The organism is Pseudonocardia parietis, from assembly GCF_017876315.1.
In the GTDB taxonomy this organism is placed as follows: domain Bacteria; phylum Actinomycetota; class Actinomycetes; order Mycobacteriales; family Pseudonocardiaceae; genus Pseudonocardia; species Pseudonocardia parietis.
Map to the genome: position 1 here is coordinate 1,705,514 of NZ_JAGINU010000001.1, position 114,479 is coordinate 1,819,992.

Here is a 114,479-nt window from a genome sequence, read left to right on the forward strand (position 1 = left end):
AGGGGTATCCGGCGGAGCCGCCCCGGCGGGGCCCGACCCGACGATGTTCGCGGTCGCGTTCTGGCTCGCGTTCACGATGCATGTCGCGATCGGTGAGTGGTGGTTGCGCCGGACCCCCGCACTCAGCGGCTGACGTGGCACGGGCCGGGTGGATCGGGGCGGAGGATCCCGATCCGGCACGATGGTGCGCGATGCGTGAGGACCGACGGGCGGAACGGGCGCCGATACCCCGACCGGTGATGCCGGGCGGGGCGCGTCCTGCACCCGCGGAGTCGGCAGCGGAGGTCACCCGCCCGGTCGGGCCACCGGTCCGGCCGGACGACGGGCCGGAGACGACGCCGATCGATCCGGTCCCGGCCGCGCCGGAGGACCGGACGGTCCCGACGGCCGGAGCGGAGCCGGTCCTGTCGGCAGGGGCGGAGCCGGTCCCGGCGTCCGGGGCGGAGCGGGGACCGGGGAAGGGCACCGAGAACGCGGGGTCGCTCGTCCGGTCGTCCGGCATGATCGCGATCGCCAGCCTGGTCAGCCGGATCACCGGCTTCGTCCGGAACCTGGCGCTGGTCGCGGTGCTGGGCCTGGCCGTGGTCAACGACTCCTACACCGTCTCCAACACGCTGCCGAACATCGTCTACGAGCTGCTGCTCGGCGGGGTCCTGACCAGCGTCATGATCCCGGTTCTGGTCCGGGCTCAGGCCGAGGACGCCGACGGCGGCGAGCAGTTCACCCGGCGCCTGCTGACCGTCGTCGGGGCCGCGTTGCTGGTCGCGACGGCGCTCGCGATGCTCGCGGCGCCGCTGCTCACCGCGCTCTACCTCGGCAGCGGTGACTCCCAGGCCAACCCGGAGCTGGCGACCGCCTTCGCCTGGCTGCTGCTGCCGCAGATCTTCTTCTACGGCATCGGTGCCCTGCTCGGCGCGATCCTCAACTCGAAACAGGTGTTCGGGCCGTTCGCCTGGGCACCGGTGCTGAACAACGTCGTCGTGCTGGGCGTGCTCGTCGTCTTCGTCCTGGTGCCGGGGGAGATCTCGGCCGATCCGGTGCGGCTGGGCGACCCGAAGCTGCTGGTCCTCGGTCTGGGTACGACGCTCGGCATCGTCGTGCAGGCGCTGGTGCTCATCCCGTTCATGCGGCGTATCGGGTTCCGCTACAAGCCGGTGTGGGGCTGGGACCCGCGCCTCTCGCTCGCGGGCGGGATGGCGCTGTGGATCGTCGGCTACGTGCTGGTCGGGCAGGCCGGCTACATCGTCACCACCCGGGTCGCGTTCGCCGCCGACCCCGGCTCGGTCGCCACCTACACCAACGCCTGGCTGCTGCTGCAGGTCCCGTACGGCGTCCTCGGCGTCTCGTTGCTGACCGCCCTGATGCCGCGGATGAGCCGGGCCGCGGCGAACGGCGACACCGGCCAGGTCGTCAGCGACCTGTCGCTGGGGGCCCGGCTGTCGACGGTCGGGCTGGTGCCGATCGCGGCCGTCATGACGGCGTTCGGCGGGGCGCTGGGCACGGCCCTGTTCTCGGTCGGCGCGGCCAGCGGTGAGGGTGCGGCGCGGCTCGGCGAGACGGTCGCGTGGTCGGCGTTCGGGTTGCTGCCCTACGCCGTGACGATGCTGCAGATGCGGGTCTTCTACGCGATGACCGACTCGCGCACCCCCACCCTGATCCAGGTCGGCATGGTCGGCGTGAAGATCCCGCTGCTGCTGGCGTGCCCGCTGATCCTCCCCGCCGACCAGGTGGTCCTCGGGCTGGCCGCGGCGAACGCGCTGTCGTTCGTGGGCGGCGCGGTCATCGGCCAGTGGCTGCTGCGCAGGCGGCTGGGCCGGATCCGCACCGGCGAGGTGCTGGACACCCTGGTCCGGGTGACGCTGGCGTCGGCGGTGGGTGCGGCGATCGCCTGGGGCCTCACCCTGCTCGTGGAGCCCGCGATCGCGGACTGGCCGGTAGTCGCGCAGGCGTGGACGCTGCTGGTCGGTGGGACGCTCATCGCGCTGCCGCTGGCCGTCGTCGGGATGCGGCTGCTGAAGGTGCGCGAGCTGGACGCGGTGTTCCGGAGGCTCGCGCGACGGTGACCGTCGTGCCAGCATCGGCACCGTGCCGGATCCGCTGGACTTCCCGCCGCTTCACGAGCTGCGCCGCCGTACGAGCATGAAGTGGCGGACCTACGACGACGACGTCCTCCCGCTCTGGGTCGCGGAGGCCGACGTCCCGCTCGCCTCCGCGATCGTCGACGCGGTCACCGGAGCCGTCCGCCGCGGCGACACCGGCTACCCCGCGGGGACCGGCTACGCACAGGCGTACGCCCGCTTCGCCCGGGAACGGTGGAAGTGGGACGGCCCGGACCCGGCACGCACGTACGTGGTGCCGGACGTGATGCAGGGGATCGCCGAGGCGCTGAAGGCCGTGGTGCCGCCAGGCGACGCCGTCGTCGTCACCCCGCCGGTGTACCCGCCGTTCTACTCGTTCCTGCGCCACGCCGGGCTGGACCCGGTGGAGGCTCCCCTGGGTGCGGACGACCGGCTGGACCCGGTGGCCCTGGACGCGGCGTTCGGTGCGGACCGGGTACGGGCCTTCCTGCTCTGCTCACCGCACAACCCGACCGGCACCGTGCACACCGCCGACGAGCTCGCCGACGTCGCCGAGCTCGCCCGCAGGCACGGTGTCACCGTCGTCGCCGACGAGATCCACGCCCCGCTGGTCGACCCGGGCACGCCGTTCACCCCGTGGCTGACCGTGCCCGGCGCGGAGAACGGGATCAGCCTGCTGTCGGCGTCGAAGGGGTGGAACCTGGCCGGGCTGAAGACGGCGATCGCCGTCGCCGGGCCGGAGGCGGACCTGGGGGCGTTCCCGGCGGAGATCCTGGAGGTGGGGGCGAGCCACGTCGCGGTGCAGGCCCACATCGCCGCGCTGGACGACGGGCGGGACTGGCTGGACGCCTTCCTGGCCGCGTTGGCCGGGAACCGGGAGCTGCTGGCCGGCCTGCTGGCCGAACACCTGCCCGGGGTCGGCTACCGGCCGTCGCCCGCGACGTTCCTGGCCTGGCTGGACTGCCGCGCGCTCGGCCTCGGTGACGACCCGGCCCTGGCGCTGCGCGAGCGGGGACGGGTCGGCCTCAACTCCGGGCTGCCGTTCGGTGCCGGCGGGGCCGGGCACGTGCGGCTGAACCTCGGGACGAGCCCGGAGATCATCACCGAGGCCGTGCACCGGATGGCCGCCACACCGCACTGACCCGGGAACGCGAACACCGCGCCTCCCGTGGACGGGTGGACGCGGCGTTCGGGATCGTACCGGGACTCAGTCGTCCGGGTCGTCGCTGACGAGATCGGCGGGGGCGGCGCCGTTCTGGCTCTTCACCGCGACCTTCTGCCGCCCACGGCGCTGGGCCGGGCGCGGCGGGGGCGGCGGTGCCTGCTGGGCGTACTGCCCGCTCCGACCCATGATCAGCTCGGCGAAGGTCGCCATCGCCTCGTCCAGCTGGCTGGCGTTGCGCCGCTCGGAGTCGGCGTTCGCCCGGGTCACCAGGTCGGTCACCGAACCGGTGTCCGGACGGTCCCGCAGCACCGCGTCGATGCCGGAGAGCCGGCCGTCGACGTCGCCGGAGAGCTTGTCCAGGCGGGTGTCCACGTCACCGGTCAGCTTGTCGAGCCGGGTGTCGACGCTCTCGGTGAGCTTGTCGAAGCGGCCGTCGACGTCGCCCGAGAACTTGGTGAGGTGCTCGTCGAAGCCGGTGAGCCGCTCGGACACCGTGCCGTCGAGCTCGCCGAGCCGGTCCTTGAGCGAGCCGCCGAGCTTGCCGACCCGCTCCTTGACCGAACCGTCCAGATCGGACAGCTTGCCGTCCAGACCGGTCTCGACGGAGTCCAGCCGGGAGGCCAGCGCCTCGAGCCGCTCGGCGAGTGCGTCGAACGCGGGGGTCGGGTCGACGGCCGGACGCTGGGCCAGCTCCTCCAGCCTGCGGTGCAGCCCGACCGAGGTGTCGCCGAGCAGGTTGCGCAGGCCCTCGCCGGTCTCCTCGAAGGAACCGACGGCCGCGTCGAGCTGCTCCTTGACCTGCCGCTCGACGCCCTCGATCCGCTCCTTGATGGGAGCGGCGACGGCGTTGGGCATCGCGTCCAGGCGCATCTCGTGCCGGTCGAGCCGGTTGTCCAGATCGTCGAGCCGCTTGTGCAGGCCGCCGAGCCGGTCGTCGAGGCCGTCCATCCGGCCCGAGACGCCCTCGAGGCGCCCGCCCATGCCCTCGAGCCGGCCGTCGAGCTGGGCGATCGGTTTGGCCAGCTTGTCCGGCAACGACTCGATCGCCCGGGTGATCGCGCCGAGCACGATCTCCTGGTTGTCCAGTTTGTTGACCGTTTCGTCGAGACGCTCGGCCAGTACGTTGAGCTCGGTCCGGTCGGGGAGCTCGGTCAGCTTCTTGCGCACGGTGCCGATGGCGTCCAATGCGGCGAGCCGGGCGTGGATCTCGTCGAGGGAGTCGAAGATCTGCTGCTGTTCGCTGTCACGGATCTCGGCCGCCCGAGTGAGCATGCCGCGCATCCGGTCGAACGAGAGGTTCGAAGTATCGCTCATGGCACCTGCTGCGCTTCCTCTGAGCCAAGTGGGGAGTGCCCAGAGGGTAGCGACCGCCGTGTGAGCGTCGGCGGACGGTGTGGATAGCGCCGTCCGGGTCATCTCGGGAGCACCCGGATCAGATCGATCATGGCAGGCCGGAGGCCTCCGGTCGCCGCGCCACGCCGGATGTGTGAGCGGATCGGTACCGTGCCGGAGTGGCAGATCCCACTCCGACGACAGCGGCCCCCGTCACCGCCGACACCGTGCGGCGCGCCCCCAAGGTGCTGTTGCACGACCACCTCGACGGCGGCCTACGGGTCGGGACCGTCATCGAGCTCGCCCGCGAGACCGGCTACGACAAGCTGCCGACCACCGACCCCGGCGAGCTCGCCGCCTGGTTCCTCGGGGCCGCGCACTCCGGCTCGCTGGAGCGCTACCTCGAGACGTTCGGGCACACCGTCGCCGTCATGCAGACCCGCGAGGCGCTGACCCGGGTCGCCGCCGAGGCTGCCGAGGACCTCGCCGCCGACGGCGTCGTCTACGCCGAGGTGCGGTTCGCCCCGGAGCTGCACGTCGAGAACGGCCTGGACGTCGACGCCGTCATCACCGCGGTCCTCGACGGGTTCCGGATCGGCGCCGACCGTGCCGCCGCGGCCGGGCGCAGGATCCGGATCGGTGCACTGCTCACCGCGATGCGGCACGCCGCCCGCTCCCGCGAGATCGCCGAGCTGGCGGTCCGGTACCGCGAGCCCGTCGATCCGCCCTCCGCGGGCGCTGCGCCCGGTGGCGTGGTCGGCTTCGACATCGCCGGGGCGGAGAAGGGCTTCCCGCCCACCCGGCACCTCGATGCCTTCGAGTACGTCCGCCAGCAGAACGCGCACGTCACCATCCACGCCGGCGAGGCGTTCGGGCTGCCGTCGATCTGGGAGGCGATCCAGTGGTGCGGCGCCGACCGGCTCGGCCACGGTGTGCGCATCGTCGACGACATCACGACGGGTCCCGACCATCCGCCGCGGCTGGGCCGGCTCGCCGCCTTCGTCCGGGACAGCCGGGTGCCACTGGAGATGTGCCCGACGTCCAACGTGCACACCGGCGCCGCGCCGTCGCTGGCCGAGCACCCGATCGGGCTGCTCACCGACCTGCGGTTCCGGGTCACGGTGAACACCGACAACCGGCTGATGTCCGGCTGCAGCCTGACCAGCGAGCTGACCGATCTCGCGGAGACCTTCGGCTACGGCTGGGACACACTCGCGTGGTTCACCGTGAACGCGATGAAGTCGGCCTTCATCGGGTTCGACGAGCGGCTGGCGCTGATCAACGACGTGATCAAGCCGGGGTACGAGGCGCTGACCAGCGGCCCAGCCGCCTAGTGCTCCCGGAGGCGGGCCTCCAGGCCCGCCACCAGCTCGCCCCACGACTGCGCCTCCTGGGTGAAGGGCGGGCTGGGCGCCATCCGGGTCGGGTCCGGCCGCACGACGAACGACACCAGCCAGCCGAGGCTGTTCGACTCCGCCAGCGCGTCGGCGGGCTCGCCGTCACCCGCCCACTCGCCGACATCGGTCAGGAGCTCCGAGGCGAGGTCGAGCTGCACCGGATCCAGGTCGAGGACGCCGTCGGCGAGGTCCGGGCCGATCCCGGTCAGCACGTAGGTGTTCATGTCCTCGACGCCACCGCTGAGGTCGCCGACCCGGGCGGCCTCCAGGACGTCGGAGAACGTCACCGCGGCCGCGAGGTCGGTGCCGTGCACGGCGGGGTGCTCGGGGTCGGCCAGCGCCCGGAACAGCGCCTGCTCCGAACCGAAGACGTCGATCTTCCCGTCCGAGCCGAGGAACACCGGCGCGTCCTCGAGGTAGCACCGCAGGGTCACCACCGAGCGGTCCCCGGACTCGATGCGGATCGGGTCGATGCCGACCTCGGCCCAGAAGCCGGTCGGGCGCTCGTCCTCGTCGTCGTGGCCGGCGTCGGACTCGCCGGCGGAGAGGGCGGCGGCCTCCAGGTCCTCGTCGTCGTCCGCGCCGGTGGCGAACGCGGCCTCCCGGGCCGCCTCCCACTCGGCGGCCTCGCTCCGGGCCTTGTCGAGGGCACCGGAGTCGATGTCGGGCGTCGTGACGAGCCCGTCGACGGTGTCGACGACGTCGTCCCAGTGCTGGGCGACGGCCTCGGACAGCGCGGACCAGCGCTTCGTCCCCTCACGGCCGGCGAAGGCCTGGTGGCCCTCCCGCAACAGCGCGAAGGCCGGCTCGCCGTCGAGCGCGGTGATGACGTTGCCGAGGTCGCAGACGTCGGCCAGGGACCGCACGATCGACACGGTCTCGTGCAGCTCCTGCACGGTCCAGGAATCGGGATCGGCGGCCGCCAGCTCGGGCAGCCCGACCAGGTCGTACCGGTGCACGTCGTCCGGCGTCAGCTCGCCGACGGAGAGCCCGGGGACCGCGGACCACGCGGGGTGGTCCTCCAGGTCGTGCCCGGACGCGGTCCGGACGAACGCGGCGAGGCCCGCGACCTCGTCGAAGACGAACACGTGTTCGTCGTCGCCGAGGAAGGCCTCCCACTCCTCGCCGTCCTCCCGCCACGGGGGAGCCCACAGGGTGACCACGTCGCCCCGGGTGAGAGCGAGCCGGATCGGGACGATGTCGCTTGCCACGCGGGCGAGCCTATCGTCGCTCCGGCCGTCCGGGCGGGCCGACCGCCGGGGTGTCGCGGCCGGCCTCCCGGGGCCGTGGGTCGTGCCGCCGCGCGACACGCCGTCGTCACCGGAACCGGGCCGGCTCGTGGCGGGGCGCGCGTCGAGGTCGGGGTCGGGGTCTCGGGGGACCCTGCGGGGTCAGGCCTTGCTGTGCAGTCGGACCACGCCGATGGACACGTCCTCGAGACCGCCACGGTCGAAGTCGCGCCGCAGCTGGTCCGCCTTGATGGTCGCCGTCATCCCGTCGAACGGGCCGTGGGCGTCCACCTCCCCGGTCTGCGGGTCCACCGCCAGAACGACGTAACCGTCGCACTGCGTGAGTTTCTCGGCAGCAGCGATCAACGTCTGTTCCTCCGAAGTCATGTTCTCCGGCATCGGATCACCTCCTCGTCATCTAGTACAGCGTCGACGGGGGGTCGGATGTGACACCGTTTCGGCCATACCACCCGTTCGGGTCAGGTGAATCCCGAAACCGGCGACCGCGTGTGCTGATCGTGGCACTCGGCGCAGCGGGTCACGCGATGGAGCGAACCGGGCGTGTCGGTAGCGACACTCGTCGTGATCACGCGACCGAACGGGGATCGCCTGTCACGCAAGGTCTGCGGCGGCCCCGCGGGCCTCACCCGGGCGGGCCGGGGCAGCGCCGGGCGGTGCCCGCTCGTCACCCGTCGGGGTGCGACACGGCCTCACTCTTCGTGAACGACGACACGCGTCCGTGTCGGCGCCGTGGGTGGACGGGGGATGGCCGTGCGGTCACGGCCAGGCATCACCCCGGCGTGTCCACCGGTCGTCACAGGTGGTGCAGGGCACCGGTCTCGGGGCTTACGCCGGGTGCCGGCGTCCGTAGGCTGTCCGCTCGTGGACACGATCGTCGTCGACCACCCGCTCGCGCGGGCTCGGCTGAGCACCATGCGGGACGCCCGCACCGACAGCGCCACCTTCCGCGCCGCACTGCGGGAGCTGACCCTGATGCTGATCTACGAGGCGACCCGGTCGGCGCCCCTGGCCGAGGAGCGGATCCACACCCCGGTCTCGCTGACCACCGGCTACCGGCTGGCGGCGCCACCGGTGCTCGTCCCGGTGCTGCGTGCCGGCCTGGGGATGGCCGAGGCCGCGCTGGGCCTCGTCCCGGAGGCCCAGATGGGCTTCGTCGGGATGGCGAGGGACGAGACCACCCACGAGCCGGTCCCCTACATGGAGTCGTTGCCCGAGTCGCTCGGCGGACGGCCGGTGTTCGTGCTCGACCCGATGCTCGCCACCGGCGGGTCGATGGTGCACACCGTGGAGCTGCTGGCCCGCCGCGGCGCCGACGACGTCACCGTCATCTGCGCGCTCTGCGCACCGGAGGGCGTGCAGCGGTTGAAGGAGGCCGTGCCGGGGGTCCGGATGGTCACCGCGAGCATCGACGAGCGGCTCAACGAGTCCGCCTTCATCGTCCCCGGCCTCGGCGACGCCGGAGACCGCCAGTTCGGCTCGGTCTGAGCCTCCGGTGCCCGTCGCCCCGCCGCCGGCCGGGCCGCCCACCGGCGGTCCGCCGGCCGGCCCGGCCCGGCGCCGGCCCCGGTGGCACCGCCTGTTGCCCGGGGTCCTCGCCGCGCTGGTCCTCGGCGCCGTCGCCGTGCTCCCGTCGGCGGACCGGCCCGAGGAGTCCGAGGTCCCGGCGGTCTCCGATCCCGGGACGCTGCGGGTACTGCCGCTCGGCGCCTCCTCGACGGTCGGGGTCGGCAGTCCCGCCACGGCCGGGTACCGGCTGCCGCTGTGGCAGGACCTGAGGGCCCAGGGCCTGCGGGTCGACTTCGTCGGCTCCCGCTCGTCCGGTCCGGACGCGCTGCCCGACGCCGACCACGAGGGACGCTCGGGCTGGACCGCCGCGCGGATGCTCCCGCTGGCCGGTGGCTGGGTGCTGGCCGCCGAGCCCGACGTCGTCCTGCTGCACGCCGGCACGAACGACCTGCTGGCCGGGGCGTCCGGGCGGACCACCGCGACGACCCTCGACCGGATGCTGCACCGGATCTTCGCCGCGGCCCCGGGGACCCACGTGATCATGGCCGGGGTGTGGGCACCGCTGCCGAAGCAGCGCGGGGCGCGGGCGGAGCTGGCGCGGGCGCTGCCCGGGGTGGCGGCGAAGCACCGCGCGGCCGGGCGCTCGGTCGAGTTCGTCGACGTCGGGAACCTGTTCCCGGCCGGGCGCACCGCCGACGGCCTGCACGCCGGGCCGGGCGCCTACCGGACGATCGCCACGATGTGGGCCGAGCGGATCGAGGCCACGGTGCGCGTGCCCGGCTCCGACGGCGGGCGGCGGGTCAGCCCTCCGGCATGACGGTGGCCGCCAGGACGGCGCCCAGCTCCCGGCAGGCCGCGCGGGCCCGCTGGTCCGGGCTGCCGGTGACCTCGACCGGGGCCGCGGCCGCCGCCCAGCCCATGCCCTCGGCGATCGAGGTGACCGCACGGGTCGCACCCGAGGTGTCCGAGCCGCCGTGCACCCACAGCCCGTACGGCAGGCCGCGGGTGTCGTCGCCGCAGACGTAGTAGACCTGGTCGAAGAAGTGCTTGAGCGCCCCGGACATGTAGCCGATGTTGGCCGGGGTGCCGAGCACGACCGCGTCGGCCGCGAGCAGGTCCGACGCGGTCGCGGCGAGCGCGGCCCGGGCCACGGTCTCCACCCCGGTGATCTCCGGGTCGGCCGCGCCGGCCCGCACCTCGTCGAGCAGCTCGGCCGTCGCCGGGGACGGCGTGTGGTGCACGATCAGCAGCCTCGTCACGTACCCAGCATCCCGTCCACCTCGGACCGCAGCGCGGCGAGCCGCTCTCCCGCCCGCTCCCGGGACGCGGGCACCAGCGCGACGTCGCCGGTGGGCGGCTCGACGACCTCCAGGTACGCCTTGAGCTTCGGTTCGGTCCCGGACGGCCGGATCACCACGCGGACACCCTCGCGGCGCAGCCGCAGCACGTCCGGCGCCGGGCGGTCGGTCGACCAGCCCGCCGGCGGAGCGTCGCGCAGCCGCCGCACCGCGGCGTCCCGGGCGGCCGGGTCCAGCCTCAGCGAGATCGGCTCGGTCAGGTGCACCCCGAACTCCGCGGCCAGCTCGTCGAGCCGCTGCGGCACCGACGACCCGGCCGCCGCCAGCCCACGCACCAGGTCCGCGGCGACGACGGCGGCGGAGATCCCGTCCTTGTCGAGCACCCCGTCCGGGTCGACGCAGAGCCCGATCGCCTCCTCGTACCCGAAGACGAGCCCGGCACCGGCCCGCACGATCCACTTGAAGCCGGTCAGCGTCTCGGCGAACCGGGCGCCGAGGCCGTCGGCGACCCGGCCCAGCATCGACGACGACACGACCGTGGTGGCGACCAGCGCCGGTGCGTCGTCGCCGCGGTCGGCGCCGTGAGCACCGTTCACCAGCACGTAGTGCCCCAGCAGGACGCCGGTCTCGTCGCCGGAGAGCATCCGCCAGGACCCGTCCGCGGCCGGGACGCCGATCGCGCACCGGTCGGCGTCCGGGTCCAGCGCGATCGCCACGTCCGCCCCGCACGACGCGGCCAGCTCGAGGAGCGAGTCGGTTGCGCCGGGCTCCTCCGGGTTCGGGAACGCGACGGTCGGGAAGTCCGGGTCGGGCCGGGCCTGGGACGCCACGACGTGGACGTCGTGCACACCGGTCCGCGCCAGCGCCGCCGTGGCCAGGGCCCCGCCGACGCCGTGCATCGGCGTCAGCGCCACCCGCGGCGCCGGACCGCGCAGCGAGCGGGGCAGGGTCGCGATCCGGTCCAGGTAGGCCTCGGTGACGTCCACCGGGTCGGGCGGCGCCCCGAGCGGGACCGACACCGCGGCCGGGGCGGCGGTGATCGCGGCCTCGATGCCGGCGTCGTCCGGCGGGACGATCTGCGCGCCCCCTGCTCCGTCCCGCGCCGCCCCGTCGCCGAGGTAGACCTTGTAGCCGTTGTCGGCGGGCGGGTTGTGCGATGCGGTCACCGCGATCCCGGCGACCGCGCCCAGGTGCCGGACGGCGAACGCGACCAGCGGCGTCGGCACCGGGCCGTCGAGCAGGGCGACGCCGAACCCGGCCCCGGTGAGCACCCGCGCCGTGGTCTCGGCGAACGCGGCCGAGCCGTGCCGCGCGTCTCGCCCCACCACGACGGTCCCGGTGCCCGCCCCCTGTGCGTGGAGCCAGGCGGCCAGGCCTGCGGTCGCCCGGGTCACCACGGCCACGTTCATCCCGGCCGGGCCCGCCCGCACCCGGCCGCGCAGGCCGGCGGTGCCGAACCGCAACGGCCCGGACATCCGGTCGGAGAGGTCGGCCGCCGCCTGCGCTGCACCCCCGTCTGCACCGCCCGCCATCGCCGTCGCCAGGACGCGCTGCAGCTCGCTGCGGGTAGCCGGGTCGGGGTCGTCGGCGATCCACCGCATCGCCGCGTCACGCAGCTCCGGCGACAGGACCATCAGACCCGGGCGATCAGGTCGCGCAGCAGCTCGCCCGTCCGGCTCGCCGCCGCCCGGCCCGCCTCGAGGACCTCCCGGTGGTCCAGCGGCTGCCCGGACAGCCCGGCCGCCAGGTTGGTGACCAGCGAGACCCCGGCGACCTCGAGGCCCTCGGCGCGCGCGGCGATGGTCTCCATGACCGTCGACATGCCGACCAGGTCGGCGCCGAACCCGCGCAGCATCCGGATCTCGGCCGGCGTCTCGAAGTGCGGACCGGGCAGGCCGGCGTAGACCCCCTCGACCAGCGACGGGTCCAGCTCGCGGGCCAGCGCCCGCAGCCGCGGGGAGTAGGCGTCGGTGAGGTCGACGAAGTTCGCGCCCTCCAGCGGCGAACGGGCCAGCAGGTTGAGGTGGTCGGAGATCAGCACCGGCTGCCCGATCGACAGCCCCTCGGTGATCCCGCCCGCGGCGTTGGTGAGGACGATCGTGCGCACCCCGGCGGCGGCCGCCGCCCGGACCCCGTGCACGACCGGCTCGACGCCGTGGCCCTCGTAGAGGTGGACGCGGCCGAGCAGCACCAGCACCCGCTTCCCGTCGATGCTCAGCGAGCGGACGGTGCCGCCGTGCCCGACGGCGGACGGCGGGACGAACCCCGGCAGCTCGGACATCGGGATCTCGGCGTCCGCCGGGCCGAGCACGTCGGCGGCGGGACGCCAGCCCGAGCCGAGCACCAGCGCGACGTCGTGGGTGCCGGCACCGGTGCGGCGGGCGAGCTCGGCGGCGGAGTCCTCGGCGAGCGTCGGAGGGGCGGACATGCCGATCAGCCTAGTGGCGGATCCGGCGCGGCCCGCAGGCTCAGCTCGCGGTGCTCCGGAACCCCGACGCGACCGCCTCGAACAGCCCGTCGGCGGCGCTCTCGGACTGCCCGGCCGGTGAGGTCAGCTGCAGCACCCACACGCCGTCCGGCCCCCGGCCGGGGACGATCCGCATGAGCGTGCGGCGTTCCTGCGGGCCGCTCGTCGTGGTCAGCTCGACCTGGCTGCTGCCGTCCGGCCGCGGCTGGACGGGCTCGGCGGCGACGGTGTCGACGCCCAGCGCGTCCGGGGTCAGCGCCTCGGTCACCGCGGGGACGGACGCCGCCGCCCGCACCGACAGCTCCTGCCTGCCGTCCGGACTGATGAACCGGACCACCGCCGAGCCGTCCTGGGCGGGGGAGCGGTACTGCGTCCAGTCCTGCGGGACGGCGACCGAGAACCCGAGCGGGTCCGGGTGCGCAATCCGCGGGGTGCGTTCGGTCGCGACCGTGACGGTGCTCAGCGCCTCCTGCCCGGACAGCACACGGACGCCGGTGAACCCGGCCAGCGCGCCCAGCAGCACGAGCAGCGCCCCGCCGAGCACCAGCGGGACCCCGCCGAGCACCCCGGTGAGGCCACCGGTACCGGTCGCGGCGCGCGCCTCGGCGCGGGCCGGTTGCGGCCGGGCGGCCGCGGGGCGTGGCGGTGCGGCCCGGGGTGGTTCCGGCGGCGCTGCGGCGCCGGGCCCCGCCGGGATCGCGCCCGGCTCGGCCGCGAGCGGCGCCCCGCCGCGCGCCGGGGAGCCGCCGCTGCTCTGCGCGGCCGGCATCCGCTGCGAGGCCTGCGGGCGCTGTGCGGGCTGCGGGCCGGAGGGCGCGGTCGGCGCGGGGACCCGGGCCATGATGGTCGGGACGTCCGGGGATCCGGGAAAGATCGGGTCGTCGGGGTCCACGAGCAGCGGGCGCAGCCGGGTGCGGACCTCGTCCAGCGGCATCCGGCCGGAGGGCTCCTTCACCATCAGGCCGCTGATCACCTCGGCGAGCGGGCCGCTCACCGGGGGAGTGGGCACCGGGCCGTCGACGACCTCGGTGATCGTCTTGACCGGGTCGCCGTCGACGTCGTACGGCGGGCGGCCCGCGACGGCGGCGAACAGCGTGGCGCCCAGCCCCCACAGGTCCGCGGCGGGCGTCACCGGCTGGCCGGCGGCGACCTCGGGCGCGATGTAGGCGGGCGAGCCGAGCACCAGCCCGGCCGAGGTCATCGGCGCGTCGGACTCGTTGCGGGCGATGCCGAAGTCGGTGAGCTTGATCCGGCCGTCGTTGGAGATCAGGACGTTGCCGGGCTTCACGTCGCGGTGGGTGATCCCCGCCCGGTGCGCGGCGCGCAGCGCCGCCGCCGTGCCGTAGCCGACGACACCGGCCTGCGACGCGTCCAGCCTGCCGAGCTCGGAGATGGCCGCGGCCAGGTTCTTCGACGGCACCAGCTCCATGACCACCAGCGGCTCGTTGCCGCCGGAGTCGAGGACGTCGAACACGGTGACGACGTTCGGGTGCGACAGCCCGGCCAGGGCGCGCGCCTCGCGCATGATCCGCTCGCGGAGCTCCATCCGCTCGCCGTCCGGGATCCCGTCCTGGATCTTCAGCTCCTTGAGCGCGACCCGGCGCTGCAGGACGTCGTCGAAACCGGACCACACGGTGCCCATCGCGCCGCTGCCGAGCGGGCCGTCGACGCGGTACCGCCCGGCTATCTGGCGGCGCTGGACCTCGCCTTCGGGAACGGACACGCCCGCGATTGTCCCATCGCGTCCGGACCGGCCTGCCTGGACACCACCTGTCACACCGCGTTCCGGCCGGTCACGGTGCGTCACGCCGGTGGTTCGTGCGGCACGCCGGACGGCACCGGCCGCGCCGACGGGGCCGCTGCGTCACGGTGCGGTGACGACGAGGACGCGACCGGAACTCCGAACCACCGGTGAACGGCGAGGACGTCCGTTCGTCGCGCTCCCGCCCGCCCGCTCGTCAGATCCGGCGAACCCGCTGGCAGCACCCTGCCGACCCCTCGCCGCCCCGATCCGCGAACCGACGATTTCGACTGGAACACCGCCGGACGGGTGAGGACCATTCTTGGGGTACGGGCCCTTCGGAACGGCTGCGCAACGGCAGTCGACCGCCGCACGGGGGCCCGGCGTTTTCCGGATGAGGAGGACAAGGTGACTGCGCTGCAGACCCGCACCGAGCTCCCCGAGATCATCGATCTCTCCGTCGACGACCTCGGTGCCGGCACGGGCCCGGCCTGGCTGGAATCGTGGATGCAGGCGCACAAGGGCGAGATCGTCAGCTGGCGCCGCGCGATCCACGCTCAGCCGGAGCTGGCCCGCCGCGAGTACCTCACGACGGCCCGGGTGTCGGAGACGCTGCTGCGGGCCGGTCTCGAGCCGCGCACGCTGGCCGGCGGCACCGGTGTGGTGTGCGACATCGGCCACGGCGAGCCGCTGGTGGCGTTGCGCGCCGACATGGACGCCCTGCCCCTGCAGGAGCAGACCGGCCTGGGGTTCGCCTCCGCGGTGCCCGGCGTGATGCACGCCTGCGGGCACGACGCGCACACGGCGATGCTGCTCGGCGCGGCGCTGGCGCTGAACTCGGCGCCCTCGCTGCCCGGCCGGGTCCGGCTGGTGTTCCAGCCGGCCGAGGAGGTGCAGCCGGGCGGGGCGCTCGACGTCATCGAGCAGGGCGTGATGGAGGGCGTGCAGCGGATCTTCGCGCTGCACTGCGACCCGCGTCTCGAGGTCGGTCGTCTGGGCACCCGCGTCGGGCCGATCACGTCGGCCTGCGACCTGATCGAGGTCCGGCTGACCTCGCCGGGCGGGCACACGTCCCGCCCGCACCTGACCGCGGACCTGGTCCAGGCGCTCGGCCTGATCACCACCCAGGTCCCGCTGCTGCTGACCCGGCACGTCGACCCGCGTTCGGGCACCGTCCTGACCTGGGGTGCGGTGCACGCCGGCGACGCGGCCAACGCCATCCCGCAGTCCGGGCTGGTGCGCGGCACGCTGCGCACGGCCGACCACGCGACCTGGACCGAGCTCGAGGAGAAGCTGCGCGCGCTGGTCGCGTCGGTGCTGGCCCCGACCGGCGTCGGGTACGTGCTCGACCACGTCCGCGGCGTCCCGCCGGTGGTCAACGAGGACGCCTCCACCGGCCTGCTGCGCGACGCCGCGACGACCGTCGGCGGCGAGGCGGCCGACGCGAGCACCGAGCAGTCCTCCGGCGGTGAGGACTTCGCCTGGTACCTGGAGCACGCGCCGGGGGCGATGGCCCGGCTGGGCGTCTGGCCGGGCAGCGGCCCGCATCGCGATCTCCACCAGCCGACGTTCGACCTGGACGAGCGGGCACTGCCGTTCGGATCCCGGGTGCTGGTGCACGCGGCCCTGGCCGCGCTGGCGCAGGACGCCTGAGCGGGTCAGCCCCCGGGGGAGGACTTGCGGCTCGGCCTGCTGCGCAGCTCGTTGACGTAGTCGACGGGCGCGCCGGCGGTCTCGGCGGCGTCGGCGAGCACCCCGAGGTAGCGGGCCGACGGCTCACCGCCCTCGTAGGCGTTCAGCACGTAGACGAAGGCGAGCACGCTGCCGTCCAGCGTGGCGACCCGCAGGCGCAGCTTCTTGTGCATCCCGAGCTCGCCGCCTTCCCAGCGGTCGAGCACCTTCTCATCGTGTTCGGGGACGTCGTAGAGCACCACGAAGACCTGCGAGCCCGGATCCTCCACCACGGTGGAGAGCGCGCCCTCCCAGGTGTAGTCCTCGCCGCCGAACGTCAGCCGCCAGCCCTGGAGCCACCCGGTCCCGGCCATCGGCGAGTGCGGGGCGCGCTCCTTCATCTGCTCGGGGTCCATGTTCGACCCGTACGCGGCATACAGCGGCACGTGAGCAGCGTAATGGCCGCCGGTTCGGCGCTTCGACCCGCCCGGTCGAAAGAATCGGACACGCGTACTGTGAGCGCCGTCGACGTCGGTGGGCGAGGCCGCTCACCGGCCACCCACCACCGACTTCCTCAGGGGGAACCTTCCCGTGACCCGCATCCTCATCATGGGCGGCGGACCGGCCGGGTACGAGGCCGCGCTCGTCGCGGCCCAGCACGGCAGCGAGGTGACCGTCGTCGAGCGGGACGGGATGGGCGGCGCCTGTGTCGTCTACGACTGCGTCCCGTCGAAGACCTTCATCTCCTCCGCGGGCGTCCGCGTCGACCTGCACCGGGCCGAGGACCTGGGGGTCCTCGTCGACCGCGGCAACACGGCCGTCGACCTGCCCACGGTCAACCAGCGTGTCCGGTCCCTCGCGCTGGCCCAGTCGGCAGACGTGCGTGCCCGCCTGGAGAACGAGGGCGTCCGGATCGTCCCCGGCACCGCCCAGTTCGCCGGCCCGGCCGCGTCCCGTGCGGCGCACGAGATCACGGTCACGCACGCCGACGGCACCGTCGAGGACATCGTCGCCGACGTCGTGCTGGTCGCCACCGGCGCGACCCCGCGGGTGCTGGACTTCGCCCGGCCGGACGGTGACCGCGTCCTGGACTGGCGCCAGCTCTACGACCTCGACGAGCTGCCCGAGCACCTGGTCGTCGTCGGGTCGGGGGTGACCGGCGCCGAGTTCTGCTCCGCCTACGTCGAGCTGGGCTGCCGGGTGACCCTGGTGTCCAGCCGGGACCGGGTGCTGCCGCACGAGGACGCCGACGCGGCCGCCGTGCTGGAGGAGGTCTTCGCCGAACGCGGGGTGGAGATCCTGCCGAACGCCCGCGCCGACAAGGTCGAGAACACCGGCGACGGTGTCCTGGTGACGCTGGCCGACGGCCGCACCGTGTCCGGGTCGCACGCGCTGATGACCGTCGGGTCCGTACCGAACACCGGTGACCTGGGCCTGGAGAAGATCGGCATCGAGACCGACCGGGGCGGGTTCGTCCCGGTCGACAAGGTCTCGCGGACCTCCGAGCCGGGGGTCTACGCCGCGGGTGACTGCACCGGCGTGCTGATGCTCGCCTCGGTCGCGGCGATGCAGGGCCGGATCGCGATGTGGCACGCGCTCGGCGAGGGCGTGGCGCCGATCCGGCTGCGCACCGTCGCGGCGAACGTCTTCACCCGGCCGGAGATCGCGACCGTCGGGATCAGCCAGCAGGCGATCGACTCCGGCGAGGTCCCCGCGCGGACGGTCATGCTCCCGCTCTCGACGAACCCGCGGGCGAAGATGCGCGGGCTGCGGCGCGGGTTCGTGAAGCTGTTCTGCCGCCCGGCGTCCGGCTCGGTCATCGGCGGTGTGGTGGTGGCACCGGTCGCCAGCGAGCTCATCCTGCCGATCGCGATGGCCGTCCAGAACGGGCTGAGCGTGGACGACCTGGCACACACCTTCTCGGTCTACCCGTCGCTCTCCGGGTCGATCACCGAGGCCGGGCGCCAGCTGATGCAGCACTCCGACCTGGACTGACTGTGAGGCCGGGACGTCCCGCGCCGGCCCGCCTCCCGGGTCGTCACGGGGCGTCCAGGATCTTCACCAGGGCGCGCAGGCCGTCGAGTACCTCGGCCGCGGTGGGAGCGTTCTCCGGGTCGCTGAGGCACTGGACCAGCACACCCGACATCAGCGCCGACTGGATCATCCCGAGCGTGCGCGCGGAGGGGTCGGAGACCTCGTCCTCCGGTATGCCCTCCAGGATTCCGGCGTTCCCGCGGCGTCCGTGGGCGATGCCCTCCGCCAGGGGCCCGCGCAGTTCGGGCCGCCGCTGCGCCTGCATGAACAGCTCCACGGACGCCAGCCACAGGTGCGGCTGGTCGCGGAAGCCTTCGAGAAGGCTCTCCCACCACCGGGTGTAGCCCTGCGCCGCGGAGTCGCCGTCCTCGGTGACCAGCGCGCGTCCCGTGCTGGAGCCGCCCTCGTCGAGGAGGGCGAAGAGCGCCTGGTTGAGCAGCGCTTCCCGCGATCCGTAGTGGTAGCCGATGGCGGCCATGCTGACGCCTGCCGCGGTGGCGATGTCCCGCACGCTGGTGCGGTCGTAGCCCTTCTCCCGCAGGCATTCCCTGGCGCCGGTGAGCAGATCTTCGCGGTTGCCCATGCGTCGCAGCGTACCTCCGGGTTGGCGCGATCGCCTAGAGCGGTCGCCTCAGGCAATCGCATTGCGCGATCGCCCAAATCGCCTCTACCGTCCCCGACATGCGAATCCTTCGGAGCGTTTCCCTGGCGACAGCGGCCCTGATGGCTGCAGCGGGTCTCGGCGCGGCCGCGATGACGTCCGCGCCGGCCGAGGCCGGCGGCACGACACACGGCGATGTGGTCGGCACGGCGCGCGGCGACGTGGTGGGCACAACCCTGGGCGACGTGCGCGGCACCGTGGAGAACGGCGTGCGCAGCTTCCAGGGCATCCCGTACGCCGCCGCGCCGGTGGGTGAACGGCGCTGGAGACCGCCACGACCCGCCGCACCCTGGCCGGGCGTGCGCGAGGCGACCTCCCCGGGACCGGCCTGCGCGCAGCCGGTCGGCTACCCGATCGGGGTGCCGAGCGAGAACGAGGACTGCCTCCACCTGAACGTCACCGCGCCGGTCGACGCCCGGGGGGACCTCCCGGTGATCGTCTGGATCCACGGCGGCAGCCTGATGTACGGCACCGGCGACCTGTACGGGCCCGACCGGATGGCCGCCGGCGGTGCGGTCGTGGTCTCGATGAACTACCGGCTGGGCGTCATGGGCTTCCTGGCCGATCCCGCCCTGGGGGAGTCGGGCGGCCTCGGCCTGGAGGACCAGCAGGCGGCGCTGCGCTGGGTCCGCGCCAACGCCGCCGCGTTCGGCGGTGACGCCCGGAACGTGACGGTCATGGGGGAGTCCGGCGGTGGGTACGCCGTGTGCGGTCACCTGGCCTCTCCCGGCTCCGCGGGCCTGTTCGACCGCGCCATCGTGCAGAGTGCGCCCTGCGCGACGGGGAGCTCACGCACCCCGCAGGAGGCACGGGCCGAGAGCGCACGCGTGATCGAGGCGACGGGCTGCGACGAGGACACCGCGGCGTGTCTACGCGGCAGGTCCGCGGCCGAGCTGATGGCGGCGTACGGGACGAGCGCCGAGCCCCGGCCGGTGAGCGGTACCCGGCTGCTGCCGGTGGCACCCGAGGAGGCACTGCGTACCGGGAGGTTCAACCGGGTCCCGGTGCTGATCGGGGTCAACCACGGGGAGGAACGCGGCATGGTCCTCGGCGAGGAACTCGCGACCGGGCAGCCCCTGCGGCCCGAGGAGTACGAGCCGGCCGTCCGCGAGCGGTTCGGCGCCCGGGCCGACGCCGTGCTGGAGCGGTACCCGCTGAGTGCGTACCCGTCGGCGGGAGAGGCCCTGGCCGCGGCCGGGACGGACTCGGCGTGGTCGGCACCGACGCTGGAGACCGCCGAGCTGCTGGCGCGATGGACACCGACCCGGATGTACGAGTTCGCCGAGGTCGACACGCCCTGGTACGAGGGCTTCCCCGAGCCGAGCTTCCCGGTGGGTGCCCAGCACATGTCGGAGCTGGCCTACCTGTTCGACCTGGAGCTGTTCGAGGCCCGCACGCCCGCGCAGGACCGGCTTGCCGACCGGATGATCGAGGCGTGGGTGCGGTTCGCCGACTCGGGTGAGACGGACTGGCCGGCCTTCCGCGACGACGGACACGAGCCGTACGTGCAGTCCCTGACCTCGGGAACCTGGCAGCGGACGGAGTTCGTGGAGGACCACCGGTACGACTTCTGGAAGAGCGTCGGCTGACCGGCGTACGTGACCCGGACACGACGACACCCCCGCCCGCGCCGGTCGCGAGCCGGAGCGGACGGGGGTGTGCGTCTGTGCGGTGCGGTGCGGTGATGCTGTGCGGTTCTCAGGCCGCCGGTACGGGGATCTCGTGGCGGCCACCGGTCGTCCGGCACCCGCTGAGCGGGCACGGCGGTGGCGACCACCACTGCTGATGACCGGAGGCGGAAACGGTTCCCGCGAACGGCCACCGGCCCGCGAACCGCTGCAGGTACCAGTAGCAGAACAGGGCCTCCGGGCCCTGCGGGTCGGTCACGAACACCGGCCGTCCGCCCAGGTTCTCCACCCAGGTCGCGTAGGCGGTCACGACCTGCCCCGCCGGGCGTGCGGCCCGCCGGGTCTGGAGCCAGTCCTCGGCCCGGTGGCGCCAGGTCTCGAGCGCCGTCGGGTGCAGGGTGGCACCGGGAAGTTCCCTGAGGTTGGCCGTGAAGGTGCTGATCGGGACCCCACCCGCGCCGTACGCGGTCGAGGTCAGGGTGAGCAGCGAGTGCGGGCCCGGGATCGGGCCGTCGGTATGGACGTGCGTCGTCACGTGCAGCGACGCGCTGTGCTTGAGGGGCATGACGGATCCTGTGACGTCTCGGTCGAGCTGAGGACGGCTCACGACGCGGCTGGGCCTGCGTGGTGAGCGGATCCGCGGCGCGGTACTCCGCGTGGCGGCGTTCCGGGCCCCGTGGAGCGGGCACACGGGTCGGCTCTGTGCAGTTGTCGTTCGCCGTGCTGTGCCGCGGGCGCCGTCCGGCGTGCGCGATGGCGGGAACGCTAGATCGGGTGCCGGTCCCAGGTCAACGCCGTGTCCCGCGGAACGTCTGCGGACACGACGGCGGCCGGGTGGCTCGTTCGTCCACCCGGCCGCAGTCGTGCAGTCCGTCCGGCTCAGCGCCGTCGCTTCGCCGCTCTCAGTGCTGCTGCTTCGCCGCTCGACCGCCGCGGCTCAGTCCTTGATCTCGCAGATCACGGTGCCCTGGGAGATCGAGGCGCCCTGCTCGGCGGAGAGCCCGGTGACGGTGCCGTCCTTGGCCGCGGTGACCGGGTTCTCCATCTTCATCGCCTCCAGGACGAGGATCAGGTCCCCGGCCGAGACGGTGTCGCCGTCGGACACCGCGACCTTGATGATGGTGCCCTGCATCGGCGCGGTCACGGCGTCGCCGGAGACCTTCGTGCCACCGCCCTTGCCGGACCGCTTGCGCGGAGCGGCCTTCTGGCCGGTGGCGGCGCCGCCACCCCCGCCCAGGGCGAGGTCACCCGGCAGCGAGACCTCCAGCCGTCGTCCACCGACCTCGACGACGACGGTCTGCCGCTCGCCGGACTCCTCGTCCGCGCCTGCACCACCCTCGAACGGCGGGACGGTGTTGTTCCACTCGGTCTCGATCCACCGGGTGTGCACGGCGAAGTCCTCGCCCGACTCGGCGGCGAACGCCGGGTCCTCCACGACGAGGCGGTGGAACTCCAGCACGGTGGCCATGCCGTCGACCGTGAACTCGGCGAGTGCCCGGCGGGCCCGCTCGACGGCCTGCTTCCGGTCCGCGCCGGTGACGATCAGCTTCGCCAGCAGCGAGTCGAACTGGCCGCCGATGACCGAACCGTCCTCGACGCCCGCGTCGAGGCGGACACCCGGGCCTGCCGGGTACCGGATCCGCTCGACGGTGCCCGGGGCCGGGAGGAAGTTGCGCCCGGCGTCCTCGCCGTTGATCCGGAACTCGATCGCGTGCCCGCGCGGCGCCGGGTCGTCGGCGATCTCCAGTTCCTTGCCCTCGGCGATCCGGAACATCTGGCGGACCAGGTCGATGCCGGTCGTCTCCTCGGAGACGGGGTGCTCGACCTGCAGCCGGGTGTTCACCTCCAGGAAGGTGATCATCCCGTCCTCGCCGACGAGGAACTCGACGGTGCCCGCGCCGTAGTAGCCGGCCTCCTTGCAGATCGCCTTGGAGGCGTCGTAGAGGGTCGTGGTCTGCTCCTCGGTGAGGAACGGCGCGGGGGCCTCCTCGACGAGCTTCTGGAACCGGCGCTGCAGCGAGCAGTCCCGGGTTCCGACGACGACGACGTTGCCGTGCTGGTCGGCCAGCACCTGCGTCTCGACGTGGCGGGGCCGGTCCAGGTAGCGCTCGACGAAGCACTCGCCGCGGCCGAACGCCGAGGTGGCCTCGCGGACGGCGGAGTCGTAGAGCTCGGCGACCTCGGAGCGCTCGCGGGCGACCTTCATGCCGCGCCCGCCACCACCGAACGCGGCCTTGATCGCCACCGGCAGGCCGTGCTCGTCGGCGAAGGCGAGCACCTCGTCGGCGTTGGCCACCGGGTCGTTGGTGCCGGGCACCAGCGGCGCGCCGGCCCGGGTGGCGATGTGCCGCGCGGTGACCTTGTCACCGAGGTCGCGGATCGACTGCGGCGACGGGCCGATCCAGGTGATGCCGGCGTCGATCACCGCCTGGGCGAAGTCGGCGTTCTCGGACAGGAAGCCGTAGCCGGGGTGGATCGCATCCGCTCCGGCCTGCTTCGCGGCGCCGATGACCTTCTCGATGTCGAGGTAGGACTCGGCGGCTGACGAGCCACCCAGTGCGAACGCCTCGTCGGCGAGCCGGACGAACATGGCGTCCCGGTCGGGGTCGGCGTAGACGGCGACACTGGCGAGGCCCGCGTCCCTGGCTGCTCGAATCACCCGGACGGCGATTTCTCCCCGGTTGGCGACGAGCACTTTGCGCAGTGCGGGCACGGTCGAACTCCTCCGGTCGCGAGCGCCGGCCCGGTGCTCCGGCGCTGGGTCACCGCGGAGTGTATGAGCCGTACCGCCGGAAGTTACCGATGGGGAATGTGGTGATGGCAACGTCACCCCCTTCAGGGGGGTCCGGGCCTGGTCGGGATCGGTTCAGCGGTGAGACGGGCCACGCCGGCGCCGCCGGGATCGCCGCCGCGATCGTCCCCGCGGCTCCACACCCCCCGGCGGTGGAGCCGCGGGGACGGGCACCCCGACCCCCCGGGGCAGTCCTTCGGCGGCGGGCTCAGCCCCCGGCGCCGCCGCCGGCGGTGGCCGCGGTGGCGCCACCGCCCGGCCCGCTGTCGCCGAGCGCAGCCGGCTGCTGTGCCGCGAGCTCCTCGGCGAACGCCGGCTCGGCGGCGACCATCGCCCCGAGACCGAACGCCCCGACGCTCAGTGCGGCCCCGGCCGGGCCGATCGCCGTCCAGTCCGGGCGCATCGAGGGCGCCAGCGTGTCGTGCTCCTGCCGGATCCGGTGCAGCGCGGCGTCGCCGGCCCGGGTGCGGCGCGGTGCCCGCAGCAGGAAGGCGATCGTCAGCCCCACCATGACCAGGCAGAGGGCCGTGAGGATCCCGACCGGTCGCCCGTTCACGGAACCGGCGGTGATCCGGGCGATGCCGAGCGCGGCGACCAGGCCGGGCAGGACGGCAGCGGCCCGGTACCGGTGCTGCCCGGCCTGGTCCAGGAGCAACCCGGCGGTCTCCAGCCGGTGGGCGATCCGGTCCAGCTCGGTGCGCACCGCCGTGTGCGTGGGCAGCGTCCGGCGGGGTGTGAGCCGGTGCGCCGAGCGGTGGATCGCCCGCTGCAGGTCGGTGGCCGAGCGGGTGAGCGGGCCGCCGGCGCGGACCTGGCCGGTGGTCCGGTCCGAGGTGACGACCGTGCCGTCGACGTGCATCGCGGACAGCGCCGCGTAGACCGCGAGACCGGGGCCGCTGTTGAGGTACGCGACGTCCTCGGGACGGCCGTCGAGGACCCGGCGCCCGGCGGGGTCGCCCGCGGCGATCCGGGACCGGTGCCAGAGCGCCGGCACGGTCGCCGTGACGGCGAGGAGCAGGTAGAGCACCAGGAACGTCGTCCCCGGGATCCCCCAGGTCTCTCCGGTGAGGTTCGTACCCAACCCGACCACCCCCTGTGGCGCCACGACGCTTCGTCGTTCGAAGCAGTGTGCGTCCGCTCACGGGACAGGGCCGCCGGATTTCACCGAGACTTGAGGTTTGAACGCACGAACGGCCGAGGCCGCACGAGGCGGCCCCGGCCGTTACGGGTGGTACCGGTTCAGGCGGTCGCGGCCCGCACCTGGTTCTTGATCCGGGCGAGCATCGCCGAGATGCCGCGCAGCCGCAACGGGCTCACGGCCTCGGCCAGGCCGAGATCGGTGTAGAAGTCGTCCGGGACGTCCAGCACCGTCGCGGCCGGCTGGCCGTCCAGCCCGGTGTACATGATCGACGCGAACCCGCGGGTGGTCGGCGCCTCCTTCGGGGCGGAGAAGAACAGGTTCACCGGGCGGTCACCCTCGGGGCCCACCTCGACGGCGAGGAACAACGGCGACTGGCACTCGTGCACCTGCTCCATCGTCTCCGCCGCGTCGGCGTAGCGCTCGGGCAGGTCCGGCAGCTCGTAGGAGAGCTCCAGCAGCATCTGCAGCCGGTCCTTCGGGCCGACCGCGGCGAAGTCGTCGACGAGTTCGGCGAGCTCGGAGGGCAGCGCCGCAGAGTCCGGGGACCTCATGCCGACCCGCGCTCCTCACCCTGCACGATCGGCACGCGGACGGCGTTGCCCCACTCGGTCCAGCTGCCGTCGTAGTTGCGGACCGTGTCGAAGCCCAGCAGGTAGGTCAGCGCGAACCAGGTGTGGCTGGAACGCTCGCCGATCCGGCAGTAGGCGACGACGTCGTCGGACGGGGTGAGCCCCTGCTCCTGCTGGTAGATGGCCTCCAGCTCGGCGCGGGTCTTGAAGCTTCCGTCATCGGCGGCGGCGCGGGCCCACGGGACGCTCGCGGCGCCCGGGATGTGCCCGCCGCGGACCGCGCCCTCCTGCGGGTAGTCCGGCATGTGCAGCTTCTCGCCGGTGTACTCCTGCGGGGAACGGACGTCGACCATGGGCTTGCCGAGGTGGGCGAGCACGTCGTCCTTGAACGCGCGGATCCGCGAGTCGTCCCGCTCGATGACCGGGTAGTCGGCACGCTCCGGGGCAGGCGCGTCGGTGGTGGTCTCGCGGCCCTCGGCGATCCACTTGGTGCGGCCGCCGTCGAGCAGCCGGACGTCGGAGTGGCCGAACAGCGAGAACACCCACAGCGCGTAGGCGGCCCACCAGTTGTTCTTGTCGCCGTAGACGATGATCGTGGTGTCCCGGCCGATGCCGCGCTCGGACATGATCTCGGCGAAGCGCCTGCCGTCGACGTAGTCGCGGGTGATCGGGTCGTTCAGCTCGGTGTGCCAGTCGACCTTCACCGCACCCGGGATGTGCCCGGTGTCGTAGAGCAGCACGTCCTCGTCGGACTCCACGACGACCAGGCCCGGGTCCTTCAGGTGGTCGGCGAGCCACTGGGTGGTGACCAGCCGCTCGGGGTGCGCGTACTCGGCGAGCTTCGGGTCGGGGTCGTTCGCGACAGCCATGCGCGCGAGGGTAGTCCCGGCCGTCGGGCGATGCTCAGATCGGGATGTCGGACCCGTCACCCTCGGCACGGGGACCGTGGATCCGGCGCTCGGACTCGGAGATCGCGACGTCGTCGATGCTGGCCTCGCGCCGCCGCATCAGGCCGTTGTCGGCGAACTCCCAGTTCTCGTTGCCGTAGCTGCGCCACCACTGCCCGCTCGCGTCGCGGCACTCGTACTGGAAACGGACCGCGATCCGGTCGCCCTGGTACGCCCACAGCGACTTGCGCAGCGCGTAGTCCAGCTCGCGCTCCCACTTCGCGGTGAGGAACGCGATCACCTCGTCCCGCCCGGACAGCCAGGTGTCGCGGTTGCGCCACACGGTGTCCGGGGTATAGGCGAGCGCGACCTTCTGCGGGTCGCGGGTGTTCCAGGCTGCCTCCGCGGCGAGGACCTTCTTCCAGGCGCCCGCCTCGTCGAACGGCGGGAACGGGGGACGCGACTCGTCACTCACTCAGGGCTCCTTCTTCCAGAGGTCGACGACGCTCACGCCGATCCCGCCGAGCAGCCGGCGGACCAGCGGGAGGCTGATCCCGATCACGTTGGACGGGTCCCCGTCGATGCCCTCGACGAACCATCCGCCGAACCCGTCGAGGGTGAAGGCGCCTGCGACGTGCAGCGGCTCGCCGGTACCGAGGTAGGCGTCGAGCTCGGCGTCGGTCGGCTCGGCGAACCGCACCCCGGTGCCGGCGTGGCCCTCCGCCTCCCGCACGACCGTGCCCCCGGAGAGCAGCAACACGGAGTGCCCGGTCAGCAGCTCCCCGGTCCGGCCGGCCATCGCCTTCCAGCGACGCCGGGCGGTGTCGGCGTCACCGGGCTTGCCGACCAGCTCGCCGTCGACCAGCAGCATCGAGTCGCAGCCGATCACCACCGTGTCCGCGTGGTCACCGGCGATCCGCCCGGCGACGGCGGCGGCCTTGGCCGCGGCCAGCATCGTCACCTTGCGTGCCGGGTCGGCGTCGGGGTGCGCGGCGAGCAGGGCGTCCTCGTCGACGTCGGAGACCTCGACCAGCGGGTCGGCCCCGGCGGTGCGGAGCACACCGAGCCGGGCGGGGGAGGCGGAGGCGAGAACCAGGCGCACGAAGGCGGACGGTACCGGCCGCGGCGGTCGGTCGCTCCTGCCGTCCGGTAGCGCTGCGGTCGTGCTGTGGCGACCATCCGGCTCCGGGAGATCCCCGAGGACGTGTACGAGGTGATCCGTGCCCGGGCCCGTGTCTCCGGCCGGTCGATCCGGTCGTATCTGGGCGACATCGTCGTCGATGTCGCCTCCCGCCCGACGACCGACGAGGCCCTGGCCGCCATGGATGACGTCCGCGCTGCGTCGCCGAGTCCCGGCGCGACCCGTGCGTCGGTCCTGGAGGTCCTGGCCGAGCTGCGTCGGTGACCCGTACGGCCTGGTGAAGGCTGGATCCAGGCCGGTGCGCGGGTCTACGTGTGGATCCGGACAGCCCTCGTGTTCAGTAGGCCGCGATGCTGCTGCTCTTCGGCAGGTATGGAGCTCGCAGTAGCCCTGGCGGGGCTAACCAGCCGCTGCAGCGGGCTCTTTCATGTGTGGCGAACGAGGGTGGTCGTCCGGTCTCCGAAGTCGGACGAGAGCGACGGCAGCCAGAGCCGACAGGCCGGCCGGCTGGCCGAGTACGGGCGGTTCGACCCCAGTGCTGTCGGCAGACGCAGGGCGGGCGTCCGCCCTCGACATCGACCTCGCCGACGGGAAGCGCCGCACCGGTGTGTCGACCGCGCGGCCGCCGCTTTCGGCCGCCGCTTTCGGGCAGCACCGGTGGTGGGTGATCGCGTCGCACGTACAGCGCTCGAGATTGCTCGGGCGCTGGGGCGTCGGCGGCCCGAAACTGTCGGGGGTCGAATGTATGTTCGTCTCATGTTGGTGAGGGGGATTCCCGAAGGCCTGGCGGTCGACCCGCCGGGCCCGGCCCTGTGCGCGGTGCTGGCCGGTCTGGACCCGGCCCGGCTGGCCAATGCCGACACCGTCGATGTGTTGCAGGCGTGGCGGCGGCTGCGGTCCTATGCCGACGCCCAGGAGCTGGCGATGATGGCCGAGGTGGGCCGCTGCGACCCGCACGCCCCCTCCGGTACGGCGGTCCGGCTGGTGGAGCCGGATCCGGAGTGTGGCCGGGAGATCGCCACCGCGCTCACCTTGACCGAGCTGACCGCTTGGCGTGAGCACGCGTTGGCCGAGATGTTGGTGTATCGGCTCCCGGATGTGCATGCCGCCTTGTCCTGCGGGGACATCGACCGCGGTAAGGCCCGGGTGTTCGCCGATCTGCTCGAGCCGCTCAGCGACGCGCAGGCCGAACGCGTCTGCGCCGCGCTGTTGCCCACGGCTCCGGGCCTGACGACCGGCCAGCTCCGCGCCCGCATGCAGCGCATGGTGATCGCCATCGACCCGGACGCCGCCCAGCGCCGCTATCGCAAGGCGCTGAGTGAACGGCGCGTCATCTGCTATCTCGACGACACGGGCACCGCCACCCTCTCCGCGATGGGGTTGGACCCGGGTGCCGCGCAGGCCGCCTGCGAGCGCCTCGACGCCCTGGCCCGCGACGTGCGTGCGGCCGGGCATCCGGATCCGCTGCCGCGCATCCGCGCCGATCTGGCCACCGCCCTGCTCGACGGCAGTGTCCACGCCCTGAGTCACGACCAGATCATCGCCACGATGCTCGCCCGCGCCGTCGCCGCCGCGGCCGACGACCAGACTGAAGCCGAGAGCGAGGACGGCGACACCGGCCAGGATCCCGCCGGTCAGGGCGATGAGGACAGTGTCGGCGCCGAGGTCGCTTGCCGCGAGGCCGGCGAGCCCGACGACGGCCCTGGCAATGGCGGCCCCGGCCCCGGCCCCGGCGACGCCGGCAACGGCAACGGCGGCACCGGTGACAGCGAATCCGGTGATCGCGGCACCGGTGACAGCAGGCCCGGTGGCGGTGGCGCGCACGGTGGCGCTGATGCCGACGGCCCCAGTGCCGACGACCCCAGTGCCGACGACCCCAGTGCCGACGACCGCGACAACGACGACCGCGACAACGACGACCGCGACAAGGACGGCAGCGACACCGACACCGATACCGACGACCCCCACACCGATACCGACGACCCCGGCGGCGACTCGGGCGGCGAGGACCCCGACCCCGACGGACCTGACGGTCCCAGCGGCCCGGGCGGCCCGCAGAACCCCGACAGCGGCCTCACCGGCCCCGGTGGGCCCGGTGAGACCGGTGGGCCCGGTGGCGGCGTGGAAAGGGCCCGGCCCGGCATCGAGATCCGGGTACGGCTGTCGACCCTGCTGTGCCACGACGACCATCCCGGCGAGATCCCCGGGCTCGGCCCCGTTCTGGCCCCCACCGCACGCGCCTGGGCGGCCGGTCAACGCCACGCCGAGTGGCGGTTCGCGGTGACCGCCCCCGACGGCGACCTGATCCTGGCCGGCCTCACCCGCCTGCGCCCACCCCGCCGGCCGGAGCACCCACTGATCCGGCAGGCCCACGGTGGCGTCGTCGAACTGCAGGTTCCCGCCGATCTGCTCGTACGGCTCACCGTGGACCCGCCGGCCGGGTGGGCTCCGTTGATCGCCGACCTCGCCGCCCAGTACGCCCGTCGCGACGAGCTGCGCACCGCTCTCGACGGGCACCCGGGCAACCGGTTGCCGCACCTCGCGCTGCGTCGCCACGTCGAGGTCCGCGATCGCACATGTGCTTTTCCGGGCTGTCGCCGCTCGGCCCACAAGGCCCAGCAGGACCACACCGAGGAGCATCAGCACGGCGGCCCGAGTGTGACCGACAATCTGGGCCCGTTGTGCCTGCTGCACCATGCGATCAAGACCACCGGGCGCTGGCGCCTGGAACAGCCCACACCCGGGGCCTTCCGGTGGAAGAGCCCGCTACAGCGGATCTACTGCACCCGCGGCGAACCCGTCTGCCCACCCGTGCCCGAACCGCTGCCCGAGCCCGCGGGCCCCGAACGGGCGCCCGCGCCCCGGAGCCGGGCTCAACGCGAACTCGACGATCTCCCCATCTATCGCCCCGCACCCGCGGTGGCGACCGTGCCGGTCCCGAGCACTCCGACGACCGGCCGTGGGCCACCCGATGACGCGCCGCCCTTCTGAACAGTGAGGCACCGGCCCCGGATGAGACACGCCCGGGGCCGGGTGCCCGCTGCTCGACTCCCGGTGTCAGCAGCGGTTCGATCACCGACCGCAGCTGCGCGGGCGAAGTGCGTCACGGGGCGCGGAACAGTTCGGCGAGCCGCGTACGGCGGGCTTCGTACCTCATACACGTCGACCCTCGGTGATGCGGTCGATCCAGGACTGCCAGGCGGCGGTGCGGGACGCGCGGTCCACCGGGACGCCGTAGAAGTACTGGGTCGTGCTCACCATGTGGTGCAGGTCGTCGGCCATGAACCGATAGAGGCCGTGCTCGGTGCGGATGCCGAGCAGGAACCTGTCGCGCAGGTCCACGACGCCCTCGATGGGACCGATGCCCTCGATGGGACCGATGCCCTCGACGGGATCGATGCCCTCGACAGGTCCGAGGCCCTCCGGGGTGAGGCGCACCCACTCGCCGAGCGCCGGTTCGGCGCCGAGCCGCGTGAGCAGGTCGGCCCACACCCTGTCGCCGGGCCGGTCGGTGAACCCGGTGGCGACCACGGTGGCCACCGGCAGCCCGGGGAAGTGCCGGTAGTACTCGGCCAGGTTGTGCAGGAACATGTCCCATCCCTTGCCGAAACCGTCGTACTCGGCCTCCCAGTCGTCACCGTCGAAGAACCCGCTCTGGACCAGGCGGAGCACGGTGGTGCCGCCCTCCCTGCCCCCGACCAGGAACTCCAGCGTCATCGGGGGCTCACCGTCCGGGCCGGGCGCTCCGTAGACGACCCGCCGGCCCGGCTCGGACTCCAGCACCCGGCCGGCCTGGGTGTTGCCACCGCCGAAGTCGGCGCCGAGCTCGTCGTCCGTGTGCTCGTGCGGTACGAACCAGATCGACATGCCCTCCGGGGTGGAGATCGCCTGCCAGACCTGTTCGGGGGTGGCGGCCAGCTCGATCTCCTTGGCCAGCCGCCGGCGCTCGTCCATCGTGATCAGTCCTGCTGGGCGAGCACGATCAGGTTGCCGCAGGTGTCGTCGAACACCGCCATCGCGCCGAAGTCGGTCGTCGTCGGCTCCTGGGTGAACCTGGCGCCCAGCTCCGTCATCCGCTCGTAGTCCTGCTGCAGGTTCGTGCTCCCGAGCATGGTGAACGGCATGCCCGCCTCGTAGAGCGTCTTCTTGTACACCTGCGCGGCCGGCTCGCCGCCGATCTGGACACCGGGGTTGCCGTCGGGCTCGAGCAGCAGCTCGACACCGTCCGGCGCGTCGGGTGAGACGACGGTCAGCCAGCGGGCGTCGCCCGCCGGGACGTCGGTCTTCTTCACGAAGCCCAGCACGTCGGTGTAGAACGCCAGGGCCTTGGCCTGGTCGTCGACCAGGATGCTGGTCACCGGAACGAACATGATCAGGTCTTCCCTTCTCGTCGGACGGTCGGGTGCACGGCGACCACGATCCGGTGGGCCCGGCCGCCGGTCGCGGACGCGTCGTGGTGCTTCGCGATCAGCGAGGTCACCGCCCCGGTCAGCTCCTCGGCGAACGCGGCGCGGTCCGCCGCCGAGGCGAACCGGATCTCACCGTCCATGGCGAACGTGGCGAGCCGGGTCCGGGTCCTGGCCGCGCCCGCGATCAGCTCCCCCACGTCGCGCACCAGCCGCGCGGCCACCGCGAGCAACCAACGCGCGGACAGCCGGTCGGGTGACCGCTGCGGATCGGGCTCGACCGCGGCCAGGGCGCTCGGTGAGATCACGTACGACGCCGCGGTCGCCCGAAGCAGGCGTTCGGTGAAGTTGCCCTTGCGCCGCTCCTCGACCAGCTCGACCAGTCCGTGCTGTTCCAGCGCCCGCAGGTGGTAGTTGACCTTCTGCCGGCTGAGCCCGACCCGCTGTGCCAGCGTGGTCGCCGAGCCGGGCTCGGACAGCTCGGCCAGCAGCCGGGCACGGACCGGGTCCAGCGCGACCTCGGCCGCTCCCGGATCGTCGATCACCGTCACATCGTGCACGCCCCCATAGTGGCGTTGACAACTTTTTTTGTCAAAGGGGTCAACCACCGGAGCACGGGCCGGGCGGGAACGCGCCGGTGCGCCCGGCGAGCCACGGCAGCGAGTCGGCGAAGGCCGCGGAGAACACGTCGAAGTCGTGCCCACCGCCGTCGACCACCTTCTCGCAGACGGTGATCCCGGCCCGGCGCGCGATCGGGACCAGCTCGGTCGTCGCGGCCATCGGCTGCGCGTCGACCGAACCGACCTCGAACCAGCCCCCGGTGTCCGGGAACCGCTGCGCGGCGAGGATCGCCGACGGCTCGTGCGCCTCGAACGCCTGCTGCGATCCGCCGAACAGCTGGGCGACGGCGGAGGCGGTGTCGTCGTTGGTCTCGCCGGAGCGGGGCCCGGCGAGCCCGGCGTAGTCGCCGAACGAGCCGAACAGGGTGGGATGACGCAGCGCCAGCATGATCGCGCACGACCCGCCCTCGGACAGCCCGGCCACCGCCCAGGCTCGGCCCGGCTCGGCCGTCCGGAACGTCTCGTGCACATAGCGGACGACGTCGTCGGTCAGGTAGGTCTCGACCTTCCCGGCGGGTCCGTCGACGCACTCGGTGTCTCCGTCGAGGGAGCCGTTGATGTCGGGCATGACCAGGATCGGCGCCCGGCCCCCGTGCGCGGCGGCGAACGCGTTCGCGGTGTCGTCGGCGCGGCCGCCGTCGGTCCAGTCCTGCGGGGATCCGGGGGTGCCGTGCAGCAGCACGACCACCGGCAGCTCCGGCCGGGGCCGGGCGAACCAGGCGGGCGGCACCCAGACCACGGCCTCGCGGGCGTCGAACCCCGAGGTGGTCGCCGGGACCGGGACCGGGGAGATCACGCCCTGGTCGGGGACGGCGGTGCGGCGCAGCAGGTCGTCGAGGGCCACCTCGTCGCCGGGTTCCTCGCCGAGTACGAAGCCGAGGTCGCGGAAGTAGTCGTAGTAGCCGTTCGTCCAGGCCCCGGCGTTCACCACGAGCAGCGCCACGACCACCGCGACCACCCCGAACCGGTGGAACCGCAGCAGGTACAGCAGGTACACGAGCACCACGCTGGCCAGCGCCAGCCCGGCCAGGAACCAGACGGTCGTGATGTCGATCTGCAGCAGCGGGTTCACCGGACGGCCGGGGCCGGTGTCGTCGGGCGAGCCCGGCGGAACAGCGCGAACAGGAACGGTGGCAGCGACAGGACCACCACGGCCAGGCCCAGTAGCAGCACGTAGACGACGGTGTCCCCGGTCTCGAGCTGGCTCGGCGGCACGAACCCGAGCACGAACGCGAAGACGCAGCCGGCCAGTCCGATCCCGCCGACCGCCCAGACCCCGGGCAGCCCGCCGGGGATCCGGTACGGCCGCGGCGTGGCCGGGCGGGTGTGGCGCAGCCGGACCACCGCCGCGAACATCAGCGCGTACATCACGATGACGATCTGTGCGGTCACCGCCGACAGCATCCAGTAGGACGTGCTCACGCTCGGGACGAGCAGGAACAGCAGCGAGAACACGCTGCCACCGATGCCCTGGGCGACCAGCAGCCCGACCGGGACGTCGTTGCGGTTCACCCGCCCGAGCCGGGCAGGGGCGACACCGTCCGCGGCGACCGCGGCCACGCCCTTGGCCGGCCCGAGGATCCACGGCGCCAGGTGGGCGACCCCACCGAGCGTCACGACCAGCGCCAGCGGCGCGAGCAACCATCCGGCGCCGAACGAGTCCAGCACCGAGGCGAACAGCTCCATCACCCCGGAGACCAGGCTGATCTGCTGCTGCGGCACCACGAACGCCAGGAACAGCGACCCGAGCACCGAGAACGCCACCACGATCCCCACGCACAACGCGATCGCCCGGGGCACCACCCGGCCGGGGTCGCGGGTGTCGCGGGCGTGGAACCCGGCCATCTCCATGCCGGTGAAGAGCAGCACGATCCCGCCGAGGAAGGCCAGGTTGTCCAGCGAGACGTCCGGGACCAGCGCCTCGGCGGAGAACGGGATCTGCGAGGGGTGGCCGCGCAGCAGGTAGGCGGCCCCCAGCCCGACGACCAGCACCGCGGGCAGGATCGACCCGGCGATCGTGCCGATCGCGCCGAGCCGTGACGACGCCCCGACCCCGCGCAGGCTCAGCAGCGTGGTGGCCCAGAAGAACGTCAGCATGACGACGACCAGGTAGACCTTGTTCGAGGCCAGCGCCGGGTCGATCGCGTAGGCGAGGCTCGCCGCCATGAACGACAGCACGGTGGGGAACCAGGCCACGTTCTCGGCGTAGTCGCACCAGACCGCGAGGAACCCGGCGCGCTCGCCGAACGCCTCCTTCACCCAGGCGTAGACGCCGCCGTCGCGGGGCCAGGCGGTGCCCAGCTCCGCCGCGACCATCGCGATCGGGATCAGGAAGACGAGGATTGCCAGCGCGAACAGCGCCAGCATCGCCCAGCCGTACTCGGCCATCACCGGCAGGTTGCGGGCGGACACGATCGCCGCCACGTTGATCATCGCCAGGGCCAGGACGCCGAGCCGGGCGCCCTCGCGCACGCCGGGGCGCGCCCGGGCGTTCATCCGGTTGTGGATACGGACGGTGCGGACGGCGCCGGAGCTCCGCCGACCGCCGCCGGCACCAGCAACGGCCCGATCCCGGGCAGGGCAAGGAAGCCCTCCGCCCCGGCGTAGCAGAGACCCACCCGCGGGAGGTCCTGCGGATGCCGGTAGGCGAGCACCCGGGGCAGCCACTGCGGGTCGAACTTGGCGTTGAAGTCGTGCAGCGAACGCACCTGGAAGAACGGGTTCAGCACGCCGACCGCCCAGCGGGCCGCGCGCTGGGCCGGGGTGAACGGCACGTCGTCGTCGAACAACCGGCCCCACATAGCGAAGTTCATCGACAGCCGGGTCACCCCGCGCTCGCCGAGCGCGGCGGCGGAGCTCGCGATCAGGAACTCGGTCATCCCGTTCTTGGCCTGCGGGTCGTGCCGCATCAGGTCCAGCGTGTAGCCGAACGTGGTGCCCGTCGCCGGACCGCCGTACGCCGGGACCAGGCGCAGGAACCCGCCGGGGACGCCGTCGGCGTCGAGCGCGACGCACAGCAGGAACTCCGGGTTCGCCCCGTCCCCGGCGACGTCCTGGGACAGCGCCATGGTGAACCCGCGCTCGGGCGCCTTGCCCCGCCACTTCTCGCTGATCGCGTTCAACGACCGCACCAGCTTCGGCGACGCCTGTGCCTCGCTGATCAGCTGGAACCGGTAGTCGCGGCCGACCCGGCGCACGGCGCCGCGCAGCCCCTTGCGGGCCCGGCCGGCCAGGCCGAACGCGGTGCAGTCGAGGATCGCCTCGTCGCCGAGGTAGAAGCTGCGGAAGCCGCGCTCGGCGAGCAGGTCGGCGTCGTCGGCGCGCACGGCCAGGAACGCCGGTGTCCACGCGCGCTCCCGGCACATCGCGAGGAACTCGTCGACCACCCGGCCCTGGGACCCCGGGTCGCCGATCGGGTCACCGGAGGCCAGCGCATACCCGCCGAGGTAGGTGTAGGCGATCATGGCGCGGCCGTCGGAGCAGAAGAAGAAGCTCTTGTCGTCGCGCAGCGCGAACGCGGCCAGGGTGTCCCAGCCGTAGGTGCGGACCAGGGTCTCGGCGCGCGCCCAGTCGCCGGGGGTGTGCGGGTCCCGTGCGGCCAGCGGCCGGAACAGCAGGACCGCGAACAGCACCAGCCCGGTGATCCCCAGGGTGAGCAGCGTGGCGGGGAACAGCGTGGCGAACATCGGCCGGTCGAACACGTACGGCCCGTCGACGCCGACCAGCCCGGCCCCGATCTGCAGCAGGCTGTCGGTGAGGTTCAGCTCCGGCGTGGTCCGGCCGGACTGGAAGGCCAGCGCGGAGAACCCGAACACCAGCACCGCGGCCAGGTAGAGCGGCACGAACCGGACCAGCCGCAGCAGCGACGGCGGGTCGGCCGGGGCCCGGAACTCGGAGCGGAACGCGAGCAGCAGCACCAGCATCACCGCGGCGATCGTCATCCCGACCTCGTGCGGACCCTTGATCAGGTGCGCGACCAGGGCGAGCGCGAACAGCACCACCGCCACCTGCCAGGCGATCCGCTTGCGCTTGGCGAGCTGGTCGGCCAGCAGCAGCAGGACCAGCCCGATCACCACCGACAGCACGTGCCCGGTCACCACGAACCACGACGGCACGACGTCCAGCCCGATCCGGTCGCCGAGCCGTTCGTGCACGAGCGGCAGGTGCACCAGTAGGTGCAGCACCGCGGCCAGCGCGGTGAGACCCCCGACCAGTCGCGGCACCCAGGCCCGCTCCGGCACCGTCCGCACCGGCCCCGATTCCGGCGGGGCGCTCACCACCGGAGCGCTCACCACCGGGGCTGCGGAACCGGCCGTGGCCCCGGAACCGGCCGGGGTCCCGGAACCGGCCGGAGCCACGGAACCGGCCGGAGCCACGGAACCGGCCGGAGCCACGGAAGCGGCCGGGGCCGCGGGTGCGGTGACCGGGATCGCGGGGGCCGGGAGCGTGCCGGCCGGAGCGACCGGGGTCGGCGGCAGCACCGGGCGCACCGCGCCGCCGGGGCCGCCGTCGCCCGCGACGAACTCCGGGCGCAGCGTCGGGAAGAGGATCACCTCGCGGATCGACTCGACACCGGCCAGCAGCATGACCAGCCGGTCGATGCCGATCCCGAGGCCACCGGTGGGTGGCATCCCGTACTCCAGGGCGCGCACGTAGTCGAGATCGACGTCCCCGGCCTCGGGATCGCCGTCCCGCTTGGCCTGGGCCTCGGCGGTGAACGCGGCGAGCTGGGCATCAGGGTCGTTCTGCTCGGAGTAGGCGTTGCACAGCTCGAACCCGGCGACGATCAGCTCGAACCGCTCGCTGTAGGCGGGGTCGTCGCGGTGCGCGCGGGCCAGCGGGGAGACCTCGCGCGGGTAGTCGATGCAGAACACCGGCCCGACGACGTCGTGCTGGACCCGCTCGTCGTAGACCTCCTTCATCAGCCGGCCCGCGCCCCAGCCGTTCTCGTAGCCGATGCCGAGCCGGCCGAGGGCGGCGCGGGCGTCGCCGATCGGCATGTCCGGGTGCATCCGCTCGCCGGTGACCTCGGTGATCATGTCGGCGAACCGGCGGCGCGGCCACGGCTGTTCCAGGTCGATCCGGTGCTCGCCGTAGGACACGACGAGACCGTCGCGCAGCGCGGCCCGGGCGGCGGCTCTGATCAGGCCTTCGACCAGGTCCATCATGTCGTGGTAGTCGGCGAACGCCTGGTAGGCCTCGAGCATCGTGAACTCGGGGTTGTGCCGGGTGTCGATGCCCTCGTTGCGGAACACCCGGCCGATCTCGAACACCCGGCCCATGCCGCCGACGATCAGTCGCTTGAGGTGCAGCTCCAGCGCGATCCGCAGGTACATGTCCAGGTCGAGCGCGTTGTGGTGGGTGACGAACGGCCGCGCCGACGCCCCGCCCTGGATGGTGCCCAGCACCGGGCCCTCGACCTCGACGAACCCGGCGGTGGTGAGGTGCTCGCGGATGGCGTGCACCGCGGTGTGCCGGATCCGGAAGATCTCCCGGGTCCGCTCGTTGACCTCCAGGTCCACGTAGCGGCGCCGGTAGCGGGTCTCGACGTCGCGCAGGCCGGCGTGCTTGTCCGGTGGTGGGCGGCGGGCGTGGGAGAGCAGGGTGAACTCCGCCACCCGGACCGACAGCTCGCCGCGGCGGGTGGTCATCACCGTGCCGGCGACGCCGACCCAGTCGCCCCGCTCCAGCGCCGCGAACGCGTGCAGGCGCTGCGGGCCCAGCACGGCGGCGTCGGCGAAGAGCTGGATCTGCCCGGTCGCGTCGCGCAGGGTCGCGAAGTCGAGCCCGCCGTGCCTGCGGATCAGCAGCAGCCGACCGGCCATCCGCACGGTGGTCGAGGTGACGGTGTCCGGGGCGAGCCCGCCGAACTCCGCACGGACCGCGGCGGCCGTCCGGTCCACCTCGTAGCGATAGGGGGGTGCGGTGGTCACCGGCAAGCTCCTCGGCCGTCGGCAGCAGGATCGCCAGTGGATGACGTGCACGGCGGCCGGGTCGAGCGTCCGGTGTGGATATCGTCAAAAATGAGGGGCGGGTGCCGGATCGGGCCGCGCCGACGAGCGGGCCAGCGCCACCGTCGCGACCGTCATCGCCAGCGTGGCCGCCGTGATCACCAGCCACTCGGCGCCGTCGGCCCGCACGGTCTCGCCGAGCACCGCGACCCCGACGACGGCCGCGACGACCGGTTCCCCCACGGTCACCGCGGGCAGCGACGCGGACAGGTCGCCCGCCGCGTAGGACCACTGCTGCACCAGCGTCCCGGCGACCACACAGGCCACCGTCGCCCAGGCCTGGCCCGCGGTGAGCACGGCGAGCAGGCCGTCACCGAGCAGGTCGACCACGCCCATGACCAGCGCCGCCGTGACCCCGAACAGCAGGCCCGCCACCGTGCCGAGCGAGAGCGCACGGGCCGGTCCGGGACGCAGGGCCGCCACGACCAGGCGCCCCACGACGACGGCGGCCAGCACCCCACCGGTCGGCAGCCACGTCGCGAGCGGTGCCCGGTCGACGCCCTCGGTCGGCTCACCGACCACCAGGAACGCGGCCAGCGCGAGCACCAGCACGCCCGCCCAGCCCCACTCGGCCCGGCGCACCGGGCGCCCGGACCAGCGGGCGGACAGCGGCAACGCGAACAGCAGGGTCGTCACCAGCAGCGGCTGCACGAGCAGCAGCGAACCGACGCCGAGTGCGGCGGCCTGCACCAGGAACCCGGCCGTGTCACCGAACGTGCCCGCCCACCACACGGGCGAGCGCAGCAGCCGCCCGAGCACCGACCGGCCGTCCCCGTCCCCGACGCCGGCGACCACATGGTGCTGGGCGACCGACGCCGCGGCCAGCAACAGCGCGGCGAGCAGGGCCAGCGCGATCGCGAGAACGGTCTCCACCGCACTCAGTGTGCGCGATCACGTCCCTCAGCGCGGCAGGCCGGAGGCGCGCCAGGCGCCGGGGCCCGCCATCAGGGGGGCGCGGAGCTGGGCCGCGGGGTGCGACCACAGGTCCGGTGTGGCCGGGGCCGGCTCGCCGCCCCCCGCCGACGCGGCCGCGGCGACGACCGCGGTCAGCGCCGCCAGCTCGTGGTCGTCCGGGGCGCCCCGCACGACCCGGAACAGCGCGCGACGCTCCTCCGGGGTCTGCTCCTCATCCGGGGCCCCCATCAGAGCGGGATGTTCCCGTGCTTGCGGGTCGGGCCCTGCTCCCGCTTGGTCTCCAGCATCCGCAGCGCCCGGCCGACGTACCCGCGGGTGTGCGACGGCGGCACGACCGCGTCGATGTACCCCCGGTCGGCGGCGATGTAGGGGTTGCAGAGGGTGTCCTCGTAGTCCTGCTGGAGCTCCGCGCGCTTGGCGGCGAGCTCGTCGCCCTCCAGGCCCTTGAGCTCCTTGCGGTAGAGGATCGACACCGCACCCTGCGCCCCGGTGACCGCGATCTGGGCGGTCGGCCAGGCGATGTTCACGTCCGCACCGAGGTGCTTGGAGCCCATGACGTCGTAGGCGCCGCCGTAGGCCTTGCGGGTGATCACCGTGACCTTGGGGACGGTGGCCTCGGCGTAGGCGTAGATCAGCTTGGCGCCACGGCGGATGATGCCGTTCCACTCCTGGTCCGTGCCGGGCAGGAAGCCGGGCACGTCGACGAAGGTCAGGACCGGGATGTTGAACGCGTCGCAGGTCCGCACGAACCGGGCGGCCTTCTCCGAGGCGTCGATGTCGAGGCAGCCGGCGAACTGGGTCGGCTGGTTCGCGACGATGCCGACGCTGCGGCCCTCGACCCGGGCGTAGCCGACGACGATGTTCGGCGCCCACAGCTCCTGAACCTCGAGGAACTCCTCCTCGTCGACCACCCGGTTGATCACCTCGCGGATGTCGTACGGGGTGTTCGCCGAGTCGGGGATGATCGTGTCGAGCTCGAGGTCGGCATCGGTGATGCCGTCGGTGATCGAGCCGTCCGTGGGCTCCGGCGCCGGGTACGACGGCGCCTCGGACAGGTTGTTCGACGGCAGGAAGCTCAGCAGCTGCTTGACGTAGTCGAGCGCGTCGGACTCGTCACCGGCCAGGTAGTGCGCCACGCCGGACTTCGAGTTGTGCGCCCGGCCGCCACCGAGCTCCTCCATGTCGACGTTCTCGCCGGTGACGGTCTTGATGACGTCCGGGCCGGTGATGAACATGTGGCTGGTCTCGTCGACCATCACGGTGAAGTCGGTGATCGCGGGGGAGTACACGGCACCGCCGGCGCACGGGCCCATGATCAGCGAGATCTGCGGGACCACGCCGGAGCTCTGCACGTTGCGCAGGAAGATCTCGCCGTAGAGGCCGAGGGCGACCACGCCCTCCTGGATCCGGGCCCCGCCGCCGTCGTTGATGCCGATCATCGGACACCCGATCTTGGCGGCCACGTCCATGACCTTGACGATCTTCTCGCCGTAGACCTCGCCGAGCGCGCCGCCGAAGACGGTGGCGTCCTGGGAGAACAGGGCGACCGGACGACCGTCGATGGTGGCGGTACCGGTCACGACACCGTCACCGAAGGGACGCTTGTCCTGCATGCCGAAGTTCGTCGACCGGTGCCGGGTCAGTGCGTCCAGCTCGACGAACGAGCCCGGGTCGACCAGCTGGTCGATGCGCTCGCGGGCGGTCTGGCGGCCCTTCGCGTGCTGGCGCTCGACCGCGGCCTCCGACCCGGCGTGGATCGCGTCGTCGAAACGCTGGTACAGGTCGGCGAGCTTGCCGGCTGTCGTGTGGATGTCCGGTTCGGCGGCTCCACCCTCGTCCGGGGTCGCCATCGGCTCCGTTGCGGCGCTCATGGGGCCGGACTCTAACCCGGTGCCGGGTGGTCCTCCGGCGTGATGTCCGCCGCAGCTCCCCGTTCGGGGGGAGTACGGCGCCGTTACCGATCCGCCGCCGGACCGTGGGCCACGCTCCGGCCGGGGGCCGTTACGGTGCGCGGTGATGACGACCGGTACGAACTCCGACCGGAGCGGGCCGGACGGCTCCTCCGGCGACCCGTTGGACGTGTACGCCCTGCGCACGGCGGTACTCCGTCCGGCGGGCGGCTGGACGGGGCTCGAGGTGGTCGGGTCCACCGGCTCGACCAACGCCGACCTGCTCGCCGAGGCCGGGCGCGGCGCCCCCGACCGGTCGGCGCTGATCGCCGAGGAGCAGGTAAAAGGGCGCGGCCGGCTGGACCGGATCTGGACGTCCCGGCCCGGGGCGACGCTGACGATGTCGGTGCTCTGGCGCCCGGAGGGTGTCCCGGCCGACCGGCTGGGCTGGCTACCGATCCTCGCCGGGGTGGCGCTGGTCGACGCGATCTCGGAGCTCGCCCCGGGAGTCCCGGCCGCGTTGAAGTGGCCGAACGACCTGCTCGTCGGTCCCTCGATGGGCAAGGCGGCCGGGATCCTCGCCGAGATGACCGCTGTCTCCGGCGGCGGGCCGGGTGTCGTGCTGGGGATCGGGCTCAACGTCTCGACGCCGGCGCACGAGCTGCCCTGGGGCGCGACCGCGCTGGCCACGCACGGGTTCACCGCTTCGCGCGCCGAGGTCGTCGTCACCCTGCTCGACCACCTGTACCGCCGGGAGGCGGAGTGGCGGGAGGCCGGCGGCGACGCCGACGCGTGCGGCCTGCGCCGGGACTACCGCTCCCGCTGCGCCAGCCTCGGCGCCCGGGTCCGGGTGGAGAAGCCGGGCGGTGACCAGCTCGTCGGGATGGCCGAGGACGTCGACCCGCAGGGGCGGCTGCTGGTCCACCCGGACGGCGGCGAGCGCGTCGCGGTCGCGGCAGGCGACATCGTGCACCTGCGGGCGGCCGATCACTCGTAGCGCTGACCTGCGCAACCCTTCCCGCGCGTCGCGGGCGCTGCGGCGCGGCGCCGCCCTACCGTGGGGACATGGCGTTCCCGGACGACGCGCTCGACGACGGCGAGCACGTCACGCTGCACGGGCGCCCGCACTGGCGGTTGTGCCTGCGGCCCGTCGCCGGCCTGCTGCTGGTGAGCGCGCTGACCGGGTTCGCCGCCGCCGTCGTCCGCCTGCAGCCGTGGGCCCCGTACGCCTGGACACTGCTCGGTGTCCTCGCGGTACTCGCCGCGGCCCGGTGGACCGTGCTGCCGATCGTCCGCTGGCGGTGCTCGCACCTCGTCGTCACGAACCTGCGGATGCTGGTCCGGGAGGGGATCGTCGCCCGGGACGGGCTGGACGTCCCGATCGACCGGATCGACGCCGTCCGCGTCCGGGCGGGCATGGCCGACCGGGTGCTCGGCTGCGGGACCCTGCTGCTCGACGTCGCCGGTGAGCGGCTGCGGTTCGCCGACGTGCCTCGGGTGGAACGCGTCCAGGCCCGGCTGCACCGCGAGATCGGCCGGATCGGCGAGTCCCGCCGCTCGGCCGGGCAGGAGACGCAGCGCACATCCGCACGAGGGCACGCCGACGCTGTGATCCGGGAGAGGATGGGCCGGGAGAGGATGGACCGCCGGGATCAGCAGAGCCCGCAGCGACGAGGCACGGCGGGCGCGTCAGAGGAGCGGGCCGTGCCGGAGAGGACCGCGTCATGACCAGCCTGCCGATGACGGTGCGCGACCCCGGCCTGCCGGAGCGCGTCGAGATCTACGAGGTCGGCCCGCGCGACGGCCTGCAGAACGAGCAGAACGTGGTCCCGGTCGGGGTCAAGGCCGAGTTCCTGGACCGGCTGGCCGACGCCGGGCTGCGCACCCTCGAGGCGACCAGCTTCGTGCACCCGAAGTGGGTGCCCCAGCTCGCCGACGCGGCCGAGCTGCTGAGCGTGCTGGACCGGCGCGACGGCATCGACTACCCGGTGCTGACGCCGAACGAGCGGGGCCTCGACCGGGCGATCGAGGCGGGCTGCGACCACGTCGCCGTCTTCGCCTCCGCCACCGAGACCTTCGCGAAGCGCAACCTCAACCGGACCCTCGACGAGCAGTTCGCGATGTTCGAGCCGACCGTCACCCGGGCGGTCCGCGAGGGGCTGCGGGTGCGGGCGTACGTGTCGATGGTCTTCGGCGACCCGTGGGAGGGCGGGGTCGACCCGGACCAGGCGGCCGCGGTCGGGGCCCGGCTGATGGACATGGGCTGCGACCAGCTCTCGCTGGGCGACACCATCGGCGTCGCCACCCCGGCGCACGTCGGTGCGGTGCTGGACGCCTGCGCGGCCCGCGGCGTCGGCGCCCGGCGGCTCGCCGTGCACTTCCACGACACCTACGGCCAGGCACTGGCCAACACCCTGGCCGCGCTGCGGCACGGCGTGACGACGGTCGACGCCAGCGCCGGCGGCCTCGGTGGCTGCCCCTACGCCGGGTCCGCGACGGGCAACCTCGCCACCGAGGACCTGGTGTGGATGCTCGACGGCCTCGGTATCGAGCACGGCGCGGACCTGCGCAAGCTGGTCGCGACGAGCGTGTGGATGGCCGGGCACCTGGGCCGGCCGTCGCCGTCGCGGGTGGTCACGGCACTGGCGGACCAGGGTTCCTGAGCCCGAACATGCCGGTGAACCGCGACCGGTACACGAGCACCCCGTCGGGGACCCGGGTCATCGTGCCGCGCAGCGTGATCAATCCCATGTCCGGGCGGCTGCGGGACACCCGCCCGTCGAGCACCTCCATGGCGGCCCGCAGCTCGTCCCCGGCGAACACGGGTGCCGGCCAGGCGATCTCGTCGCCGCCGGGGGAGCCGAGCGCGGTCGAGCGGGACAGCAGCCCGTCGACGTAGGCGCGCATCCACAGTCCCGCGGTGAACCAGCCGGACGCGGCCAGCTTCCCGAACACCGACGTCGCGCCGGCCTCGGGATCCAGGTGGAACGGCTGCGGGTCGAACCGGTGCGCGAAGGCGATCATCTCGTCGCCGTCGATCACGGTGGTACCGAGGTCGACGACCGTGCCCGCCCTCAGGTCCTCGAACGCGATCTCAGCCACGGAGCACCTCCAGCACCCGGGTGTGCAGCAGGCCGTTGCTGGTCAGCCCGTGCCCGCCGGAGAACGTCGGGTGCCCCGTCAGGTCGGTCAGCCGCCCGCCCGCCTCCGTGACAACGACGGTCGGCGCGGCCAGGTCCCACGGGTTCGCGGCCGGCTCCACGGCCACGTCGAGCACCCCCTCGGCGACCAGGACGTGCTGCCAGAAGTCGCCGAACGCCCGCGACTCCCAGCACGCCTCGGTGAGTGCGATCCACCCGTCGCGGTGGACCGGCCCGGGCTCGGACCGGAACGTGTCGGTGTTCGTGGTGGACACGTAGGCGTCCGCGACGTCGGTCACCCCGGACACCGCGATCCGGCGCGGGGTCCCCGACGGCAGGTCCCGCGCCCACGCCCCGGCACCCGAGGAGCCCCACCAGCGGCGGTGCAGCGCCGGTGCGCTCACCACCCCGACGGTGGGGACGCCGTCGGTGACCAGCGCGATCAGCGTCGCCCAGGCGGGAAGGCCACGGGAGAAGTTCTTCGTCCCGTCGATCGGGTCGATCACCCAGCTCCGGCGCGACGAGCCGGAGCCGCCGCGTTCCTCACCGAGGATCGCGTCGTGCGGGCGCTCGTGGCCGATCGCGGCGCGGATCGCGTCCTCGGCGGCGGTGTCGGCATCGGTCACCGGGGTGCGGTCCGGCTTGCTGGTCACGCGCAGGTCTGCGGCGCGGAACCGGGGCTGCGTGATCGCGTCGGCGAGATCCGCCAGGCGCAGGGCGAGATCGAGATCTCGCGGGTCGGCCTGCGGGGTCTCGGGGTGCACGGTCGGATCGGGGCTCACGTCCGGCGAGCATGCCAGCGGCGCACCGGCGCCGCTGCGGGTACCCGGAGCCCTATGCTCGGCGAGATGACCACCGTGGTGCTGGCCGAGGACGATGCGGCGATCGCCGAGCCGCTGTCCCGGGCCCTGCAGCGCGAGGGCTACGACGTCGAGGTCGTCTCCGACGGCGTCGGCGCTCTCGAGCGGGTCGGCCGGGAGCAGACGGACCTGCTCGTGCTCGATCTCGGGCTGCCGGGGATGGACGGCCTGGAGGTGTGCCGCCGGGTGCGTGCCACCCAGGCCGACCTGCCGGTGCTGATGCTGACCGCCCGCACCGACGAGGTCGACTTCGTCGTCGGCCTGGACGCGGGCGCCGACGACTACGTGTCCAAGCCGTTCCGGCTCGCCGAGCTGCTCGCCCGGGTACGGGCGTTGCTGCGCCGCCGGACCCAGGACGTCGTCGAGGTCGGGGGACTGCGGATGGAGCTCTCCGGACGGCGGGTGCTGCTCGACGGCGAGGAGGTGACCCTCGCGAACAAGGAGTTCGAGCTGCTGCGGGTGCTGATGAGCCGCGCCGGGCAGGTCGTGACCCGCGAGGAGATCCTGCACGCGGTGTGGGGCGATGCGGACATGAAGTCGTCGAAGACGCTGGACATGCACATGTCCTGGCTGCGCCGCAAGATCGGCGGCGAGAAGCGGATCGCCACCGTCCGCGGCGTCGGGTTCCGCTACAACCAGAACTGAGCCGATGCGCCGCCGGATCCTGGTCTCCACGCTGCTCACCGTCGCGGTGACGGCGCTGTTCCTGGGCGGGCCGCTGGCGCTGGCGACCTGGCAGCTCGTCGAGGACTTCACCCGCGCCGAGCTGACCCAGCGGCTCGAACAGCTCACCGGCACCCTGGAGGACGCCGGGACCGACGGGCCGTCGCCGGCGTTCGTGCAGGCGGCGATCCCGCCGAACAGCCTGCTCACGATCGAGTCCCCGGACCATCCGATCCGGCAGTACGGCCAGGTCGAGGTCGACGACCCGGTCTCCGAGTCGCTGCCGTTCGGGCCGGGGGGGACGATCACGTTGTCCCAGCCGACCGCGATGATGCGGTCGCAGCAGACCCAGGTCGTCGGGGTCGTGGTGCTGCTGGTCGGGTTCTCGGTGACGGTCGGGACCGGGGTCGCCATCTACACCGCGCGCCGGCTGTCCGACCCGCTGCGCGATCTCGCCGCGCGGGCCGCCCGGCTCGGCGCGGGCGACTTCCGCCGCTCCCCGGCGCGCTACGACATCGCCGAGCTGGACCGTGTCTCCGAGGTGCTCGACTCCTCGGCGACCGCGCTGTCCCAGCTCCTGCAACGCGAGCGTTCGCTGGTCGGTGACGTCTCGCACCAGCTGCGCAGCCGGATCACCGCGCTGCAGCTACGGCTCGACGAGCTGTCCACCCATCCCGACCCGGATGCCCGCCGGGAGGCGCTGGCCGCGCTGGAGCAGACCGAACGGCTCACCGGTGTCCTCGACGACCTGCTGGAGTCCGCCCGCGCCGCCCGCGCGGTCGGGGCGGAGCCGGTCGACATGGCCGAGGCGCTGGAGGAGACCGCGCAGGAGTGGCGTGCCCCGCTGGCCGCGGCCGGGCGGTCGCTGCGGCTGCGGGTGCCCGAGGGCATGCTCGCCCGGGTCACCGCGGCCCGGTTGCGGGAGGCGGTCGGGGCGCTGGTCGACAACGCCCTGCAGCACGGCGAGGGCACCGTCACGATCACCGCCCGCACCGGTGAGAACGCGCTGCAGGTGGAAGTGTCCGACACCGGGCCCGGGGTCCCGGAGGACCTGGTGGCGCACGTGTTCGACCGCGGCGTCTCCGCGCAGTCGTCCACCGGCCTGGGGCTGGCGCTGGCCCGGACCCTGATCGAGGCCGACGGCGGCCGGTTGGAGCTGTCCCGGGCCCGGCCACCGGTGTTCCGGATCTACCTGCCGACCGCCCGCACCGACGACGTCGCCGCGAGCACCCCGGCGGCCGACCGGACCGGGCCGCGCTGAGGGGGCCTCACCGGACCGCGGCGACGCCGGTCCGGTAGGCCCACACGACCGTCTGCACCCGGTCGCGCGCCCCGATCTTGGCCATCGCCCGCCCGAGGTGGGACTTGACCGTGCTGGTCTCGACGACCAGCTCCCCGGCGATCTCGGCGTTGGACAGGCCGCGGGCGAGCAGCCGCACGATCTCGGTCTCCCGTGGGGTGAGCGGCACGTCCGGGGCCTGCGGCGGGTCGTCCGGCGCCGGCGTGCGCCGGGCGAACTCGGCGATCACCCGCCGGGTCACCGCGTGGTCGACGAGCCCGTGGCCCGCGGCCAGCCGGCGGACGGCGTGGACCAGGTCGTCGGGCTCGGTGTCCTTGAGCACGAAGCCGCCTGCTCCGGCCTCCAGGGCACCGAAGACGTACTCGTCCAGGTCGAAGGTCGTCACCACGAGGATCGCGGGCGCCGGGTCCAGGTCGCCGATGATCTCGCGGGTGGCGGCCAGTCCGTTGCCGCCGGGCATCCGGACGTCCATGCAGATGACGTCCGGGGCCAGCTCGCGGGCCAGCCGGACCGCGCCCGGCCCGTCGACCGCCTCGCCCACCACCTCGATGTCCCCGGCCAGCTCCAGGAACACCCGGAAACCGGCGCGGACCACCGACTGGTCGTCGGCCAGCACCACCCTGATCACGCCGCGTCCCCCGTGTCTTCTGTGTCCCATGGGTCCGACGGCTCGACGGGCACCACGAGGCGCACCAGCCAGCCGCCGTCCGCCGTCGGACCGGCCTCGAACTCCGCACCCACCAGCTGGGCCCGCTCCCGCATGCCGATCAACCCGTACCCCCGCATCCTGTCCGCGCCCGGGCGCTCCGCCGGGTTCCCGGCCGGCGCGCTCCCGATCTCGATCATGACCTGGCCGGGCGCCCCGGTGACGGTGATCCGCACCGGCGCGCCGGGCGCGTGCTCGCGCGCGTTGGCCAGCGCCTCCTGCACGACCCGGTAGCAGGTGACGTCGGTGATCGGGGGCGGTGTCACCGCCCGCCCGCGGTGTTCCAGGTCGACCGGTGTGCCCAGCTCGCGGGCCGTCTCGACCAGCCGGTCGAGCTCGGCCAGGCCGGGGACGGGGTCGTCGTCCTCGGGGCGCCCGCCGGTGCCCGGCTCGCGCAGTGTCCCGACGACCATCCGCAGGTCGCGCAGGGTCCGGCGGCCCTGCCTGCGGACCTCGCCGGCGATCCGGCGGGCCCGCTCCGGGTCCCGGTCCACCAGCTGTTCGACCACCCCCGCCTGCACGACCATCCCGGAGAGGTGGTGCGCGGCGATGTCGTGCAGCTCGCGGGCCATCCGGTTCCGTTCCCGCCCGACGGCCGCCTCGGCCCGGCGGCGCTGCGCGGCGAGCGCTTCGGCGGCATGCACCCGGACCAGCTCGACGTAGCGGCGGCGGGTCGCGACGGAGACGCCGACCAGCGCGGCGGCGGCGAGCGCCACGACCTCCGTGAGGAGCTGCGTGATCCCCAACACCGGCGCCGGGTTGCGGACGAGTGCGACCAGTATCCCGCCGCTCCCGACCAGTGCCGCCCCGGCGACCAGCCGGACGGTCCTGCGGACCGGCAGCAGGGTCGCGCAGGTGTAGACCGCGACGGCGGTGGCCGGGCCGTTCAGCGTCACCTCGAGCGGGAGGAGAGCCGACATGACGCCCTGCAGCAGCACGACCAGCCCGAGGCAGAGCTGCGGGGCCACCCGGCGCAGGCAGAGCAGCAGCGTCTGGCCGGTGAGCAGCACGAACGACAGCCTGACCGCCGTCGACTCGGTGGGGAGCAGGCCTGCGACCGCGGGATCGGCCAGCACCACCGCGGGCAACGCCGCCATCGCCAGGGCGAGCAGCACGGCGAGCGCACAGTCACGGCGGAACCGCCCGTGCAGCCCGATGGCGCTCAACCGGTGGTCGAACCAGGCGGAGATCCGGTCCGGACGCGCCGGGATCGGCACGTCGGCGGGTGTCGACGACAGGGCGGCAGGCATCGGGGTTCCCGTTCCGGTCGGGGTGGGCTGGTCTTCAGTAGCCGATGTCGGTGGACAGCAGCCCGTACGCGATCGCGACCCAGGCGGTCCCGGCGAGCCCGAGCAACATCAGCACACGCCCGGCGATCCGGGAACGGCCCACCCCGCCGCGGAGCCCGGTCGCGATCGCGAGGGCCGCCGCGAGAAGCCCGCCGACCGAGATCCACTGGACGGCCTGCAGCACGTACAGCAGGGCCGCCGGGACGTCGGTCAGGCCGCTGATGGCGCCGACCACGCCTACCCACCCGGCGAGGGCGAGCAGCGCGCACGCCGCGCCGATCCGGGTCAGGCGCTGCGCCGTCCGGTCGAGCGGTCCCGGCGATACCGGGGCGGGGGCCCCGTACCGGCGCCGGGCCAACGCGCCGACCGGCCAGGCGGCGAGCCCGGCGAGCAGCAGCGCCACCGAGGCGGCGAGCACCGGCAGGACGATCGCGGAGTCCCGCGCCGGTGTGGTCGGGAGCAGGGTGAACGCGGACTCGGCGCCGAGCGCGGTGACCCGGTCGCCGTCGGTGCGCGCGGTCAGCACCTGGTGCCCGCCGATCTCCTGCCACACCCACGGCCGGATCTCCCGGTAGGCCACCGGCTCCGCCCGGGCCACCCCGGGGGAGAGCACCAGGGCGCCGTCCGGCCGCACGGTCGCCGACGTCTGCCCGATCAGGTTCATCACCCCGAGGAAGGTCGAGAACGGGGCACGCGCGTTCTCGTAGCGGCCGGTGACGGCGGCGGCCCGCTCGGCCGAGCCGGGTTCGGACGCCGTGGGCGCGGGCTGCGGCGAGCCCGGCAGGTACCGGTCGGCGAACCCGTCGAGCAGCGAGCTGCGCAGGGTCAGACTGTCCGCCGCCGCGTTCCCGCCGCCGTTCAGCGTCACGAAGACGCCGACCCGCTGCTCCGGGTGCAGCTGCAGGTGCGAGTGGAAGGCCGTGGTGTCCCCGCCGTGCCCGAGGGCGGTCCGGTCGCCGCGGCTCTCGTCGAACATGCCGAGCGTCATCTGCGGGCCGTCGGCAAGAGGGCCGAGCGTGCTCGCGTCGAGCGCGGGCCGCCGCATGAGCTCCAGGGTCTCCGGGGCCAGCAGCGGTGTCCCGGTGCCGAGCAGCGAGGAGGCGAAGCGGGCCAGGTCGGTGGCCGTCCCGGTGAGGGCTCCGGCCGGGGAGCCCCCGACGATCTCGAACGGCACCGCCGGGGCGTTCGCGGCCGGGAAGCCATCGGCCATCCGCCCGGCGAGATGCTCCGGGAGCGGCTGGGCGAACGTCGACGACGTCATGCCCGCCCGGTCCAGCACCTCGCGTTGCATGTACTGCGCGAACGGTTCCCCGGACACCCGTTCGACGACGTAGCCGGCGAGCGTGTAGCCGTAGTTCGAGTACGCCGGGGTGGTGCCGGGCGCGAACACCTGCTCCGGCGGGTCGGTCGCGAGGCTCGCGCGCAGGTCCTCGGGCTTCCCGTCCAGACCGATCATGCCGCGGATCCGCTCCTCGAATCCGGGCGTGTGGGTGAGCAGGTGCCGCATCGTCACGGGCGGGTCGAACCGCAACGGCAGCGGGAAGTCCAGGTACTGCCGGACGTCGGCGTCGAGGTCGATGCGGCCCCGCTCGACCTGCTGCAGCACCGCGACGGCGGTCGCGACCTTGGACACCGACCCGACCCGGAACAGCGTGTCGTCCGCCTTCACCGGGTCGGCCTCCCCGGCCGTGCCGTAGCCGCGGGCCGCGATCACCTCCCCGTCCCGGACCACGGAGACGGCCGCTCCCGGGATGGCGGTGCGCTCCAGCGCGGCCGGGACCAGGCCGTCCAGCCAGGCGGTGACGTCGGCCGGGGTGAGCGGTGCGGTCGCGGCAGGCGGCGGCTCGGGCGGCGTCACGGGCGCACCGCCTCCGGCGCACCCGGCCGCCGCGAACATCGCGACGGCGGAGAGCGTGGCGGCCAGCAGCCGCCGCGGTGGGGAGATCGTCATGACATCGATCTTGTCCGGCCGCGGTGGAGGGCACATCCGGCTCGGGATGGCACTTCCGTCTCCAACCTTTGGTGGAGGCCGGGCCGGGCCTGCCTACGCGGGTGGGGGCTGGCGGCGCACGAACTGCGCGGGCCAGACGAACCGCCGGAACGCCCACCAGCGGAACGCCATGCCGACCAGGGTCCCCACGATCTGCCCGGCGATGAAGTCGGCGGACTCCTGGGTGACCAGCGAGACGAACGGCTCCTGGAGCTCGAGGACGTAACGCGAGATCCACAGCGGCGCCGAGTAGACGGCGACCCCGATCCCGCTGATCAGGAAGAAGAGCGCGGCCTCGTGATGTCGCTCGCGCCCACCGCGGGTGCGGAACGACCACTCCCGGTTGAGCACGTAGGACACCATCGTCGCCACCAGCACGGCGATCACCTTCGCGGTCACCGGCTTGGTGTCGAGCACGAAGACCTTCAGCAGCAGGAAGATCACGGTGTCGATCACCCAGGTGCTTCCGCCGACCATCAGAAACTTGATCAGTTCCCGGTGTTTGATGGCTTTGTCGCGGTACGGCTGAGGGATCCGCGCGAGCGTCGCCTCCACCACCGTCACGCCGGCGATCGTGCCAGATTAGGCTCCCCGTCCTGTGGAGAGGGTTGAGACGTCGAAGAACGGGATGCCGGTCGTCGGCATGGTCGGTGGGGGTCAGCTCGCCCGGATGACCGCGCAGGCCGCCGTCGCACTCGGGCAGACCCTGCGGGTGCTCGCCGCCTCGGCCGCCGACCCGGCCGCGCAGGTGACGCCGGATGTCGTGGTCGGTGACCCGGACGACGGTGCGGCGCTGCGCGCGCTCGCCACCGGCTGCTCCGCGGTCACCTTCGACCACGAGGGCGTCCCGCAGGAGGTGCTCGCGCCGCTCGCCGCCGCCGGGATCCCGCTGCGGCCCTCGCCCGAGGCGCTGGTGCACGCCCAGGACAAGCTGGTGATGCGCCGCAGGCTGTCCGGGATGGGCCTGCCGGTCCCGGCCTTCGCCGCGGTGTCCGAGCCGGCGGACGTGGCCGGCTTCGGGGCCGCGCACGGCTGGCCGGTCGTGCTCAAGGCGATCCGCGGTGGCTACGACGGCCGTGGTGTCTGGTTCCTTCCCGAGCCCGACGACGCGCTCGTCGCGGACCTGCTCGAGCGCGGCACCCCGCTGATGGTCGAGACCGCCGTGCCGATGACCCGCGAGCTGGCTGCGAGCGTCGCCCGGTCCCCGTTCGGTCAGGCCGCCGCCTGGCCGGTGGTGGAGACGCTGCAGGTCGACGGCCAGTGCGCCCGGGTCACCTCGCCCGCACCCGGCCTGGGCCCGGACGCCGCGGCGCGGATCCAGGAGCTCGCGCTGCGGATCGCCGAGGAGCTGGACGTCGTGGGGCTCATGACCGTCGAGCTGTTCGAGACGGCCCCGGGTGAAGTGGTCGTGAACGAGCTCGCGATGCGCCCGCACAACTCCGGGCACTGGACGATCGACGGCTCGCTCACCTCGCAGTTCGAGCAGCACCTGCGGGCCGTGCTCGACTACCCGCTCGGCTCGACCGCCCCGGTCGCGCCGGTCGCGGTCATGGCCAACGTCCTCGGCGCCGCCGAGGAGCCGGGGATGTCGATGGACGAGCGGCTGCACCACTGCTTCGCCCGGTTCCCGGACGCGAAGGTGCACCTCTACGCCAAGGCAGGCCGCCCGGCCCGCAAGATCGGTCACGTGACCGTGCTGGGCTCCTCCGCGGAGACCGTGCGGGAACGGGCCGAGCTGGCCGCGGGCTGGCTGGCCACGGCGACGTGGGCCGACGGCTGGTCGGCACACGCGGACGACCCCCGAAAGGACTCCTGATGTCCGGTCCCACCACCGTCGCCCCCCGGGTGGGCGTGATCATGGGCAGCGACTCGGACTGGCCGGTGATGAGCGCTGCCGGGTCCGCGCTCGACGAGTTCGGCCTGGCGTGGGAGGTCGGGGTCTACTCGGCGCACCGCACCCCGCAGCGGATGCTCGACTACGCCGCGTCGGCCGCCGACCGCGGCCTGCAGGCGATCATCGCCGGGGCCGGCGGTGCCGCCCACCTGCCCGGGATGGTCGCTGCCGCGACCCCGCTGCCGGTGATCGGCGTGCCGGTCCCGCTCAAGTACCTCGACGGCCTCGACTCGCTGCTGTCGATCGTGCAGATGCCGGCCGGGGTGCCGGTCGCGACCGTCGCCGTCGGGAACGCGCGCAACGCCGGTCTGCTCGCGGTGCGGATCCTCGGCGCCGGCGACGACGCCGTGCGGTCGGCGATGGTCGAGTACCAGGCAGGCCTGGAGCGGAGCGTGCTGGACAAGGACGCCGCGCTGCGCGCCACCGCCCGCGGGCAGGGCTGATTTTTTCGCTGGCGCCGCCGCCGATCTCGTGCGTACGGTGTCGGTACACGGGAAAGGAGGTGGTCCAGCAGATGAGCTACAGCAGGACACGTGAGGTGGCCGTCCGCTAGCACCATGTTCTGCTCCGGGTGGGGAGAACCCGCTCGGAGAGACGGTCGTGGAAGCCGGTGTGGTGCCGGCAAATTCCAGACGGTCACCCGTGATCCCCGGGTCCGAGTCTTGTCCGGCTCGGCTTCGCACCCCCGGTGCGGCCCGGGGATCACGCATGTCCGGGGCCCTCAGCCGGTCCGGCGTGTCTGCTCCCGCTCCAGGGCCCGGGCCGCTCGTTCCAGGCGGCGGGCGACGTCCTCCAGGTCGGGCTCGGCGGCACGCTCCTGCTCCAGCGGCAGCATCGTCGCCACCCGGCGGAAGTGCTCGATGCAGGCCGGGAGGTCGGCGTCGTGGGCGCCGTCGCCCAGCCACCGCCGCAGCGCCTGGTTGTGCGCCGCGACCAGCGCCGCCGCCGTCACCGCGGCCCGGAGCTCGGCGTCCGGCTGCCCGGCCAGCCGGGTGGCCAGCTCGCGGGTGAACAAGCGCCGGTAGTGGTGGACGGAGGCGGCCTCCCGGTCGCGCAACGCCGGCACCGCCCCGACCAGGGCGAACCGGAGTCGGGCGACCTCGGTGTCGTCGGTGTAGAGGTCGAACACCGTCTCCGCGGCACGCAGTGCCAGTGAGGGCAGCGGCTCGTCCGGGTGTGCACCGGCGAACACCTCGGAGATCCGGGCCAGTCCGCGCTCGTGGTCGGGGGAGAGCGCGTCCTCCTTGCCGCGGAAGTACCGGAAGAAGGTCCGCCGGCCGACGCCCGCCGCGGCCGCGATGTCGTCGACGGTCGTCTCGTCGTAGCCCCGCTCGGTGAACAGCCGGGCCGCCGTGCCCACCAGCTCCCGCCGGACCTCGGCGCGTCCTTCCGGGGAACGCCCGCGGCGGGTGCTGCTCGTCATGGCACGGAGGGTAGCAAGACACATTGCCCAGTGGCACGGAGTGCCGTTAGCATTCGTGGTATGGACAGCGACTTCGACAGCTACCGGCTCAGCGACGAGCACCAGGCCCTGCGGGAGGCGGTGCGGGACCTGGCGGAGAAGGAGATCGCGCCGCACGCGGCCGAGGTCGACGAGCAGAGCCGCTACCCGGTCGAGGCCCGGGACGCCCTGACCCGGGCCGGCTTCCACGCCGTGATCATTCCGGAGGAGTACGGCGGCGAGGGCGCCGACGAGCTCGCGAGCTGCATCGTCATCGAGGAGGTCGCCCGGGTCTGCGGGTCGTCGTCGCTGATCCCCGCGGTGAACGGTCTCGGGATGACGCCGGTGCTGCTGTCGGCGTCGGACGAGCTGAAGAAGCAGGTGCTGCCGTCGGTGGCGTCCGGTGAGGCGATGTTCAGCTACGCGCTGTCCGAGCGGGAGGCCGGCTCCGACGCCGCGGCGATGAAGACCCGCGCCCGCCGCGACGGTGACGAGTGGGTCCTCAACGGCACCAAGTGCTGGATCACCAACGCCGGCGAGTCCACCTGGTACACGGTCATGGCCGTCACCGATCCGGAGAAGAAGTCGAACGGCATCTCCGCGTTCGTGGTCCACAAGGACGACCCGGGCTTCGTCATCGGCTCCAAGGAGCGCAAGCTCGGCATCAACGGCTCGCCGACCCGCGAGATCCACTTCGAGGACGCCCGCATCCCCGCCGACCGGATCATCGGCGCCGAGGGGACCGGCTTCAAGACCGCGCTGCGCACCCTCGACCACACCCGCCCGACCATCGGCGCGCAGGCCGTCGGCATCGCCCAGGGCGCCCTGGACGTCGCGATCCAGTACATGAAGGAGCGCAAGCAGTTCGGCAAGTACCTGGCCGAGTTCCAGGGCCTGCAGTTCATGCTCGCCGACATGGCGATGAAGGTGGAGGCCGCCCGCCAGCTGGTGTACGTGGCCGCGTCCCGCGCCGAGCGCAACGAGCCGGACCTGGGCTTCATCTCCTCGGCCGCCAAGTGCCTCGCCTCGGACACCGCGATGGCGGTGACCACCGACGCCGTCCAGCTGCTCGGCGGGGCCGGCTACACCCGCGACTTCCCCGTCGAGCGGATGATGCGCGACGCGAAGATCACCCAGATCTACGAGGGCACCAACCAGATCCAGCGCATGGTGATGGCGCGCAACCTGCTCAAGTGAGGAGCGCGGGGCTCCCGCCCCGCTGTGGAACCGGACGATACAGTCACCCCTGGACGACCAGATCGAAGGTCCCGGGCGGACGGATGTGTGCCAGGTAGTGGTCCTCCGCGGCGTCCCATATCTGGTGCCACATCGACTCGTCGCCACCTTCTCGGATGTCGTGACGTCGCCGCCGTGTAGCGGCAGAGGCGTCGACCAGCACGGTCAACGCCATCATGTCGACGAGTTCCGGTCGGCTGGAGTAGATGCCGTCCACCACGACGATGCCGGAGGGTTCGGCGGTCACGACGTCCGCCGACAGTCCGGAGGCGGTCGATACGTCGAAGGGATGCCAAGAGGCGCGGCGGCCTCGGCTCAGTGGGCGCAACGCCTCGGATCGAAGTCGGCGCCAGTCGATGCATCGTGACGCTCGTTCGGCAGGTGACATGCTGTGCCACTCGGAGATCTCGACGCCGGCGTCGAAGAAGTCGTCGCAGTGCACACAGGAGGCTTCCGTCAAGTAGCGGCGAAGCTCCTCGACGGTCGTGGTCTTGCCGGCACCACTTCCCCCGTCGATGGCGATCAGGGCCGGTGTCGGTGAGCAGTGGCGTTCGAGGCGCTGCAGTCGTCCCATGATCTCAGCTGCCGCACTCACGCAGTCAGATCTTGCCAGCGCGCAGTCGCGCAGGAGTTCTGTCCGGAACGAAGACGCCGTTACAGGCGGCAGGTGCGTTCCGAGATGGGGTGGTGCAGGAGATTCTCGTATTGGCCGGTAGCGCTCAGCCTTCGAACGAGATGGCCGTCCCGGCGGCGTCGGTGAGCGGTTGCGCGGAGCGGCAGAAGGTCATTAGATGTCGTGGTCGAGCGCTATACTTCGAACATGCAGTCGAACAGCGGCGCCGGTGCGGGAGCGCCCGACGATGGCGCGGCTGACCGCCTCGCCATCGATGCCGCTGAAGTCAGTCCCGCCGCTGCCGATCCTGTCGTCGCCGCCGTGACCGCCGCGCTCGACCTGTTGTGCGCGCACGCCACCGACGCCGGGGCCGGGGTGACTGGCGCGGTGCGGATCGACCGGATCGCGGCACTGGAGCGGCTGCGCGCCACCGTCGCTGCGGCCCAGAACACCGAGACCGTCGCGTTCGCACAGGACCAGGTCGAGGAACACATCACCCGCGGCGACATCGACCCGGCGAAGGTCGGCCGCGGTGTCGCCGACCAGATCGCTCTGGCCTGCCGCATCTCACCGTCGAGCGGGTCGCGGCGGTTGAACACCGCGCGGATCCTGCACTCGGACCTGTCAGGAGTCCACGGGCTCCTCGCCGAGGGCCGGATCAGTGAGGACACGGCGGGGCGGGTGGTGTCCGAGACCCGCCATCTCACCCCGGAGCTCCGGCGGGCCGTCGATGCTCAGGTCGTGGCCGCCGGGATCGACCGGCTCAGCCCCGCCCGGGCCGCGGCGACCGCGAAAGACCTCGCCTACCGGGCCGACAAGGCCGGCTACCTCGCGCGTGGGCGCACCGCGCGTAAGGACCGCCGGATCGGGCTGCGCCCGGCCCCGGACACCATGGCCGTCCTGACCGGCTATCTACCGGTCGAGCAGGGTGTGGCGTGTCTGGCCGCACTGCGCCGGCACGCCGACACCTTGGTCGGGGCCGGAGGGGAGCTGCGCAGCCGGGACCAGGTCATGGCCGACACTCTGGTCGAGCGGGTCACCGGGCAGGTCCGGGCCACGGATGTGAACGTCGAGGTCGGGATCGTCCTCCCGGTCGACGCGCTCATCGACCCGGACTCGACCGCCACCGCCCAGATCGTCGGGCACGGGCCGGTACCGGCCGGGATCGCCCGCGACATCCTGGCCGGCACCGAGGGCAAGCGCTGGTGGCGGCGGTTGTTCGCCCGCCCGAAGAACGGTCCGCTGATCGGCTGCGACCCGAAGCGGCGGCTCTTCAGCGGGGTGCTGGACATGTTGATCCGCATCCGTGACGGTGACCGCTGCCGCGACCCGTTCTGCGAGGCCCACGCCCGCCAGATCGACCACATCGACCGCGCTCGCTCGAGCGGGCCCACCAGCTACGTCAACGGTCGAGCGGTCTGCGTGCGCGGCAACCAGACCCGCGAGATCCCGGGCTGGCGCGTGGAACTCGTCCACGACGGGCTCGGCGACGAACCCCACACCGTCCGGACCACGACCCCGACCGGGCACACCTACGTCAGCCGGGCCGGGCCGCCGTGACCCGTCGCCGTCCTGACGACGAGGACAGCAGCGGCCGGGCGGTCGTCGAGGGCCCGGTAGGTGTGCTCGGTGTCGCTGGTCCATGCGGTCCCGGCGCCGGTCACCAGGTCGGTCTCCGCGCCGGCCCGGCCCACCCGGGCGGCGCCCCGGGTCACCAGCAGGTGCTCGACCACGTGCGGGCCGTGCGCGGCCGAGACGTGCACCGCGCCCGGCTCGAGGGTCAGCGTGTAGACCTCGACGGTGCCGTCGGCGTCGGTCGTGCTCTCCAGCAGCCGGGCGGTGATCCCCGGCGATGCGACCTCGGTGCCCGGGCGGTCCGCGAGCAGCTCCGACAGCGGCAGTCCGAGCGTGTTCGCCAGCGCGTACAGCGTGGACAGGGTCGGGTTGCGGCTGCCGTGCTCGATCTCAGAGAGCGAGCCCTTGCCGATCCCGGCCCGCGCGGCGAGGGCGCCGACGGACAGCCCGCGCGCCGCACGCGTCGCCCGCAGTCGCTCACCGACGACGGCTCGCAAGCCGTCCTGCTGTGCCACGGCGCGAGCCTATCGTACCGTTCTGTTTATGGAACGCTCGTGGACGCAGCCGGTGTCGGTCGGGATCGTCACCGCCGTCGTGGGCGTCACCAGCTCGTTCGCCGTCGTCCTCGCCGGGCTGCGCGCTGCCGGGGCGGATCCGGCCCAGGCCGCGTCCGGGCTGGTGGTGCTCACCCTCCTGCAGGGCGCCGGGACCGTCTGGCTGAGCCGCCGGTTCCGCCGCCCGATCACGATCGCCTGGTCGACGCCCGGTGCCGCGTTGCTCACCTCCACCGGTGCCGTCGCCGGCGGCTGGCCCGCCGTGGTCGGGGCGTTCCTGGTCACCGGTGTGCTGATCGTCCTGACCGGGCTGTGGGGCCGGCTGGGACGGCTCGTCGGGGCGATCCCCGCGCCGCTGGCGCAGGCCATGCTCGCCGGGGTGCTGCTGCCGCTGTGCCTGGAACCGGTGCGCGCGCTGGCGGAGCAGCCGCTGCTGGTGGCGCCGATCGTCGTCGTGTGGGTGGCGCTGCAGCGGTGGGCGCCGCGGTGGGCGTCACCGGCCGCGTTCCTGCTGGCGCTGGTGATCGTGCTGGTGACCGCGGACGGCACCGACTGGCTGCGCCTGCCGGTGGTGACGGTGACGGCGCCGGAGTTCTCCCCGGCCGCGCTGATCGGGGTGGCGCTGCCGCTGTACGTGGTGACGATGGCCTCGCAGAACGTTCCGGGCGTCGCGGTGCTGTCCGCGGCCGGGTACACCACGCCGTGGCGCTACGCGATGGTGCTGACCGGGGCAGGCACCGTTCTCGGCGGTCCGGCCGGTGGGCACGCGATCAACCTGGCCGCGATCACCGCGGCACTGCCGGCGTCGGCGGAGGCACACCCCGAGCCGGAGAAGCGCTGGATCGCGGCGCAGGCGACCGGGTGGACCCACCTGCTGCTGGCCCCGGCGGCGACGACGCTCGCCGCGCTCGTCGCCGCGGCCCCCGCCGGCGTGATCGAGTCGGTGGCCGGATTGGCACTGTTCGGGACGTTCGCGACGGCCCTGTCCTCAGCCCTCTCGGCGACCACCGCGGACCCGGTCGCCCGCATCCCGGCGGCCGCGACCTTCCTGTGCGCGGCGAGCGGGCTGGCGATCGCGGGGATCGGCGGGGCGTTCTGGGGCCTCGTCGCCGGCCTGGCGCTGCACCTGGTGCTGCGCCCGCGGGTCAGAGGATGAAGCCGAACAGCGGGCTGTCCGGCGGGATCTGCTCGATGTGCGGCGGGGCCTCGTCCATCCGCTTGACCAGGGCGGCCAGGTCGTCCGGCGAACCCAGCTCGATCCCGACGAGGGCAGGCCCGGTCTCCCGGTTGGAGCGCTTCGTGTACTCGAACAGGGTGATGTCGTCGTCCGGGCCGAGGACGTCGTCGAGGAACCGGCGCAGCGCGCCGGGCTCCTGCGGGAACTCGACGAGGAAGTAATGCTTGCGACCCTCGAACACCAGCGCGCGCTCGACGATGTCGGCGTAGCGGCTGACGTCGTTGTTCCCGCCGGACAGCAGGCACACCGTGGTGGCGTTGCGCGGGATGTCCAGCTGGTCCAGGGCGGCCGGGGACAGCGCCCCGGCGGGCTCGGCGATGATCCCGTCGGACTGGTAGAGCGCCAGCATCTCCACGCAGATGCGCCCCTCGGGGATCGCCAGCAGCTCCACCCCGGAGTCCCGGACCACCTCGAAGGTCGCCGCGCCGACCTTGCGGACCGCGGCACCGTCGACGAACGGGTCGAGCGTGCCCAGGTCCACCGGCTCTCCCGCGCCCACTGCGGCGGCCATGCTCGCCGCTCCGGCCGGCTCGACGCCCACGATCCGGGTCGCCGGGGCGTGCTCGCGCAGGTAGGTGATGGCCCCGGCGAGCAGTCCGCCACCCCCGACCGGCACGACCAGCACGTCCGGCGGGTCGGCCAGCTGGGCCAGGATCTCGCGGGCGATGGTGCCCTGGCCGGCGACCGTGCGCGGGTCGTCGAAGGCCGGGACCTGGGTCGCGCCGGTCGACTCGGCGTCCGCGCGGGCCGCGGCGGCGGCCTCGTCGTAGGTGTTGCCCACCACCCGGACCTCGACGGCGTCGCGACCGAGCCGGGCCACCCGGTCCCGCTTCTGGCGCGGGGTCGTCCCGGGCAGGTAGACCCGCCCGCGCACGCCGAGGCGCTGGCAGGCGAACGCGACGCCCTGGGCGTGGTTGCCCGCGCTCGCGCAGACCACACCGGCCGCGCGGTCGGTCTCGGGAAGCTGGGCGATCAGGTTGTAGGCGCCGCGGATCTTGTAGGAGCGGACCGGCTGCAGGTCCTCGCGCTTCACCCAGACCTCGCCGTGCAGCGCGTCGGACAGGCGCGGATTGAGCTGCAACGGGGTCGGGCCGATCACGGCGTGCAGCCGGGCCGCCGCGTCGTCGACGTCCCGGGAGCTCACCCGGCTACCGGGCGCAGGATTGGGGCTCACGGTCGTTCAGCGTCTCACGACAGCCGCACCGTGCAGCGCTCGGTCTCCGCGCGCCGGTCCAGCACCGCGGGATCGTCGGCCGGGTTCACCACCTGCACCAGCGACGCGCCGGCCGCCAGCACTGCGAGCAGCCCGTCCCGCAGGCCGTCGGGGGAGTCCCAGGCGGCGGACGAGAGCACCCGGGCGCCCTCGGTGATCCCCAGCTCGGGTCCGCGGCCGCGGGCCGCATCGAGAACCTCCGCACCGGTGGCGCCGTCCCAGGCCGGGGCCGAGCCGTCCACCGGGTCCCAGGGCACGAAGTCGTCCCCGTGTACCCGGACCTCGGTCGCGAAGTCGATCGCCCCGGCCGGGAGGTCGGTCAGCCCGCGCCCGAACGCGTCCAGCGAGAACGCGACGACGGTGCCCGCCCCCGCCGCCAGCGCGGTGTCCATGCGCGCGGCGTCGGCGAGCACGACGTCCGCCGACGCCGGGTCGCCGACCAGCTCCGCGCCGCAGGCCCAGCCCGCCAGCAGGGCCGACGCCGTCTGCCAGTGCGCGGGCAGCAGCACCGAGATCCGGGTACCGGGTTCGACGTCGCACTCGTCGCGCAGCAGGTTCGCCGCCTTCGCCGTCCAGTTCGCGCTCGTGGTGCCGGACAGCTCCACCCGCTCACCGGTGGCGTCGTCGTAGTGGGTGAACAGCGGCCGGGCGGCGGCGCCGCCGAGCGCGGGGCCGAGCAGGGCGTCGGTGAGGAACAGGCCGGAGCCGAAGACGGTGGTCATCGCTCGCCGACGCTAGTCGATGCAGGGCACCCCGCCACCGGAGATCGGCGGGCCGCTCGGCGCCGGTCCGCCGCCGGCGGCGGCCCCGGCGGTGCCACCCGAGTCCGGGGCGTCGAAGTCCGTGCCGATCAGCACCTGCACCCGCCCCTGCGCGACGGCGTCGGACTGCTCGACACCGATCCCCCCGAGCGCGTCGGCGACCCGGCGGGCCGCGGCGTCGCCGTCGGCCTGGCTGTAGCGCACGACCGACGTGGTCCGCTCCGGAGCGTTGCCGACCTCGCCGGCGGTGATGCCGCTCTGCCCGAGGGTCCCGGCGACCCGGGCGGCGAGCCCGGTCGCCCCGGAGCCGTTGCCGACGTCCGCCACGACGGGCGCGGGCGGCGGAGCCTCCGCGGCCTCCGGCGCGGGCTCGGGCGCCGGCTCGGTGTGCCGGGTCACGAAGTCCTGCACCTCGCGCGGGTCGACGCTGAGCACGTCACCGCGGCCGGTGTCCTTGGGCCCACCGGTCGGGATCGTCAGGAACTCCATCTCCCCGGCGGCGATCTGGGACGCCTCCTTCGCGAACGCCAGGATGTCCCAGCCGCTGTCGATCACCACCGACTGCTGGACGACGTCGATCAGCGCGCCCAGCTTCGCCGGGTCGGTCAGCGTGCCGGAGGACAGCACCTTGTTCGCGACCGCGGCGAGGAACACCTGCTGGCGGGTGATCCGGGACAGGTCGCCGCCGGTCAGCCCGTGCCGCTGCCGGACGAACGCCAGCGCGTCCGCGCCGGAGATCGTCTGCGGCCCGGCCGCGAAGTCCGCCCCGGAGAGCTCGTCGCGCACCGGGGCCTTCAGGCAGACGTCGACGCCACCGATGGCCCGGGTGAGGTTGTAGAAGCCGAGCAGGTTGACCTCGGCGTAGTGGTCGATGCCGAGCCCGGTCAGGTCCTGCACGGCGCCGATCAGCGCCTGCCGGCCCGCCTGGGAGGACTCCTGGTCGATCCGCTTCGGGTCGTTCACGCCCTCGGCCGCCAGCCGCGACGCCGCCTCGGCCTTCGTCTGCGGGTAGGCCGCGTTGATCTTGTTGGTGCCCAGGCCCGGGATCCGGACCTCGGAGTCGCGCGGCACGGAGAACGCGGTCGCGCTCGTCCCGTCCGCGGGGATGTGCACGACGATGATCGTGTCCGAGTTCAGGACCCCGGACTCCGCGCCGCTGCGCAGCTGTGCCAGCACCTCGTCGGGCAGCGGGTTGCCCTGGGCGTCGGTCCGGCTGTCCACACCGACCAGCAGGATGTTCTGCTCGCCGCCGGGAGATCCCCCGAAGATCACGTTGGTCGTGGTGATGCCGCCGGTCACGTCCCGGTAGAGCGTCCAGACCGCACCGGTGAGCAGCACGGTCAGCGCGGACAGCGCGGCGACGCCGATCCGGAACCGGTGCAGCCAGCGCCGCCGGGCAGGTGGCCGGTCGGGGGCGGGTCCGGCGGGCCGGGCCCGGCCCGGGTACGGCGGGTGCGCGGTGGGTGCCGGCGGGCGCGCGGCCCGCCGGGTGCGTGCCCACGGATCGCGCGGCTCGCTCATGCTCGCCTCCCCTTGCCGGTCCCCGGTCGTACGTCGTGCGGAGCCGGCCCGTCCCGTCGCGGCACACCACCCGGCCGGGTGTCCCCGATGAACCCGGGCACCGGGTCGTGCGTCGTGACGACCGGGGGCCCCGGCCGTGTCCAGGGTGCAACATGTGGACGGTCGGCGTGGGCCGAAATCCCTTGCGTGTCGAAGTACTCGCCCGGTTGTCGTACCTCGCGGTAACTTGAGAGTGACGTGTGCTCGCGGGGTGTCGTCCCAGCTCGGGGCGCATGTGCGGGCCGGGAACTGCGGGGCCGCACGGGCCCGCGATCACCGGGTGTGACGTTCGCTGCCGCGATCGAGCGGTCCCGCCGGATCGCCGGTGCCGCGGTCTCGCTAGCGTTCGGGTCGTGCAGCAAGGCGTGCAGACCTACGGCGACGGGCTCGCCGTCGTCACCGTGACCTACTCGCCCGGCCGCACCCTGGAGACCTTCCTCGACTCGCTGGCCGCCGCGACGTCCCGCACCGACGTGCCGGTCGTGCTGGCCGACAACGGTTCGGTCGACGGGGCCCCGGAGCGGGCCGCACGGGACCGGGACGGCGTCACCTTCCTGCCGATCGGCGAGAACGTCGGCTACGGCGCCGCCGCGAACCGCGGGATCGCGTCACTGGACGAGACCTACGGCTGGGTGGTCGTCGCGAACCCGGACCTGGAGTGGGGCCCCGGCTCGCTGGACGCCCTGCTCGACGCCGGCCGCAGGCACCCGCGGGCGGGGGCGCTCGGGCCGCTGATCCGGGAGCCGTCCGGAGAGGTCTACCCGTCGGCCCGCGAGGTCCCGTCGCTGGTGGCCGGGGCCGGGCACGCCGCGCTCGGGCCGGTCTGGCCGGGCAACCCGTGGACGGCGGCCTACCGCCGGTCCCGGGAGGACCGCAGCGAGCGGACGGCGGGCTGGCTGTCCGGGTCGTGCCTGCTGCTGCGGCGCGCGGCCTTCGACTCGGTCGACGGGTTCGACCCGCGCTACTTCATGTACTTCGAGGACGTCGACCTCGGCGAACGGCTCACGTTCGCCGGGTGGCGCAACGTCTACGTACCCTCGGCAGAGGTGGTGCACGTGGGCGGGGTGTCCACGGGGAAACCGGAGGTGTCGGCGCGCATGCTCGCCGAGCACCACCGCAGCGCCTACCGATACCTGGCGGACCGGCACCCCGGCCCGTTGCGCGCACCGTTGCGGGCCGTGTTGCGGGCCGGCCTGGCCGTCCGCTCCGGCCTGGCGGCGCGGGCGGCGAGCTGACCGGGCGCGACGACGACGAGAGAACACACTGAGGGGGAACCGCGTTGCAGGATGTCGAGGCGGTCGTGCTGGTCGGGGGCAAGGGCACCCGGCTACGACCACTGACCCTGTCCGCGCCCAAGCCGATGCTGCCCACCGCGGGGGTGCCGTTCCTGGCGCACCTGCTCTCCCGCATCCGCGAGGCGGGGATCCGGCGGGTCGTGCTGGGCACCAGCTACCTGGCGGAGACCTTCGAGGAGCACTTCGGGGACGGCGCGTCGCTGGGGCTGGACCTGACCTACGTGACGGAGACCGAGCCGCTGGGCACCGGTGGCGGCATCCGCAACGTCGCGGACAAGCTCTCCGCCGAGCACATCATGATCTTCAACGGTGACGTGCTCGCCGGGACGGACCTGAAGGCCGTCGCCGACACCCACCGCGGTGCGGGCGCGGACGTGACGCTGCACCTGGTCCGGGTGCAGAACCCGCGCGCGTTCGGCTGCGTGCCGACCGACGGGGCCGGCCGGGTGCTGGAGTTCCTCGAGAAGACCGAGGACCCGCCCACCGACCAGATCAACGCCGGTTGCTACGTCTTCCGCCGCGAGGTCATCGACACCATCCCGCAGGGGCGGCCGGTGTCGGTCGAGCGCGAGACGTTCCCCGGCCTCGTGGCCTCGGGTGCGCACGTGCAGGGGCACGTCGACGTCGCGTACTGGCGGGACATGGGCACCCCCGGCGACCTGGTGCACGGCTCCGCCGACCTGGTCCGCGGGGTGGCGCCGTCGGCGGCGCTGCCCGGCGCGACCGGCGAGTCGATGGTCCTCGACGGCGCCGAGGTGGCGTCCGACGCGTTCGTGTTCGGCGGCACCACCGTCGGCCGCGGCGCCCGGATCGGCTCCGGCGCCAAGGTCGAGGGCTCGATGCTGTTCGACGGTGCCGTCGTGGCCGCGGGCGCGGTCGTGGAGCACTCGGTGATCGGCGCGGGCGCGGTCGTCGAGGAGGGCGCGAGCGTGCGGGACACCGTGGTGGGCGACCGCGCGGTGATCGGCGCGCACTGCGAGCTGCGCAACAACATGCGGATCTGGCCGGACGTCACGCTCCCGCCGCACGGGATCCGGTTCTCCCCGGACGTGTGAGCGTGGACCGGGAGTGGCGCCCGCCGTTCCCGCTGGATCTGCACGGCGTGCTGTCCCCGCTGCGCCGTGGTCGCGGTGACCCGACCTGGCGCACCGTGAGCGACGGCGGGGTGATCTGGCGGGTGTCGACGACGCCCGACGGCCCGGCGACCGTCGCGATCCGCAGGCGTGCGGACGGGACGGTCCGGGCCACCGGCTGGGGGCCCGGCGCCGCGTGGGAGATCGACCGGCTGCCGTCGCTGCTGGGCGCCGACGACGACCCGTCGGCGTTCGAGGCGCACCACCCGGTCGTCGCCGATGCGCTGCGCCGCCGCCCGGGGTTGCGGCTCGGCTCGTCCGGGCGGGTGTGGGACGCGCTGCTGCCCGCGGTGCTGGAGCAGAAGGTCACCGGCACCGAGGCGCACCGGTCCTACCGCGAACTGGCGTGGCGCTTCGGCGACCCCGCACCCGGGCCGGCCGGCGTGGTCCCGGACGGCATGCGGGTGCCGCCGACCCCGGCGCAGGCCCGGGCGATCCCGGACTGGGAGTGGCACCGCGCCGGCGTCGACCACGCGCGGCGCTCGGCGATCCTGCACGCCGCCGTCGTCGCGCACCGCCTGGAGCCGGCGGCCGAGCTGGGCGGTGAGGCAGGGCGGGTGCTGCTACGCCGGGTCCGCGGGATCGGGGTCTGGACCGCGGCCGAGACCGCCCAGCGGGCGTGGGGCGACCCGGACGCCGTCAGCTTCGGTGACCTCCACGTCCCGAAGACCGTCGGCTGGGCACTGCGAGGCCACGACCTCGACGACGCGGGCCTGCTCGAGGTGCTGGCGCCCTACGTCCCGCAGCGCCAGCGCGCGGTGCGCTACATCGAGGCCTCCGGGTTCCGGCGGCCCCGTTTCGGGCCCCGGTTCTCCCCGCGCGATCACCGCGCGATCTGAGAAGTCGTAGGGTCTCCTCCCGTGAAGGTCACCGTACTGGTCGGAGGGGTCGGCGGGGCCCGGTTCCTGCAAGGTGTGAAGGCCGCGCTCGGCCTGCCCCCGGTGGGGCCGGCCCCGGAGGACCATCCGCACTCGGTCGACGCCGTGGTCAACATCGGCGACGACATCTGGCTGCACGGCCTGCGGGTCTGCCCGGACCTGGACACCTGCATGTACACCCTCGGCGGTGGCATCGACGTCGAGAAGGGCTGGGGCCGTGCCGGGGAGACCTGGTCGGTGAAGGCCGAGCTCGAGGCCTACGGGGCCGATCCGACCTGGTTCGGGCTCGGCGACCGGGACGTCGCGACCCACCTCGTCCGCACCCGGATGCTGCGCGCCGGATACCCGCTCTCCCAGGTCACCGAGGCGCTCTGCCACCGGTGGCAGCCCGGGGTGCGGCTGTTGCCCGCCTCCGACGACCGGGTCGAGACCCATGTCGTGATCGACAACCCGGACTCCGCGGCCGACGAGGACGTCGCGCCGCAGGTCGCGATCCACTTCCAGGAGTGGTGGATCAAGCACCGGGCCGCGCCGAAGGCACACCGGTTCGCCTCGATCGGCGCCGACCAGGCCGGGATCCTGCCGGATGCGCGGGCCTCGATCGCCGGCGCGGACGTCGTGCTCGTCGGGCCGTCGAACCCGGTGGTCAGCATCGGGACCGTCGTCTCGATCCCCGGTGTCGCGCAGGCGCTGGCCGCCACGCCCGCCCCGGTCGTCGGGCTGTCCCCGATCGTCGGTGGGCGTCCGGTCCGCGGGATGGCCGACGCCTGCCTGACCGCGCTCGGTGTCGAGACCTCCGCCGAGGGGGTCGGACGGCACTACGGCGGCCGCGGCGAGGGCGGGCTGCTCGACGGCTGGCTGGTGCACACCGGCGACACCGCGACCGTGCCCGGCGCGACCGTGCGTGAGGTGCCGCTGCTGATGACCGACCACGATGCGACGGCCGCGATGGCGCGGGCCGCGTTCGAGCTCGCCGGCCTGTCCGTTGACTGAGCCCATCGCCGAGCCCTTCGCCGACCACGCCTCGGCGACCCTGCAGATCCACCCGGTCCCGGGCCTGCCGGAGTTCCGGCCCGGCGACGACCTGACCGCCGCGCTGGCGGACGCGCTGCCCTGGCTGGCCGACGGCGACGTCGTCGTCGTGACGTCCAAGGTGTTCTCCAAGGTCGAGGGCCGCCTCGTGCCCGCGCCGACCGACGACGAGGAGCGCGATGCGCTGCGCCGCCGGCTGGTCGACGCCGAGACCGAGCGGATCCTGGCCCGGCGCGGGAGGACGCTGATCGTCGCCGGGAAGCTGGGGATCGTGCAGGCCGCGGCCGGGATCGACGGCTCCAACGTGCGCCGCGACGAGCTCGCCCTGCTGCCGGCCGACCCGGACGCCAGCGCCGCGGGCCTGCGTGCCGGGCTGCGCGAGCGCCTCGGCGTCGACGTGGGCGTCGTCGTGACCGACACGCTCGGCCGGACCTGGCGGATCGGTCAGACCGACGTCGCGATCGGTTCGGCCGGGGTGCCGGTGCTGCACCGCTACGGCGGCGCCGTCGACGCTCAGGGCAACGACCTGCTCGTCACCGAGATCGCCCTGGCCGACGAGATCGCGGCGGCGGCGGACCTGGTGAAGGGCAAGCTCGGCGCGCTGCCGGCGGCCGTCGTGCGCGGCATGCGGCTCGACGACGACGGCAGCACCGCCCGCGACCTCGTCCGGCCGGTCGAGGAGGACCTGTTCTGGCTCGGGACCGAGGAGGCGATCGCCCGCGGCCGCCGCGAGGCCGTCCTGCTGCGGCGCAGCACCCGGGACTTCGCGCCGGACACGGTCGATCCGGAGGCGCTGCGCCGCGCCGTCGGGACCGCGCTGACCGCTCCCGCACCGCACCACAGCACCCCGTTCCGGTTCGTGTGGCTGCGCGACCCGCAGTGCCGGACGGCCGTGCTGGACGCGCTGCGCGACCGCTGGCGGACCGATCTCGCCGCCGACGACCGCCCGGCCGACGAGATCGAGCGGCGCCTGGCCCGCGGGGGCCTGCTGCGGCGGGCCCCGGAGCTGGTGCTGGCGTTCCGGTCCCGCGAGGGCATGCACTCCTACTCCGCCGACGGCTCGGACGCGCGGGACGCGGCCGAGCGGGACATGTTCACCGTCGCCGGCGGGGCCGCGGTGCAGGCGCTGCTGGTGGCACTGGCCGCGGAGGGACTGGCGTCCTGCTGGGTCGGGTCGACGATCTTCGCGCCCGACGTGGCGCGCGACGTGCTGGATCTGCCGGGGGACTGGGAGGCGCTCGGCGCGGTCGCCGTGGGCGTCCCGCACGGGCCGATCGCGCCCCGCGCCCCGCGGGACCCGGGCGAGGGGCTGATCGAGCTGTGAGCGCGGCTGTGGCGGCGCGGGCGGGGCGCCGGTGGTAGCCCCGGCGACGGCCGCCCGGGAGCTGACGGCGTGGGAGCCGGTGGACGAGGGACAGCGGGCGCTGCAGCACGCCCTGCTGGCTTTCCTCGACGCCCGCCCGGACGACGCCTGTGACCGCTCGTGCGTCCCGGGGCACCTGACCGCGTCCGCCCTGGTGCTCGACGCGACCGGCGAGCACACGCTGCTCACCCTGCACCCGCGGGTCGGGCGCTGGATCCAGCTCGGCGGGCACTGCGAGGCCGGGGACGCCTCGCTGCGCGCCGCGGCGTTGCGGGAGGCGACGGAGGAGTCCGGCATGACCGGTCTGGAGATCGCCGAGCACCCGCTGCACGTCGACGTCCACCCGGTCACCTGCTCGCTCGGAGTCCCGACCCGGCACCTGGACGTCCGCTACCTGGTGTATGCCCCCGCGGGCGCGCGGATGCGGATCAGCGACGAGTCCCTCGACCTGCGCTGGTGGCCGGTGGACGGGCTGCCCGCCGACAGCGACACCGTCGCGACGATGGTCGCGGCCGCTACAGGTTCCGCCAGAAGAACAGCGCGTTGAACCCCTGCCCGGCCAGCTGGGCGTCCCCGCCGACGAGCGAGTAGAGGATCTGCGTGCCGGCGAAGAACAGCGTGCTGATCCCGGGCACGAACAGCAGCACGGCCAGCAGCGCCAGCGGTGCCCACGGCCGGATCTTGTCGCCGAACCGCTGTGCGGGCATCGACAGGTACGGCTCGATCGCGCCCCACCCGTCGAGCCCGGGCACGGGGAGCATGTTGAGCACGAACGCGACGATCTGGAACAGCGCGAGCGCCGACAACCCGGCCGCCACCGGCGTCGGCATGGCCGGGAACAGCGCCACGGTGATGATCAACACGACCCCGAGCGCGAGGTTGGCCGCCGGGCCGGCCACCGACACGCCCGTCCGCCAGGCCCGCGACCGCAGCGCCCACTGGTTGATCCAGACGGCCCCGCCGGGCAGCGGCAGGCCGCCGATCAGCAGGATGATCAGCGGCAGTACGAGGGAGAGACCGGGATCGGTGTAGCGGCGGATGTCGAGTGTCAGGTAACCCTTCTGTGCCACGGAGGTGTCGCCTCCACGGTAGGCCGTGACGGCGTGTCCGAACTCGTGCAGGCACAGCGAGACGACCCAGCCGCCGAGCACGATCACGAAGACCCCGAAGATCGCCAGCGCTTCGGATTGTGCAGGTACGGCGGCTGCGGCGAGTACGCCACCGGCGACCGCGATGCCGACCAGCAGGAGGAACCACGGGCTGATCCGGCGAGTCAGGGAAGGCACGTACCCATCCTCCCGAATGCCCCAAACGGACGCGCGTGGGGCTTCACTCAATCGGCAGAGCCGGCTTGCACAGAGCGAACGTCAACGCTGTACTTACGTCGGTGTCATTCGCCGGTGCGTTGCGGGGAGGTGGGCGAGTGGACGACGTCGAGGGGTTCATGCGGATGCTGCGGCCGGCGGAGACAGAGCCGGCAGGGCAACCGGTCGTGGAGGATCACGACCGGGTTGCGCAGGTGCTGGACCTGAAGAACCTGCTGTTGGACGAGGCCGTACCCGGCGACGAGGTTCCGGAGTGGCAGGAGCGCGCCCTGTGCGCGCAGACCGACCCGGAGGCGTTCTTCCCGGAGAAGGGCGGTTCCACCCGGGAGGCGAAGCGGATCTGTGCCGGGTGCGAGGTCCGGGCCGAGTGCCTGGAGTACGCCCTGGCCCAGGACGAGCGCTTCGGCATCTGGGGTGGGCTGTCCGAGCGGGAGCGGCGCCGGCTGCGCCGCGCCGCGGTCTAGGAGCGAGCACGAGACGCCCGGGACACCGTCAGGTGCCCCGGGCGTCGTCGTGTGCACGGAGCGGCTTCTCAGCCGCCGTCGACGGCGTCCGGCTCGATGTTGAGGTACTCGGCGACCTGCTCGACGAGCACCTCGTGCACGAGGTCGGCCAGGTCCTCGCCGTTGCGGGCCCGGGCCTCGAGCGGGCGCCGGTACAGCACGATCCGGGCCCGGGTCGGCAGCCCGGCCGAGTCGACCCCGGCCGGGACCAGGTGCGCCAGCGGGACGCCGACGTCGGCCAGCACCCCGGTACCCCACACGACCTCGTCCGGCGAGGTGCGGTCGACGGCAGGAACGTCGTCGACGGCGAGGTCGACGTCGGCCAGCTCCGGGCCCCAGCGGGCCTCGATCGGTTCCAGCGCCTCCAGCACCTTCGAGTCGAACCGTTCGGCCCGGGTACGGAAGGCGGGGGTGGACACCGGATACATCAACCCACGCAGTCCCCGGCCACGGCGGTCCCGGCGGCGGGGCGTGCGGCGCAACAGACGGTTCGCGGCGGACACGCCCGCAGTCTAGGCCCGGCGCACCGTGGAGCCGAGTGACGGCCGGGCGCACAACCGGGCCGGGTGCGAGTCGCAGTGCGACGCAGCCGTGTCCACGGGCTATCGTCCCGTGTGTGTTGAGTGTGCGGAGATGTTCACGGACGGGCTGCACCGAGCTCGCCGTCGCCACGCTCACCTATGTCTACGCCGACTCCACCGCGGTCGTCGGTCCGCTGGCCACGCAGGCCGAACCGCACTCCTACGACCTGTGCCCGGCGCACGCGCACAACCTCACCGCCCCCCGCGGCTGGGAGGTCGTCCGGTTCGAGGGCGAGTTCGCGCAGCCCCAGCACACCGGGGAGGACCTCACCGCGCTCGCGGACGCCGTCCGCGAGGCGGGCCGGGTGGACCGGCCGGTCGAGGTGGTGGCCCGGCCCGGCGGCACCGGACGGCGGGGGCACCTGCGGGTGCTGCCCGCCCCGGGCGAGGACGACTGAGGACCAGCGCGGACGGGTGACACGGCTGCGCTAGGGTCAGCCGTCGTGCCCGACCTCTCGGCGATCGTGAAGGCTTATGACATCCGCGGTGTCGTCGGCGACCAGCTGGACGAATCCACGGCCCGCGCCCTCGGTGCGGCGACCGCGCAGCTGGTCGCGGGCGACCGGCCGGCCCCGGCGGCGGTGGTCGTCGGTCGAGATATGCGCGACAGCTCTCCCGCGCTCGCGGCGGCGTTCGCCGACGGCGTCACCCGTCAGGGTCTCGACGTCGTCGACATCGGCCTGGCCAGTACCGACATGCTCTACTTCGCCGCCGGTTCGCTGAACCTGCCGGGCGCGATGTTCACGGCCAGCCACAACCCGGCCCGCTACAACGGCATCAAGCTGTGCCGGGCCGGTGCGGTGCCGATCGGGCAGGACACCGGGCTCACCACGATCCGGGACGAGGCGGGCCGGTTCCTCGACGAGGGCGTTCCGGTCACCGGTCCGGCCGGGTCCGTCCGCACCGAGGACATGCTCGAGGGCTACGCGCGCTACCTGCGGGGGCTCGTCGACCTGTCGTCGCTGGACGCCGGCCCCGAGCTGACCGTCGTCGTCGACGCCGGCAACGGCATGGGCGGGCACACCGTCCCGACCGTGTTCGACGGCCTGAACGTGCGTGTCGTGCCGCTCTACTTCGAGCTCGACGGCGACTTCCCGAACCACGAGGCGAACCCGCTCGACCCGGCGAACCTGGTCGACCTGCAGAAGGCGGTCGTCGCCGAGGGCGCCGACCTGGGCCTGGCCTTCGACGGCGACGCCGACCGCTGCTTCGCCGTCGACGAGCGCGGCGAGGCGGTCAGCCCCAGCGCCATCACCGGCCTGGTCGCCGCCCGTGAGCTGAACCGCGCCGCGACCGACGGCGAGCGCGACGTCGCCGTCATCCACAACCTGATCACCTCGCGGGCGGTTCCCGAGCTGGTCGCCGAGCACGGCGGCCGCCCGGTGCGCACCCGGGTGGGGCACTCGTTCATCAAGCAGATGATGGCCGAGACCGGCGCGGTGTTCGGCGGCGAGCACTCGGCGCACTACTACTTCCGGGACTTCTGGAAGGCCGACTCCGGCATGCTGGCCGCGCTGCACCTGCTCGCCGCACTCGGCGAGCACCGGGCTGCGGCCGCCGCCTCCGGGCAGGAGGCCCTGCTGTCCGGGCTGATGAGCGGCTACGACCGGTACGCGGCCTCCGGCGAGATCAACTCCACGGTCGCCGACCAGGCCGCGAAGGTCGCCGAGATCGAGTCGGTCTACGGCCCCCGCGACGGCGTGGAGCTCGACCGGCTCGACGGCCTCACCGTCTCCCTGCCGGACGGCTCGTGGTTCAACCTGCGGGCGTCCAACACCGAGCCGCTGCTGCGGCTCAACGTCGAGGCCGGCGACGACGCGGCCGTCCGATCCCTGGTCGACGAGGTACTCGCGGTCGTCCGCGCCTGACGCCGCACGCACCCCCGGTCACCGCGCAGGCCCGGCCCGTACCCGGTCGGATGCCGCGCGGTGACGGGGCGTGGTGGCAGCATCGAGTTCCTGGGACCACACTCCCGGCACCACCCGCCCCGGACCATGACGACGAGGAGAACCGTGGCCGTACAGCTCGACCCCCAGCTGATGGAGATCCTGGCCTGCCCGTGCGACGCGCACGCCCCGCTCCGTCCGGGGACCGCGGGTGAGCCGGGTGCCGACGCGCTCACCTGCGAGTCCTGCGGGCGGTCCTTCCCGGTGACCGACGGGATCCCGGTGCTGCTGCTGGACGAGGCGCTCCCGGGTACCGGGCCGGCGAGGGACGACGGGTGAACGGCGTGCTCGACGACACCCTGCTGGCCGATCCGGACACGCTGGCCGCCCGGGACACCACCGGTGTCCTGCGTGCCGCCGCGACCGCCGGTGCACAGGTCCGTTCCACGGTGCACGCCTGCGCCGACGCGGGGCTGGACCGGCTGCGGGGGCACCGGCCACGGGCGCTGGTGTTCCTGCGCAGGCCCGGCATGTCCGGTGCGGTCGCCGACCTGGTGACGGCGCTGCTGGGGGACCGCTGCCCGGTCCCGGTGGTGCACGCCGACCTGGTGCCGGGCTGGATCGGGCCGCTGGACGTCGTCGTCGTCCACACCGCCGACGCGGTGGATCCCGAGCTGGCGGAGTCGGTCGCGGTCGCGGTGCGCCGCGGTGCCGAGGTCGTGCTGTCCGCCCCGGACGCCGGCCCGGTCGCCCAGGCCGGAGCGGGCCGGGCGCGGCTGGTCGAGCCGCGGATCCCGCTGCCCGAGGGGCTCGGTTTCGCACAGGCGCTCACCGCCGCTCTCGTCACCGTCTCCGAGCTGGAGCTGCTCGCGACGGCCCCGGATCTCGAGGCCCTCGCCGACACCCTCGACGCCGAGGCCGAACGCAACCACCCCGGCCACGAGCCGTTCGTGAACCCGGCCAAGTCCCTGGCCCTGCGCCTCGCCGACCGGACCCCGCTGCTGTGGGGTGTCGACGCCGCGGCCGCGGCCGTCGCCCGGCACGGCGCGTCCGCGCTGGCGACGCACGCGGGGGTCGTCGCGCACGCCGACGGGCTCGGCCAGGCCGGCACGCTCGCCGGGCTGCGGGTGGCCGTCGACGTGGGCGACCGCGGCGACGACATCTTCCGCGACCCGTTCGACGACCCGGCCCCCGCCGACGCCGCACCGCCGCCCCGGCTGGTCCTGCTGGGCACCGGCGAGGAGGACCCGCAGTTCGTCAGCCGGCGGGTCCTCGGCCGTGAGTGGCCGACCGCGGACCTCGCGCACCCCGTCGAGGAGGTACCGCGCGGTTCCCGCGACGCCGTGCTGCTGCGAGCCGGCGTGCTCGCGTTGCGTGCCGACCTCGCCGCCGTGTACCTGGGCCTGGCCACCCGCGCCTCGCTCACCGCCTGATATCCGCGCACCTGACACCGGGAGACCCGTGGAACTGCTGGAGAACCCGATCCGGACCTACGCCTGGGGGTCGCGGACGGTGATCGCCGACCTGCTCGGCGAGCCCGTTCCGTCACCGCACCCGCAGGCGGAGATGTGGCTGGGCGCGCACCCGGCGGCGCCGTCGACGGTGTCCGCCGCCGAGGGGCGGCGTCCGCTCACCGAGCTCATCGCCGAGGACCCGGCCGGCGCGCTCGGCACCGGCCGGGACCGCTGGGACGGCCGGCTTCCGTTCCTGCTGAAGGTCCTCGCCGCCGACGAGCCGCTGTCCCTGCAGGCGCACCCGAGCCTGAACCAGGCACGTGAGGGCTGGGCCCGGGAGAACGCGGCCGGGATCGCGGTGGACGCCCCGGACCGCAACTACCGCGACGCCAACCACAAGCCCGAGCTGATCTGTGCGCTCACCGACCTCGTCGCGCTCGTCGGGTTCCGCGAGCCGGCCGGCACCGTCGAGCTGCTCCGCGAGCTCGACGTGCCGGAGCTGGTGTCCTACACCGAACTGCTCGCGGGCGAGCCCGGCCCGGACGGCCTGCGTGCGCTGTTCACCACCTGGATCACGCTGCCGCAGTCGGTGCTGGACGGCCTGATCCCGGCCCTGCAGGGGGGCGCGGTCCGGTTGCTCGAGCGCGGCTCGCAGCGCTGGACCGGCGAGGCCAAGATGGTCCTCGACCTGTCCGAGCGCTACCCCGATGACGCGGGCGTGCTCGCGGCCCTGCTGCTCAACCGGATCAACCTGGCACCCGGTGACGCGCTCTACCTGCCGGCCGGGAACCTGCACGCGTACCTGTCCGGGGCCGGCATCGAGCTGATGGCGAACTCGGACAACGTGCTGCGCGGTGGGTTGACGCCGAAGCACGTCGACGTCCCGGAGCTGCTGCGGGTCCTGGACTTCGCCACCCCGCCGCCGCCCGTCCGGCGCCCGGCCGCGGAGCAGGCCGCCGACGGCTGGCACCGCTACGACGTGCCGGTCGAGGAGTTCCTGCTGCGGCGCGCCGACACCGACGGCCGGGACAAGCTGGACGTCCCCGGCACCGGCGCCCGGATCCTGCTGTGCACCTCGGGGAGCGCCGCGGTGGAGGCGCAGGGCACCACGGTGGAGCTGCCACGGGGCGGGGCCGTGTTCCTGGCCGCGGCCGACGCCGGCGCGGTGCTGACCACCGGCGACGACGGCGCCACGGTGTTCCTGGCGGGCGACGCGCTCTGAGACATCCCAGGCCGTCCCGTCGTCAAGATCGGTTGGTTGATTGCTCGTAGGTGCTGGTCGGCGGCCCGGCCCGTCGGGCGGGCTGGCTGCGCCTGCCCGTCAGGGCCTGCCCGTAGGGCTCGTGGAGGCTCACAGGTCCAGGACAGCCCGAAGGGCTGTCGCGTCAGCGACGCCGAAGGCGCCCTTTGAGGTGTGAGGGACGAGCCCGCACAATCCGGGCTGCCGAGCAGCGCCGGACCGGCGGCCGCGACCTCAAGCCGCCTGATGTGGACTTGGCGGTTGTGGTTCACGCCGCGTCAGCGGCGGCGGGTGGTGCCGGTTCGAGTCGGTGGCCCCAGGCGGTGGTCTCGTCGTAGAGCGACCCGCTCTTGAGGCAGCCGTGCAGGATCCCGACCAGCCGATTCGCTAGCTGGCGTAGCGCGGCCCGGTGTCCGAGCCCGCGAGCTCGCTGCAGGTCGTAGTAGGCCCGCGCCCCGGGCGAGCCGACCAACGCACCCTGGGCTTGCCGTCCGAGAGCGTCGACGAGTCGCTCGTTGTGCACGTAGCGGGCGTGCACCGACGTCTTCTTTCCGGACTGGCGGGTGATCGGGCTGGTCGCCGCGTAGTTCTTGCGCGAACTTGCGCTCGCGTAGCGGCCGGGATCGTCGCCGAACTCGGCCAGCACCCGCGCGGCCACGACTGGTCCGAGACCGGGCTGGCTACGGTAGATCGCCGCATCCGGGTGCCGCTCGAACTCAGCGCTCAGCTGCTGCTCCAGCGTGGTGATCTCACTGCTCAGGGCCGCAATGACGGCAGTCAGCGAGCGGGTCGCGGCGGCGAACCCGGCGGTGACCGGCTCGGAGCGGGTCAAGCACGGCCGACGCAGCGCGGCCGCTACCGCGGCAGCCTTGTCTTCGATCCCGCGCCGCCGGGCCCGGCGCATCGCCGCCCCGATCTGGGCGCGGGTCAACCGGGCCGCCGCGGCTGGGTCGGGTGCCTTGGCCAGCAGCTCGACCGTGTCGGCCCGGGTGAGATCGTCGAAGGCGTCCAGCGCGGCCGGGAAGTACTCCAGCAGCGTCTGGCGCAGCCGCAGCACCTGACGGGTGCGATCGCGGATCAGCCGCTGGTGCGCCCGGGACAAGACCTTGATCCCGGCTGCCCGCTCAGAGTCCCCGGCGATTGGACGCAACTGGTGGCCGTCGGTGCGGACCATGTCCGCCAGCGAGTGCGCGTCCGCGGCGTCGCTCTTGGCACCGGCGTTGGAGTGCCGCTCCCGATAGCGGGCGACCTGGCGCGGATTGATCGGGAACACCCGATACCCCGCCGCGACCAGCGCCTGCACCCACGGACCACGCTCGGTCTCGATCCCCACCCACACCCGAGCAGCCGCGTCGTCCTCGTCCTCGGGCTCGGTGCCGAGCTCGGGGTCGGTGTCCGGCAGGTGCGCGGCGATCAGCTCGTGCAGCCGGGCGACGCCGGCCAGGCCCTCCGGCAGCCGGGCCGCGGCCAGCCGCTTGCCGGACCCGTCCTGGACCTCCACGTCGTGGTGGTCCTCGGCCCAGTCGTCCCCCACGAACAGCACGTTGATGTCCCTCACCCTCACCGATCGACAACGGGAGTAGCCGCGAGAGGAACGCCGGCGGCCTAATGGATCAGTGCTCACGCCACGCCGTGGCGGGCACGCCATCCCATCAGCGGTCTCTGTCCTCCCGCCCACCGGCCGGGGCACGGTCTCAGAGAAGAGATCCCTCACGGGCCTCAGGCTCAACAAGTGCTCACCGGACCGGCGGCTACGGACGCCGACCCTCCCAACCAAGATCAGGTGGCGACGGCGGGCCCCCATTAGGCTCCTCGTCCCTCGAGTTGGCAGCCCGCGCGCCCTTCTCCACCATGGGACGCCCACCGAGACGAGGAGGCCGGCATGCGCATCGCGGTGCCGAAGGAGATCAAGGACAGCGAGTTCCGGGTCGCCCTGACCCCGGCCGGGGTGCACGAACTCGTCCGGCGCGGGCACCACGTCGTCGTCGAGCACGACGCGGGTGCCGGCTCGGCGATCTCCGACGCCGACTACAAGAGCGCGGGTGCCGAGATCCTCTCCGGTTCCGCTGAGGTCTGGGCATCCGCCGAGCTGCTGCTCAAGGTCAAGGAGCCGATCGGGCCCGAGTACGGCCTCCTGCGCGAGGACCTGACGCTGTTCACGTTCCTGCACCTGGCCGCGTCCCAGGAGTGCACCGACGCGCTGCTGTCGTCGGGCGTCACCTCGATCGCCTACGAGACGGTGCGCACCGCCGACGGCCGGCTGCCGTTGCTCGCACCGATGAGCGAGGTCGCGGGCCGGCTCGCGCCGCAGGCCGGTGCCTACCACCTGATGCGCTCGGCCGGCGGCCGCGGCGTGCTCATGGGCGGGGTGCCCGGTGCCCCGGGCGCCGACGTCGTCGTGCTGGGTGCCGGTGTCGCCGGCGCGAACGCGGTCGCCATCGCGGCGGGCATGCACGCCCGGGTCACCGTGCTGGACATCGACGTGGACAAGCTCCGGGCGATCGACGAGCGCTTCGCGGGCCGGGTCCGCACCGTGTACTCCACGCAGCTGGCCGTCGAGGAGGCCGTGACGAACGCCGACCTGGTCATCGGGGCCGTCCTGGTCCCGGGTGCCAAGGCCCCGACCCTGGTCCCGAACGACCTCGTCGCGCAGATGCGTTCCGGCGCCGTGCTCGTCGACGTCGCGATCGACCAGGGTGGCTGCTTCGCCGACTCGCGGCCCACCACGCACGCCGAGCCGACCTACCCCGTGCACGACACGGTCTTCTACTGCGTCGCGAACATGCCGGGCGCGGTGCCGCACACCTCGACCCGGGCGCTGACGAGCGCGACCCTGCCCTACGTGCTCGAGCTGGCCGACCGGGGCCGGCAGGCGGCGACCGATGCCGACCCGGCCCTCGCCGCAGGCCTGTCCACCCACCACGGCACGCTGCTGTCCGCGGAGGTCGCCGCGGCGCACGGTCTGGAGTCCGGCACGGAGTGATCCGTCCGGTCGATCAACGGCACCCGTTCGGCGCAATTCGGACATTTTCCCTGCGCAATCTTATTGTGATGTCAAATCTCTCCCCGGTCACGTGACGCTGGCCGCGCCGCAGTCGTAGCTTCACTGCCCATGACGGTCACGAGCCGTGGTGCCGGGTTGTTCCGCACCAAGACGGTCGAGCAAGCGATCAAGGACACCGAAGAACCGGATTTCCAGCTCAGAAAGGCCCTCGGGCCCGTCCAGCTCACGGTCATGGGCATCGGGGTGCTGATCGGGACGGGTGTCTTCGTGCTGGCGGGCGAGGCCGCCGCGCTCTACTCGGGCCCGGCGGTGTCGCTGTCGTTCCTGATCAGCGGCATCGTCTGCGCCCTGGCCGCGCTCTGCTACGCAGAGTTCGCATCGACCGTTCCGGTCGCGGGCAGCGCGTACACGTTCTCCTACGCCTCGATGGGCGAGTTCATCGCCTGGATGATCGGCTGGGACCTGATCCTGGAGTTCACGCTCGGCGCCGCGACCGTGGCGAAGGGCTGGAGCGGCTACTTCGACAGCGTCGCAGGCGGACTCGGGCTCGTGGTCCCGGAGGCGGTCTCCGGTGGCCCGGGCAGCGGCGGTGTCATCGACCTGCCCGCGGTGTTCGTCTCGCTGCTGATGATGGTCGTGCTGATCATCGGCATCCGGCTCAGTGCCTGGGTGAACGCCTCGATCACCACGCTGAAGCTGGTGATCGTCGCCGGCATCATCGGGATCGGCGTGTTCTACGTCAGCGGTGAGAACTGGTCGCCGTTCATCCCGCCGTCGCAGCCGGCCGACTACGAGAGCGCGGTCGGCGGCCAGCCGCTGCTGCTGCAGATCTTCGGCATCGACAGCGGGTTCGGGCTCACCGGCGTGTTCACCGGTGCGGCGATCGTGTTCTTCGCCTACCTGGGCTTCGACATCGTCGCGACCCTGTCCGAAGAGGTGAAGAACCCGCAGCGCACGATGCCGATCGGGATCCTGGCCTCGCTGGCGATCGCGACCGTCCTCTACATCATCGTGTCGCTGATCTACACCGGGATCCTGCCGTACGAGCAGCTCGGCGTGGAGGCTCCGGCGGCCGCCGCGATGGCCGCCACCGGCATCCCGGCGGCGGAGCTCATCATCTCGGCCGGCATCCTGATCGGCCTCACCGTCGTGATCATGACGCTGATGCTGGGCCAGACCCGGGTGGCGTTCGCGATGAGCCGCGACCACCTGCTGCCCCCGACCCTGGGCAAGGTCCACCCGAAGTTCCGCACGCCGTACAAGCTGACGATCATCACCGGTGTGGTGGCCGCCGGGCTGAGCGGCTTCCTGGAGCTGACCGAGCTCGCGAACCTGGTGAACATCGGCACGCTCGCCGCGTTCGTGCTCGTCTCGATCGGTGTCATCGTGCTGCGCCGGACCCGCCCGGACCTCAAGCGCACCTTCCGGGTGCCGCTGATGCCGGTGCTGCCGATCGTCTCGGCGATCCTGTGCTTCGCGGTGGCGCTGTTCCTGCCGGGCAGCACGTGGCTCCGGTTCATCGCCTGGATGATCCTGGGCACCGTCGTCTACTACTTCTACGGGCGCAAGCACAGCCGGCTGGTGACCGGCGAGAAGGCCTGACCCGCACCCTCCCACCGGCGACGACGGCGGCGGCCCGAAACCCGGGGCGCCGCCGTCGTGCTGTCCGGCCGGAGCCGAGAGGCAAGCCCGTGACCGGTCCGTGCCCCTATCGTGGTCGCATCAGTCCGATTCGGACTCCCACCACGGCCATGGAGGCACCTGTTGCCGACGATCCCGGTCAGCGACGTCGATCTGTACACCGACGAGGCACGCACCGACCCCTACGCGATCTACGCCGAGCTGCGCGACCTGGGACCGGTGGTGCACCTGTCCCGGCACGATCTCTACGCCCTGCCGCGCTACGACGAGGTGCGCGCCGCGCTGAGCGACTGGCGCACGTTCTCCTCCGCCCGCGGGGTGTTCGTCGATCCGGCGATGAACGCCCAGCTCGAAGGCATCACGCTGTGCAGCGACCCGCCCGAGCACACGGCGATGCGTTCGGTCCTGGGGCGCCCCCTGCGGGCGGACCGGATGCGCGAGATCACGCCGCGGATCGAGGCGGAGGCCGAACGCGTCGTCACCGAGCTCGTCGAGCGGGGCCGGTTCGAGGTCGTCACCGAGCTGGCCGAGCACCTGCCGATGACGGTCGTCTCCGATCTGGTCGGGCTCCCCGACCACGGCCGGGCGAAGATGCTCGAGTGGGCCGAGGCCATCTGGGACGTCCAGGGGCCTGCCGACGAACGGGCGGCGGCCGCGGGACCCGCGGTCGCGGAGTTCCTCGCGTTCGCCGAGCACGACGCCGTCCCCGGCGCGCTGCGTCCCGACGGCTGGGCCGCGCACCTCTACCAGGCCGCTGACCGGGGCGAGATCTCCCACGGGCAGTGCCCGGCGATGATGCTCGACTACGTGACGCCGAGCCTGGACACCACCATCCTCGCGATCGCGAACGCGGTGTGGCAGTTCGCCTCCCACCCGCAGCAGTGGGACCTGTTGCGGGCCGACCGCTCGTTGATCCCGCACGCGATCAACGAGTCGCTGCGGCGCGACACTCCGGTGCCGCAGTTCAGCCGGGTCCTCACCGAGGACCACGAGATCGGCGGATTCTCCTTGGCCGCGGGTTCACGGGTCGCGCTGCTCTACGGTTCGGCGAACCGCGACGAGCGGCACTACCCGGACCCGGACCGGTTCGACATCACCCGCCGGCCGTCCGACCACCTGGCGTTCGGGCGCGGTGAGCACGTGTGCGTCGGGATCCACCTGGCCCGGCTCGAGATGGGAACCCTGCTCGAGCGGCTCGCCGACCAGGTCGCCCGGTTCGACACGGTGACGTCCCGACCTCTGATCAACAACGGCCTGCGGGGCCTGGCGCATCTCGAGGTCACGGTCGAGCGGGCGGGTGACGGCTCCCGCGGCAGCGCGGCGTGATCAGGGCCTCGGCACGGAACGTCGGTGCGGGAGTCGCCGGATCCGGGTGTTCGCCGGCAACGCCGCCGGGGGCGCCCGAGTCGACGACTTTCGTGCCGGACGTTGCCTGATCGGGGCACTAGGCTCGCACCTCATGACCGATCCGCGCTCCGGCGAGCCGGAGGACCCCGCCGCCGCGGTGGTCTGCCTGGACGTCGGGTCCTGCTGGACGAAGGCGGTGCTGGTGCAGCCCGACGGCACCCCCGCGGGGTTCGCCGAGCACCCGACGACCCCGGACCTGCTGGCCGGGGTCGACGCCGCGGTCGCCGCGGTCGCGGCCTCGGTCGGCCGGCCCACGGGTGGTCCGGCCCCGGACGTGCTGGCCTGCTCGTCGGCGGGCGGACCGTTGCGTCTCGCGGTGGTGGGTGCGGAGCGGCTCACCGCGACCGAGGCGGCGTACCGGGTGTGCCGCTCGGCGGGGGCCCGGGTGGTCGGCGTGCACGCCGGACCGCTGACCGACGACGGATTGCGCGACCTGGCCGGACAACGGCCCGGCGTCGTCCTGCTGCTCGGTGGTTCCGACGGCGACGACCCCGCCGTCCTGCTGCACAACGCGCGCCGGCTGGCCCGCTCGGGCGGTGACCGGCCGGTCCTGCTCGCGGTCGACGACGATGCCCGCGACGCCGCGCTCGGGCTGCTGCGGGCGGGCGGGCGCACCGTGACGGCGTGTCCCAACGTGACACCGCGGGCCGGGGAGATCGTGCCCGGCCCGGTGCGGTCGGCCGTCGCCGAGCTCTACGCCCGCCAGGCCCTCGGGGCACACCCCGACGCCGGCCGGTTCGGCGAGCTCGCCCGCACCCGTACGCCGGTCGCGGTGGCCGCCGGGGCCGCGGCACTGGCCCGGTTGACCGGGTCCGGTGTGCTGGTGGTCGACGTCGGATCGGCGACGACCGACGTGCACTCGGCGAGCCCGGCCCGGGCCGGCGGCCCGGCCGTCGTGACCGTCGAAGGGGACCTCGGTGTCCGGGACGCCGCCGGCGGGGTCCTGATCGAGGCCCAGACCGAGGGGATCGTCGACCCGGTGGAGGCGGATCTGCTGGGGCCCGCGGTCGCGGCGCTCCAGGCGTCCGGACCCACCGTCCCCGTCGACCGCGGTGCGGCCGCGGAGGACCGGCGGCTCGCCGCGGTCGCGGCCGTGGTGGCGTTGCGCCGCCACCTTCGGCACACCGGCCGCCTCGACGGATCCGGGTGCGACGGTGAGATCGGTCTCGTCATCCTCACCGGCGGAGTCTTCCGGCAGCGGGACCCGGCCGGGCTCGCCGCCGTCGCCGGGACGGTGCGCCGCGACCCCGTGTTGATGAGCGCGCTCGCGCAGGTGGGCGTCCGGGTGGACAGCGAATCGGTGCTGGCACCGGCCGGCCTCCTCGCTGCGCACGGCCGGGACGAAGCCGCCCGTGCGCTGCTCGCCGAGCGCCTGCCGGGATGATCACGTCTGGTTGACACCCCCGGGTCCCCTGGGAACGATGGATGCCGCGAGAGAGCCGGGCGCCGAGAGGCGCTGCAGCGGCCGCGCACCCCGGGTGGGTGCGGGGCCGCCACGCTCGGGGCCCGGCCCGGCACGAACGAGAAAGGGCGCCTGTCTCCGACGAGGAGGGAGGCTGCCGTGATCCGTGCACGTGTCGCCCCCTTCTCCGCGGGGACCCCTTCCGCCCGAGTATCCCGGCCGGTCGTCCCGGCCGGACGGATCGATTCCGACCCGATCGCCCGAGGAGGCGCACCCACCCTATGACCGCATCCCAGACCACCGGTCACGCGAAGATGCAGAACGTCAACGGCATCGACTTCGCCATCGCCGACATCAACGGCCACGAGGCCGGTCGCAAGGACATCCGGCTGGCCGAGAACGAGATGCCGGGCCTGATGGACCTGCGCCGCGAGTACGCCGAGGCCAAGCCGCTGCACGGGGCCCGGATCGCGGGTTCGCTGCACATGACCACGCAGACCGCGGTCCTGATCGAGACCCTGGTCAGCCTGGGCGCACAGGTGCGCTGGGTCTCCTGCAACATCTTCTCCACCCAGGACGACTCGGCCGCCGCGACCGTCGTCGGCCCGGGCGGTACTCCCGAGAAGCCGCAGGGCGTCCCGGTCTTCGCCTGGAAGGGCGAGACGCTCGAGGAGTACTGGTGGTGCACCGAGCAGCTGTTCAAGTTCACCGACGAGGCGGGCAACATCGTCGGACCGAACATGATCCTCGACGACGGCGGTGACGCCACCCTGCTCGTGCACAAGGGCGTCGAGTTCGAGCAGACCGGCGTCGTGCCGACCGTCGACGACGACCTCACCGTCGCGGACGAGGAGCGGGTCGTCCTGGCCACGCTGCGCCGTAGCCTGACCGAGGACCCGAAGCGCTGGACCACGATCAACTCGGAGATCCGCGGCGTCACCGAGGAGACCACCACCGGCGTCAACCGCCTCTACCAGCTGGCCGAGCAGGGCAAGCTGCTGTTCCCGGCGATCAACGTCAACGACTCGGTCACCAAGTCGAAGTTCGACAACAAGTACGGCATCCGGCACTCGCTGCTGGACGGCCTGAACCGCGCCACCGACGTCCTGATCGGCGGCAAGGTCGCGGTCGTGGCCGGCTACGGCGACGTCGGCAAGGGCTGCGCCGAGGCGCTGGCCGGCCAGGGCGCGCGCGTCATCGTCTCCGAGGTGGACCCGATCTGCGCCCTGCAGGCGCTGCTCGAGGGCTTCCAGGTGGCGAAGGTCGAGGATGTCATCCACACCGCCGACGTGGTCGTCACCACGACCGGCAACAAGGACATCATCACCACCGAGCTGATGCAGAAGATGAAGCACCAGGCGATCCTGGCCAACGTCGGTCACTTCGACAACGAGATCGACATGGCCGGCCTGGGCCGCATCGCCGGTATCAACAAGATCAACATCAAGCCGCAGGTCGACGAGTGGATCTTCCCGGACGGGCACACCATCCTGGTGCTCTCCGAGGGCCGCCTGATGAACCTGGGCAATGCGACCGGCCACCCGTCGTTCGTGATGTCGAACTCCTTCGCGAACCAGACGATCGCGCAGATCGAGCTGTTCACCAAGCACGAGGAGTACAACAAGGACGTCTACCGGCTGCCGAAGCACCTCGACGAGAAGGTCGCCAAGGTGCACGTGCTGGCGCTGGGCGGGGAGCTGACCAAGCTCTCCAAGGACCAGGCCGAGTACATCGGCGTGGACGTCGAGGGCCCGTACAAGCCGGAGCACTACCGGTACTGAGCGCGTAGCTTGCGAAGCGCGCATCGGTACTGAGCGCGTAGCTTGCGAAGCGCGCATCGGTACTGAGCGCGTAGCTTGCGAAGCGCGCATCGGTACTGAGCGCGTAGCTTGCGAAGCGCGCATCGGTACTGAGCGCGTAGCTTGCGAAGCGCGCATCGGTACTGAGCGCGTAGCTTGCGAAGCGCGCATCGGTACTGAGCGCGTAGCTTGCGAAGCGCGCATCGGTACTGAGCGCGTAGCTTGCGAAGCGCGCATCGGTACTGAGTTACTGAGTTCTCCGCTCGACGGCGCGGCGGCTGCGGCCGCCGCGCCGTCGGCGCGTCCAGGGGGTTCGTCCGTGATCGACCGTGGTTCCGGGGACGGCTGGGTGCACTGCGCGCACGGTCACAAGCACTGGGGGCTGTTCGGCGCGGCCGGGTTGCTGGTCCGGCACCGCGCGGCGGAGGACCCGCCCGGGGTGGACCGGATCCTGCTGCAGCACCGGGCGGCATGGAGCCACCACGGCGGTACCTGGGGTATCCCCGGCGGCGCCCGCGATCCCGGCGAGTCCGCCCGGACGGCCGCGCTGCGCGAGGCGGCCGAGGAGAGCACGCTCGACACCGGCCCGGTCACCCCGCTCGACGAGTACGTCGACGACCACGGCGGGTGGACCTACACCACCGTCGTCGTCCGGGCGTCGGAGGCGCCGCCGATCGAGGTGCGCGGTGCGGAGAGCACGGAGCTGCGCTGGGTGCGTACCGACCACCTCGACCGGCTGGAGCTGCACCCCGGGTTCGCGACGACGTGGCCGTCGGTCCGGACGATCGGCGTGCCCGGGGCCTGACCTGATATGTAGGCCGGTTTGTCAAGTGGGCAGGGTGAGGCGGTGTCCGCGACCGTCGTCGTGGACACCGCCTCGGTTGCCGGACGGGTGTGGTGGTGGCGAGCGTGTCGGTGTCGACGCGTCGTCAGTCTGATATGCGCGGGTTGGTTACCGCAGGACGGTCTGTTCGGCTCGAGCGGTCCGCGGGTCTAGAGATCGAGCGTGGCCCCACCTCCGCTCCCCGGCGACGGGTTGGGGGAGTGGGCTGCTCATAGGTCAGTCGCGGGTCTGCTCGCAGGCGCTGCCGTCACCACCAGTGGGCTCATCCGGACATCTGTGGTCCTCGCCGGGGTGGTTACTCGTCGAGGACGGCCAGCGACCAGGACCAGCCGGCGAGCTCGCGGGCGATCGCGGTGTTGGCGACCACGGCGCGCTTTTGGCGGGTGTCGAAGCCGGCCCAGCGGGAGTGCAGGCGCCGGTTCGCCCGTTGGGCGCGATCCCGCGCGGCCGGGCTCGCCTGGTCCTGACGGCGACGCAGTCCGACCCCGGCCCGCAGCGGCTTACGGTGGTGCCAGGCGGCCTCGATCAGCAGGCGGCGGGCGTGTCCGTTGCCTGTCTTGGTGATCGCGCCCTGCGACCGCGACGCCCCGGAGGAGGACTCGGTGGGCACCAGGCCGAGGTAGGCGCCGATCGAACGCCCGGTCAGCCGGTGCCAGTCCCCGATCTCGACGGCGAGCCCGAACGCGGTCAACGTCGAGACCCCGCGCAGGCAGCCCAGCCGGGTTACCACCGGGGTGAACTCGCTACTCGCGGCCATCTCGGTGATCGCGGCGTCCAGGCGCTCGCGCCGCGTCAGCGTGGCCAGCAGGGTGTCGTAGGCGATGTCGAAGGCCAGCCCCAGACCCGGCGCGGTGAACACCTCATCCCGGCGGCGCTCGCGCAGCCACTGATCGTGGATCCCGGTCCAGGGCTTACCGCCGTAGTAGACGATCCCCTGGCGCAGCAACAACTTCGAGAGTCGGTGCCGGGCCGACATCAGGTCCCCGCGCACGTCCTCCCGCGCCCTCACCAGGTCCCGCGCAGCTTCCTGTTCCACGCTCGGCACGGCGACCGCGACGATCTCGTCGAGGTGCAGCAACCGGGCCAGATGCCGGGCATCACGCTGATCGGTCTTGACCCGGTCCCCGGACGGGCGTTGCAGCTTCGACGGCGCCGCGACCTGGCATTCGATCCCCGCCGCGGCCAGGGACCGGGCCAGCCCGAACCCGGTCGGCCCGGCCTCGTAGGTGACCGCCACCGGGCCTGGCAGCGACCGCACCCACGCGGCCACATCACCGTGATCCGGGGTCAACCGACGCTCGAACAGCTCCCCGGTCCGCCCGTCGAGCCCACACGCCACGACCGAGCGCGCGTGCACGTCCAACCCGACACTCGTACGATTCGCACTCACTGGGGCCTCCCACATCTGTGGCTCTACCGCCAGGACCCACTCCTGTCGGCAACCCACGTTCACATGCGGGAGGCCTCAGCCCAGGCCTCCATACCGTCTAGGGTCGTGATCGTGGGACGGCTGGTGGTCATCGAGGGTCTGGACGGCGCGGGGAAGCGCACCTTCGCCGGACGGCTGACGGCCGCCCTGCGGGATGCCGGGGCGTCGGTGACGGCGACGGCGTTCCCCCGCTACGACCAGGACGTGCACGCCGAGCTGGCCCGGGACGCGCTCTACGGGAGGCTGGGTGACCTGGCGTCGTCGGTGCACGCGATGGCCGTGCTGTTCGCGCTCGACCGCCGGGCGGCGGCGCCCGGGTTGCGGGAGTCCCTGACGTCGTACGACGTCGTGCTCGTCGACCGCTACGTCGCGTCGAACGCCGCCTACAACGCCGCCCGGCTCGGTCAGCAGGCCGACGGCGAGGTCGTCGGGTGGGTGCGCGAGCTGGAGATCGAGCGGTTCGGCGTCCCGGTTCCGGACCACCAGCTCCTGCTCGCCCCGCCACGCGAGGTCGCCGCCGAGCGCGCCCGCACCCGGGAGGCGACCGAGCCCGGCCGCGAGCGCGACGCCTACGAGAGCGACGGCGACCTGCAGGCGCGCACGGATGCCGTCTACCGGCAGCTCGCCGCGGCCGGCTGGCTGAGCCCGTGGATCGTCCTGGACGGGACCGGCCCGGACCCGCTGCTGGACCTCGTGGAGCAGCTCGTCGTCAGTCCGGGGTAAGCCGCACGGCGGGCCCGCGGGAGTGTGTTGTGCGACACACTTCCGTAGGTGTACCTGACGCAGGCGCTGCACCGCTCCGCCCAGCAGTTCGCCGACCGCCCGGCGACCGTGTGCGGGGAGCGGACGCACACGTTCGCCCGGACGGCCGAGCGGGTGGCCCGGCTCGCCGGCGGGCTGCGCGCGCTCGGTGTCGGTGAGGGCGACCGGGTCGCCTACCTGGGCCTGAACTCGGACCGGTTCCTGGAGTACTACCTCGCGACCTGGTGGGCGGGCGCGGTGGTGAACCCGGTGAACGTGCGGTGGGCCGCCGCCGAGATCGGGTTCTCGCTGGAGGACTCCGCCACGACCGTGCTCGTCGTCGACGACGCGTTCGCGCCGATGATCCCGGAGCTGCGCCGGTACGGGCTGCGGGTCGTGGTGCACGCCGGCGACGGGCCGATGACCGGTGTGGATGCGTCCTGGACGGAGCTGGCGCGCTCCGGCGATGCCGTCGAGGACCGGCGGCGGGGCGGCGACGAGCCGGCCGGTATCTGGTACACGGGCGGCACCACCGGGTTCCCCAAGGGCGTCGTGCTCAGCCACGCGAACCTGCTGGTCTCGGCCTACGGCCTGTCCTCGTGCGGCGTCTTCGGCGGCGACGAGCCGCCGCGCTACCTGCACGTGGCACCGATGTTCCATCTCGCCGACCTGGCGGGCTCGATCGGCGCGATGCTGGCCGGCGGCACGCACGTGATGGTCCCGTCGTTCGCGCCGGTACCGGTGATGGACGCCGTCGCGACGCACGGCGTGACCCACACCGTCCTCATCCCGATCATGATCCAGGCGCTCGCCGACCATCCCGAGCGCGCCGGCTACGACCTCTCCACGCTGCGCCGGGTCGTCTACGGCGGATCCCCGATCGCCCAGGCGGTGCTGGAGCGGGCCCGCACGGCACTGCCGTCGGCGGAGTTCCTGCAGGCATACGGGCAGACCGAGCTCTCACCGGTGGCGACCGTCCTCGGTTGCGCCGAGCACGACGACCCGGCCCGGCGGTACCTGTTGCGGACCGGGGGGCGGGCGGCGCCGCACGCCGAGGTCCGGATCGTCGACGAGTCCGGTGAGGAGGTGTCGCGCGGGAGCATCGGCGAGATCGTCTGCCGGGGCGGGCACGTGATGCTCGGCTACTGGGAGCGCCCCGAGGAGACCGCGGCGGCACTGCGGGACGGGTGGATGCACACCGGCGACGTCGGCCGGATGGACCCCGAGGGCTACGTCGAGGTACTCGACCGGCTCAAGGACATGATCATCACGGGTGGGGAGAACGTGTACTCGACCGAGGTGGAGAACGCGGTGGCGACCCATCCCGCCGTGGCCACCTGCGCGGTCGTCGGTCTCCCGGACGAGACGTGGGGCGAGCGGGTGCACGCGGTCGTCGTGCTCCGGGACGGGGTGCCTTCGACCGACGACACGGTGGCGCAGATCCGCGAGCACGTGCGGGGGCTGGTGGCCGGGTACAAGACGCCGCGCACCGTGGAGTTCACCGACGCGCTGCCGGCCACACCGACCGGGAAGGTGCTCAAGCGGGAGCTGCGGGCGCGGGCCGTCGACCCGGCACGGTCGGGCTCGTCGGAGCAACCCGCCACGGCCTGACCCGGGGCGGATCCCGGTCCCGCCGCCCTCGCACGCCCTCCCCGGACGGTCGTCGAGGGCGGGGTGGGATATTGGGCCGTATGAAGTCGCGCGTGCTGGTGGTCGACGACGACCCGGCCCTGGCCGAGATGCTCACCATCGTGCTGCGGGGCGAGGGGTTCGAGACCGCGGTCGTGTCCGACGGGACCCGGGCGCTGCCCGCCGTCCGGGACACCCAGCCGGACGTGGTGCTGCTCGACCTGATGCTGCCCGGGATGAACGGCATCGACGTGTGCCGGGCGATCCGGGCGGAGTCCGGTGTCCCGATCGTCATGCTCACCGCGAAGAGCGACACGGTGGACGTGGTGCTGGGGCTGGAGTCGGGGGCCGACGACTACGTCGTCAAGCCGTTCAAGCCGAAGGAGCTCGTCGCCCGGATCCGGGCCAGGGTGCGGCGCAACGATGCCGAGCCCGCCGAACAGCTGTCGATCGGTGAGATCGACATCGACGTCCCGGCCCACCAGGTGACCCGGGGCGGTAGTCCGATCGCGCTCACCCCGCTCGAGTTCGACCTGCTGGTCGCGCTCGCCCGCAAGCCGCGCCAGGTGTTCACCCGCGAGGTCCTGCTCGAGCAGGTCTGGGGCTACCGGCACGCCGCCGACACCCGCCTGGTCAACGTGCACGTCCAGCGGCTGCGGTCCAAGGTGGAGCGTGACCCGGAGCGCCCCGAGGTGGTCCTGACCGTCCGCGGGGTGGGGTACAAGGCCGGGCCGCCGTGATGGGCGTCGGTCGGTGAGACGGCTCGGACTGCGCCGTCGGCTCGCCCGGCTGCCCGGGATGCGCCGGCTCGCCCGTGCGCTGGCCCCGCTGCGCGCCCAGGCGCACGAGCTCGGTGCCCTCGTCGCGGCGTCGTGGCGGCGGTCGCTGCAGCTGCGGGTCGTCGTGTCGACGCTCGCGCTGTCGTCGGCCGTCGTGCTCGTGCTGGGCCTGGTGCTGCAGAGCGAGATCGCCGAGCGGCTGCTCCAGAGCAAGATCAACGGTGCCCTGGTGCAGGCCGACGCCAACCGGGTGCTGCTGGAGGGCGAGCTCTCCGGGATCGACCCGGACCGGGAGGGCGCGCAGGACACCCTGGACGCGGCGTTGCAGCGGCTGACCAACACCGGCGAGTCCGGCCCCGGCACCTCGACGGCCGGCGAGTTCCGTGCGGCCCTCACCACGGGCGCCGGCAACGGGCCGGAGATCACCTCCGGCGACGTCGGCCAGGTGACCGCCGAGCAGCGCACCACCGTCGCCGAGGGCGCGATCAGCAGGCAGTTCACCACCGTCGAGGGCGTGCCCACGCTGGTGATCGGGCAGCCGGTCTCCACCGCCGGGCGTGACCTGCAGTTCTATCTGCTGTTCCCGCTGGAGGGGGAGCGCCTCACGCTGAACCTCGTGCAGAGCACGCTGATCGTCGGCGGGCTCGTGCTGCTCGTGCTGATCGCCGCGATCGCGAGTCTGGTGACGAGGCAGGTGGTGCGGCCGATCCGGCAGGCCGCCGAGGTGGCGGAACGCTTCGCGGGCGGGCATCTCGACGAACGGATGGCGGCCCGCGGTGAGGACGAGGTGGCCCGGCTCGCGGAGTCGTACAACGAGATGGCGGGCAGCCTCGCGGCACAGATCGCGCAGCTGGAGGAGTTCGGCGCGCTGCAGCGCCGGTTCACCTCCGACGTCAGCCACGAGCTCCGCACACCGCTGACCACCGTCCGGATGGCCGCCGACGTGCTGTACGCCTCGCGCGACGAGCTGCTGCCCGCCCTGCGCCGCAGCTCCGAGCTGCTGGTCACCGAGCTGGACCGGTTCGAGGCACTGCTGGCCGACCTGCTGGAGATCTCCCGGCTGGACGCCGGTGTCGCGGAGCTGGGTGCCGAGCGGATCGACCTGTCCGCGGTGGTCCGGCACGCGCTGGACACGGTCCGCGGCCTGGCTGCCGACGCCGGCACCGAGCTGGTGCTGGACCTGCCCGCGGGCGAGCAGGTCGAGGCCGATCCGCGCCGGGTCGAGCGGATCGTGCGGAACCTGGTGGCGAACGCGGTCGACCACGGTGAGGGGCGTCCGGTGGAGGTGACGATGGCCGGCGATCCCGCGTCGGTGGCGGTGCTCGTGCGCGATCACGGCGTCGGGCTCCGGCCCGGCGAGGCCGATCTGGTGTTCAACCGGTTCTGGCGGGCCGAGGAGTCCCGGGCGCGGCGCAGCGGTGGCACCGGGCTCGGGCTGTCGATCAGCATCGAGGACGCCCGGCTGCACGGCGGCTGGCTGCAGGCCTGGGGTGAGCCCGGCAAGGGATCGGCCTTCCGGCTGACCCTGCCGCGACAGGTCGGCGGGCACATCTCCGCCTCACCGCTCCCGCTCGGCCCGCCCTCGGGCGACGACGACGCGGAGGCCAGGCACGACGGCCGCCCCGGCAGCTCGGTGCCGACACCACCGCGCGGGATCACGACCCGGCGCGACGACTCCCGCGGTGCGCGCGACGAGCCGAGGCTCTCCCGGGAGGATCCCTGGCAGCTCCGCGGGGACGATCCCGCGCCGCTGCTGCCCGCGGAGCGGGCCATCACCGACCCGGGCGGTGACCGGTGACCGGGCCGCGCCGCCGGGGAGCGGCACTCGGGCTGCTCGCGTGCCTCGCCGTACTGGCCGGGTGCGCGACCGTGCCCGAGCAGTCGTCGGTGCAGGTGCTGCGCCAGACCAGGGACAACGGCGCCGCCGTGCCCGACGGCCCGATCGAGGACGGCGACCCGCTCGGCCTGGTCCGCGGATTCGTCTACGCCTCCGGCCGGCCGGACGACCGGCACGCCGCGGCCCGCCGCTACCTCGCGTCCACCGCGTCCGGCTGGGACGACGGCGCCTCGCTGACCGTGCTCTCCGAACGGTTCGACACCGTCTTCGCCCCGCACAGCGCCGAGGCCGGCCCGGATCGCGCGGTCGTGCGCATGCGCGGCACCCGGCTCGGGACGGTCAGCCCGGCGGGGGCGTTCGAGACCGCACCCCGGCCGGTGGAGGTCGACATCGGTGTGGTCCGGCAGGGCGACCACTGGCGGATCGAGCAGCTCCCGCCCGGGGCGATGGTGCGGCTCTCGGACTTCCGGGCCAGCTACCGCTCGTTGCGTGCCTGGTTCGTCGATCCGCAGCGTGGCTCGCTGATCGCCGACACCCACTACATCTCCAGCACCCGGTCGGCCCAGCTCGCCGCCCGTGCGACCGAGGTGCTGCTGCACGGGCCCTCGGCCGGACTGGCCGGGGCGGCGGTGACGCTCTTCCCGGCGACCGCGCGGCTGCGCTCGGCGGTCACCGAGTCCGCGGACGGTGCGGTGGTCGTCGACCTGACCGGCGTCTCCGGGCTCTCCGAGCGGGACCGGCGGCTGCTCGCCGCCCAGGTCACCCTGACACTGGCCGAGGTCAGTGTGCACCGGGTCCGGCTGCTGTCGGACGGCGAACCGCTGCTGGCCGACCGGCCCGAGGTCACCCGCGACGACTTCGCGGGGCTGGTCGCGGCGCCGGACAAGTTGCCGGCCCATCCGCTCATGGTCGACGGCGGACGGGTCCACCGGATCGGCGCCGACGGGCGGGACGCCCCCGTCGCGGGCCAGGCGGGGAACGGCTCCTTCGACGTCGTCGACGCGGCGGCGTCCTCGCACGGCGACCGGCTCGCGGTGGTCTCCCGGGAGGAGACCGGCACCCAGCGGTTGCTGACCGGCCCGGCCGACGGCAGCCTCACCGCGACCCCGGTGTCGGGGGCCGTCGTGACCGCGCTGAGCTGGAACGCGGCCGGCGACGAGATCTGGGCCGTCGCCGACGGCCGGCTGCGCCGGGTGTCGGTCCCCGTCGGTGGACCGCCGGCCGAGGCCCCGGTGGATGCGAGCAGGCTCGACGGCTTCGGGGAGATCGCCGATGTGGCGTTCTCCCGCGAGGGCGGACGGGTCGCCGTCGTCGCCGGCGGGCGTGCCCTGGTCGGTCCGGTCGTCCCCGGCCCGGACGGCGGGGTGGCGATCGGTGCGTTGCGTGAGCTGCGGCCCGGCGAGCTGCAGGACGTCGTCGCCGTCGACTGGCGTTCGAGCGAGCAGCTCGTGGTGGCGGCGAACTCCGAACGCCCGGTCTCGCTCGTATCGGTCGACGGACTGACGCTGGACCATCTGCCCGGCACCAACCTCACCTCCCCGTTGCGTGCGGTGGCCGCCGCCTCCGGCCGGCCGATCTACGTGTCCGACCGCACCGGCCTCTGGAGCTACTCCGGCGGAGACCTGGACGCGTGGCGGCAGACGGTGGGATCCACCACCGCCGCGCGGCCGTTCTACCCGGGCTGAGCCGGTCGCCGCTCCTGCGGCGACGGTGCTCGGGCACCCGGCCCCGCTGCTCCATCATGCGGTCCCGGACCGCCACGGAGCGGGTGTTCGCCGGGGCTGTGGACGGATTCCCCACTTGTGGACAACTCGGGCCCCGGGCCGCTCGACGGCCGGATGGTCCCGGCACCGGGCGGCATCCTGGCGCCATGACACCGACCCGTGGCCCGACACCGTTCGCGGCACTGCTGGACCTGCTGCTGCCGCGAACGTGCGGCGGATGCGGGGCCGGCCCGCCCGGCAGCGGCGGCTGGTGCCCGGCCTGTGCGGAGGACACGGCGGGGCCGTTCGCGGTCCGGGTGCCGGGCGCGGGCCGGGTCGTGGTGGCCGGCCGGTACCGGGGCCCGTTGCGCCGGGCGGTGCTGGCGTACAAGGAACGCGGCCGCCGGGACCTCGCGCCCGACCTGGCGGCCCTGCTCGTGCCCGCGGTGGCGGCGGCTCTGCCGGCCGGTCGTCCGCCGGCCGCGGATCCCGGCCTCGTCCGGCTGGTACCCGCCCCGTCCCGCCCGGGAGCCGCGCGGACCCGCGGTGGTGACCACGTGCTGCGGCTGTGCCGGGCGCTGGAGGCACGGCTCGCCACCGCCGGGCTACCGGCGCGGACCCTGCCGGTGCTCGTCCTGGACCGGCGCGCGCGGGACTCGGTCGGCCTGGACGCGGCGGGGCGCGCCGAGAACCTGGCAGCGGCTCTGCGTCCCGCCGCCGCGGCGGCGGGACGCAGAGCCGGAACCGGTGGACCCTGGCACGGCACGGGCCCGCCGGCGGCGGTCCCGGTGCCCGCGCGACCGCCGCCGTGGGAGCCCGTGGTGCTGGTCGACGACGTCGTGACCACCGGAGCCACGCTCCGGGCCTGCCGTGAGGCGCTGGAGTGCCTGGGGCTCGGTCCGGCGGCATCGGTGCTGCTGGCGGACGCGACGTCACCCACACGAGTGTGACCGCTGCCACATTCTGCGTCTCCACGGGCGCCGCGGTGCCCGTCGGGGTGTCCCTCCGGTGTGGACCCGGGCGGCACGTTTCCCCGGTGAGCGCCGGAAGTGACGGGCGAGTGTCACCCGGCGTGCCGCGCGCCGGTGGCCGCACAGTGCGTGACGAGCCAGGATGTCCCCCGAGCGGGTCGGCGAACGACCTGTCGAGCACGCGGATTTACCGATAACGTCCGGTGAACTCCGACCGCTACCACACAGGAGGAACGACCGATAGCCCACCCCCGGGGCCGTCGTCGCGTCTCGGGTTCAGTACCACCGAAGCGAGGGATGTCCGAGTGGAGATCGTCGTCACCGGCCGGAACGTCGAGGTGCCTGATCACTTCCGTGGTCTGGTCGAGGAGAAGCTCACGCGTCTGGAGCGCCACGACCACAAGATCGTCGGAATGGAGGTGGAACTCTTCCACGAGCCGAACCGCCGACAGCAGAAGTCCTGCCAGCGGGTGGAGATCACCGGCCGCGGCGGCTGTGGTGCCGTCGCCCGGGCAGAGGCCTCGGCGGCCGACTTCTACGCCGCCCTGGACATGGCCGTCGGCAAGCTCGCCGAGCGGCTACGCCGCTCCCACGACCGTCGCAAGCCCAGTCGCCGCGACCGCGTGCAGGCCTCCCGGCTCGCCGCCGACGCGTCGGCCGTCGCCCTGATGGAGCAGGCCCCGCCGGACACCGACACCATTCCCGAGCCCCGCTCGCACGACGAGTCGTTGCCCGACGCGGAGCTCGCCGCGCTCGAGGAACAGTGGGAGGCAGATTCCCTGCCCGGCCGCATCGTCCGCGAGAAGATGCACGCCGCCTCCCCGATGACGGTGGACGAGGCGTTGTCCCGGATGGAGCTGGTCGGGCACGACTTCTATCTGTTCTCCTGCAGCGACACCGGTCTCCCATCGGTCGTGTACCGGCGCCGCGGGTACGACTACGGAGTGATCCGGCTCGGCGCGTGACCGTCCGGCGCGGGTGCATCACCGCCCACGGTGGTGCACCCGCGCCCGGCGGTGCCGGCCGCGTGCCGGACCGGTGTACCGCGGCACCACTTGTCGAGCGTCGCCCAAGCGGCGCGGGACCGGTCGCGCCGGGCCCGTACCATGGAGTCGGGCCGGTGTGACCTCCTCCGGTGAGTGGCGCCCGTCCCGTGTCCTGACCGCGACGTGAATGAGGTCGGCAGTGCCCTTCCTGAGTCGACTCCTCCGGGCCGGCGAGACCAAGCTGGTGAAGCGGCTCGGCAAGATCGCCGCGCACATCGACGGCCTGGAGCCGGAATTCGAGGGCCTCACCGACGCCCAACTGTGTGCGAAGACGCAGGAGTTCCGTGAGCGTCTCGCCGGCGGTGCGTCTCTCGACGAGATCCTGCCGGAGGCGTTCGCCACCGTCCGCGAGGCCGCACAGCGGACCCTGGGCCAGCGGCCCTTCACCGTGCAGCTGATGGGCGCCGGGGCCCTGCACATGGGCAACGTGGCCGAGATGGGCACCGGTGAGGGCAAGACCCTGACCTCGACCCTGGCCGTGTACCTCAACGCGCTCGAGGCCAAGGGCGTCCACATCATCACGACGAACGACTACCTGGCCAAGCGCGACTCCGAGACCATGGGCCGGATCCACCGCTGGCTCGGCCTGACGGTCGGCGTGATCCTCGCCGAGATGACGCCGCTGCAGCGCCGCGAGCAGTACGCGTGCGACGTCACCTACGGCACGAACAACGAGTTCGGCTTCGACTACCTGCGCGACAACATGGCGTGGAACGCGGCCGACATGGTCCAGCGCGGGCACAACTTCGCCATCGTCGACGAGGCGGACTCGATCCTCATCGACGAGGCCCGGACCCCGCTGATCATCTCCGGCCCGGCCGAGCAGAGCGCCCGCTGGTACCAGGAGTTCGCGCGGCTCGCCCCGATGCTGTCCCGGGACGTCCACTACGAGGTCGACGAGCGCAAGCGCACCGTCGGCATCACCGAGGAGGGCGTCGCGCTGATCGAGGACCAGCTCGGCATCGACAACCTCTACGAGTCCGCGAACACCCCGCTGGTCGGCTACCTGAACAACGCCATCAAGGTCAAGGAGCTGTTCAAGAGGGACAAGGACTACATCGTCAACGACGGTGAGGTCCTGATCGTCGACGAGTTCACCGGCCGGGTGCTGGCCGGGCGTCGCTACAACGAGGGCATGCACCAGGCGATCGAGGCCAAGGAAGGCGTCGATATCAAGCCGGAGAACCAGACTCTGGCGACGATCACCCTGCAGAACTTCTTCCGGCTCTACGACAAGCTCGCCGGCATGACCGGTACGGCCCAGACCGAGGCCGCCGAGCTGCACGAGATCTACAAGATGTCGGTCGTCTCGATCCCGCCGAACCGCCCGCGGGTGCGGGCCGACCAGGCCGACCTGATCTACAAGACCGAGCCGGCGAAGTTCGAGGCGGTGGCCGACGACATCGCCGAGAAGCACAGCAACGGCCAGCCCGTCCTGATCGGCACGACGAGCGTCGAGAAGTCCGAGTACCTGGCCAAGCTGTTGCTGCGCCGGGGTGTGCCGCACGAGGTGCTGAACGCGAAGAACCACGCCCGTGAGGCGACGATCATCGCGCAGGCCGGCCACGCCGGCGCCGTCACGGTCGCCACCAACATGGCGGGTCGCGGTACCGACATCATGCTCGGCGGGAACCCGGAGTTCCTCGCCGACCTGGAGCTGCGCAGCCAGGGGCTCGATCCGGTCGACACCCGCGAGCAGTACGAGGCGGCGTGGGACGCGGTGCTGGGCCGGATGCGCAAGCAGGTCGCGGCGGAGGCCGAGGAGGTCCGGAACGCGGGCGGTCTCTACGTGCTGGGCACCGAGCGGCACGAGTCCCGCCGCATCGACAACCAGCTGCGCGGCCGGTCCGGTCGTCAGGGCGACCCGGGCGAGTCGCGGTTCTACCTGTCGCTCGGTGACGAGCTCATGCGCCGGTTCAACGGCCAGGTCGTCGAGTCGATCATGAACCGGTTCAACCTGCCGGACGACGTGCCCATCGAGGCCAAGATGGTCACCCGCGCGATCCGGAGCGCGCAGACCCAGGTCGAGCAGCAGAACTTCGAGATCCGGAAGAACGTCCTCAAGTACGACGAGGTCCTCAACAAGCAGCGCAAGGTCATCTACGACGAGCGCCGCCGGGTGCTCGACGGTGAGGACGTCGCGCGCCAGACCCACAACATGCTCGAGGACGTGGTCCACGACTACGTCGCCGGGGCGACGTCCGAGGGCTACTCCGAGGACTGGGACCTCGAGAAGCTCTGGACCGCGTTGCGTGGCCTCTACCCGGTCTCGCTGGACGGGAAGACCCTCGCCGAGGACCTCGACGACCTCTCCGCCGAGCAGCTGGAGAAGGCCATCCTCGCCGACGCGGAGCAGTCCTACGCCCGGCGCGAGGCCGAGATCGACGGTCTGATCGGCGCGCAGGGCGGGATGCGCGAGCTCGAGCGCCAGGTGTTGATGCAGGTCATCGACCGCAAGTGGCGCGAGCACCTCTACGAGATGGACTACCTCAAGGAGGGCATCGGGCTGCGGGCCATGGCCCAGCGCGACCCGGTGATCGAGTACCAGCGCGAGGGGTTCGACATGTTCTCCGCGATGCTCGAGGGCATCAAGGAGGAGACGATCGGGCACCTGTTCAACGTCGTCGTGCAGGTGCAGCAGCCGGCCGCCCCGGTGCAGGAGGCGGAGCCGGAGACGACCGAGATCCCGGTCATCCGGCGGGTGCCTGCCGAGGACCCGAGCGAGAGCACCGTGGTCCTGCCGAACCTGTTCCGCACCTCCGCGCCGCAGAACCTGCAGTACAGCGGGCCGGGGGAGGACGGCGGTGTCGCCCGTCGCGGCGACGGCGGCGGCGCGGCATCCGGTGCCGGCCGGACCGGCCGGTACGCGGCCGCCCCGCGTGGCTCGGGGCAGGCGCCGAACGCCGGCGCTCCGAACGGCGGGGCCCCGAACGCCGGCGCCCCGAATGCCGGTGGTCCGAACAGGGGCGGGCCGAACACCGGTGGTCCGAACGCCGGTGCTCCGAACGGCAGCGGGGCCGGCGAGGCCGGTGTCAACCGGGCCCAGCGCCGTCGCGCGGAGAAGGCGAACCGCAGGCAGCGCTGAGCCGAACCGCCGGCAGCGCTGAGCCGAGTCGCGCGCTCAGACCAGGCGGACGGCGGTGACGACCCACGGTGCGTCGCCCGCCGTCCGGTCCAGGCGCAGCGCGAGTGCCCGTGGCCGCCCGGCGATCGGGACGGTCGCGCAGACTTCCGCGGCGTCCGGGTGCGGCTGCGTGACGTGGACCCGGGCCGGTCGGGCCGTGGCCGGCGCGCCGCAACCCGGTGTGCCCGCCCGTCCGCCGCGTCCGGCGGAGGCGAGCGCCGGGCGTGCGGCGACGCCGGCCCGCGTGGCTCGGAGGTAGCGCAGCACGAGCGGCGTGGCGAGCCCACCGAGCTGGGCCGGTGCCCTGCGCCCCGCCAGCACCTCGGCCACCAGCCGGGTCAGCTCGGCCGCGCGGGCGCGGGTCTGCCTCGCGTCCGGCGGGACCACCTCCGGCACAGCGATGCCCGGCTCCGGTGCGTGCGGGTGCGGGGGCGGACCCGGGCCGGGCACCTGGCCCGACCACATCCGGAACCCACCCGGCAGGACGACGACGAGGCCCGGTGGGAGCTCCGGTGGCACGTCGTCGATCGTGCGGGCGACGAGCACGGTCGCCGCGGGCGGTGCTACCTCGGGCCCTCGAGCAGTCGGAACGGCAGCCGTGGCCGGCGTGGTCGTGGTGGTCACCCGTCGAGCGTGCGGCGTCGGGGCCGGTTCCCGGTGCCTCCGCCCGGGATCCGCCCCCGCAGCGTCCGGCGCACCATCGTGCGAGTCAGCACCATGCGGCACAGCACGGTTCGGTACAGCATCGTTTGCGTCCGCAGCGGCTTCGTCCTGAACCGGCCCCGGGCCCTGCACCGGCGCCCTAGCCTCCCGCGATGCCCGATTCCGCGAAATCCGATCCCGCACCGGTCCCGGCGGCCCCACCGGACCCGCTGCTCTCCCCACCCCGCCTCGTCCCCGAACCGCAACCCGGCGCCGACGCCGAGCCGCAGGGAACCACGGCGGATCTGCTGGTCCGGGCCGGTGCGGCTGTGCGGGCCGAGCGTCGCGAGCGCCTGGCACCGCACGGTCTGCCGCTGACCGCGGTCACCGTCCTCGACGTGCTGTCGCGCACCGGCGGACTGGTCCAGCGCGAGCTCGCCGCCCGGGCTCGGATCGGCCCGGCCACGCTGACCCCGGTCCTCGACGGGCTGGAGGGCGAGGGCCTCGCCGCACGCGTCACCGACCCCGGCGACCGCCGGATCCGCCGGGTGACGATCACCGGAGCCGGCCGGGAGCGATTGCGTGCCGTACGCCCCGCCGCTCGCGGGCCGTGGCTCCCGGAGCTCCCGGCGGACCACGCCGAGGCGATCCGCGAGTATCTGATCGCGGTGATCGCGCTCCTGGAGCAGGATCACCACGACGAACAATCAGGAGGATGCGAATGGGGCAGCCCGCGGTCGAGGTCGTCGACCTGGTGAAGCGCTACCCGAAGGCGGCCCGCAACGCCGTCGACGGGGTGTCGTTCGAGGTCGACCCGGGCGAGGTGTTCGGCCTGCTCGGCCCGAACGGCGCAGGCAAGACGACCACCGTCGGCGTCCTGACCACCAGGGTCGTGCCGACGTCCGGCACCGCCCGGGTGGCGGGTCTGGACGTCCGGGCCGACTCCGTCGCGGTCTGCGCGCGGCTCGCCGTCGTCCCGCAGCGGCAGAACCTGGACCGCTCGCTCGGCGTCCGGGACAACCTGGTCTTCCACGCCGCGTACCACGGCGTCGGCCGGGCCGAGCGGAACCGGCGGGCCGACGAGCTGCTGGACCGGATGGGGCTGGCCGACAAGGCGAAGGCCATCGCCGACGATCTCTCCGGCGGCCAGGCGCAGCGCGTCATGATCGCCCGGGCGCTGATGCACCGGCCCGAGGTGCTGTTCCTCGACGAGCCGTCCACCGGGCTCGACCCGCAGGCACGGCTGTTCGTGCACGACCACATCCGGGCGCTGCGCGAGGAGGGCATCACGGTCGTCCTCACCACGCACGACATGGACGAGGCACACAAGCTGTCCGACCGGATCGGCATCGTCGACCACGGGAAGCTGCTCGCGCTGGACACCCCGGACGCCCTGGTCCGCTCGCTGCCCGGCAGCGCGACCGTCGAGATCGTGGCCGAGCCCGGCCCCGCAGGAGCCGGACCGCTCCGCGACGCGTTGTCCGCACTGGACGGGGTCGCCCGGATCGAGACACCACCGGGCCGCGGCGATACGGGCACGGAGGCCTTCCGGCTGTCGGTCACCTGCCAGCCCGCGACGCTGCTCGCCCCGGTCGTCGACCTGCTCGGCCGGCACGGCGCGGCGGCACACGAGGTCTCGCTGGGCGAGGCGACGCTCGAGGACGTCTTCATCGACCTGACGGGAAGGGACCTGCGGTGAGCGGTCGCGCGTTCCTGGCGGTGCTCCGCCGCGACGTCTACGTCACGGGGCGGGAGCTGCCCTCGTTCCTGGCCCAGACGCTGGTGCAGCCGTTCTTCTTCCTGCTGGTGTTCGTCGTGGTCCTCGGCCGCGGCGGGTTCGTGGCCGAGGGCTACGGGGAGATCATGCTGCCCGGCCTGATCGCGCTGAACGCGATGTTCGGCGCGCTGCAGAGTGTCACGTTGCCGCTGGTGTTCGAGCTGTCCTGGACCCGGGAGATCGACGACCGGCTGCTCGCGCCGATGCCGGTGTGGGCGGTGGCCGTCGAGAAGGTCGTGTTCGCGAGCCTGCGCGGACTGCTGGCCAGCCTGCTGATGGTGCCGATCGGGCTGCTGATGATCGACGTGAGCTGGCCGCCGGAGGGCCTGCTGCCCGCGCTCGCGATGGTCGTGCTCGGCTCGCTGCTCGGTGCGGCGATGGGCCTGACGATCGGCACCGCCGTGCCGCCGCGGCGGATCAACGTCATCTTCGCGGTGATCTTCACCCCGCTGCTGTTCACCGGCTCGGTGCAGTACCCGTGGCTGACCCTGGAGGACCTGCGCTGGTTCCAGGTGCTGTCCGCGCTGAACCCGCTGACCTACGTGAGCGAGGGCCTGCGCGCGGCACTGGTACCGCAGGTGCCGCACATGCCGCTGTGGCTCTGCGTGGTGGTGCCGGTCCTCGCCGTCGTGCTGTTCATGCTGCTAGGCATCCGCGGCTTCCTCCGCCGGGCCCTGGACTGATGCACCGGGAGGTAGCGTCGCGCAGGTGGCGCACGCACCCTCCCTGCGCGGTCTGATCATCGACTACGGCGGTGTCCTCGACGAGCCCGACGGCGGTGCCCGGCTGCTCGACTACGCCCGCCGGGCCGCCGACGCCGGCGTCCGGACGGCGCTGTTCTCCGGCGCGCACGCCGTGCCCGACGAGTGCGCCGCCGCCTTCGGCACCGTCCTGCTCGGCGCGGTGCGCGGTGCCCGCAAGCCCAGCCCGGACGCGTTCGCCGCGGCCGCGGCGGAGCTCGGGCTCGAGACGGCGGACTGCGTGGTCGTCGACGACCTCGGGGTCTGCGTGCGGGGCGCGGCCGCGGCCGGTGCGGTCGGCGTCCGGCACGTCGAAGCCGGCGCCACCCTCGCCGAGCTCGAGATCCTGCTGGGCGTCCCGGCGTCGGCCTGAACCGCCGGTGTCGGACGCCCTGAACCGCCGATCGGACGCCTGAAGCGCCGGTCGGGCGCAGAGCGCCGGTCGGGCGCAGAGCGCCGGACGGTCCTGCGGAGTCACCGCCCGGACATGCGAAGGCGCCGCCCGCCACTGCGGACGGCGCCTCGTGTTCGGCCGGACCCGGCGGGTGCCGGGCCGGTCCTGCGCGCGCGCCGGGGTCGCCGGCGCGGTCTCACTGCTGCGGCGGCGCCTGACCCGGCGGCGGGGGCGGCGGCGCCTGACCCGGCTGCTGCTGACCCTCCGGCGGCGCCTGGCCCGGCTCCTGCGCTGTGCTGTCACCGGTACCGGTCCGCTCGCGGGCGAACTTGGTCGCGGTGTCGACGTGCTGCTCGTTGCCGGCGAACTTCTTCTTGGCCGCGTCACCGGCCTTGTTCAGTGCCTGATCGACCTTGTCGTCGTGCTTGCCGAGCAGTTCCTTGGCCTTGTCCAGGAAACCCATGCGGCCATCGTGACGGCCTCAGCGTCCGGGCGCACCCGCGGCGCGTCCTCCATCCGGGTGAGCAGGGGCCCGAATCGCCGAGCGGAGCCGGATGTGTTCCGGGCGGAGGTCCTTGATATGGGTCACCCCGAGCAGCTGCATCGTGCGCTCCACCTCGGCCCGCAGGATCTCCACGGCCCGCTGCACACCGGCTTGCCCGCCGGCCATCAGCCCGTACAGGTAGGCCCGGCCGACCAGCGCCGCCCGCGCCCCCAGCGCGACGGCGGCGACGACGTCGCCGCCGTGCATGATCCCGGTGTCGACGAGCACCTCCGCGTCGTCGCCGAGTTCCTGCACGACCGGTTCGATCAGCTCGGCGGGGACCGGGGCCCGGTCCAGCTGCCGTCCACCGTGGTTGGAGAGCAGGACGGCATCCGCGCCGGCGTCGACCACCCGGCGGGCGTCGGTCACCGACTGGATCCCCTTGATGACCAGCTTGCCGGGCCAGTTCTCCCGCAGCCACGTGACGTCGTCCAGGGTCAGGGCGGGGTCGAAGACCCGGTTGATCACCTCGAACGGTGTGCCGCCGCCCGCGGCGAGGCTCTCGAACGTCAGCGGCTCGGTGGTGAGCAGGTCGAACCACCAGCGGGGGTGCCGGGCGCCGTCGAGGAAGGTCCGCAGCGACAGCGAGGGCGGGATGGACAACCCGTTGCGGGTGTCGCGGCGCCGGTTGCCGCCGACGGGGGTGTCGACGGTCAGCAGCAACGTGTCGTACCCGGCGGCGGCGGCTCGGGAGACGAGCTCGCGGGCGACCGAGCGGTCCCGCCAGAGGTAGAGCTGGAACCAGTGCCGCCCACCGCGACCGGCCTCGGCGACGCCCTCGATGGTCGTCGAGCCCATGGTGGACAGCGTGTACGGGATGCCGGCCTGCGCCGCGACGGCGGCGACCGCGCGTTCCCCCTCGGTGTGCATCATCCGGGTGAAGCCGGTCGGGGCCAGCACGAACGGCAGGGCGCTGGGCCCGCCCAGGATCTCCCGTCCGGTGTCGACCCGGGAGACGTCGCGCAGCACGGTGGGGGAGAACTCGACCGATGCCCACACCTCGCGGGCCCGGCGCAGGCTCACCTCGTCCTCGGCGGCGCCGTCGGTGTAGTCGAACACCGCCCGCGGTGCGCGCTTGCGGGCGAGCAGCCGCAGGTCGCCGATGCTGGTCGCGCGGGCGAGCTTCGCCGCCGTCCGATCCAGGGTGAGGGGGGCGGGCCGCAGCAGCGGCGCCAGCTCGGACGGGCGGGGCATGCGACGGTGCACCATGGCCCGACCCTAGGGAGCCCTCACCGGCGGCGCAGCAACTCGTAGGCCGCGATCGCACCGGCCGAGGCGACGTTGAGCGACTCCACCCCGCCGTACATCGGCAGTGACAGGATGCCGTCGCAGCGTTCCCGGACGGCGTCGGTCAGGCCGTCGGTCTCGTTGCCGAGCACCAGCGCGACCCGGTGCGGCAGGTCGGCGTCGAGCAGCGACTCGCCACCGGCGTCGAGGCCGGACACCGAGAACCCGGCGCCGTGCATGAGGTCGATCCCCTCGGCGGCGGTGCTGCAGCGCAGGACCGGCGCCGAGAACGCCACCCCGGCCGACGCCTTGATCACCAGTGGGTCGATCGCCGGGACCCCGCGGCGGGGCAGCAGCACGCCGTCCAGTCCGGCGGCCGTCGCGCTGCGCAGGATCATGCCGACGTTGGACGGGTTGGTGACGGCGTCGAGGACCAGCACCGACGCCGGGCGCCGGCTTCCGAGGTCGGAGAGGAACACGCTCAGTGGAGCCATCCGGGGGGCGACGACGTCGGCCAGCACGCCCTGGTCGTGGCGCCCGTTGCCGGCGAGCACCTTCACCCGCTGGGCGGTGGCCCGCTGCACCGCCACCCCCCGGCCGCGTGCCGCCGCGGTGATCTCGCGTTCGCCCGCACCCCGCACCGAGTCGGCCAGCACGACCTTGTCCACCTCGAGATCGGGGTCGGCCAGCGCCTCCAGGACGGGCTTGCGGCCGTACACGGTGATGAAGCGGTCCTTGGGGGACACGGCTGGGGGGACGGCGCGGTCGGTCACGACGGGCAGAATCGCATGCGCACGTAGGATCGCGGCCATGCCGCCCCGGCTCTCCGCGCTCGACGCCTCCTTCCTCTATCTGGAGGAGGCGACCACGCCCATGCACGTCGGCGGGATCTCCGTGTTCGAGCGCCCCGGCGACGGCTTCGACTACGACCGGCTCGTCGAGCTGATCGAGCAGCGCATCGCCCTGGTGCCGCGCTACCGGCAGAAGGTCCGGCACGTTCCCGGGAACCTGGCCCGCCCGGTGTGGGTCGACGATCCCGAGTTCGACATCGCCTACCACGTACGGCGCTCGGCGCTGCCCCGTCCGGGCAGCGAGGAGCAGCTGACCGAGCTGGTCGCACGGCTGATGTCGCGGCCGCTGGACCACGCCCGTCCGCTGTGGGAGATGTACCTCGTCGAGGGACTCGCCCCCGCGGGCAGCGGCGAGAACGGCCGGATCGCCATCGTCACCAAGACCCACCAGGCGATGGTCGACGGGATCTCGGCGATCGACATCGGCCAGGTGATCCTCGACGTCTCGGACGAGCCGCGGGAGACGCCGGACGAGCTGTGGATGCCCCGCCCCGAGCCGAGCGACGGCCAGCTGATCCTGGACGCGATCGCCGAGGCGGTGACCCGGCCGACCGAGATGGTGGACAACGTTCGCGTCGCCACCGGGGACGCGCTCGCGACCGTCGGCAAGCTCGCCGGGGCGGCGGGCAAGGTGCTCACGATGGCCCGTACCGCCGGTCGCCGTGCACCGGGGCTGCCGCTGAACGCCGAGATCTCCACCCAGCGCCGGTTCGGGCTCGCCCGCACCGACCTGGAGGACTACCGCAAGGTCCGGGCCGCCTACGGCTGCGACGTGAACGACGTCGTCCTCGCCGTGATCGCGGGCGCGCTGCGCACCTGGCTGATGTCGCGCGGCGAACCGGTCGGCGGGTCCTCCTCCGTGCGGGCGCTGGTCCCGCTGTCGGTGCGCGGCGAGGGTGACGTCCCCAGCTCGGCGACCGGCAGCTCGCTCGGCAACCGGGTGGCGTCGTTCCTGGTGGACCTGCCGGTCGGCGAGCCGAGCCCGCTGGTGCGGCTGCACCAGGTGACCCACCAGATGCGCGAACACACCGACACCGGCGACGCGGTCGGCGCCGACACCCTCGTCCGGATCGGCGGGTTCGCCCCACCGACGCTGCACGGCGTCGGGGCCCGCGCCGCCAGCGGAATGTCCCGGCACTTCTTCAACCTGGTCGTGACCAACGTGCCCGGCCCGCAGTTCCCGCTCTACGCGGCGGGTGCGCGGATGCTGGAGATGTTCCCGGTGGTGCCGCTGGCGAAGGGCCAGGCGGTCTCCATCGGACTGACCAGCTACGACGGCGGTGTCTACTACGGACTCAACGGCGACCGGGACGCGATGGGCGACATCGACGTGCTCGCCGGGATGGTGAACGAGTCGCTCGACGAGCTGCTCGAGACCCTGCGGCCGTAGCCCGAGCCTTCAGAAAGGACCCCCCAAGTGCGGATCTACCTCCCTGCGACGTGGCCGATGCTGGCGCGCACGGTCTCGACCGGCAGCTTCGAGCCGCTGGGCGGGACCGCGTTCGCGCTGACCCCGAAGCTGCGCGAGTCCTACGTGGCCGGTGACGACGAGGAGCTGGAGTACGCCGCGATGAACGAGGCGGCCCGGGCGTCGCTGCGGCTGCTCGCCGTCGAGTTCGGACTCGGTGAGGACGCCACCCCGGCCCGCCGGGTGGTCGTGGCCGCCGACACCGACGACGTCGCCCTGCGCCCCGATCTGGACGACGGCGCGGTCCGGGTCACCGGCCCGGTGCCCGTCGCGAAGATCGCGGCCGTGCACGTGGACCTGCCGGAGGCCGAGTACGCCGTCCGCGAGGCCGCCGCGGTCGTGGACAAGGCAGACCTGGGCGACCTGGACGCCGAGTTCCTGATCGGCGAGGCCGAGGACCACGAGCTGGCCTGGTACGCGCCCTCCGAGCTGCCGTTCCTCGTCGAGCTCGGCTGATCGGAGGACGGGATGAGCTTCGTCGCACCGCAACTGCACGAGGTGACCCGCGGGCTGGCGTTCCCGGAGGGGCCGGTGGCGTTGTCCGACGGCTCGGTGCTGGTCGTCGAGATCGCGGGCGGCCGGTTGACCCGGGTGCTGCCCGACGGGACGCACCGGCCGCTCGCCGAGACCGGCGGCGGCCCGAACGGTGCCGCGATCGGCCCGGACGGCGCGGTGTACGTCTGCGACAACGGTGGCTTCACCTGGCACACCCGCCCCGACGGCACCGTGTACCCCGGTACCCAGCCCGACGACTACAGCGGCGGGAAGATCCTGCGGGTCGACCCGGACACCGGGGAGGCCGGCACGCTGTACGAGGGACTGCGCGGCCCGAACGACATCGTCTTCGACGCCTCCGGTGCGTTCTGGTTCACCGATCTCGGCAAGCGCCGGCACCGCGAGATCGACCTCGGCGGGCTCTACCACGCCCACCCGGACGGTTCCGGGATCAGCGAGGTCGTGCACCCGCTGACCACCCCGAACGGGGTCGGCCTGTCCCCGGACGGGTCGCGCCTGTACGTCGCCGAGACCGCCACCGGCCGGGTCTGGTGCTGGGCGGTGACCGGGCCCGGCACGCTCGGTGCACCGCCGGAGCTGCCCGGGCCGCCCGGTCCCGCCGACGCCCGGCTCCTGCACGGCTTCTCCGGCTACCGCAACCTCGACTCGCTGGCCGTGGACGGCGACGGGAACGTGTGCGTCGCGACGCTGGTCTCCGGTGAGGTCAGCGTGCTGTCCCCGGCGGGGGAGCTGCTCGGCACGGTCGCGCCGCCCGAGCACGACCACCACGTCACCAACATCTGCTTCGCCGGTGCGGGTTCGCGCGACGCGTGGGTCACGTCCTCCGGGCGGGGCCGGCTCTACCGCTGTACCTGGCCGGTGGACGGCCTGGACCTCGCGTTCCGCCGCTGAGCCCGGTCGAGCCGCTCGTTCCGGTCCTGGTGGGGGCGATGGCGTGCTGATCGACGTGTGGGTACGGCTCAGCTCCGGGGCGGGGGCTCGATGGTCACCGGCGCGCCCCAGTCCCGGTAGCGGATCAGCAGGTCGAGCACCTCGGAGCCGGGCAGCTGCTGGCGGATCCGGCCGCGCAGCGGTCGCCGGTCGGCGTCCAGCCAGATCTCGGCGCTGATCCGGGTGACCCCGGCCTGCTGCTGCTCGGCGAGCGCCGCGTGGCGGGCCGGGTCGTTCTCGGTCGCGATCGCCCGGACCAGGTCGACGACCAGCGTGTAGTGCACGGCCGGGATGCCGTCGACGTCGGTGTCGCGGGCGTCGGCGACCAGCACCGCATCCGGGTAGCGGGCCACCGCGGCGAGCGGGTCGACCCCGGCGGCGACGTTCGCGGCGAGCGTGGCGTCGGCGTGCGCGGCGGGCGACATCGGCGCCCGGCCGGCCTCGGCCCAGCCGGCACCCTGCGGGCGCAGCCAGGTGCGATCGTCGACCCGCACGAGCTCGATCGACCGGGGGACGGTGCCCTCGGGCCCGCTGCGCAGCAGGAGCCGGACCGCGGCCCCGGCACCTGCCGGGTCGATCCGGAGCGCGCCGTCCCCGGTGACGGGGATCGGGCCGGCCTCCCCTGTCAGCGTCCCGGCGACCGACAGCACGGCACCGCCGTCGGAACGGGTGCGTGCGTCGACGTCGGCGAGCAGTCGCGCCGGGTCGTAGTACTTCGGCAGCGACTCGGCCGCCGGCGGCGGCGGGACGGGGGTGGCGCCGGACGGGTCCGGCCCGGCGCAGCCGGACAGAGCACCGGTGAGTACGGCGGCGCAGATCGCCACCGCCGCTCGACGCCGTCCCGGCACCGTTGGCCTCCGTCCGTGTACCGCTGTGCTGGCCCGGGCGCCGCGGCACGACCACGGATCAGCCCTGGTGGAGCGCCACCAGGATGCGGCGCAACGCGATGAGTCTGCCTCCGGCGTGGACGCGCGAGTCGACCAGGTCGTCCAATGCGCACTCCGGGTCGGCGGGCGGCCCGAGGTGCCCGCAGCCCCGCGGGCAGTCGTCGATCGCCGCGGCGAGGTCGCCGAACGCGGCGACGACGTCGTCCGGGCCGACGTGTGCGAGCCCGAAGGACCGGATGCCGGGGGTGTCGACGACCCAGCCGTCGGCGTGCGGGAAGGCGAGTGCGGCTGTCGTGGTGTGCCGGCCCTTGCCGATGCCGGAGAGCCGCCCGATGGTCTGGTGCGCTTCCGGGACGGTGGCGTTGACCAGCGTCGACTTGCCGACGCCGGAGTGCCCGACGAGCGCGCACAGCTTCCCGGCGAGCTGTTCGCGCAGCCCGTCCAGGCCGCTGGGCGCCCCGGTCCCGGAGCGTCCGGTGATCACCAGTGGCACGCCGAGCTCGCGGTACTGGGCGGCGAACGGTTCCGGGTCGGCCAGGTCTGACTTGGTCAGGCACAGCACCGGTTCGAGGCCGCCCGCATAGGCGGCGACCAGGCAGCGGTCGACGAACCCGGTGCGCGGCACCGGATCGGCGACGGCGGTGACGACGATCAGCCGTGCGGCGTTGGCGACCACGACCCGTTCGTAGGGGTCGGTGTCGTCGGCGGTGCGCCGCAGCACCGTGTCCCGGTCGGCGACCCGCACGATCCGTGCCAGCGTGTTCGGCTCACCGGACAGGTCACCGACGAGGTCCACCCGGTCCCCGACGACGACCGGGGTCCGGCCGAGCTCGCGGGCCCGCATGGCGACGACCGGCGCCCGCTCCGGGTCGGCGTCCGGCGCGCAGGTCCAGCGGCCGCGGTCGACGGCGGTGACCATCGCCCGGGTCGCGTCGGCGTGCTCGGGGCGGCGCTTGCTGCGTGGACGCGACCCACGCCGCCCGGGCCGGATCCGGACGTCGGACTCGTCGAGGGCGTGGACGTCGTGTCGACGCGGCATGTCAGCGCTCCCCGGCCCGCCCGTGCTCGTCGGCTCGTCCCAGCAGCGCGGCCCAGCGGCCGGGGAAGTCCGGGATCGTCTTGTCGGTGCAGCCGATGTCGTCGACCAGCACACCCGGGACGACCAGGCCGACGATCGCGCCGGCGGTCGCCATCCGGTGGTCGGCGTAGGCACCCCAGGGCCGGTCCGACCGGCCGGTGAGCGCCTTCGGCTCGATCACCAGGCCGTCCTCGGTCTCGGTGACGGCGCCGCCGAGTGCGTTGATCTCGGCAGCGAGCGCGGCGAGGCGGTCGGTCTCGTGGCCGCGCAGGTGCCCGATGCCGCGCAGCCGGGACCGGCCGCCTGCCAGCGCGGCGACGGCGGCGACCGTGGGGGCGAGCTCGCCTGCGGCCCGCAGGTCGACGTCCACACCGGACAACCGGTCCGGTCCGGTCACGGTCAGCCCGTCGGCGTCGCGGGTGACCGACGCCCCGAACTGCTCCAGCACCCCCGGCACGTGCGCCCCGGGCTGGGTGGTCTCCACCGGCCAGTCGCGCACCGTGACCCGCCCACCGGTCACGACGGCGGCGGCCAGGAACACCGAGGCGTTCGACAGGTCCGGCTCGATCGTCCGGTCCCGCACCGCGATCGGGCCGGGCTCCACCCGCCACGTGGCCGGGCCCTCGCCGGTCGTCCGGTCGGAGACGGCGACACCGGCCTCGCGCAGCATCGCGACGGTCATGTCGATGTGCGGCAGCGACGGCAGCGACCGTCCGCTGTGGTGCACGGTCACCCCGCGCTCGAACAGTGCGCCGGACAGCAGCAGGCCCGACACGAACTGGGACGACGACGACGCGTCGATCGTCACCTCACCGCCGGCGATCGGGCCGCCGTCCAGCCGGAACGGCAGCGCGTCGCCGTCGATGCGGGCGCCCAGGGTGCGCAGCGCGGACAGCATCGTCCCCATCGGACGGTCCCGGGCGCGCGGGTCGCCGTCGAACCGGACGGTTCCTGCGGCGGTGGCGGCGGCAGGCGGGACGAACCGCATCACCGTCCCGGCCAGCCCGCAGTCGACCTCCGCCGGGAGCTCGGGGGTGCCGCCGCGCAGTCCCGCGTGCGCGCGGAACAGCACGGCGTCGCCTGCTGTGTGGTCGGCGGTCACGGGGACGCCGAGCGCGGCGAGCGCGTCGCACATCAGCGTGGTGTCCCGGGTGGGCGGGGCACCGTCGACCCGGGCGTCGCCGCCGGACAGCCCGGCGAGCAGCAGTGCCCGGTTGGTCACCGACTTCGAGCCGGGCACCGAGAGGGTGCCGGTCACCGGGGCGTCGGGCGTGGGGGCGGACCAGGAGCTCACGCCCCCATCCTTCCCCACGTGGAAGGATGGGGTGCATGTGCGGCCGTTACGCCTCCACCAAGGCCCCCGCCGACCTGGCCGACGAGTTCCACGCCGTCGACGCCACGGCCGAGTCGACCCGCCCGGACTACAACGTGGCGCCGACCAAGGACATCACGGTCGTCGTCGAGCGGCACCCGCGTGACGACGACGGCGCGGCCGACCCGCAGACCACCGAGCGCTCGTTGCGGACGGTGCGCTGGGGCCTGGTGCCGTTCTGGGCCAAGGATCCCTCGGCGGGTGCGCGGATGGTGAACGCCCGCTCGGAGACGATCACCGAGAAGCCCGCGTTCCGGCGGGCCGTCGCGTCCCGGCGCTGCCTGTTCCCGGCCGACGGCTGGTACGAGTGGCAGCGCCACGACGCCGTCCCGAAGTCGCAGGGCGGCAGCGGCAAGCCGACCAAGCAGCCCTACTTCACCTGCTACGCCGACGGCACGACGCTGGCGATGGCCGGGATCTGGGAGTTCTGGCGGCCCAAGGGCGGCGAGCTGGCCGAGAAGTACCCGGACGGCCTGGTCACGGCCTGCGTGCTGACCACCGAGGCGGTCGGGCCGCTGGCCCAGGTGCACGACCGGATGCCCCTGCTGCTGCAGCCCGGCGACTGGGCCGACTGGCTCGACCCCGACACCGGTTCCTCGGACGAGCAGGTGACCCGGCTGCTCGTCCCACCGTCGCCTGAGCTGGTGTCCACGTGTGAGATCCGGCCGGTCTCCACGCAGGTCAACGCCGTCCGCAACAACGGCCCCGAGCTGCTGGAACGCCTCCCGGACGACCAGGTCCGCGAGCCGGTCCAGCTCGACCTGCTGTCGTGACCGGAGCCCGGGAGATCGACACCCCGCGCGGTCCGGCCCGGGTGACGCAGCACGCCGCGCCGCACCCCGCACGGGGCCTGCTGCTGCTCGGGCACGGTGCGGGCGGCGGGATCGGGGCGCCCGACCTGGTGGCCGCGACCGCGGCGGCGACGGCCGCCGGGTTCGACGTCGGGCTGGTGGAGCAGCCGTACCGGGTGGCCGGGCGGCGCGCCCCCGCACCGGCCGGGCACCTCGACGAGGCGTGGACGGCCGTCGCCGCCGAGCTGGCGAAGGACCACGTGAGTAGCGCAGGCGGATCACGCATGGGCACGGACCTCCCACTCGTCCAGGGCGGCCGCAGCTCCGGTGCCCGGGTGGCCTGTCGCACCGCAGGCGCCACCGGCGCCGTCGCCGTGCTGTGCCTGGCGTTCCCGCTGCACCCGCCCGGCAAGCCCGAGCGGACCCGGCAGCCCGAGCTGGACGGCGCCGGAGTGCCGGTGCTCGTCGTCCAGGGTCGCTCGGACCGGTTCGGGGTACCCGGCGACGGCCCCGACCGCCGGGTGGTGCTGCTCGACGGCGACCACGGGTTGAAGAAGGAGCACGGGGCGCTGCGGGCCGCGGTCGGGGAGTGGTTGGCGGAACTGCCGCTGCCACGGTGACGCACCACGGGTCGTCGATCAGGTCCGCGAGACGCTCGCGCCCTGACCCGCATCGCCCTCGAAGGCGATCCGCTGGTCGAGCAGCGCCTCCATCTCGACCGGCGGGAGCGGCGGCGCGATGAACCAGCCCTGCCCCACGTCGCAGCCCAGTGACCGCAGGTGCGTCGCCTGCTCGACCGTCTCCACCGACTCGGCGATCACGCGCAGCCCCAGGCTGTGCGCCAGGTCGATCATCGCCGAGAGGATGACCGGGCTGTCGATGTCGCGGCCGGTGTCCTCGCCCGCGGAGCCCGACGCCGACACGAAGAACCCGGCCAGCTTCAGCACGTCCACCGGTAGCCGGTGCAGGTAGGCGAGGTTGGAGTACCCGGTCCCGAAGTCGTCGATGGCGATCCGCACGCCGAGCCGGGAGAGCTCCTCGAGCGCCTCGATCGGCCGTCCGCCCGCCGACATCAGGTCGCTCTCGGTCAGCTCCAGCTGGAGCGCGTGCGCGGGCCAGCCGGTCCGGGTGAGGACTTCGGAGATCCGCTCGACGGCGTCGGGCTGGCGCAGCTGGCGACCGGCGACGTTGACGCTGAGCACGAACTCGCGTGACGGGTCGGCGTCGACCCAGGCCCTGGCGTCCGAACAGGCGCGGTGCAGCAGGTGCAGCCCGAGCGGGACGATCAGGCCGCTCTGCTCGGCGAGCGGGATGAAGACGTCCGGCCCCAGCTGCTCCCCGTCGGCGGTACGCCAGCGGGCCAGCGCCTCGACACCGGCCACCCGGCCGTCGGCGAACGACACCAGCGGCTGGTACGCCAGGTCGAACTCGCCGCGGTCCAGCGCGCCGGGCATCCGGCCTGCCAGATCGAACAGGTGGACGTCGGTGCGGTGCCGCACCGGGTCGAAGACCGCGATCCGGTCCCGGCCGTCGCGCTTGGCCCAGTACATGGTGGTGTCGGCGGCCTGCATCAGCTCGGCCGCACCGTCGGTGGGGTGGCGATCACCGGCCCCGTGCTCCGGTACCGGCCAGGCGACGACGCCGATACTGGCCGTGACCATGACCTCCCGGCCCCGCAGCGCGAGCGGCTGCCGCAGCACCTCGAGTGCCCGCTCGGCCATCGCGGTCAGCTGCTCGACGCCGGTGCAGCCCTCCACGAGCACCACGAACTCGTCGCCGCCCATCCGCGCGAGGGTGTGCCCGTCGGTGCCGAGCACGCCCTGCAACCGGTACGCGACGGTGGACAGCAGCAGGTCGCCCGCGTCGTGGCCGAGGGTGTCGTTGACCGCCTTGAAGCCGTCCAGGTCCAGGTAACAGACACCGACCCGGGAGATCGCGTCGTCGGCCAGGGCCGCGGTGAGCCGGCTGAAGAACACCGCGCGGTTCGGCAGGTTGGTGAGCGGGTCGTGCTCGGCCTGGTGCCGCAGCCGGGTCTGGAGCTGGTGCCGTTCGGTGACGTCCTCGATCATCGCCACCAGGTAGCGCGGCGCCCCCTCGGGATCCCGGATCAGCGAGACCACCAGCTGGGTCCAGAGCTGCTCGCCGTCCTTGCGGAAGTACGACTTCTCCATCCGGACGTGCCCCACCCGGCCCGCGAGCATGGCCTGGATCTGCGGCCACATCTCCGGGGTGTCCTCGGGGTGGATGAACTCGAACACCGACCGGCCGACGAGCTCGCCGGGCCGGTGGCCGAACATCAGGGCCAGCGCCCGGTTCGCCTCCAGGATCCGCCCGCCGGTGTCGGCCACGCTGATCCCGAGAGCGGTGTTCTCGAAGACGGCGCCGTACCGGGCCTCCGAGCGCCACCGCGCGTTCTCCGCCGCGCTGCGTGCCGCGAACGCCGCCGAGCTGATCCGGTCCTGCTCGGTGCGGGTGCGCTCCTGCAGCGTCCGCGCGTAGCCGGCGGACAGCGCCCCGACCGCCGCGGTGAAGCGGCGCAGCCGCGCCGGGTCGCCGATCCGGTCACCGAAGTGGGAGGCCAGCACG

105 protein-coding genes (2 of these 105 running past the window's edge) are annotated in these 114,479 nt (G+C 73.5%); 56 read left to right on the forward strand and 49 right to left on the reverse strand.

What is annotated here, in order from left to right:
- The 3 genes in view from JOF36_RS08130 to JOF36_RS08140 are tightly spaced (at most 58 nt apart) and all read left to right on the forward strand, a layout consistent with a single transcriptional unit that may run on beyond the window.
- On the forward strand, nt 1-133 hold the end of the coding sequence (locus JOF36_RS08130; RefSeq protein WP_210025833.1) for a DUF2306 domain-containing protein. The gene continues 584 nt to the left of window position 1, outside the view; the window shows 133 of its 717 coding nt (coding positions 585-717); the start codon falls outside the window, past its left edge; its stop codon occupies nt 131-133.
- 58 nt (nt 134-191) lie between these two features.
- Entirely contained in the window at nt 192-2,063 is a 1,872-nt protein-coding gene (murJ, locus tag JOF36_RS08135) for a murein biosynthesis integral membrane protein MurJ (protein ID WP_210025836.1), read from the forward strand.
- Between the two features lie 22 nt (nt 2,064-2,085).
- Complete coding sequence (locus tag JOF36_RS08140; RefSeq protein ID WP_307862272.1) at nt 2,086-3,219, forward strand: MalY/PatB family protein; 1,134 nt, start codon at nt 2,086-2,088, stop codon at nt 3,217-3,219.
- A gap of 66 nt (nt 3,220-3,285) precedes the next feature.
- Here the strand turns inward: JOF36_RS08140 and JOF36_RS08145 are convergent, their stop codons facing one another.
- On the reverse strand, nt 3,286-4,557 hold the full coding sequence (locus JOF36_RS08145) for a coiled-coil domain-containing protein (protein ID WP_245350725.1): 1,272 nt from the start codon (nt 4,555-4,557) through the stop codon (nt 3,286-3,288).
- 197 nt (nt 4,558-4,754) lie between these two features.
- On the opposite strand from JOF36_RS08145, the gene JOF36_RS08150 reads away from it, so the two are divergent.
- Nucleotides 4,755-5,909: an adenosine deaminase gene (locus tag JOF36_RS08150; RefSeq protein ID WP_210025838.1), complete on the forward strand. Its 1,155-nt coding sequence runs from the start codon at nt 4,755-4,757 to the stop codon at nt 5,907-5,909.
- Here the strand turns inward: JOF36_RS08150 and JOF36_RS08155 are convergent.
- Nucleotides 5,906-7,183, reverse strand: a complete 1,278-nt coding sequence (locus JOF36_RS08155; RefSeq protein WP_210025840.1) for a SatS C-terminal domain-containing protein — start codon at nt 7,181-7,183, stop codon at nt 5,906-5,908. The genes JOF36_RS08150 and JOF36_RS08155 overlap by 4 nt on opposite strands.
- Nucleotides 7,184-7,363: 180 nt before the next feature.
- Entirely contained in the window at nt 7,364-7,600 is a 237-nt protein-coding gene (locus JOF36_RS08160; RefSeq protein WP_210025842.1) for a hypothetical protein, read from the reverse strand.
- Nucleotides 7,601-8,083: 483 nt separating this feature from the next.
- Between JOF36_RS08160 and upp the strand changes: the two genes are divergently transcribed.
- A complete protein-coding gene (gene upp, locus JOF36_RS08165; protein WP_210025844.1) occupies nt 8,084-8,707 on the forward strand; it encodes a uracil phosphoribosyltransferase in 624 nt (207 codons plus the stop codon).
- A 7-nt stretch (nt 8,708-8,714) separates the two neighbouring features.
- Nucleotides 8,715-9,545, forward strand: a complete 831-nt coding sequence (locus JOF36_RS08170) for a GDSL-type esterase/lipase family protein (RefSeq protein ID WP_210025845.1) — start codon at nt 8,715-8,717, stop codon at nt 9,543-9,545.
- Here the strand turns inward: JOF36_RS08170 and JOF36_RS08175 are convergent.
- The 4 genes from JOF36_RS08175 to JOF36_RS08190 are packed head-to-tail and all read right to left on the reverse strand — an operon-like array spanning nt 9,529 to nt 14,216.
- On the reverse strand, nt 9,529-9,987 hold the full coding sequence (locus JOF36_RS08175) for a flavodoxin family protein (protein ID WP_210025847.1): 459 nt from the start codon (nt 9,985-9,987) through the stop codon (nt 9,529-9,531). The genes JOF36_RS08170 and JOF36_RS08175 overlap by 17 nt on opposite strands.
- Nucleotides 9,984-11,660, reverse strand: coding sequence for a phospho-sugar mutase (locus JOF36_RS08180; protein ID WP_210025849.1), 1,677 nt, complete (start codon nt 11,658-11,660; stop codon nt 9,984-9,986). Before JOF36_RS08180 ends, JOF36_RS08175 begins: the two co-directional genes overlap by 4 nt.
- Complete coding sequence (locus JOF36_RS08185; protein WP_210025851.1) at nt 11,660-12,454, reverse strand: purine-nucleoside phosphorylase; 795 nt, start codon at nt 12,452-12,454, stop codon at nt 11,660-11,662. The genes JOF36_RS08180 and JOF36_RS08185 overlap by 1 nt, the downstream gene beginning before the upstream one ends.
- A 40-nt stretch (nt 12,455-12,494) precedes the next feature.
- Nucleotides 12,495-14,216, reverse strand: coding sequence for a serine/threonine-protein kinase (locus tag JOF36_RS08190; RefSeq protein WP_210025853.1), 1,722 nt, complete (start codon nt 14,214-14,216; stop codon nt 12,495-12,497).
- 426 nt (nt 14,217-14,642) lie between these two features.
- Here JOF36_RS08190 and JOF36_RS08195 point away from each other — a divergent pair, with 426 nt between their 5' ends.
- Nucleotides 14,643-15,887 (forward strand): amidohydrolase, encoded by a 1,245-nt coding sequence (locus JOF36_RS08195; RefSeq protein WP_210025855.1) that lies wholly within the window; start codon nt 14,643-14,645, stop codon nt 15,885-15,887.
- A 5-nt stretch (nt 15,888-15,892) separates the two neighbouring features.
- On the opposite strand, the gene JOF36_RS08200 is transcribed toward JOF36_RS08195, so the two are convergent.
- Nucleotides 15,893-16,351 (reverse strand): gamma-glutamylcyclotransferase family protein, encoded by a 459-nt coding sequence (locus JOF36_RS08200; protein WP_210025857.1) that lies wholly within the window; start codon nt 16,349-16,351, stop codon nt 15,893-15,895.
- Between the two features lie 145 nt (nt 16,352-16,496).
- Here JOF36_RS08200 and JOF36_RS08205 point away from each other — a divergent pair, with 145 nt between their 5' ends.
- A complete protein-coding gene (locus tag JOF36_RS08205; protein ID WP_210025859.1) occupies nt 16,497-17,900 on the forward strand; it encodes an NAD(P)H-quinone dehydrogenase in 1,404 nt (467 codons plus the stop codon).
- A gap of 43 nt (nt 17,901-17,943) precedes the next feature.
- Here the strand turns inward: JOF36_RS08205 and JOF36_RS08210 are convergent, their stop codons facing one another.
- The gene (locus tag JOF36_RS08210; protein WP_210025860.1) at nt 17,944-18,522 is read right to left on the reverse strand and encodes a TetR/AcrR family transcriptional regulator; all 579 of its coding nucleotides are present in this window, start codon (nt 18,520-18,522) and stop codon (nt 17,944-17,946) included.
- 140 nt (nt 18,523-18,662) lie between these two features.
- On the opposite strand from JOF36_RS08210, the gene JOF36_RS08215 reads away from it, so the two are divergent.
- On the forward strand, nt 18,663-20,189 hold the full coding sequence (locus JOF36_RS08215) for a carboxylesterase/lipase family protein (RefSeq protein WP_210025863.1): 1,527 nt from the start codon (nt 18,663-18,665) through the stop codon (nt 20,187-20,189).
- Nucleotides 20,190-20,298: 109 nt separating this feature from the next.
- Here the strand turns inward: JOF36_RS08215 and JOF36_RS08220 are convergent, their stop codons facing one another.
- From JOF36_RS08220 to JOF36_RS08250, 7 genes are all read right to left on the reverse strand, one after another.
- Nucleotides 20,299-20,793 (reverse strand): P-loop NTPase family protein, encoded by a 495-nt coding sequence (locus JOF36_RS08220; protein WP_210025865.1) that lies wholly within the window; start codon nt 20,791-20,793, stop codon nt 20,299-20,301.
- Between the two features lie 372 nt (nt 20,794-21,165).
- Nucleotides 21,166-22,941, reverse strand: coding sequence for an acetyl/propionyl/methylcrotonyl-CoA carboxylase subunit alpha (locus tag JOF36_RS08225; protein ID WP_210025866.1), 1,776 nt, complete (start codon nt 22,939-22,941; stop codon nt 21,166-21,168).
- Between the two features lie 286 nt (nt 22,942-23,227).
- Nucleotides 23,228-24,124 carry a TIGR04222 domain-containing membrane protein gene (locus tag JOF36_RS08230; protein WP_210025868.1) on the reverse strand — a complete coding sequence of 299 codons (897 nt, stop codon included), beginning with the start codon at nt 24,122-24,124 and terminating at the stop codon, nt 23,228-23,230.
- 134 nt (nt 24,125-24,258) lie between these two features.
- Nucleotides 24,259-24,711, reverse strand: coding sequence for a SufE family protein (locus JOF36_RS08235; RefSeq protein WP_210025870.1), 453 nt, complete (start codon nt 24,709-24,711; stop codon nt 24,259-24,261).
- Nucleotides 24,708-25,598: a sulfurtransferase gene (locus tag JOF36_RS08240; protein WP_210025872.1), complete on the reverse strand. Its 891-nt coding sequence runs from the start codon at nt 25,596-25,598 to the stop codon at nt 24,708-24,710. The genes JOF36_RS08235 and JOF36_RS08240 overlap by 4 nt, the downstream gene beginning before the upstream one ends.
- Before the next feature lie 34 nt (nt 25,599-25,632).
- Complete coding sequence (locus JOF36_RS08245; RefSeq protein ID WP_210025874.1) at nt 25,633-26,091, reverse strand: nuclear transport factor 2 family protein; 459 nt, start codon at nt 26,089-26,091, stop codon at nt 25,633-25,635.
- Complete coding sequence (locus tag JOF36_RS08250) at nt 26,092-26,718, reverse strand: Maf family protein (protein WP_210025876.1); 627 nt, start codon at nt 26,716-26,718, stop codon at nt 26,092-26,094.
- Between the two features lie 66 nt (nt 26,719-26,784).
- Between JOF36_RS08250 and JOF36_RS08255 the strand changes: the two genes are divergently transcribed.
- On the forward strand, nt 26,785-27,021 hold the full coding sequence (locus JOF36_RS08255) for a hypothetical protein (protein ID WP_210025878.1): 237 nt from the start codon (nt 26,785-26,787) through the stop codon (nt 27,019-27,021).
- A 492-nt stretch (nt 27,022-27,513) separates the two neighbouring features.
- Complete coding sequence (locus JOF36_RS08260; RefSeq protein WP_210025880.1) at nt 27,514-29,748, forward strand: HNH endonuclease signature motif containing protein; 2,235 nt, start codon at nt 27,514-27,516, stop codon at nt 29,746-29,748.
- Between the two features lie 162 nt (nt 29,749-29,910).
- Here the strand turns inward: JOF36_RS08260 and JOF36_RS08265 are convergent, their stop codons facing one another.
- The 9 genes from JOF36_RS08265 to JOF36_RS08305 all read right to left on the reverse strand — a co-directional run bounded on the left by JOF36_RS08265 (nt 29,911) and on the right by JOF36_RS08305 (nt 40,580).
- A complete protein-coding gene (locus tag JOF36_RS08265) occupies nt 29,911-30,711 on the reverse strand; it encodes an SRPBCC family protein (protein ID WP_210025882.1) in 801 nt (266 codons plus the stop codon).
- A 5-nt stretch (nt 30,712-30,716) separates the two neighbouring features.
- A complete protein-coding gene (locus tag JOF36_RS08270; RefSeq protein ID WP_210025884.1) occupies nt 30,717-31,127 on the reverse strand; it encodes a VOC family protein in 411 nt (136 codons plus the stop codon).
- A gap of 2 nt (nt 31,128-31,129) precedes the next feature.
- Nucleotides 31,130-31,723: an ArsR/SmtB family transcription factor gene (locus tag JOF36_RS08275; protein WP_210025886.1), complete on the reverse strand. Its 594-nt coding sequence runs from the start codon at nt 31,721-31,723 to the stop codon at nt 31,130-31,132.
- Between the two features lie 40 nt (nt 31,724-31,763).
- Complete coding sequence (locus tag JOF36_RS08280; protein ID WP_210025888.1) at nt 31,764-32,855, reverse strand: alpha/beta hydrolase; 1,092 nt, start codon at nt 32,853-32,855, stop codon at nt 31,764-31,766.
- A complete protein-coding gene (locus JOF36_RS08285; protein WP_210025890.1) occupies nt 32,852-34,279 on the reverse strand; it encodes an amino acid permease in 1,428 nt (475 codons plus the stop codon). Before JOF36_RS08285 ends, JOF36_RS08280 begins: the two co-directional genes overlap by 4 nt.
- A complete protein-coding gene (gene lysS, locus JOF36_RS40010; protein WP_210025892.1) occupies nt 34,276-37,716 on the reverse strand; it encodes a lysine--tRNA ligase in 3,441 nt (1,146 codons plus the stop codon). The genes JOF36_RS08285 and lysS overlap by 4 nt, the downstream gene beginning before the upstream one ends.
- Before the next feature lie 84 nt (nt 37,717-37,800).
- Entirely contained in the window at nt 37,801-38,667 is an 867-nt protein-coding gene (locus JOF36_RS08295) for a DMT family transporter (protein WP_210025894.1), read from the reverse strand.
- A 27-nt stretch (nt 38,668-38,694) separates the two neighbouring features.
- Entirely contained in the window at nt 38,695-38,937 is a 243-nt protein-coding gene (locus JOF36_RS08300; protein ID WP_210025896.1) for an acyl-CoA carboxylase epsilon subunit, read from the reverse strand.
- Nucleotides 38,937-40,580 (reverse strand): acyl-CoA carboxylase subunit beta, encoded by a 1,644-nt coding sequence (locus JOF36_RS08305; protein WP_210025897.1) that lies wholly within the window; start codon nt 40,578-40,580, stop codon nt 38,937-38,939. Before JOF36_RS08305 ends, JOF36_RS08300 begins: the two co-directional genes overlap by 1 nt.
- 145 nt (nt 40,581-40,725) lie before the next feature.
- On the opposite strand from JOF36_RS08305, the gene JOF36_RS08310 reads away from it, so the two are divergent.
- The 3 genes from JOF36_RS08310 to JOF36_RS08320 all read left to right on the forward strand — a co-directional run bounded on the left by JOF36_RS08310 (nt 40,726) and on the right by JOF36_RS08320 (nt 43,261).
- Nucleotides 40,726-41,595 (forward strand): biotin--[acetyl-CoA-carboxylase] ligase, encoded by an 870-nt coding sequence (locus tag JOF36_RS08310; RefSeq protein WP_210025899.1) that lies wholly within the window; start codon nt 40,726-40,728, stop codon nt 41,593-41,595.
- 68 nt (nt 41,596-41,663) lie between these two features.
- Nucleotides 41,664-42,326 (forward strand): PH domain-containing protein, encoded by a 663-nt coding sequence (locus tag JOF36_RS08315; RefSeq protein WP_210025901.1) that lies wholly within the window; start codon nt 41,664-41,666, stop codon nt 42,324-42,326.
- Complete coding sequence (locus tag JOF36_RS08320; protein ID WP_210025903.1) at nt 42,323-43,261, forward strand: hydroxymethylglutaryl-CoA lyase; 939 nt, start codon at nt 42,323-42,325, stop codon at nt 43,259-43,261. The genes JOF36_RS08315 and JOF36_RS08320 overlap by 4 nt, the downstream gene beginning before the upstream one ends.
- Here the strand turns inward: JOF36_RS08320 and JOF36_RS08325 are convergent.
- Complete coding sequence (locus JOF36_RS08325; RefSeq protein ID WP_210025905.1) at nt 43,233-43,700, reverse strand: MaoC family dehydratase; 468 nt, start codon at nt 43,698-43,700, stop codon at nt 43,233-43,235. The two genes, JOF36_RS08320 and JOF36_RS08325, sit on opposite strands and share 29 nt — an antisense overlap.
- On the reverse strand, nt 43,693-44,520 hold the full coding sequence (locus tag JOF36_RS08330) for an inositol monophosphatase family protein (RefSeq protein WP_307862273.1): 828 nt from the start codon (nt 44,518-44,520) through the stop codon (nt 43,693-43,695). The genes JOF36_RS08325 and JOF36_RS08330 overlap by 8 nt, the downstream gene beginning before the upstream one ends.
- 66 nt (nt 44,521-44,586) lie before the next feature.
- Between JOF36_RS08330 and JOF36_RS08335 the strand changes: the two genes are divergently transcribed.
- Both JOF36_RS08335 and JOF36_RS08340 read left to right on the forward strand, forming a co-directional pair.
- Complete coding sequence (locus JOF36_RS08335; protein ID WP_210025907.1) at nt 44,587-45,243, forward strand: response regulator transcription factor; 657 nt, start codon at nt 44,587-44,589, stop codon at nt 45,241-45,243.
- Nucleotides 45,244-45,247: 4 nt separating this feature from the next.
- Nucleotides 45,248-46,522: a sensor histidine kinase gene (locus tag JOF36_RS08340; protein WP_210025909.1), complete on the forward strand. Its 1,275-nt coding sequence runs from the start codon at nt 45,248-45,250 to the stop codon at nt 46,520-46,522.
- 7 nt (nt 46,523-46,529) lie between these two features.
- Here the strand turns inward: JOF36_RS08340 and JOF36_RS08345 are convergent, their stop codons facing one another.
- The 4 genes from JOF36_RS08345 to JOF36_RS08360 form a co-directional block, all read right to left on the reverse strand.
- Entirely contained in the window at nt 46,530-47,189 is a 660-nt protein-coding gene (locus JOF36_RS08345) for a response regulator (protein ID WP_307862274.1), read from the reverse strand.
- Nucleotides 47,186-48,517, reverse strand: coding sequence for a sensor histidine kinase (locus tag JOF36_RS08350; protein WP_210025913.1), 1,332 nt, complete (start codon nt 48,515-48,517; stop codon nt 47,186-47,188). Before JOF36_RS08350 ends, JOF36_RS08345 begins: the two co-directional genes overlap by 4 nt.
- Nucleotides 48,518-48,551: 34 nt before the next feature.
- A complete protein-coding gene (locus JOF36_RS08355) occupies nt 48,552-50,507 on the reverse strand; it encodes a serine hydrolase domain-containing protein (protein WP_210025915.1) in 1,956 nt (651 codons plus the stop codon).
- Between the two features lie 93 nt (nt 50,508-50,600).
- The gene (locus JOF36_RS08360; RefSeq protein WP_210025917.1) at nt 50,601-51,110 is read right to left on the reverse strand and encodes a GtrA family protein; all 510 of its coding nucleotides are present in this window, start codon (nt 51,108-51,110) and stop codon (nt 50,601-50,603) included.
- Between the two features lie 34 nt (nt 51,111-51,144).
- Between JOF36_RS08360 and JOF36_RS08365 the strand changes: the two genes are divergently transcribed.
- Nucleotides 51,145-52,362 (forward strand): 5-(carboxyamino)imidazole ribonucleotide synthase, encoded by a 1,218-nt coding sequence (locus tag JOF36_RS08365; RefSeq protein ID WP_307862275.1) that lies wholly within the window; start codon nt 51,145-51,147, stop codon nt 52,360-52,362.
- Nucleotides 52,362-52,883, forward strand: a complete 522-nt coding sequence (gene purE / locus JOF36_RS08370) for a 5-(carboxyamino)imidazole ribonucleotide mutase (RefSeq protein ID WP_210025919.1) — start codon at nt 52,362-52,364, stop codon at nt 52,881-52,883. The genes JOF36_RS08365 and purE overlap by 1 nt, the downstream gene beginning before the upstream one ends.
- Before the next feature lie 278 nt (nt 52,884-53,161).
- Here purE and JOF36_RS08375 read toward each other — a convergent pair whose 3' ends face one another.
- Nucleotides 53,162-53,863 carry a TetR family transcriptional regulator gene (locus tag JOF36_RS08375; protein WP_210025921.1) on the reverse strand — a complete coding sequence of 234 codons (702 nt, stop codon included), beginning with the start codon at nt 53,861-53,863 and terminating at the stop codon, nt 53,162-53,164.
- 60 nt (nt 53,864-53,923) lie between these two features.
- Between JOF36_RS08375 and JOF36_RS08380 the strand changes: the two genes are divergently transcribed.
- Nucleotides 53,924-55,078, forward strand: coding sequence for an acyl-CoA dehydrogenase (locus JOF36_RS08380; protein ID WP_210025923.1), 1,155 nt, complete (start codon nt 53,924-53,926; stop codon nt 55,076-55,078).
- 43 nt (nt 55,079-55,121) lie between these two features.
- Here JOF36_RS08380 and JOF36_RS08385 read toward each other — a convergent pair whose 3' ends face one another.
- Nucleotides 55,122-55,712, reverse strand: coding sequence for a uridine kinase family protein (locus tag JOF36_RS08385; protein ID WP_210025925.1), 591 nt, complete (start codon nt 55,710-55,712; stop codon nt 55,122-55,124).
- Nucleotides 55,713-55,937: 225 nt separating this feature from the next.
- Here JOF36_RS08385 and JOF36_RS08390 point away from each other — a divergent pair, with 225 nt between their 5' ends.
- Nucleotides 55,938-57,290 (forward strand): DUF222 domain-containing protein, encoded by a 1,353-nt coding sequence (locus JOF36_RS08390; protein WP_210025927.1) that lies wholly within the window; start codon nt 55,938-55,940, stop codon nt 57,288-57,290.
- Here the strand turns inward: JOF36_RS08390 and JOF36_RS08395 are convergent.
- Entirely contained in the window at nt 57,263-57,820 is a 558-nt protein-coding gene (locus tag JOF36_RS08395) for a helix-turn-helix domain-containing protein (RefSeq protein WP_307862276.1), read from the reverse strand. The two genes, JOF36_RS08390 and JOF36_RS08395, sit on opposite strands and share 28 nt — an antisense overlap.
- 28 nt (nt 57,821-57,848) lie before the next feature.
- Here JOF36_RS08395 and JOF36_RS08400 point away from each other — a divergent pair, with 28 nt between their 5' ends.
- A complete protein-coding gene (locus JOF36_RS08400; protein ID WP_210025929.1) occupies nt 57,849-59,015 on the forward strand; it encodes a benzoate/H(+) symporter BenE family transporter in 1,167 nt (388 codons plus the stop codon).
- On the opposite strand, the gene ilvA is transcribed toward JOF36_RS08400, so the two are convergent.
- Genes ilvA through JOF36_RS08415 form a run of 3 tightly spaced genes read right to left on the reverse strand, consistent with a single transcriptional unit; the run spans nt 59,005 to nt 62,591 of the window.
- Nucleotides 59,005-60,240 (reverse strand): threonine ammonia-lyase IlvA, encoded by a 1,236-nt coding sequence (ilvA, locus tag JOF36_RS08405; RefSeq protein ID WP_210035264.1) that lies wholly within the window; start codon nt 60,238-60,240, stop codon nt 59,005-59,007. The genes JOF36_RS08400 and ilvA overlap by 11 nt on opposite strands.
- A gap of 44 nt (nt 60,241-60,284) precedes the next feature.
- Nucleotides 60,285-61,031: a TIGR03089 family protein gene (locus JOF36_RS08410; RefSeq protein ID WP_210025931.1), complete on the reverse strand. Its 747-nt coding sequence runs from the start codon at nt 61,029-61,031 to the stop codon at nt 60,285-60,287.
- 12 nt (nt 61,032-61,043) lie between these two features.
- Nucleotides 61,044-62,591 (reverse strand): LCP family protein, encoded by a 1,548-nt coding sequence (locus JOF36_RS08415; RefSeq protein ID WP_210025933.1) that lies wholly within the window; start codon nt 62,589-62,591, stop codon nt 61,044-61,046.
- A gap of 392 nt (nt 62,592-62,983) precedes the next feature.
- Between JOF36_RS08415 and JOF36_RS08420 the strand changes: the two genes are divergently transcribed.
- Genes JOF36_RS08420 through JOF36_RS08445 form a run of 6 tightly spaced genes read left to right on the forward strand, consistent with a single transcriptional unit; the run spans nt 62,984 to nt 68,878 of the window.
- Entirely contained in the window at nt 62,984-63,865 is an 882-nt protein-coding gene (locus JOF36_RS08420; RefSeq protein ID WP_307862277.1) for a glycosyltransferase family 2 protein, read from the forward strand.
- Nucleotides 63,866-63,909: 44 nt separating this feature from the next.
- Entirely contained in the window at nt 63,910-64,980 is a 1,071-nt protein-coding gene (gene manB / locus JOF36_RS08425; protein ID WP_210025937.1) for a mannose-1-phosphate guanylyltransferase, read from the forward strand.
- A 2-nt stretch (nt 64,981-64,982) separates the two neighbouring features.
- Nucleotides 64,983-65,897 (forward strand): DNA-3-methyladenine glycosylase family protein, encoded by a 915-nt coding sequence (locus tag JOF36_RS08430; RefSeq protein WP_210025939.1) that lies wholly within the window; start codon nt 64,983-64,985, stop codon nt 65,895-65,897.
- A 21-nt stretch (nt 65,898-65,918) separates the two neighbouring features.
- Nucleotides 65,919-66,929: a 2-phospho-L-lactate transferase gene (gene cofD, locus JOF36_RS08435; RefSeq protein ID WP_210025941.1), complete on the forward strand. Its 1,011-nt coding sequence runs from the start codon at nt 65,919-65,921 to the stop codon at nt 66,927-66,929.
- Nucleotides 66,922-68,292: a coenzyme F420-0:L-glutamate ligase gene (locus tag JOF36_RS08440; RefSeq protein ID WP_245350727.1), complete on the forward strand. Its 1,371-nt coding sequence runs from the start codon at nt 66,922-66,924 to the stop codon at nt 68,290-68,292. The genes cofD and JOF36_RS08440 overlap by 8 nt, the downstream gene beginning before the upstream one ends.
- Nucleotides 68,293-68,323: 31 nt before the next feature.
- Nucleotides 68,324-68,878, forward strand: a complete 555-nt coding sequence (locus tag JOF36_RS08445; protein ID WP_210025945.1) for an NUDIX hydrolase — start codon at nt 68,324-68,326, stop codon at nt 68,876-68,878.
- Here JOF36_RS08445 and JOF36_RS08450 read toward each other — a convergent pair.
- Entirely contained in the window at nt 68,847-69,617 is a 771-nt protein-coding gene (locus tag JOF36_RS08450) for a site-2 protease family protein (protein ID WP_210025947.1), read from the reverse strand. The two genes, JOF36_RS08445 and JOF36_RS08450, sit on opposite strands and share 32 nt — an antisense overlap.
- A 164-nt stretch (nt 69,618-69,781) precedes the next feature.
- Between JOF36_RS08450 and JOF36_RS08455 the strand changes: the two genes are divergently transcribed.
- Nucleotides 69,782-70,120 (forward strand): WhiB family transcriptional regulator, encoded by a 339-nt coding sequence (locus JOF36_RS08455; protein WP_372447448.1) that lies wholly within the window; start codon nt 69,782-69,784, stop codon nt 70,118-70,120.
- 68 nt (nt 70,121-70,188) lie between these two features.
- Here JOF36_RS08455 and JOF36_RS08460 read toward each other — a convergent pair whose 3' ends face one another.
- Complete coding sequence (locus tag JOF36_RS08460) at nt 70,189-70,662, reverse strand: metallopeptidase family protein (protein ID WP_210025949.1); 474 nt, start codon at nt 70,660-70,662, stop codon at nt 70,189-70,191.
- Between the two features lie 122 nt (nt 70,663-70,784).
- Here JOF36_RS08460 and JOF36_RS08465 point away from each other — a divergent pair, with 122 nt between their 5' ends.
- The 5 genes from JOF36_RS08465 to manA all read left to right on the forward strand — a co-directional run bounded on the left by JOF36_RS08465 (nt 70,785) and on the right by manA (nt 75,302).
- Nucleotides 70,785-71,138, forward strand: a complete 354-nt coding sequence (locus JOF36_RS08465; RefSeq protein WP_210035272.1) for a DUF3499 domain-containing protein — start codon at nt 70,785-70,787, stop codon at nt 71,136-71,138.
- Nucleotides 71,139-71,183: 45 nt separating this feature from the next.
- Nucleotides 71,184-72,608: a phosphomannomutase/phosphoglucomutase gene (locus tag JOF36_RS08470; RefSeq protein ID WP_210025951.1), complete on the forward strand. Its 1,425-nt coding sequence runs from the start codon at nt 71,184-71,186 to the stop codon at nt 72,606-72,608.
- Nucleotides 72,609-72,752: 144 nt separating this feature from the next.
- On the forward strand, nt 72,753-72,965 hold the full coding sequence (locus JOF36_RS08475) for a Trm112 family protein (RefSeq protein WP_210025964.1): 213 nt from the start codon (nt 72,753-72,755) through the stop codon (nt 72,963-72,965).
- Complete coding sequence (locus JOF36_RS08480) at nt 72,962-74,059, forward strand: SIS domain-containing protein (RefSeq protein ID WP_210025965.1); 1,098 nt, start codon at nt 72,962-72,964, stop codon at nt 74,057-74,059. Before JOF36_RS08475 ends, JOF36_RS08480 begins: the two co-directional genes overlap by 4 nt.
- Nucleotides 74,060-74,087: 28 nt before the next feature.
- Complete coding sequence (gene manA / locus JOF36_RS08485) at nt 74,088-75,302, forward strand: mannose-6-phosphate isomerase, class I (protein ID WP_210025967.1); 1,215 nt, start codon at nt 74,088-74,090, stop codon at nt 75,300-75,302.
- Between the two features lie 286 nt (nt 75,303-75,588).
- On the opposite strand, the gene JOF36_RS08490 is transcribed toward manA, so the two are convergent.
- Nucleotides 75,589-76,863 (reverse strand): IS110 family RNA-guided transposase, encoded by a 1,275-nt coding sequence (locus tag JOF36_RS08490; RefSeq protein ID WP_210035274.1) that lies wholly within the window; start codon nt 76,861-76,863, stop codon nt 75,589-75,591.
- Between the two features lie 339 nt (nt 76,864-77,202).
- Here JOF36_RS08490 and ald point away from each other — a divergent pair, with 339 nt between their 5' ends.
- The 6 genes from ald to JOF36_RS08520 all read left to right on the forward strand — a co-directional run bounded on the left by ald (nt 77,203) and on the right by JOF36_RS08520 (nt 85,378).
- Nucleotides 77,203-78,303 (forward strand): alanine dehydrogenase, encoded by a 1,101-nt coding sequence (ald, locus tag JOF36_RS08495; protein ID WP_210025969.1) that lies wholly within the window; start codon nt 77,203-77,205, stop codon nt 78,301-78,303.
- A gap of 129 nt (nt 78,304-78,432) precedes the next feature.
- Nucleotides 78,433-79,926, forward strand: coding sequence for an amino acid permease (locus tag JOF36_RS08500; protein ID WP_210025971.1), 1,494 nt, complete (start codon nt 78,433-78,435; stop codon nt 79,924-79,926).
- A 162-nt stretch (nt 79,927-80,088) separates the two neighbouring features.
- On the forward strand, nt 80,089-81,291 hold the full coding sequence (locus tag JOF36_RS08505; protein ID WP_245350728.1) for a cytochrome P450: 1,203 nt from the start codon (nt 80,089-80,091) through the stop codon (nt 81,289-81,291).
- Nucleotides 81,292-81,424: 133 nt separating this feature from the next.
- Entirely contained in the window at nt 81,425-82,756 is a 1,332-nt protein-coding gene (locus tag JOF36_RS08510; protein WP_210025973.1) for a glutamate mutase L, read from the forward strand.
- 299 nt (nt 82,757-83,055) lie between these two features.
- Entirely contained in the window at nt 83,056-84,555 is a 1,500-nt protein-coding gene (ahcY, locus tag JOF36_RS08515; protein ID WP_210025975.1) for an adenosylhomocysteinase, read from the forward strand.
- Between the two features lie 337 nt (nt 84,556-84,892).
- Nucleotides 84,893-85,378 carry an NUDIX hydrolase gene (locus JOF36_RS08520; protein WP_210025977.1) on the forward strand — a complete coding sequence of 162 codons (486 nt, stop codon included), beginning with the start codon at nt 84,893-84,895 and terminating at the stop codon, nt 85,376-85,378.
- Between the two features lie 334 nt (nt 85,379-85,712).
- Here the strand turns inward: JOF36_RS08520 and JOF36_RS08525 are convergent, their stop codons facing one another.
- Complete coding sequence (locus tag JOF36_RS08525) at nt 85,713-86,807, reverse strand: IS110 family RNA-guided transposase (RefSeq protein ID WP_307862211.1); 1,095 nt, start codon at nt 86,805-86,807, stop codon at nt 85,713-85,715.
- 111 nt (nt 86,808-86,918) lie between these two features.
- Here JOF36_RS08525 and JOF36_RS08530 point away from each other — a divergent pair, with 111 nt between their 5' ends.
- From JOF36_RS08530 to secA, 8 genes are all read left to right on the forward strand, one after another.
- Complete coding sequence (locus JOF36_RS08530) at nt 86,919-87,569, forward strand: dTMP kinase (RefSeq protein ID WP_210035281.1); 651 nt, start codon at nt 86,919-86,921, stop codon at nt 87,567-87,569.
- A gap of 48 nt (nt 87,570-87,617) precedes the next feature.
- Nucleotides 87,618-89,198 carry an acyl-CoA synthetase gene (locus JOF36_RS08535; RefSeq protein ID WP_210025979.1) on the forward strand — a complete coding sequence of 527 codons (1,581 nt, stop codon included), beginning with the start codon at nt 87,618-87,620 and terminating at the stop codon, nt 89,196-89,198.
- Between the two features lie 80 nt (nt 89,199-89,278).
- The gene (mtrA, locus tag JOF36_RS08540; protein ID WP_210025980.1) at nt 89,279-89,956 is read left to right on the forward strand and encodes an MtrAB system response regulator MtrA; all 678 of its coding nucleotides are present in this window, start codon (nt 89,279-89,281) and stop codon (nt 89,954-89,956) included.
- Between the two features lie 58 nt (nt 89,957-90,014).
- Complete coding sequence (gene mtrB, locus JOF36_RS08545) at nt 90,015-91,793, forward strand: MtrAB system histidine kinase MtrB (protein ID WP_245351604.1); 1,779 nt, start codon at nt 90,015-90,017, stop codon at nt 91,791-91,793.
- Nucleotides 91,790-93,517 carry an LpqB family beta-propeller domain-containing protein gene (locus JOF36_RS08550; protein ID WP_210025984.1) on the forward strand — a complete coding sequence of 576 codons (1,728 nt, stop codon included), beginning with the start codon at nt 91,790-91,792 and terminating at the stop codon, nt 93,515-93,517. The genes mtrB and JOF36_RS08550 overlap by 4 nt, the downstream gene beginning before the upstream one ends.
- A gap of 185 nt (nt 93,518-93,702) precedes the next feature.
- Entirely contained in the window at nt 93,703-94,485 is a 783-nt protein-coding gene (locus JOF36_RS08555; RefSeq protein WP_210025987.1) for a ComF family protein, read from the forward strand.
- A 326-nt stretch (nt 94,486-94,811) separates the two neighbouring features.
- On the forward strand, nt 94,812-95,471 hold the full coding sequence (gene hpf, locus JOF36_RS08560; protein ID WP_210025989.1) for a ribosome hibernation-promoting factor, HPF/YfiA family: 660 nt from the start codon (nt 94,812-94,814) through the stop codon (nt 95,469-95,471).
- A 220-nt stretch (nt 95,472-95,691) separates the two neighbouring features.
- Entirely contained in the window at nt 95,692-98,637 is a 2,946-nt protein-coding gene (gene secA / locus JOF36_RS08565) for a preprotein translocase subunit SecA (RefSeq protein WP_307862278.1), read from the forward strand.
- Between the two features lie 36 nt (nt 98,638-98,673).
- Here secA and JOF36_RS08570 read toward each other — a convergent pair whose 3' ends face one another.
- Nucleotides 98,674-99,300 carry an Rv3235 family protein gene (locus tag JOF36_RS08570; protein WP_210025993.1) on the reverse strand — a complete coding sequence of 209 codons (627 nt, stop codon included), beginning with the start codon at nt 99,298-99,300 and terminating at the stop codon, nt 98,674-98,676.
- A 191-nt stretch (nt 99,301-99,491) separates the two neighbouring features.
- Between JOF36_RS08570 and JOF36_RS08575 the strand changes: the two genes are divergently transcribed.
- From JOF36_RS08575 to JOF36_RS08590, 4 genes are read left to right on the forward strand one after another with little or no spacing between them, the layout of a single operon-like run.
- Nucleotides 99,492-100,076: a MarR family winged helix-turn-helix transcriptional regulator gene (locus JOF36_RS08575; RefSeq protein WP_210025994.1), complete on the forward strand. Its 585-nt coding sequence runs from the start codon at nt 99,492-99,494 to the stop codon at nt 100,074-100,076.
- Entirely contained in the window at nt 100,040-101,017 is a 978-nt protein-coding gene (locus JOF36_RS08580; RefSeq protein ID WP_210025996.1) for an ABC transporter ATP-binding protein, read from the forward strand. The genes JOF36_RS08575 and JOF36_RS08580 overlap by 37 nt, the downstream gene beginning before the upstream one ends.
- Entirely contained in the window at nt 101,014-101,778 is a 765-nt protein-coding gene (locus tag JOF36_RS08585) for an ABC transporter permease (RefSeq protein WP_210025998.1), read from the forward strand. Before JOF36_RS08580 ends, JOF36_RS08585 begins: the two co-directional genes overlap by 4 nt.
- A 25-nt stretch (nt 101,779-101,803) precedes the next feature.
- Complete coding sequence (locus JOF36_RS08590; RefSeq protein WP_210025999.1) at nt 101,804-102,208, forward strand: HAD-IA family hydrolase; 405 nt, start codon at nt 101,804-101,806, stop codon at nt 102,206-102,208.
- Nucleotides 102,209-102,425: 217 nt separating this feature from the next.
- Here JOF36_RS08590 and JOF36_RS08595 read toward each other — a convergent pair whose 3' ends face one another.
- Genes JOF36_RS08595 through JOF36_RS08605 form a run of 3 tightly spaced genes read right to left on the reverse strand, consistent with a single transcriptional unit; the run spans nt 102,426 to nt 104,812 of the window.
- Entirely contained in the window at nt 102,426-102,692 is a 267-nt protein-coding gene (locus JOF36_RS08595; protein WP_210026001.1) for an antitoxin, read from the reverse strand.
- An 18-nt stretch (nt 102,693-102,710) separates the two neighbouring features.
- Nucleotides 102,711-103,982, reverse strand: a complete 1,272-nt coding sequence (locus JOF36_RS08600; RefSeq protein ID WP_210026003.1) for an alpha-hydroxy acid oxidase — start codon at nt 103,980-103,982, stop codon at nt 102,711-102,713.
- Nucleotides 103,983-104,002: 20 nt separating this feature from the next.
- The gene (locus JOF36_RS08605; RefSeq protein ID WP_210026005.1) at nt 104,003-104,812 is read right to left on the reverse strand and encodes a TrmH family RNA methyltransferase; all 810 of its coding nucleotides are present in this window, start codon (nt 104,810-104,812) and stop codon (nt 104,003-104,005) included.
- Between JOF36_RS08605 and JOF36_RS08610 the strand changes: the two genes are divergently transcribed.
- Genes JOF36_RS08610 through JOF36_RS08620 form a run of 3 tightly spaced genes read left to right on the forward strand, consistent with a single transcriptional unit; the run spans nt 104,811 to nt 107,726 of the window.
- Nucleotides 104,811-106,241: a WS/DGAT/MGAT family O-acyltransferase gene (locus JOF36_RS08610; protein WP_210026007.1), complete on the forward strand. Its 1,431-nt coding sequence runs from the start codon at nt 104,811-104,813 to the stop codon at nt 106,239-106,241. The two genes, JOF36_RS08605 and JOF36_RS08610, sit on opposite strands and share 2 nt — an antisense overlap.
- 27 nt (nt 106,242-106,268) lie before the next feature.
- A complete protein-coding gene (locus JOF36_RS08615) occupies nt 106,269-106,775 on the forward strand; it encodes a DUF6912 family protein (protein ID WP_210026009.1) in 507 nt (168 codons plus the stop codon).
- A gap of 12 nt (nt 106,776-106,787) precedes the next feature.
- Nucleotides 106,788-107,726 (forward strand): SMP-30/gluconolactonase/LRE family protein, encoded by a 939-nt coding sequence (locus JOF36_RS08620; protein ID WP_210026011.1) that lies wholly within the window; start codon nt 106,788-106,790, stop codon nt 107,724-107,726.
- A gap of 68 nt (nt 107,727-107,794) precedes the next feature.
- Here the strand turns inward: JOF36_RS08620 and JOF36_RS08625 are convergent, their stop codons facing one another.
- Genes JOF36_RS08625 through aroA form a run of 3 tightly spaced genes read right to left on the reverse strand, consistent with a single transcriptional unit; the run spans nt 107,795 to nt 111,024 of the window.
- Nucleotides 107,795-108,613, reverse strand: coding sequence for an SCO4651 family lipoprotein (locus JOF36_RS08625; protein WP_210026013.1), 819 nt, complete (start codon nt 108,611-108,613; stop codon nt 107,795-107,797).
- Between the two features lie 58 nt (nt 108,614-108,671).
- The gene (rsgA, locus tag JOF36_RS08630; protein ID WP_210026014.1) at nt 108,672-109,691 is read right to left on the reverse strand and encodes a ribosome small subunit-dependent GTPase A; all 1,020 of its coding nucleotides are present in this window, start codon (nt 109,689-109,691) and stop codon (nt 108,672-108,674) included.
- Nucleotide 109,692: 1 nt separating this feature from the next.
- The gene (gene aroA, locus JOF36_RS08635) at nt 109,693-111,024 is read right to left on the reverse strand and encodes a 3-phosphoshikimate 1-carboxyvinyltransferase (RefSeq protein WP_210026016.1); all 1,332 of its coding nucleotides are present in this window, start codon (nt 111,022-111,024) and stop codon (nt 109,693-109,695) included.
- Nucleotides 111,025-111,059: 35 nt separating this feature from the next.
- Between aroA and JOF36_RS08640 the strand changes: the two genes are divergently transcribed.
- Together JOF36_RS08640 and JOF36_RS08645 are read left to right on the forward strand one after the other, a co-directional pair.
- Nucleotides 111,060-111,875, forward strand: coding sequence for an SOS response-associated peptidase (locus JOF36_RS08640; RefSeq protein ID WP_210026018.1), 816 nt, complete (start codon nt 111,060-111,062; stop codon nt 111,873-111,875).
- Nucleotides 111,872-112,513, forward strand: coding sequence for an alpha/beta hydrolase family protein (locus JOF36_RS08645; protein ID WP_210026020.1), 642 nt, complete (start codon nt 111,872-111,874; stop codon nt 112,511-112,513). The genes JOF36_RS08640 and JOF36_RS08645 overlap by 4 nt, the downstream gene beginning before the upstream one ends.
- An 18-nt stretch (nt 112,514-112,531) precedes the next feature.
- On the opposite strand, the gene JOF36_RS08650 is transcribed toward JOF36_RS08645, so the two are convergent.
- On the reverse strand, nt 112,532-114,479 hold the 3' portion of the coding sequence (locus JOF36_RS08650) for a putative bifunctional diguanylate cyclase/phosphodiesterase (protein ID WP_210026022.1). The gene runs 263 nt beyond the window's last position; the window shows 1,948 of its 2,211 coding nt (coding positions 264-2,211); its start codon lies beyond the right edge, outside the window — the gene reads right to left on this strand; its stop codon occupies nt 112,532-112,534.

Coding starts and splice junctions, on each gene's coding strand:
- JOF36_RS08555 (WP_210025987.1), top strand. CDS start 93,703: ATGACACCGACCCGTGGCCCGACACCGTTCGCGGCACTGCTGGACCTG.
- JOF36_RS08240 (WP_210025872.1), bottom strand. CDS start 25,598: ATGGCTGTCGCGAACGACCCCGACCCGAAGCTCGCCGAGTACGCGCAC.
- JOF36_RS08415 (WP_210025933.1), bottom strand. CDS start 62,591: ATGAGCGAGCCGCGCGATCCGTGGGCACGCACCCGGCGGGCCGCGCGC.
- JOF36_RS08305 (WP_210025897.1), bottom strand. CDS start 40,580: ATGAGCGCCGCAACGGAGCCGATGGCGACCCCGGACGAGGGTGGAGCC.
- JOF36_RS08340 (WP_210025909.1), top strand. CDS start 45,248: ATGCGCCGCCGGATCCTGGTCTCCACGCTGCTCACCGTCGCGGTGACG.
- JOF36_RS08640 (WP_210026018.1), top strand. CDS start 111,060: ATGTGCGGCCGTTACGCCTCCACCAAGGCCCCCGCCGACCTGGCCGAC.
- JOF36_RS08310 (WP_210025899.1), top strand. CDS start 40,726: ATGACGACCGGTACGAACTCCGACCGGAGCGGGCCGGACGGCTCCTCC.
- JOF36_RS08320 (WP_210025903.1), top strand. CDS start 42,323: ATGACCAGCCTGCCGATGACGGTGCGCGACCCCGGCCTGCCGGAGCGC.
- JOF36_RS08215 (WP_210025863.1), top strand. CDS start 18,663: ATGGCTGCAGCGGGTCTCGGCGCGGCCGCGATGACGTCCGCGCCGGCC.
- JOF36_RS08400 (WP_210025929.1), top strand. CDS start 57,849: ATGGAACGCTCGTGGACGCAGCCGGTGTCGGTCGGGATCGTCACCGCC.
- murJ (WP_210025836.1), top strand. CDS start 192: ATGCGTGAGGACCGACGGGCGGAACGGGCGCCGATACCCCGACCGGTG.
- JOF36_RS08580 (WP_210025996.1), top strand. CDS start 100,040: ATGGGGCAGCCCGCGGTCGAGGTCGTCGACCTGGTGAAGCGCTACCCG.
- JOF36_RS08610 (WP_210026007.1), top strand. CDS start 104,811: ATGCCGCCCCGGCTCTCCGCGCTCGACGCCTCCTTCCTCTATCTGGAG.
- JOF36_RS08410 (WP_210025931.1), bottom strand. CDS start 61,031: ATGACCACCGTCTTCGGCTCCGGCCTGTTCCTCACCGACGCCCTGCTC.
- mtrA (WP_210025980.1), top strand. CDS start 89,279: ATGAAGTCGCGCGTGCTGGTGGTCGACGACGACCCGGCCCTGGCCGAG.
- JOF36_RS08605 (WP_210026005.1), bottom strand. CDS start 104,812: ATGGCCGCGATCCTACGTGCGCATGCGATTCTGCCCGTCGTGACCGAC.
- JOF36_RS08390 (WP_210025927.1), top strand. CDS start 55,938: ATGCAGTCGAACAGCGGCGCCGGTGCGGGAGCGCCCGACGATGGCGCG.
- JOF36_RS08600 (WP_210026003.1), bottom strand. CDS start 103,982: ATGGTGCACCGTCGCATGCCCCGCCCGTCCGAGCTGGCGCCGCTGCTG.
- JOF36_RS08315 (WP_210025901.1), top strand. CDS start 41,664: ATGGCGTTCCCGGACGACGCGCTCGACGACGGCGAGCACGTCACGCTG.
- JOF36_RS08335 (WP_210025907.1), top strand. CDS start 44,587: ATGACCACCGTGGTGCTGGCCGAGGACGATGCGGCGATCGCCGAGCCG.
- JOF36_RS08180 (WP_210025849.1), bottom strand. CDS start 11,660: ATGGTCCTGTCGCCGGAGCTGCGTGACGCGGCGATGCGGTGGATCGCC.
- purE (WP_210025919.1), top strand. CDS start 52,362: ATGTCCGGTCCCACCACCGTCGCCCCCCGGGTGGGCGTGATCATGGGC.
- JOF36_RS08185 (WP_210025851.1), bottom strand. CDS start 12,454: ATGTCCGCCCCTCCGACGCTCGCCGAGGACTCCGCCGCCGAGCTCGCC.
- rsgA (WP_210026014.1), bottom strand. CDS start 109,691: ATGCCGCGTCGACACGACGTCCACGCCCTCGACGAGTCCGACGTCCGG.
- JOF36_RS08265 (WP_210025882.1), bottom strand. CDS start 30,711: ATGGACGAGCGCCGGCGGCTGGCCAAGGAGATCGAGCTGGCCGCCACC.
- ahcY (WP_210025975.1), top strand. CDS start 83,056: ATGACCGCATCCCAGACCACCGGTCACGCGAAGATGCAGAACGTCAAC.
- mtrB (WP_245351604.1), top strand. CDS start 90,015: ATGCGCCGGCTCGCCCGTGCGCTGGCCCCGCTGCGCGCCCAGGCGCAC.
- JOF36_RS08595 (WP_210026001.1), bottom strand. CDS start 102,692: ATGGGTTTCCTGGACAAGGCCAAGGAACTGCTCGGCAAGCACGACGAC.
- JOF36_RS08355 (WP_210025915.1), bottom strand. CDS start 50,507: ATGACGATCTCCCCACCGCGGCGGCTGCTGGCCGCCACGCTCTCCGCC.
- JOF36_RS08220 (WP_210025865.1), bottom strand. CDS start 20,793: ATGCCCCTCAAGCACAGCGCGTCGCTGCACGTGACGACGCACGTCCAT.
- JOF36_RS08235 (WP_210025870.1), bottom strand. CDS start 24,711: ATGAGGTCCCCGGACTCTGCGGCGCTGCCCTCCGAGCTCGCCGAACTC.
- JOF36_RS08300 (WP_210025896.1), bottom strand. CDS start 38,937: ATGGGGGCCCCGGATGAGGAGCAGACCCCGGAGGAGCGTCGCGCGCTG.
- JOF36_RS08510 (WP_210025973.1), top strand. CDS start 81,425: ATGACCGATCCGCGCTCCGGCGAGCCGGAGGACCCCGCCGCCGCGGTG.
- JOF36_RS08350 (WP_210025913.1), bottom strand. CDS start 48,517: ATGCCTGCCGCCCTGTCGTCGACACCCGCCGACGTGCCGATCCCGGCG.
- JOF36_RS08620 (WP_210026011.1), top strand. CDS start 106,788: ATGAGCTTCGTCGCACCGCAACTGCACGAGGTGACCCGCGGGCTGGCG.
- JOF36_RS08455 (WP_372447448.1), top strand. CDS start 69,782: ATGCTGCGGCCGGCGGAGACAGAGCCGGCAGGGCAACCGGTCGTGGAG.
- ald (WP_210025969.1), top strand. CDS start 77,203: ATGCGCATCGCGGTGCCGAAGGAGATCAAGGACAGCGAGTTCCGGGTC.
- JOF36_RS08160 (WP_210025842.1), bottom strand. CDS start 7,600: ATGCCGGAGAACATGACTTCGGAGGAACAGACGTTGATCGCTGCTGCC.
- JOF36_RS08380 (WP_210025923.1), top strand. CDS start 53,924: ATGGACAGCGACTTCGACAGCTACCGGCTCAGCGACGAGCACCAGGCC.
- JOF36_RS08500 (WP_210025971.1), top strand. CDS start 78,433: ATGACGGTCACGAGCCGTGGTGCCGGGTTGTTCCGCACCAAGACGGTC.
- JOF36_RS08145 (WP_245350725.1), bottom strand. CDS start 4,557: ATGAGCGATACTTCGAACCTCTCGTTCGACCGGATGCGCGGCATGCTC.
- JOF36_RS08285 (WP_210025890.1), bottom strand. CDS start 34,279: ATGAACGCCCGGGCGCGCCCCGGCGTGCGCGAGGGCGCCCGGCTCGGC.
- JOF36_RS08210 (WP_210025860.1), bottom strand. CDS start 18,522: ATGGGCAACCGCGAAGATCTGCTCACCGGCGCCAGGGAATGCCTGCGG.
- JOF36_RS08270 (WP_210025884.1), bottom strand. CDS start 31,127: ATGTTCGTTCCGGTGACCAGCATCCTGGTCGACGACCAGGCCAAGGCC.
- JOF36_RS08260 (WP_210025880.1), top strand. CDS start 27,514: ATGTTGGTGAGGGGGATTCCCGAAGGCCTGGCGGTCGACCCGCCGGGC.
- JOF36_RS08375 (WP_210025921.1), bottom strand. CDS start 53,863: ATGACGAGCAGCACCCGCCGCGGGCGTTCCCCGGAAGGACGCGCCGAG.
- JOF36_RS08575 (WP_210025994.1), top strand. CDS start 99,492: ATGCCCGATTCCGCGAAATCCGATCCCGCACCGGTCCCGGCGGCCCCA.